This is a genomic window from Amycolatopsis bullii (genome assembly GCF_014654205.1).
Taxonomy (GTDB): Bacteria; Actinomycetota; Actinomycetes; order Mycobacteriales; family Pseudonocardiaceae; genus Amycolatopsis; species Amycolatopsis plumensis.
On sequence record NZ_BNAW01000007.1, the window covers coordinates 115,344 to 229,248 of the forward strand.

A 113,905-nucleotide genomic window follows, 5' to 3' on the forward strand; every position below is an offset into this window, starting at 1 on the left:
CGCTGCCGGAATCCGGCACCCCGGAACCGCCGGGATCCGCCGGAATCGTTTCCCGCCAACGCAATCCTCCCTTGGTAGGTACCGGATCACCGGGCCGGCGCGGAGTATTCCGTGCCACCACGTCGAAACCTCACCGGCTGGAGGAGCACTTCGTGAAAACCATCTCAGGAGTCCTTTGTGGACTCGCTGCGGCCACGCTCGTGGCCGTCGCGGTGCCGGCCCCGGCCACCGCGGCCGCGGCGCGGACCGATCTCGGCATCACCATGCAGGCCCAGCAGAAGAACCAGTGGTGCTGGGACGCCAGCGGCAACACCATCGCCGACTACTGGGGTTACTCCCTCACCCAGACCCGCTTCTGCCAGATCGCGCACAACGAATCCGGCAGCGACTGCGCCAACAACCAGGGCTACCTGTCCGACCAGCAGCGCGTGTTCCGGTACCTCGGTTTCACGAACGTCGGGACGTACAACTCGGGCGGCCAGACGCTTTCCTTCACCGGCGTCAAAACCCAGATCGACGCCGGAAAGCCGGTCGGCACGCGCATCGGCTGGCGCTCCGGCGGCGGCCACATGCACGTGCTCTACGGCTACGACAATTCCGGCGGCGCCACCCGCGTCGAATACGGCGACCCGTGGCCGAGCAACAGCCGCTACAACTCGATGAACTACGACACCTACCGCTCGAACAGCCAGTTCCAGTGGACCCACACGCTGTACGGGATCGAGGGATGAGCATGCTGCGGAAAGGACTGGGCGTGGCCGTGCTGGCCGGCGCCACGATGCTCACCACGAACGGCGCCGCGAGCGCGGCGAGCGGACCCGCGGGCGCCCCCACCCCCGCCGACACCGCCGCCATCGAGCAGGTCACCGGCGGTCCGGCCACCCTCGGCCGCCTGGCGAAGACGAAGTTCCCCGGCAGCCACGCGGCGACAGCGGCCCAGCAGGCGGCCGACCCGCGCACGCAGGTCCCGGTCTACGAGCCGACCGCGGCGTTCGTCGCCGGGAAGTCGGACGTCCCCGCCGTCCTCGCCTACGTCGCGGTCCCGGCGCGGACCGGCGACGGCACCGCCGCGACCGTCTGGGCCGAGCGCCAAGGCCCGGCCTGGGCCGTCGTCAACGTCGCCTCCGGCGACTACGAGCGGCAGTACGCCCAGGCCGCGACCGGCGGCTACCTCCTGCACGAACCGCAGGTCAACGCCTGGTACGCGGTGCACGGCGACACCGTGACCGTCCTGGACGGCTCGGTCACCGGCTTCGCCGCGGGCACGAAGCTGTCCCTGGCGGACTACCGCGCGGCGCTGCACGAGCGGTACGCGGACAAGCTGCCGGGCTCGGCCTACGACCGCGACGGCGCGGGCGGCGGCTACGGCGGCCGGGAACGCGCGGTGCCCGCCGCGGACCCCGGCGACGTCCCGGCGCTGCCGTTCGTGCTCGGCGGTGTCCTCGTGCTGGTGGCCGGCGCGGCCGCGGTGCCGCGGCTGCGGCGGCGTTAGGACGGCGAGGGGCCGCCGGCGGTGCCCGGCGGCCCCTTGGCAGCCGATCATGACCAGGTCACAATGCGCCATGCCCGTTTCGCCCGGTGCGCCGGAAGCGGCGCGCCCGGGGTTGAGCGCGCCGGACCTCGCGCTGGTGGAAGCGCTGCAGCGGGATCCGCGGGCGCCGTGGACGCGCCTCGCCGCCGCCCTCGGCACCGACGCGACGACGGCGGCCCGCCGCTGGGAACGGCTGCAGGCCGCCGGGCTGGCCTGGCTCACCGCCTATTCCACCCCGCCGACGACCACGGTCGGCTACGTCGACCTCGCCTGCCGCCCGGACTCCCTCAGCGCACTGACCCGCGAGCTGTGCGGCTGGCCGCCGGTGTTCAGCGTCGAGCGCACGACCAGCCGGTTCGCCCTGTTCCTCGGCCTCGCAGCCCGTGACCTCGACGCGCTGGACGCGCTGGTCACCGGCCGCATCGGCGCCCTGCCCGGGGTGCGGGAGGTCCGCTTCGCCGTCGCGACCCGGGTCTACCGCGAGGGCAGCGGCTGGCTGTTGGACGCGCTCGCCCCGGAGCAGCGGGCGGTGCTCGACGACACCGCGGTGCAGGCCCGGCTGGTCGTCCCGCAGCAGTGGAACGACCGGGGCCTGCGCGCGCTCGTGGAGTCGCTCGGCGAAGACGGGCGGCGCAGCTACGCGGTGCTGGCCCGCGACTGCGGGATGAGCGAGTCGGCGGTGCGGCGCACGCTCGCCCGGATGCTGCGCAACCACGAACTGGACTTCCGGTGCGACCTCGCGCACGTCCCGGCCGGCTGGCCGGTGATCGCGGGATACCGGCTCGACGTGCGGGCGACGGAACTCGATCGCGTCGGCGCGGCGATCGCGCAGCTGCCGGAGACCCGGCTCTCGGCCGCGGTCGTGGGGGAGGGCAACCTCGTCGTGTCGGCGTGGCTGCGGGAGCCGGCCGACTGCACGGCCTACGAGACGCGGCTGGCGGCGGCCGCACCCGGTGCGCGGGTCCTCGACCGCGCGATCACGCTGCGGATGCCGAAGCGGATGGGCCGGCTGCTCAGCCCGCACGGCCTCGGCGGCACCCACCAGGCGATCATCCCGGCCCGCTGAACTAGGGTCGGCACCACCATGAGCCTGCGCGAAATCCTGCAAAGCCACGTCGACGACGGCACGCTGCCCGGCGCGGTGGCGATCGTGGACACCGGCGGCACGCGGGAGGTCGTGGCCGTCGGCTCGGTCGACGTCGAGGGCAGCCGCCCGATGGCCGAGGACACGCTGTTCCGTTTCGCGTCCATCACCAAACCGATCACCGCCGCCGCGGTCCTGGTGCTGGTGGACGACGGCCGGCTCGCCCTCGACGACCCGATCGGCCGGTGGCTGCCGGAGCTGGCCGAGCCGAAGGTCGTGCGCACGCCGTCGAGCGCGCTCGACGACGTCGTCCCGGCGAAGCGGCCGATCACGGTGTTCGACGTGCTCACCAGCCAGGCCGGCTGGGGCTTCCCGTCGGACTTCACGCTCCCGGCCGCGCAGGCGCTGGCCGGGGTCCAGCGCGACGGCCGGGAAGTGCAGAGCTTCCCCGAACCGGACGTCTGGCTCGCGCGGCTCGCCGAGGTGCCGCTGCTCCACCAGCCGGGCGAATCCTGGTTGTACGACACGTGTTCCACGATCCAGGGCCTGCTCGCCGCCCGCGCGTCCGGACAGTCCTTCCCGGAGTTCCTCGCCGAACGGGTCTTCGCCCCGCTCGGCATGACCGACACGGGCTTCGTGGCCGAGCCCGGCCGGTCCACCGCGTTCTACAAGAAGACCGCCGACGGGCTGGTGCTCGCCGATCCGCCGGACGGCCAGTGGGCCACGATGCCCGCGCTGCCGCTCGGCAACGGCGGTCTCGCCGGGACGGCGGGGGACTGGGCCGCGTTCGGCCGGATGCTGGTGAGCGGGGGTGCCGGGGTGCTCACGCCCGAGGCCGTCCGGCTGATGACCACCGACCACACCACCGCGGCGCACCGCGAGATCGGGGCGCTCTTCCTGGACGGCCAAGGCTGGGGGATGGGCGGCTCGGTGGACATCACCGTCCGCGAGCCGTGGCACGTCCCGGGCCGGTACGGCTGGGTCGGCGGAACGGGCACGACCGCCTACGTCGTGCCCGCCACCGGCACGGTCACCGTCCTGCTCACGCAGGTCGGCGAGGACAGCCCCGTGACGCCCAGCTGGATGCGGGACTTCTGGCGCGCCGCGGCCGCGTAGGGTCGGAAGCGGATCTCGGACGGCGGAAGGACATGCGGGTGGGCGAGGCGAACTGGGCCGGGAACCTGACTTACGGCGCGGATGCGGTGACGACCCCGCGGACGGTCGGTGAAGTGCAGGAGGCCGTCGCGGCCGCGGCGCACGTCAAGGCCCTCGGCAGCCGGCACTGCTTCAACGACATCGCGGACTCCCCGGGCGGGCTTCTGCTGGACCTGCGTGCGCTCGACGCCGGAGTCGAGATCGGCGACGGCACCGTGACGGTCGGCGGATCGGCTCGCTACGGCGATTTCGCGCAGCAGCTGCACGACGCGGGCTTCGCGCTGCCGAACCTCGCCTCGCTGCCGCACATCACGGTGGCGGGCAGCGTCGCGACCGGCACGCACGGCTCCGGGCGGCGGCAGCCGGGGCTCGCCGCGGCCGTCTCCGGCATCGAGCTGGTCACCGCGGACGGTTCGCTGAAGACCTTCACCCGGGCCGACGCCGAGTTCCCCGGCCTGGTCGTCGGGCTCGGCGCGTTCGGCGTCGTCACCCGGCTGACCCTCGACGTGGTCCCGGCGTTCGACGTCCGCCAAGACGTCTTCGACGCCCTGCCGTGGGAAGCCGCCTACGAGCAGTTCGACGAAATCGAAGACGTCGGCTACAGCGTCAGCATGTTCACGAACTGGGTGAACGACGCGATCGACCAGGTGTGGGTCAAGAGCCGCGTCGACGATTTCACCGAGCGCGCCGGGCTGTTCGGCGCGGTTCCCGCGGACGGGCCGCGCCACCCGGCACACGCCGCCGGCGTCCCGGCGGACAACTGCACGCCGCAGCGAGGGGTGCCGGGCCCGTGGCACGCGCGGCTCCCGCACTTCGCCTTGGCGTTCACCCCGAGCGTCGGGGACGAGCTGCAGTCGGAGTACTTCGTGCCCTACGCCGACGCGGTGGCCGCGATCCGGGCGGTCCGCGAGATCGGCGACCTCGTCGCGCCGCTGCTGCTGGTTTCGGAAATCCGCGCGATCGCGGGCGACGACCTCTGGCTCAGCCCGTGCCACGGCGGCGACCGGGTGGCCCTGCACTTCACCTGGCAGCCGCGGCAGCCCGAGGTCGAGGCGGTGCTCCCGGTGCTCGAGGAGCGCCTGGCCCCGTTCGGCGCGCGCCCGCACTGGGGCAAGCTGTTCCACGGCGTCCCGGGCGAGTACCCGCGGCTGGCCGGCTTCCGGGCGCTGGCGGACCGGCTGGACCCGCAGGGCAAGTTCCGCAACCCCTTCCTGAGCCGCACCGTCTTCGGCGCCTGACCACCCGGCGCGGTGAATGACTCATTCCTGGCGTCCGACGCCGGGAATGAGTCATTCATGACCCTTGACGGGCGGGGCCGTCGTGGCGCGGACGATGAGGTGGGTGTCCAGCATCTGTGTCGTGTGCTCGTCGGCCTCGCCGTCGAGCAGGCCCAGCAGGATCGTCACCGCCGCGCGGCCGGCCGCCTCCGTCGGCATCGCGATCGTCGTCAGCGGGGGCGCCGAGATCGCCGCGAAGACCAGGTCGTCGAAGCCCACCAGGCTGATTTCGTCCGGCACCGGCACCCCGCGCGCGTTCAGCCGTGCCAGCGCGCCGAAGGCGACCAGGTCGTTGTAGGCCACGATCGCCGTCACGTCGGCCGCCAGCGCCAGGTCCGCGCCCTGCAGGCCGCCCTCGAACACCGGCGGGAACGGGCCGAACTCGACGACGTCCGTGCCGTGCTTCCGCGCGGTCTCCGCCAGGCCCTGCCGGCGCGCCCGGTTCGCCCACGACGCCCGCGGGCCGCCCAGGTAGGCACACCGGCGGTGGCCCAGCGCGGCCAGGTGCTCGATCGCCTGCCGCATCCCGTCCGCGGCGTCCATCACGATCGACGGGATCCCGGGCACCTCCCGGTTCAGCAGCACCAGGGTCGTCTGGCCGGCGAGCGCGCGCAACTGGTCGTCGGTCATGCTCGGGCTGCACAGCACCACGCCGTCGACCTGCTTGGCCATCCGCCGGACGAGGTTCTGCTCCATCGCCGGGTCCTCGTCGCTGTTGGCGAACAGCACCGCGATGTCGTCCTGGCGCGCACGGGCCTGGACGCCGTTGAGCACGCCGGTGAAGAACGGGTTGCCCAGGTCGGAGACCACGATCCCGATGTGCCCGGTGCGGACCGCGGGCCCCGGCTGCGGCGCGCCGGCCGCGTGGTAGCCCAGCTCGTGCGCCGCGGCCAGCACCCGGGTGCGGGTCTGCTGGCGGACCAGGTCCGGGGACGTGAACGCCCGCGAGACGGTCGAGATCGACACGTTGGCCCGGCGGGCGACGTCGTGAATCGTCACGGTCACGGCTACTCCTCGGCAGGCTCCCCGCAACATCATGGAAACGCCTGAGAGCGTTGTCAACAAATCCTGCAAACCGGTGGTCATGACTTGCAGCCGATGGCGGTCCATTCCAGTAAGCGCTATCTCGAAACACGGAGACCGTTCGGAGCATCGCGCCTTCGACGATTTCGACACCGGTGTCCTGATGATTGACACGTTTGTCGCGCACACCCTACGGTGGCGACCGGAAGTTTCTCCCAACGCCTGACCCATTCGTCAGTTCCGCGCGGGCCGCCACTGGGGGCCCCGCCGATCGGAGATCCATGTCGGGGAGCCGGAGCCGCACCGTGGCGGACCCGCCGAGGCTGGCGGTCGTCGGCACGTCCGGCTACGCGTTCAGCTACCTGCACCGCGCGCGGATCCTGCACGACGAAGGGCTGGTCCGGTTCGCCGGCATGGCCGACATCCGGCCCCCGTCGGCCGCCGCCGGTGCGCTGCTGCCGCCGGGCGGCACCGCGCATTCGAGTGTCGAGGACCTCCTCCGCCGCTGCCGCCCCGACATCACCGTCGTCGCGACACCACCGCACGCGCACGTCCAAACCGGCGCCGCGGTGCTGCGCGCGGGCAGCGACCTGCTGCTCGAGACCCCGCCGGTGCTCGACCTCGACGGCTTCACCACGCTGTCGCGGCTGGCGGCGGAGTCCGGAGCGGCCTGCCAGACCGGGTTCCAGAGCTTCGGCTCCCCGGTGCTGCCCGTCCTGCGGGCGGCGATCGCGGACGGCAAGCTCGGCGAAATCGTCGGCGTCGGCGCGGCCGGGGCGTGGATCCGCACCGATGCCTACTACCGCCGCAACCCGTGGGCCGGCCGCCGCTGGCTCGACGGCGAGGCCGTCGTCGACGGCGCCCTGACCAACCCGTTCTCCCACGCCGTGGCCACCGCGCTGCTGGTCGGCGGGGTCGCCGGGCGCGACCCGGCGGAGATCGCCCTCGAGCTCTACGGCACCCGCGACATCGAGGCCGACGACACCGCGTGTCTGCGGATCCGGTTCGGCGACGGGCCCGAAATCGTCGTCGCCGCCTCGCTGTGCGCCGAACAGGACCACGAGCCCTACGTCGTGGTGCACGGCGAGCGCGGGCGCGCGAAGTTCTGGTACAAGAGCCACCGCCTCGAAATCGACGACGAGCGGTGCCACCTCGGCGAACCGGCCGACCTGCTGCGCAATCTGATCGCCCACCACCTCGATCCGGCCGGGGTGCCGCTGCTCGCGCCGCTGTCCGGGACCCGGGCCTTCGCCTCGGTGGTTGAAGCGGTGCGCGACGCGCCGTCGCCGTCGCGGATCCCGGCGGGCTGGATCCGCACGGTCGGCGAAGGGGCGAGCCGGCACCCGGTCGTGCGGGGGATCGGCGAGGAGGTCGCCGTCGCCGCGGACCGGCTCGCGCTGTTCTCGGAGATCGGCGTCCCGTGGGCGAACGCCGCCCGGCGGCGAACGGGCGGTGCGGCCGCCGAACGCACCGGCTAGCGGCCACCGGTGCTCATCGCGCTGACGGCCCGGCCATCGACCCGGTTCCGGTAAGCGCTTTCTTACGCTGCCCGCGTTCAGCCCGCTGAATGCTGAAAGTGTTGCTGCACAAGGGCTACTGTTCCGAATTGGCCGTTGACACCGGTGTGGCGCACTGCCTACCGTGAGCGCGCTGACAGCGTTTTCAGAAAAGTGCTGACACGCTGAGGACGGAGAGTTCGATGGGGCGGACAACTGAGCGCAGGACCAGAAGGCGGGGTGCCGCCGCGCTGGCCGTGGTGGTCCCGCTGCTGCTGACCGGGGTGGCCGCCTGCGGCTCGGACTCCGGTGGCGGCGGCGACGTGACCATCAATTTCGTGTGGTGGGGCAGCGAAGGGCGGGCGAACCTGACGAAGAAGGCCGTCGAGCTCTTCCAGCAGAAGAACCCGAACATCAAGGTGCAGACGTCGTTCTCGGCGTACGCGGCCTACTGGGAGAAGCTGGCGACGCAGACGGCCGGGGGCAAGCCACCGGACGTGCTCAACGTCGACAGCCGCTACCTGGCCGAGTACGGCGGCCGGAACGTCCTGGCCGACCTGAACTCCGGCGCGGGCAAGGCGATTTCCCTCGCCGACGTCAATCCGGAGCTGGCGGCCACCGGCGTCTACCAGGGCAAGCGGTACGCGGTGCCGTGGGCGCAGAACACGCCGGCGATGATCTACGACCCGGCGGCGTTCACCGCGGCCGGTGCCGACCCGGCCAAGGGGCTGACCTGGGACTCCTACGCCGAGGCGGCGCAGAAGGTGAGCTCGGCGGGCTCGGCGCGCGGGGTGACCGACTTCGGCATCCTCGACACGACCCTGGAGATCTGGCTGCGCCAGCAGGGCAAGCAGTTCTACACCCCCGAGGGCAAGCTCGGCTTCACCGCCGACGACCTGCGCCGCTACTGGCAGCTGGCGAGCAGGTTCCGCGACACGAAGGCCGCCTCGCCCGCCGACGTCACGGCGTCCTACAACACCTCGCCCGAGCAGGCGCCGCTGGGCAAGAAGCTGACCAGCTCGGAGTTCGCCTACGACAACCTGCTGCCGGCGTATGCGAAGGCGAACGGCAAGCCGCTGAACGTGGCGCCCTACCCGAGCGGCGCGAACGGCGACACCGGGCAGTACCGGCGGCCGTCGATGTTCCTCTCCGTGTCCGCGCGCAGCCAGCAGCAGGAGGCGGCGGCGAAGCTCGTGAACTTCCTGATCAACGACCCGGAGGTCGGCAGGATCGTCGGCACCGACCGCGGCCTCGCGCCGAACCTCAAGGTCCGCGCGCAGCTGGCAGCCGACGCGAAGGGCAACGACAAAACCCTCTACGACTACGAAGCCGCGCTCGAACCGAAGCTCGGCGCCGCGCCGCCGGTGCCGCCGAAGGGCGCCGGCGCGATCCAGAAGCTGCTCCAGCGCACGTACGAAGAGGTCGCCTTCGGCCGGATGAGCATCGACGACGCGGTCAACCGGTTCATGACCGAAGCCCAGAAGGGACTGTCGTAGCCGATGACGACCCTGCGCACGCCGGATCCGCCGGTCGCGCCCCCGGCGCCCGCCGCGCGCGGCCGCCGGGGCCGTCCGGCCGGGCGCCGCCGCAAGAGCCAGCCGGAGGCGTTCGCCTTCCTGACGCCGTGGCTGCTCGGCGCGGTGGCGCTGACCGTCGGCCCGATGGTGGTCTCGCTGTACCTGTCGTTCACCGACTACGACATGTTCACGTCGCCGAAGTGGGTCGGGTTCGGCAACTTCACCCACATGTTCACCGGCGACGACCGCTACCTGCAGTCGGTCAAGGTCACGCTGATCTACGTGCTGGTCTCGGTGCCGCTGAAGCTCACGGTGTCCCTGCTGGTGGCCATGCTGCTCAACACCCGCCGCGGGGCGAACGGCTTCTACCGGGCGGCGTTCTACGCGCCTTCGCTGCTCGGCGCGAGCGTCGCGGCGGCGCTCGTGTGGCGGGCGCTGTTCATGGGCGGCGGCCCGGTGAACGAGCTGCTGGCGTTCTTCGGCTGGCACACGCCGAGCTGGGTCGACGATCCGCAGTTCAGCCTCGCCTCGATCGTGCTGCTCGGGGTCTGGCAGTTCGGCGCGCCGATGGTGATCTTCCTGGCCGGGCTCAAGCAGATCCCGGCGGAGCTGCACGAGGCGGCGGCGATCGACGGCGCGGGCGCGTTCCGCCGGTTCCGGCACATCACGCTGCCCATGCTGTCGCCGGTGATCTTCTTCAACCTGGTGATGGAGGCGATCCACGCCTTCCAGGCGTTCACCCCGGCGTTCGTCATCGGCGGCGGCCGTGGCGGCCCGGCCGACGCGGACCTGTTCTACACGCTCTACCTGTTCGAGGTCGGCTTCCAGGACTTCCGGATGGGCTACGCGTCGGCGATGGCCTGGGTGCTGCTGGTGGTCATCGCGATCGTGACGGCCATCGTGTTCCGGACCGCGAAGCTCTGGGTGTTCTACGACGACGTAGAGAGCACAGGGGAGAGGAAATGACGGTGCTGCCGCGGAGCGCCCGCTCGGTGGGCTGGCACGTGCTGTGCCTGGTCATCGTGGCCGTCGTGCTCTACCCGCTGGTGTGGCTGGCGTTCGCGTCGGTCAAGCCGCCGGACGAGATCCTCTCCCGGCTGGCGCTGCTGCCCACCCGGTTCGTCTTCGACGGCTACACGAAGGGCTGGGAAGGAGCGGCGGGCGTCGGGTTCGGCCGCTTCTTCTTGAACTCGTTCCTGGTGGCCGGGCTGTCGGTGGCGGCGAACGTGCTGTCGTGCTCACTGGCCGCGTTCGCGTTCGCCCGGCTGAAGTTCCGGTTCCGCGGCGCGCTGTTCGCCTTCATGATCACGACGCTGATGCTGCCCTACCACGTCACGCTCATCCCGCAGTACGTGATCTTCCAGCAGGCCGGCCTGGTCAACACGTTCGTCCCGCTGATCCTGCCGAAGCTGCTGGCCACCGAGGCGTTCTTCGTGTTCCTGATCGTCCAGTTCATGCGGGGCATCCCGCGCGAGCTCGACGAAGCGGCGATCATCGACGGCTGTTCGGTGTACCGCACCTTCTGGCACGTGGTGCTGCCGCTGTCGAAACCGGCGCTGGTGACGACGTCGATCTTCACGTTCATCTGGACGTGGAACGACTTCTTCACGCAGATGGTGTACCTGAACGACACGGAGAAGTTCACCGTGCCGCTGGGCCTGCGGCTGTTCGTCGACACCAGCAGCGAGTCGAACTTCGGCGCGATGTTCGCGATGTCCGCGCTCGCGCTGGTCCCGATCGTGCTGTTCTTCCTCGCCTTCCAGCGCCTGCTGGTCGAAGGTGTCAGCACCAGCGGCCTGAAGGGGTGACGGCGATGCGAACGCTGAAGCGATCAACAGGGTGGCGCACCGGGCTCGGCGACTTTTCGGACTGCCTGCTGGCGGGGCTGCTGGTCGCGCTCGCTTCGGTCCCGGTGGTGACGGCGGCCCCGGCGCTGGTGGCGGGCTGCCGGGTCCTCGACCGCACCCGGCGGGACGTGGGAAGTCCACTGTGGACGACGTTCTGGGCGGACTTCCGCGCGGCCGCGCGGGGCGGGATGCTCTTCGGGCTGAGCTGCCTGGCGGCGGTCGTGGTGTTCGCGGTGGACCTCGAGGTGGTGGCTTCCATGCCGGGGGCCGGTGTGCTGAAGCCGGTGCTGTGGGTGCTGGCGGCGGCCGGTGCGGTGGTGGCGCTGCGGACGTGCGAGCTGGTGGCCACCGGCGGCCCGGCTCGGCGCTGGGCCGGGCCGCGGGAAACCGCGGCGGTCAGTGGCGCCGCGGGCGGTCCCGCTTGGCGCCGGGCGTTCGTCGCGGCGGCGCGAGAGACCGCCGCCGACCCCAAGAACGCCCTGCTCCTCGCCGCCGCGCTCGGCATCGCGGTCCTGCTCGTCCGGACACTGCCGATCCTGGCGCTCGTGGTGGCCGGGCCACTCGCCCTGGCCGCGGTCGCGACCGGCGGCCGCCGATGACGCCGAACGTCGTCGTCTTCGGCATGGCCGGGTACGCGGGCCAGCACCTGCGCCGCGCCCGTACCCTGCACGACCGCGGCGAACTCGTCCTCGCCGGGGCGTGCGACATCCGCGAGCCCCCGGCGGAGGCCCGCGCGGTGCTGCCCGCAACCGCGGTGATCACCCGGGACGCGGCCGAACTGCTCGCCCGCACCACCCCGGACATCGCGATCGTGGCCACCCCGCCGCACACCCACCTGTCCCTGGCGAAGCTCGCGCTCGCCGCCGGCTGCCACCTGCTCGTCGAGAAACCGCCGGTGCTGGACCTCGCTGCGTTCGGCGAACTCACCGAGCTGGCCCGCGACCGCGCCTGCCAGACCGGCTTCCAGAGCTTCGGCTCCGCGGCCGTCCCGTTGGTGCGAAGAGCCATCGCGAACGGCGAGATCGGCACGGTCACCGGCATCGCCGCCGCCGGGGCGTGGATCCGCCGGGACCGGTACTTCGCGCGCGCCGAGTGGGCGGGTCGCCGACGCGTCGGCGGGCAACCCGTGGTCGACGGGGCACTGACCAACCCCTTCGCCCACGCCGTCGCGACCGCCCTGCTGGTCAACGGCACCGCCGAAGCGCTCCCGGAGCGGACCGCCGTGGAGCTGTACCGGGCCCGCGACATCGAGTCCGACGACACCGCCTGCGCCCGGCTGAGCTTCGCCGGGGCACCCGACGTCGTCGTCGCGGCCACCCTCGACGCCGAGGCCGACCACGACCCGTACGTACTGGTCCACGGCACGGAAGGCCGGATCCGCTGGCACTACAAGACGGACCTGGTCACCGTCGACGGCGCGCAACGCGAGGTCGGGCCGCCGCGCGACCTGCTGGCCAACCTCGTCGCGCACGTCCGCGACGGCGAGCCGCTGCGGGCGCCGCTGGCCGCCACCCGCGCGTTCACCGCCCTGGTGGAGGCGGTCCACGACGCCCCGGAGCCGCTGCCGCTGCCCGCCGAGTGGGTGCGGGCCGTGGACAGCGGGCCCGACCGGCACTTCGTCGTGCCCGGCGTCGACCGGGACGTCGACACCGCGGCCGAGCGGCTCGCGCTCTTCTCCGAACTCGCCCTGCCCTGGACCGGCGCCGCCACGCGCGCCTGAACGAGAGAGGTGATGGCGGTGCGTCGCCACGCGATCGTCGGCCTGGGCTCCCGGGCCCAGCTGTTCGCCAAGGCACTGTCCGCGTCGCCGCGAGCCGAGCTCGCGGCCTTCTGCGACCACAACGAAACCCGCATGCGGGTGCACAACGGCTGGCTCGGCACGGAGATCCCCGGCTACCGGCCGGAGGACTTCGCCGCCATGCTCGCGAAAGAACGCATCGACGTCGTCGTGGTGTGCACCCCGGACCACACGCACGCCGAGTACGTCGTCGCCGCGCTCGAAGCCGGTTGCGACGTCGTCACGGAAAAGCCGATGACGACCGACGTCGAGGGCGCGCGGGCGATCCTCGCGGCCCGGCGGGAGACCGGCCGGTCGGTCCGGGTCGCCTTCAACTACCGGTACAACCCGGTCCACCGCCGAGTACGGGAGCTCCTGGAAGGCGGCGCGATCGGCGCGATCGGCTCGGTCGAGTTCAGCTGGCTGCTCGACACCACCCACGGCGCCGACTACTTCCGCCGCTGGCACCGGGACAAGGCCCACTCCGGCGGACTGCTCGTGCACAAGTCCGGCCACCACTTCGACCTCGTCAACTGGTGGCTCGGCACCGGCCCCGAGACGGTGTTCGCGCTCGGCCGGCTGTTCTTCTACGGCGACCAAGCCGGCCACCGCACGGACGGCGACCGGTTCGCGCTGGACCTCGAAGCCTCACCCAAGCTGCGCGCGCTCTACCACGACGCCGAGCGGGAAGACGGCTACGTCCGCAACCAGGACGTGTTCGCGCCCGGCGTCACCATCGAAGACGACCTGTCGGTGCTCGTGCGCCACCACGGCGGGGCGGTGCTGAACTACCACCTGCACGCGTATTCGCCGCGCGAGGGCTACCGAGTCGCGTTTTCCGGCAACGAAGGACGGCTCGAACTGGACGTCCGGGAGAACGAGTACGCGTCCGGCGCAGAGCCGGTGGCGAAGCGGGCGCGCGCCCGGCTGACCGTGCAACGGCACTGGGAACCGCCGGAAGCCGTCTTCGACGGGCTCCTCGGCGACGGGCACGGCGGCGGCGACGAGCGGATGCTCGCGGAGCTGCTCGGCGACGCCGAACCGGACGCGCTCGGCTGCGCGGCCGACCACGACGCCGGCCTGCAGGCCCTGCTCACCGGGCTGGCCGCGAACCGGTCCCTGGAAACCGGCCGGCCGGTGCCGGTCGCGCAGCTGCTGGAGGAGATCGGGGAACCGGCGTGAGCCGGGCCGCCGTGGGCACGCCGGAGGCGACCGAGGAGGCCGACGGCCGGGTGTGCGTGCGCCTCGGCGACGTCGTGCTGGCCGAGTACGTCGTCGAGCCGCCGACACCGGCCGGGGACTCGCCGAAGCCGTACCTGCACCCGCTGCGCACCACCGCGGGGGAGATCGTGACCGCGGTCCGGCCGCACGACCACACCTGGCACAACGGCCTCCAGTTCACCATGGCCCACCTGTCCGGCGAGAACTTCTGGGGCGGCCGCACCTACGTGCGCGGCCGCGGCTACACCCCGCTCGACAACAACGGCACCGTCGGCCACGTCCGCTGGGAAAGCATCGACGACGCCGGCGGGCAGTGCGCACTGCGGCACGAGCTGGCCTGGCGCACCGCGTCCGGACGGCGCTGGCTCACCGAACACCGCACGCTGCGCTTCGGGGACGTCTCGCTGCGCGGCGGGCACTGGACGCTCACCTGGTCCAGCCGGCTGCGCAACACCAGCGGCCACGAGCTGCGGTGGGGGAGCCCGGTCACCGAAGGGCGGGACACCGCCGGCTACGGCGGGCTGTTCTGGCGCGGGCCGCGCTCGTTCGTCGGCGGCACGGTCCGGACGTCGGACGGGAAGTCCGCGGCCGACGCGATGGGCCACCGGGCGCCGTGGCTGGCCTTCACCGGGCAGCACGACGAGAGCCTGCGGACCTCGACGCTGCTGTTCGCCGACAGCCCGGGCAACGCGGCCCACCCGACGGCCTGGTACGTCCGCGCCGAGCCGTTCCCCGTGGTCAGCTTCGCCGCGACCTACCACTCGCCCTGGCTGCTCGAACCGGGCGAGGAGCTGACCCTGACCCACCACGTCGTCGTCATCGACGGCGCCCCGGACGCGGCCGGGCTCGCGCGGCACGCGGCACGAGTGCTCGACAGGCAGGACACCGACTAGAGGAGCCGACATGCGCTGGAAGGCTTTCGCGGGGTGCTTCGCCCTGCTCGGTTTGACGCTCACGGCAGCACCCGTCCAGGCTCACGGCCGCGACCCCGGCCGGGTCGTCCTCGGCGCCCACGACGGCTGGGCCGCGGCGACCACCGGCACCACCGGCGGCTCGGCCGCCGCTCGCGGAGACATCCGCACGGTGACCAAACGCTCCGAACTCGCGGGCGCGCTGGCCGCGCACCCCGGTGCACCGAAAATCATCTACGTCCGCGGCACCGTCGAAGGCAATGTGGACGCCGCCGACCGGCCCATGAGCTGTGAAAGTTTCGCCGACCCCGCGTACAGCCTCCCGGCGTACCTGGCGGCGTACGACCCGGCGACCTGGGGGAGAGTGCCGCCGTCCGGACCGCTGGAAGAAGCCCGGGAGTGGTCGCAGGCCAACCAGGCGAAGCAGGTCGTCCTCGACGTCGGCCCGAACACGACGATCGTCGGCCTCGGGCGCGACGCCACGCTGCACGGGCTGACCCTGCGCGTCACCGGGGACAACGTGATCCTGCGGAACCTGCACTTCTCCGACGCCCACGACTGCTTCCCGCAGTGGGACCCCCTGGACACCGCCGACGGCAACTGGAACTCCGAGTACGACAACCTCGACCTGGTCGGGGCCACGCACGTCTGGGTGGACCACGACGAGTTCAGCGACGGCGGGAACGACCAGCAGCCCACGTACTACGGCCGCAAGTACGAGGTCCACGACGGGCTGCTCGACATCGTCAACGGCTCGGACCTGGTGACCGTGTCCTACAACCGGCTGCACGACCACGACAAGACCATGCTGATCGGCAACACCGACAAGCCCGCTTACGACGTCGGCAAGCTGCGCGTCACCTTGCACCACAACCTGTTCTCCGAGATCGGGCAGCGCGCGCCGCGGGTGCGGTACGGCCAGGTGCACGTCTACGACAACCTCTACTCGATCGAGGACCCGGCGGCCTACACGTACTCGCTCGGCGTCGGCGTCGAGTCCCGGATCTACGCGGAGAACAACTTCTTCCGCGTTCCGGCCACGCTGCCGCTGGGGCAGCTGGTGCACTACTGGAAGGGGACCGTGCTGCACGCGACCGGGACGCTGGTGGCCCAGGGCGGCCAGTGGCCGCGCGCGGTCGACCTGCTGGCCGAATACAACGCGGCGAACGACCCGGATCTGGGTGCGGACGTCGGCTGGAAGCCCACCCTCGTCGAACGCCTCGACCCCGCGTGGGCGGTTCCGGCGCTGGTGCTCGCCGCGGCCGGGCCCGGTCGCTGAAGCCTTCGACAGTTTCGGCGTTTTCTGAAAACGCACGCCGGCGGCGACCATCCGGGCGACATGCGTGCCGCTGCGGCGAACGACATTGACACGACCTGCCCGCAACCCGAAACTCAGGGTCGAGAAAGCGCTTTCACAACCCGGTCGGACGTTTTCCGTCAGCGCCGATTGAAGCTCGAGACCAGGGAGTGACGAAATGATTCCCCCAGCAATGTCCCGGATCGTCCGGGTGGCGGCGGTGGCCGCGCTCGTGGTTTCGGCGGCGGTCGGCACCGGCGCGACAGCGTCGGCCGCCGCCTGGCCCACTCCGAGCAGCAGCGTGCCGGTGGCCAAGACGATCAAGGTCACCAGCGGCGCCTACGACGGCGGGCTCAAGCGGTTCTACGGCACCGGCGACCTCGGCACCGGCGGCCAGAGCGAGGACCAGGGCCCGATCTTCGAGCTCTCGAACGGCACCACCCTGAAGAACGTCGTCCTGGGCAGCCCCGCCGCCGACGGCGTGCACTGCCTCGGCACCTGCACGCTGCTCAACGTCTGGTGGGAGGACGTCGGCGAGGACGCCGCGACCTTCAAGGGCACCTCCGCCTCCCAGACGATGACCATCGACGGCGGCGGCGCGCGCAAGGCGTCGGACAAGGTGTTCCAGCACAACGGCCCCGGCACCATGTACATCCGCAACTTCCAGGTCAACGACTTCGGCAAGCTGTACCGCTCCTGCGGCAACTGCAAGACGCAGTACAAGCGCAACGTCGTCGTGGACAACGTCACCGCGACCGTGCCCGGCAAGGCACTGGTCGGCATCAACACCAACTACGGCGACACCGCGAAGCTGACGCGGATCACCATCGTCGGCGACTCCAGCCGCAAGATCGAGCCGTGCCAGAAGTACAAGGGCGTGACCAGCGGCGAGCCGACGAAGATCGGCAGCGGCCCGGACTCGACGAACTGCCTCTACACCGCGGCCGACATCACCTACCAGTAACCGACCCGCGCCGGGGGTACCGGCCGCCGTCCGGTGCCCCCGGCGCGTTCCACCGTGGAGGCGTCATGTTCAAGACCCTGATCGTCGCGTCGGTGCTCGCCGGGGCCTCGCTGGCCGCTCCGCCCGCCGGGGCCGCGGCGGCCAACGTCGTCGTGGCCAAGGACGGATCCGGGAACTACACCACCGTGCAGGCCGGGATCAACGCGGTTTCGGCCGGCGGCACGATCTCGGTCAAACCCGGGACCTACCGCGAAGTCGTCTCGGTGCCGTCCGGCAAGACCGGGATCACCCTGCGCGGGACCACCGGGAAGGCCGCCGACGTCGTCATCGACTACGACAACGCCAGCGGGACGAAGAAACCCGACGGCTCGACGTACGGCACGTCCGGCAGCGCGACGGCCACAATCGCCGCGAACGGCTTCACCGCCACCGCGCTGACCTTCCGCAACTCCTTCGACCGGGGCGCCCACCCGGAGATCAAGGACACGCAGGCGGTCGCGGTGAAGACCACCGGCGACAAGATGGTCTTCGACAACGTCACCTTCCTCGGCCACCAGGACACGCTGTACGCCGACACCGCGGCCGTCGGCACGATCGGCCGCCAGTACTACCGCAACTGCTCGATCAGCGGGGACGTCGACTTCATCTTCGGCCGCGCGACCGCGGTGTTCGACCGGGCCACGATCACCGCGCTCGACCGCGGTTCCAGCAGCAACAACGGGTTCCTGACCGCGGCCAGCACCCGCCGGTCGAACCCGTACGGCTTCCTGATCGTCGGCAGCCGCGTGCTCAGCTCGGCCGCGAACGCGAGCTTCTACCTCGGCCGGCCGTGGCACCCGGGCGGGGACGTCGACGCCATCGCCCAGGTCCTGATCCGCGAGACGTCGCTCCCGGCGGCGATCAAGCCGGCGCCGTGGACGGACATGTCCGGGTTCTCGTGGAAGGACGCGCGGTTCTCCGAGTACCGCAACACCGGACCGGGCGCGGGAACCGGAACCGACCGGCCGCAGCTGCCCGCCGCGCAGGCCGGGAACTACACCGCGCAGGAGTACCTCGCGGGCAGTGACGGGTGGAACCCCGTGCACTGACCGTCGCCGGGGTTGGTGTGGGAAACCTCCGTCCGGCCCTTGACGCACCGGCCCGAGACCGCCGACCATGTGCCCGGCAGACGTTGTTAGCGTTAACAACATCCTGGATCAGCGCCGACCCCGAGGACACCCCATGAGCCTGCGCCGCCTCCCGGCCATCGTCGCCGTCGCCGCCGCCCTGCTGAGCGCCCCCGCCGCGCAGGCCGCGACCTACCCCGACCCCGGTTACGTCACCGGGGACATCGAGGCGGTGCACGACCCGGCGATGATCCGCGCGGCGGACGGCAGCTACCTGCTCTACTCGACCGACCAGTACCTGCAGATCCGCCGCTCGACCGACCGGATCCACTTCACGAAGATCGGCTCCGTCTGGTCGAACGGCGCCCCGTGGACCGCGCCCTTCACCGACCCCGCCAAGCCGGAGTACCTGTGGGCGCCGGACATCTCGTTCCACAACGGCAAGTACTACCTGTACTACGCCGCATCGTCGCTGGGCTCCCGCAACTCGGCGATCTTCCTCGCCACCAGCACGACCGGCCTGCCGGGCACCTGGACGAACCAGGGCATCGTCATCCAGACGAGCACGAGCAACGACTACAACGCGATCGACCCCAACCTGTTCGTCGACTCCTCCGGCCGCTGGTGGCTGAGCTTCGGTTCGTGGTGGACCGGGATCAAGATGATCCGGCTCGACCCGGCCACCGGCAAGCGCAGCACGTCCGACACCGCGCTGCGCGGCATCGCCCAGCGCACCGGCAGCACCTCGGCCGAGGAAGCGCCCTTCATCATCCAGCACGGCAGCTACTACTACCTGTTCGTCTCCTGGGATCTGTGCTGCCAGGGCACGAAGAGCACCTACCGCGTGATGGTCGGCCGCTCGACGTCGATCACCGGCCCGTACACCGACCGCAACGGGGTCCGGATGACCGCCGGCGGCGGCACGCAGATCCTGGCGAGCCACGGTGCCGTCCACGGCCCCGGCCACGTGGCCGTCGTCCACGACTCCGACGCGGACGTACTGGTCTACCACTACTACTACTCGGACGCGACGCCGCTCACGGGCAAGCTCGGCATCAACCTCATCGGCTACGACAGCGCCGGCTGGCCGTACGTGTACTGACTTCCGTATAACGACCTATACCTCGCCGATCGGAAAGTGTCGTCCATGCGCCGGTTCCTCTCGTTCCTCCTCGCACTGCTGGTCGCCATCGGGCTTGGTGCGGCACCGGCGTCGGCCGCCCCGGCGGCGAGGCCGAAGCACCAGGTCACGTTCGACAAGTACTCGCTCCTGCTGGACGGCCGGCGGCAGGTCGTCTGGTCCGGCGAATTCCACCCGTTCCGGCTGCCGAGCCCGGACCTGTGGCGGGACGTGCTGCAGAAGATGAAGGCCACCGGCTACACGGCGGTCTCGATCTACTTCGACTGGAACTACCACTCGCCCGCGCCCGGGGTGTACGACTTCACCGGCGTGCGCGACATGGACCGCGTGCTCGACCTCGCGGCCGAAGCCGGGCTGTACGTCATCGCCCGGCCCGGTCCGTACATCAACGCCGAGGTCACCGGCGGCGGCTTCCCGGCCTGGCTGAGCACCCAGGCCGGCCGGGCCCGCAGCGACGCCCCCGACTACCTCGCCGCGTCGGACGAATGGCTCTCGCAGATCGACCGGATCATCGCCCGGCACCAGTACACCGACGGCCGCGGCCCGGTGATCCTCTACCAGATCGAGAACGAGCTGGCCGCCACCGGCACCGCGCAGCGCAACTACATCGCGCACCTCTACGACAAGGTACGGGCCGACGGGATCAGCGTCCCGGTCTTCCACAACGACAAGGGCCGCAACGGCATCTGGGTGCCGCCGGGCTCCGGCGTGCCCGGGACCGTCGAAGGCAAGGTCGACCTGTACGCCTTCGACGGCTACCCCGGCGGCACCTGCCGGACCGACGCGACGCCGGGCACCCCGAACGCCGCCCCGGACTGGGGGACCTACGGGCCGGGCGGCGCCAAGGGCGGCGCGAGCGCGTCGCCGAACACGCCCGGGTTCGTCGCCGAGTTCGGCGGCGGCTGGTTCGACTACTGGGGCAGCAACGGCACCTACCCGTGCACCGCGGTCCGGCAGGGGCCGGGCTACGAGCGCGTCTTCTACGGCACGAACCTGGCGAACGGCCTGACCATCCAGAACTTCTACATGACCTTCGGCGGGACGTCGTGGGGCGGCCTGCCGGCGCCGGTGGTCTACAGCTCCTACGACTACGGCTCGGCGATCGACGAAGGCCGTCAGCTGCGGCCGAAAGCACTGACGATGAAGGAGATCGGGTCCTTCCTGGCCACCGTCCCGGATCTGGCCAAGATGGACCGGGCGGCGCCGGTGACGCCGTCGTCGGCCGCGGTGAAGGTCTACCACAACGTCAACCCGGACACCGGCGTGCACTTCTACCTGCCGGTGCACTCGCCGTCGAACGCGACGACGGACGACTCCTTCACCTTCCCGCTGTCCACACCGGACGGTGACTACACCGTTCCGCTCCGGCTGAACGGGCAGGACGCCAAGTACCTGGTGGCGAACTTCGACGTCGCCGGCCAGCACCTGGTGTACTCGACGTCGGAACTGATGGCCCAGGCCGCGGGCACCGTGCTGCTGCACGGCCGGCCGGGCGAGGACGGCGAGACGGTGCTCAGGTACGCGACGCAGCCGCGCGTGGACGTCCTCGCCGGGAACGTCACGACCACGTGGTCCGGCCACGACCTGCGCCTGAACTACCGCCACGACGGGCTCGCGCGGGTCCGGATCAGCGGCGGCGGCCGCCCGGCCGTGACGCTGCTGCTCGCCGACGACAGCACGGCGGACACGTTCTGGGCGGTGGGCGGCCTGCTCGTGCGCGGGCCGGACCTGGTGCGGACCGCCCAGGCCGGGTTCGTGCTGACCGGCGACACGAAGGCGCCGAGGGACCTCGAGGTGTGGGGTGCCCGCGGCCCGCTGCTGTGGTGGAACGGCGCCCCGGTCCCGGCCCGGGCCACCGCGTCCGGCAGCCTGCTGGCGCTGCGGCCGCTGCCCGGACCCGCCGACCCGCGCCTGCCCGAGCTCACCGGCTGGCGCTCGGCGCCCGGCTCCCCGGAATCGTCGCCGCAGTACGACGATTCGGCGTGGGTGGCCGCGGACCGGACCACGACGAACAGCACCACCCCGCCGCCCGCCGGACAGCCGGTGCTGACCGCGGACGACTACGGCTTCGGCGTCGGCGACGTCTGGTACCGCGGCCGGTTCACCGGGACGCCGGGGGAGCGGGTCAGCCTGCGCTACGGCGGCGGGGGCGCCGGGATGCTGCAGGCGTGGCTGGACGGGCAGTACCTCGGCCAGCACGTGCTCCCCTCCGCGCTGGCGGCCCCGCCGACGACGGGTACGGCGGAGTTCACCGTGCCCGAAGGCCTGCGCGGCGACGGGCCGCACGTGCTGTCGGTGATGGTCCGCAACAACGGCCACAACGAGGACGGCGGCGTCAACGACGCCCACAAGGAAGGCCGGGGGCTCATCTCGGCGTCCCTGACCGGGGTCGCGTGGAAGCTGCAGGGCGGCACGGCGGATCCGGTGCGCGGCCCGCTCAACAACGGCGGTCTCGCGGGCGAACGCGCAGGCCGGCACCTGCCGGGCTTCCCGGACCGCGCCTGGGCACCGGCGGAAGTGCCCGCTCCGACGGCCGACCCGGGGACGACGTGGTACCGCACGACCTTCTCCCTGCGGGTGCCCCGTGACCAGGACACGTCGGTCGGCCTGACGATCGGCGACCCGGCCGAGCCGCGGTCGGGTGGCCGGTACCGGGTGCTGGTGTTCCTCAACGGCTGGAACGTCGGCCAGTACATCGGGGACGTCGGGCCGCAGCACACGTTCGTGCTGCCGAACGGGATCCTCGACCCGCACGGCCGCAACACCCTGGCCCTCGCGGTGACCAGCGACGGCGGCCCGGGCAACGGCCTGGAGAAGGTGGTCTTGTCGGACTTGGGCACGGCGCGCGGCGGGGTGCCGGTCCGGCCGGTGTACTCACCGTCCTGGCGGCCGTGAGCGCGCCCCGGTCGTCCCTGTCCACTGCGGCCGGCCGTTCGCCGGGGACGTGCCGCTTCAGCTCTGTGTCGGCGAGTCCGCCTGAGCGAGGCGCACTCACCGGCCTGCCGGCACGGAAAGGGCCCCGGACCGGTGGACGATGTGGCCCGCCTTGACGACCAGGTCGCGCGGGGGCCGCGTCACCACGGCGTGGGCGGGCGTCTCCGCGTCGAGGACCACGAGGTCCGCGGGCGCGCCCTCGGTGAGCCCGTAACCGGCGAGGCCGAGGGCGCTCGCGCCGCCGTAGGTGACCGCTTCCAGGGCGAGTTCGATGTCCTCGTCGCGGCGGAACGTGCTGCGGTAGGCCAGGTGCATCGCCCGGTCCAGGAGGTCGCCGCTGCCGTACGGGCTCCACAGGTCGCGGATGTCGTCGTGCCCGCACGCCACGTTCACCCCGGCGGCGCGCAGCTTCTTCACCGGCGGGACCGGGAAGTCGAAGACGGCGGCCGTGGTGATCGTGATGCCCGCCTCCGCGAGCCCCGCGGCCAGCCGGTCCTGCGTTGCGGCGTCGGCCTCGCCGAGCGCGTAGGCGTGGCTGACCGTCACCCGCCCGGCGAGGCCGGCGGCCCGGGTCCGCTCGATGATCAACTCCAGCTCGAACACCCCGAGCGAGCCGGGATCGTGCAGGTGCAGGTCGATCCGCACGCCGTGGCGTTCCGCGAGGCCGAAGACGACGTCGAGGTGGCGGACCGGGTCCCGGTCGAGCCCGGCCGGGTCGATGCCGCCCACCGCGTCCAACCCGAGCTTGATCGCCTCTTCGAGCAGCGCGGCCGTGCCCGGGTTGGTGAGGATGCCGCTCTGCGGGAAGGCGACCTGCTCGACGGTGATCCGCCCGGCCAGCCGGGCGGCGGTGTCGCGGACCACCTCCACCCCGGTGAGGCCGGTGCCGGAGTGGACGTCGGTGTGCGTGCGGACGTGCGTGGTGCCGGCGGCGGCCATGGTTTCCAGCAGCGCGCTGACGCGGGCCGGGTCGGGCAGTCCGAGTTCGGCGCGGCGGAGGCGTTCGTCGGCGATCCGGTCGGCGAGCGCGGGCCCGGCCGAGTGCGGCCGCCACGGTCCGCCGTAGAGCGTCTTGTCCAGGTGGCAGTGGGCTTCGACGAGGCCGGGCAGGACGAGCCGGCCGCCGAGTTCGACCACCTCGGCGTCCCCTGGAGCGATGCCGGGACCGACCTCGGCGATGACCCCGCCCGAGACGAGCAGGTCGGCCGGGCCGCCGGTGTTCCAGGGACGGCCGTCGCGCAGCAGAAGTCCGGGCATCGTCGCTCCTCAAGGTCGGTTCCGAGCTTCACACACTTCGGGCGGTTTGGGGTCCGCGGCGATGGGGTAGCAGGTGATCATTCACCGCTGATTTCCGTGGAAGGAGCACCTCGATGAGCGCCCTTGACCTGTCCGCGATGCTGCTGACGGCAACGACCGCGGAAACCGGCCCGGGAACGCTGCGGGTCACGGTCACGGGCGAAATCGACATGGCGACGCGCCCGCGCCTGGACGGGGAACTCGACCGCGCCGTCGCGGCGGCGCCCCGGCGGCTGGTGGTCGACCTGCTGGGCGTGGGGTTCTGCGGCGTCACCGGGGTGGCTTCGCTGGGCCGCCTGCGGTCCCGCTGTGCGGAAGCGGGGATCGACCTGGTGCTGAAGCCCTCCGGCGTGGTGCGGCGCGCGCTGGAGCTCGCCGCGGTCGCTCCGCTGTTCCGGCTGGAAGGGCGGCGGGAGCAGCTCATCGCCCAGTAGCGAACGTCCGGGCTTCGTCGTCGGCCGCGGCCAGTTCGCGGTCCGCGGCCGCCGCATCGCCGGGTCCGCCGCGGCGGAGCAGGGCGTCGGCGTGGCGGCGCCGGGAAAACACCACCGCGGGCCAGTGCGCCAAGGCCAGGTTGTGCCGGACGGCGGCCCGCAGGTGCGACACGGCCCGGTCCGGATCACCGGCGGTCAGGGCCGTCGTCCCCAGCGGGTGGTGGACCGAGCCGAAACACGCGATGCCCAGGCTCGCCATGGCGGGCAGCTGCGCGAACGGTGCCAGCAGCTCGTGGATCCGCGCCGCCGTCGCACCGTCGTCCAGCAGGTAGGCCGTTTCCGCGGCGCCGCACAGCGAAGTCAGCCAGGTGCTCGACCGCGGCAGCGCCCCCAGGTCTTCGCCGCAGAGGCGCGCCAGCGCGCCCGCGGCCGTGCGGCGGTCGCCCGCCGAGGCCGCCGCCACGGCGAGCGCCGCGTAGTACGAATTGTCGATCGGGCTGAGCGTCGGTGAGTGCATCAGCCCGTCCAGCACCGGCACGAGCTCCCCGAGCCGTCGCTGGAACCACCGGATCGCCACCAGCTGCGCGCCGTACCAGCCGAGCGCGTCGAAGTCGCCCGCCGCCCGGCCGACCTCGGCGCAGGCCTGCGCCCCCGCTTCGGCCTCGCGGAAGCGGCCGGCGCGGATGGCCAGCATGACCTTGAGCGCGTCGGCCACGAACCCCGCCGCCAGGTGCTTGCGCTCGGCCAGCAGGTCGTCGAGCTCGCCGAGCCGGCGCTCGGCGTGCGGGTCGCCGGCCAGGAACAGGTCGACGGTGTCCCACAGCACCCCCATCACCAGGTCGGTGCGCCGTCCCGAGCGGCCGCTCACCCCGACCAGCTCGGTCGCGAGGCTGTGCCGCAGCCGCGCGTGGTCCGGGCCGAGCAGGCAGTGGTGGGCCAGGCTCAGCGCCTCGGCGTGCGCGACGGGATCGCCCGCCGCCCGCGTCCGCTCGGCCGCCGCGAGCACCCGGTCGTGCGTGCCCGCCTCGTAGTCCAGCTCCGCGGCGAGCCGGGCCTGCAGCCGGTGGCCCAGCGTCGAGCCGGGGTCGACCTCGTCCAGCGCGTGCCGCAGCCGGGTCAGCAGCGATGCCGCCGCGGCGGCCGTCCGGTGCTCGTGCACCCACACCCCGCCCAGGCCGAGGGCCGCGCGGGCGAGCGAGGTGGCGTCGCCGGCCCGCTCGGCCCGGACGTAGGCGGTTTCGAAGTGTTCCCGGCTGGTCCGCAGGTCGCCGTCCTCGAGCAGCGCGTGCTCGCCCGCGGTGAGGGCGTCGTCGTCGGAGCCGGTCGCCACCGCGGTCGCCCGGGTGGCGAGCAGCGCCGGGTGGTGGGCGAGCACCCGGCGGTGCACCTGCGCCAGCACCGGTGACGGCTCGACGCCGGACGCGGTGATCAGGCCGTGCCGGGCCCGGCGGAACGCTTCCAGCGCGTCGCTCTGCCGCCCGGCCCGGTAGAGCGCCGTCATCAGCTGGGCCCACAGCCGTTCGTGGCCGGGGAACGCGGCGGTCAGCGCCTCCAGCTCGGCGATCAGCCCGGTGTCCTCGCCGGTCGCGAGGTCGGCCTCGATCCGGTCCTGCACGGCGTTGTGCCGCAGCCGGTCGAGCCGCATCCCTTCCGCCGCCAGGGTTTCCACCTCGCCGAATTCCTCGTACGCGGTGTGCCCGCGCCACAAGTCCAGCGCGGCGGCCAGGCGCTTCCGGGCGGCCGCGGGTTGCCCGGCGGCCAGCTCCCGGCGTCCCTCGGCGGTGAGCTGTTCGAACCGCGCGGCGTCGAGGGCCTGCGGCGCGAGGTGCAGCACGTAGCCCGGCGGCCGGGTGAGGATCGCCTCCGAGCCGAGCGTGCCCCGCAGCCGCGAGAGGTACGTCCGCACCGTGCGGTCCGCGTGCGCGGGCGCCTCCTCGCCCCACAGCGCGCGGCCCAGCGCGGCGACGCTGACCACCCGGCCCGCCTCCGCCGCCAGCACCGCCAGCAGGGTCCGCAGGCGCGGGCCCCCGACGTCCCGCGGCTCGCCGTCCAGCCGCACTTCGAACGGTCCCAGCACCCCGAGGTCCACCCCGCCCATGCCCGCCCCTCCGCGACGCGGGTATCCCGCGCGCTCCGCGTACAGGAGCGGGCCGGGCCGCTCCGGATACGTCCGACGCCCGTCTGAATCTCCGTCGACGAGTTGTCGACGGACTGTCGACGGGCGCTGCGAGGCTCGACCGGAGCGGACCGGAGGGGTCCGCGGCCACCGGTTCTTCGGGAGGAAGTCCATGAAACGCATGATTCGCGGTCTGGCACCGGTTTTCGCCCTCGCGGCGACGGGGGCGGCGGTGCTGACGGGCGCGCCGGCGGCGACCGCCGCACCGGCGCACAGCGCGGCGGTCCTCGAGGTGAAAAGTGCGACATGGGGCCAGCTGCACGTCGGCGACTGCGAGCAGGACAACGGCACCATGGTGATCCGGTCGGACGGCACGGGGGATTGGAGCGCGACGACGCTGACGTTCCAGACGCACTCCGGCGACGTCTGGCACTCGAGCTTCGACTTCAAGACCACGGCCGGGACGAAGCTGTTCTCCGCGGGCACGTTCGACAGCCCGCGGATGGACGACGGCAACCCGCCGCCGCGCTACTTCTGGACGAAGCACTTCACCTACGACGCTTCGCTCTTCAGCGCGGTGAACATCTTCAAGACCATCCAGCACTCGAGCTGCTGACACGGCGGTGACGAACCGCCCTGGGTCACGGCGTGCCGGGACCCAGGGCGGCGCCCGCGACCGCCCCGCCGGGGCGGGATTCCTTCAGTTCGACGAACATCGCGTGCGTCGGCGTCGCGCCGACGTTCTCGCCCGCGTGCTCCTGGGCCGCGACCCAGGGCACCGCGCCGGCGGGCAGGTCCACGCCGACCTCGCGTCCGCCGAAGCGGCCGGGATCTCCCGTACCACGGCCTACCGCTACTTCCCGAACCAGCGCGCGCTGCTGCCTGGCGGCCTGTCCGGAGATCTCCGACGACGCGGGCCTGCTGCCGCCGGACGCACCTGCCGACCCGGCCGCCCGCCTCGAGCTGGTGATGGCGGCGTTCATCGGGTTCACCCTGCGCTGACAACCTCAGCTGCGCGCGCAGTCGGCGACCGGCATCGAGGCCCTGGTGTGGCTCACCGACATCGGCGGCCTCGACCGCCCGCAGGCGGCCGAGGTGCTGGCCGGGTCGGCCCGCGCGCTCCTGCGCGGCCCTCGACGCCTAGCTGATCGGCACCGTCGCGGTGCAGGACGCCGCGCCGTTGTCGAACGTCGCCGCCGCGGTGCCCATCCCGGTGACCGGCACGGTCGTGGTGGTCGGCATCGAGAAGCTGGTGTTCCCGGTCGTCGGCAACGACTGCGAGTACACCGTGCGCGTCATCGTTCCGGTGCGGTACGAAATCCGCAATGAGACCTCGCCCGCGACGTCACCGATGTACGGTCCCGACGCGCTGTACCCGCCGAGCAGGCGGAAATCGAAGCCGGCGTTCTCGTACCGGAGGGTGAACGTGCCGCTGAAATCGCCGTCGTGGCAGCTGGCCGTCCGCTGGATGATCGTCGTCGCCTGGGCCGGGGCCACCAGCGCCGTCGTGCCGGCCAGCAGCGCCCCCAGCGCCACCAGCCCGGCCTTCACTGCAGTCTTCATATGCTTCCTCCCAGTCGCATTCACCGTCATCCTGCCGGGTACCGCTTCCGTTCCGCTTCCCCGTCACGCGGTGGTGCGGACCAGGTGGACGGGGCAGGCGGCGTGGTGCAGCAGGGCCTGCCCGGTCGACCCGAGCAGCAGGCCGGGGAACCCGCCGCGGCCGCGGTCGCCGAGGACGACCAGCTGGGCCGAGCCGCTGCGCTCGAGGAGTTCCTTCCGCGGGTGCGCGTGGACGACGACCTGCTCGACCTCGACGTCACCGGTGTCGTGGGCCAGCACCCGCTCGCCGAGCAGCCGGCGGCCGGCCTCGGTGACGCACCGCGGGTCCCGGTGCGGTGGCGGGCTGTCGGCCCACGCGTGCAGCACGACCAGCGGCGCGTGGCGGGCGCGGGCCTCGGTGAGGGCGGTCGCCAGGACGCGGGCGCCGGCTTCGCTGCCGTCGATGCCGGTGACGACCGGCCGCGTGGCCGCGCCGGGTTCGTCCCAGCTGTCGCCGCGCACGACGACGGTGTCGCAGCGCGCGTGCGTGCCGACGGCGGCGGCGACCGACCCGGCCAGCAGGCTGGTGAACCTCCCGTGCCCGGCCGACCCGACGACGAGCAGCGCGGCGGACCGCGAGGCCTCGATCAGGGCCTGGGCGGCGCGGTCGGGATCGAGCCGGGTGGCCGCGTCCGGAACACCCTGCGCGGCGGCGAGCTCCCGCGCGGTCCGGAGCGTGCGCCGGCCCCGGGCCCGCAGGGCGTCGACCATCTCTTCGGGCGGCGGCACGACCCCGCCGGCGAGCAGGGCCGGGACGTCGAGGGCGTGCACGATCTCCAGCGGCGCCTCCCGCAGGCGGGCGGCCCGCGCGGCCCAGCGGACGGCGTCGAGCGACTCGCCCGACCCGTCCACCCCGGCAACGATCGGCAACCCACCGGCGGTCATCCCCAGACTCTAGGCCGGCCCGCCGCCCGCAACCCCATTTCCCACCAACTCGCGTTCCCGAAGGGTCGGCTTGCGTACCTGGAGGGTCGGCTTGCGTATCTGGGGGGTCGACACGGCCGGACCCGGCTCGGTCCGCGAACCGACCGTCTGGGTACGCGGGCCGACTGTGTGGGTGCGCCTTGTCCGGTCGCGGGCCGGACGTGGGTCGGGCAAGATCTGCCGTGGTCGCCCGGGTGCGAAGGAGGCCGATGGTGGTGGTCGTGGCGGCGGCGGTGCTCGGCCTGCTCGTCGGGTCGTTCCTCAACGTCGTGATCCACCGGGTGCCGCGGGGCGAGTCCGTGGTCCGGCCGCCGTCGCGCTGCCCCGGCTGCGGGCAGACCATCAAGGCCCGGCACAACGTCCCCGTCTTCGGCTGGCTCGTCCTGCGCGGCCGGTGCGCGGGCTGCGGCACCGGGATCAGCGTCCGGTACCCGCTGGTCGAACTCGGCACCGCGGTCCTGTTCGCGCTGCTGGCCCTGCGGCTCGACCCGCCGGACCTGCCCGCCTTCCTCTACTTCGGCGCGATCGGCGTCGCACTGGCCCTGATCGACCTCGACTGCCGCCGCCTGCCGAACGCGATCGTGCTGCCGTCGTACCCGGTCCTCGCCGTCCTGCTGACGGCGTCGGCCTGGTGGCGCGACGACTGGTGGTCCCTCGCCCGGGCCGGGATCGGCGGCGCCGCCTTGTTCGCCTTCTACCTCCTCCTCGCGCTGGCGTACCCGGCGGGCATGGGCTTCGGCGACGTCAAGCTCGCCGGCCTCCTCGGCGGGATCCTCGCCTCCCTGTCCTGGCCGGCGCTGCTGATCGGGGCGTTCGGCGGGTTCCTGCTCGGCGCGGTCGCCGGCGTCGTGGTGCTCGCGTCCGGCAAGGGCGGCCGCAAGACCGCCCTGCCGTTCGGGCCGTTCATGATCGCCGCGGCCCTGGTGGCGGTCTTCGCGGCCGGCCCGCTCGGCGACGCCTACCAGCGCCTGACCGGCCTGGCCTGACCGGTCACCGGTTCCCCGACCAGCTCAGCACCGACACCTGACGCGCTCCCGGCACCGGGTTCGCCGGATCACCGTCCACATAGGCCACCCGCGCCCGCGCGACCGGCGTCCCCGAAGGCGCACACGTCCCCGCACCCGGGCACACGTACGCGGACAGGTAGACGCCGAAGACGAACCCGGGGGCGTCGTCGGGCACCTCGATCACCGCCCCGGTGAACGTCACGCTCCCGGTTTCCTTCACCCACAACGACCGCGCGACGACGCCGAAGCGGAAGATCGGCTCGGTCGCGTTGTTCAGCGTGACGTCCAGGACCGCTTTCGGCGCGTACGTCGTCCCCTGCACGTAGAACCGGTTGCCGGAGTTGTTCACCGCCGTGACGAGCGCGCACGCGGCACTGCTGGAGTTCATCAGCTGCGTGCACCCGCTTTCCGCGCGCGTTCGCGCGGGCGGCACGCAGCTTTCCAGCATGGGACTTCCTTTGCGTTGCAGGGCTTTCAGTGGTGTTCCGGGATCAGCAGGCGGCCACCTCCGGAGATCGGGGGCCCCGCCAGGCACCGGCGGTCGCGCGCACGCTCACGTACGTGGTCTTGTTGCTGGACAGGGCGACGGTGGCCGAGGCGGTCGTGGTGGTTCCGGCGCTCGTCACGGGACCGTTCTTCGCGGTCGCGGTGAACAGCTCGAATCCGGGTGGAAGGGGCGCCGGGTAGCTCCAGTGCACCGTGGCCGTCGGGCCGGAACCGCCGTTGTTGCACTTCGCGTCGTCGAGAACCGGCTGGCCGGGCGTCTGCAGTCTGGCCGCCACCGCGTAGCCGGCGCCGGATCCGGGCTTCTGCCAGGCCGCTTCCGCGGCCAGGCCGCTGATCACGGTGGTCCACGCGGCCGCCACCATCGCGGCGGCGAAGACCACCCGGCGCGTGCTCATCCGCTCACCACCGTGACCGTCACCGGGATGGCGAACAGCGCGCCCTGGCAACCGTCGTCGGAGGCCGTGCTCATCGCGACCGCGCCCGTCAGCGTGAGGGTCGTGCTGCCACCCGCGGCCACCGGGGCGTTCGGCGACTGCGCGGTCCAGCTCACGCCGGTCGTCGTGCAGGTGCCCGTCCCGCCGGAGCCGGCCGGCGTCCCGTTCGCCACGATCGTGCTGACCTTGACCGGGTACGGGTTCGGGTTGTTCACCACGATCTTGGCGTCGCCCGCCGGCCCGCCCGGGTAGAGCAGGCCGGTGGTGAAGGCCGAACCGGGTACCGCCGTCGTCGTCGGCGCGGCCGCCATTCCGGCCTTCGCGTTCGCGGCTCCGGAACCGGAGCTCGTCCACGCCGCGACGGCGATCCCGCCGCCCAGCGTCGCGCCGACCACCGTGGTGACCACGAGCACGCGGCGCAAGGTCGGGTTCTTCATGGCTTGACCGCCGTTCCTGTGTACGTCAGGGGAAAGGTGACCGACCGGCACGCATCGGGTGCGCCGGGCAGCATGTGGCTGGTGAGGGCGATGTCGGCGGTGCCGTTGCCGGGGACGGTCACCGGCCGGGGGAGCGCGTCGACCCGGACCGAAGACGCCGGGCAGGTGGGCACCGGGCGGCCACCGCGGTCGACCGGTTTGCCGACCGCGGCCGTCACGGCCTGGACGAGAATGGGGAAGTTTTCGCCGTTGGCCAGCCGGATCCACCGCGTTCCGGTCGCGCCGGGGAACAACGCGGTGGCCCGGCCGGGCACGTCGGCGATGCCGAACTGCTTGATGCCGTTGCCGTTCGCGGTGCTCGCCACCGGCGCGGGGCCGAGCGCGAACCACGTGACCACGACGGCCGCGAGCGTGCCGGCCGGAACCGAGATCCGCCACCTGGACATCGGGGCGCCGTCCGGTGCGGGTCAGGCGTTGGACGCGAGCGTGGCGGTCAGCGGCAGCACGAAGGTCTGGCCCTTGCAGGCGTCGGTGGCGCTGCCGCTCATCGTCGCGTGCAGGGTGTAGGTGCCGCTGCCCTTGGCCGCGATGGTGCCCGGGGTGGTCCCGGGGACCGCGCTGGTGACGGTACCGGCGGCACAGCCGTTGACCGCGTCCGAGGAGCCGGCGCTGATCGCGGTGACGACGACGGGGTAGTCGTTGGGGTTGCTGATGGTGACGGTGAAGTCGGTGCCCCCGCCCGGGTAGAGGGCGCTGCCCGAGCCGGCGGGGGTGATCGCCGAGTTGACCGCCGTGGTCGAGGAGACCGAGCCGGTGCCGGCGCCGGAGCTGGACCAAGCGGCGTAGGCGACCCCGGCGACGACGACCACCCCGGCGGCGCCGAGGACGACCGCGGACCGCTTGCTGAGCTTGCGCATGTGTTTCTCCCTGGGACTGGATCGGGAAGCCGGGGCCGGCCCGGCGTGGTCCGGGCGGACCGTCACGAAGAGTGTGCGAACTCCGGGGCGATCTTCTCCCCGGGCGACCGGCCCGACTGCGAAGGCCGGAGGTCCCTTGCCCCTTCCGCCCGGACCTGTTACGCGCGCGGGATCGAGCCGCGGCGGCGTCGTTTCACCGGGAAGAAGTTCCGGTGCGTGACTGTGACCTGCGGTTTTTCTGACCCGATCGGCCGAATGGCGGAAACCCTCCCGTGATCTTCCGCGGAGGTTGTCGCCGATCTTGAACGCCTCTCGCGAGGGCGGTCCGGCGCCGCTTTCGGATGATGACTGCCGGTAGTATTTGAACGTGTTCAACTCTTGCGGTACCGTGGAAGCGGTGAAGGGGGTGGCCATGAAGATCGTGATTCCGGGCGGCACCGGGCACCTGGGACGGGTGCTCGGCCGGGCGCTGGCCGAGCAGGGGAACGAGGTCGTGGTGCTGACCCGGCGGGAGGCCCGGCCGGAGCCGGGAACGCGCCACGTCCGGTGGGACGGCCGCGGCCCGGGCCCGTGGACGGCGGAGGTCGACGGCAGCGACGTCGTGCTCAACCTGGCCGGCCGGTCGGTGAACTGCCGGTACACCGAGGCGAACCTGCGCGAGATGCTGAACTCCCGCGTCGACTCGGCGAGGGTGGTCGGCGGCGCGATCGCCCGCGCGGCCCGCCCGCCGCGGGTGTGGCTGCAGATGAGCACGGCGACGATCTACGCGCACACGTTCGCCGCGCCGAACGACGAAACCACCGGAGTCATCGGCGGCGACGAGCCGGACGTCCCGGCCTACTGGTCCACCAGCGTCGACATCGCCAAGGCGTGGGAGCGCGAGCAGCGGCTGGCGGCCACCCCGGAGACGCGCAAGGTGGCGCTGCGCACGGCCATGGTGATGAGCCCGGAGCCCGGCGGAGCGCTGGCGATGCTTCTCCGTCTGACCCGCTTGGGCCTGGGCGGCCCGGTGGCGGGCGGCGGCCAGTACATGTCGTGGATCCACGAAGACGACCTGATCGACGCGATCGGCTTCCTGATCGGGCACGAGGAGCTGAGCGGTCCGGTGAACCTGGCGGCCCCGGAGCCGTTGCCGTACCGGGACTTCCTGCGCGCCCTCCGCTCGGCGGCGGGGGTGCCGGTGGGCCTGCCGGCCACGAAGTGGATGGCGGAGCTCGGCGCGTTCGTGTTGCGCAGCGACACGGAGCTGCTGTTGAAGAGCCGCCGGGTGATCCCGGGGAGGTTGCGGGAGGCGGGATTCGAGTTCAGGTACCCGGAATGGCCCGCCGCGGCGGAGGATCTGGTGCGGCGGTCACGGGAGGCGTTGCGGCCGGTCGGCTGAGGATGGAGCAGCGCGTGGGGTTTCGCGACCGGGGCTCGGATGCGCCCGGCCGGGGTCGGCTGAGTCCTGGGCACCGCGAGGATTCCCGGGACCGGCGCCCGGCTGTCGTCAGCCGGGGTCGGTGTTGTCCCGTAGCCGGCGCAGTATCAAAGCCAGATGGAGGCGGAAGCGGCCCGCCGGCGAGTCGACCTCGAAGCCCAGCACCGCCTCCGCCCGCGCCAGCCGGGCCGGCATCGTGCTGTGGTGGCGGTGCAGCGCCGCCGCCGCTTTGCGTGCCGAGCCCGTGGCGCACAACGCGTCCAAGGCCGCCAACGTGTCCGCGCCGTGGGGTTCGGCCGCCAGCCGGTCCAGCGCCCGGACGTCGGCCAGCTCCGCGAGTTCCGCCGGCGTCAGCTTGTCCGCGAGCGCGGCCAGCCCGCCGAGCCGCTCCCACCAGACCACGGGCTCCGCGGCCGAGGTGAACCGCAGGGCCGTCCGGGCCGCGGCCCACGAACGGGCCACCTCGATGGCCGGTCCCTCCGGGCCGATCCCCGCGCGGGCGCCGTCCGGCAGCGACGCCACTTCGCCCGGCAGCAGCACCGCCCGCACCCCGCCCAGCCGCGCCGAACGGCCCGCGAGCGCGTCGACGCCGGTGCCCGCGAGCACGCGCAGCCGGGTCGCGGGGCCGAAGCCGAGCAGGTGCAGGGCCCGCGACCGCTCGACCGTGCCGGTCTCCTCCGACAGCACCAGCTCCACCAGCGCCGGATCCCCGAGCTCGGGCCGCGGCACGCCGGAGTGCTCCAGCAGAATGGCGGCGGCGATGGCGAACCGCTCGAGCAGCATGTCGTCGAGCGGGACGGGCGCGCCCGCCCGGGCGACCCACACGGCCACGCCGCCTTCGAGCGTCCGCATGGCCGCGCCGAGGGGCGCCGCGCCGGTGGTGACGGCGCCGTCCCCCGGCTCAGCGCGCAACGACAGGCCCTGACCGGGAGCGTGCACGCCGACCGGGCAGCCGGCCAGGTCCGCGGTGCTGCGCACGAGGACATCCAGCCCCGCGCGGCCCGCGATCAGGCGGTCGAAGAACCCGATCACCCGCACGGCGTTCTCGGCGTCGGCGTCGAGCCCGGACAGCCGCAGCAGCAGCCCTTTCATCCCGCCACGATAGGCGCGCCGGCGACCGGATGGCGAGCAGCGGGCCCGGCACGCGCGCACCGCCGGGCAAGGCACGCCGGCCGGCGACGATCGGTGTGGGAAGCGGTCCCGGCGAGGCGGCCGGGTGGCCAGCGGTAGCGGGCAAAGCGGCAGGCACCCCCGCAAGCCGGCCGCCCGCGCCCGCCGCCGGATGGCGAGGATTCCGGCGGCAACGCCCGCCGCATGGCGGTGGCCCCGGTCACTTCACGCGTCCGATGATCGGTCCATGACCTACGCGATCGATCCCGAGCTGCTGCCCTGGCTGGACATGCTCCCCGCCGTGACCCTCACCGACCACGAGTCCCTGCTGGCCGCGCGCTCCTCGATGGCGCAGCTCAGCCAGGTCCTGCCCGCGTACGAACCCGCCCATCCCGTCGACGTCCGGAACGTCTCCGTGCCCGGGCCGTCCGATGCCCCGGACGTCCCGGTCCGCGTCTACGCCCCCGCGAACCGGACCGCTGCCGTGCCCGGCCTGCTGTACATCCACGGCGGCGGGTTCGTCATGGGTGACCTCGACACCTTCGACGCGCACGTGCTGCGCCTGGTCGACGAGCTCGGCATCGTGATCGTCTCGGTGGACTACCGGCTCGCCCCCGAACACCCCTTCCCGGCGCCGGTCGAGGACTGCTACGCGGCCCTGACCTGGGCGGCGGCCAAGGCGGACGAGCTGGGCATCGACCCGGCCCGCCTGGGCGTGGCCGGCGAAAGCGCCGGCGGCGGTCTCTCGGCCGCGGTGGCGCTGCTGGCCCGCGACCGCGGCGGCCCGCAGCTGTGCTTCCAGTACCTCGGCATCCCGGAACTCGACGACCGCCTGGACACCCCGTCGATGCGGGCCTACACCGACACGCCGATCTGGAACCGGCCGAACGCGGTGCACAGCTGGACGAGCTACCTCGGCGCGGAACCCGGCGGCGAGGACGTTTCGCCCTACGCCGCCCCGGCACGCGCGACCGACCTGGCCGGGCTGCCGCCCGCGTTCGTGACGACCTGCCAGTTCGATCCCCTGCGCGACGAGGGGATCGCCTACGCGCAGCGGCTCGCGCACGCGGGCGTGCCCGTCGACCTGCGCCTCTACCCGGGCACCTTCCACGGCTCCAGCCTGGTCGAGACGGCGGCGATCTCCCGCCGGATGTTCGCCGACGAGCTCGACGCGCTGCGCCGCGGCCTGGCCTGCTGAGCAGCGGTGGGCGGCCCGGGAAACCGGGCCGCCCACCGTCAGTCCGCGGGACCGACGTCGATCAGCACCTTCCCGGTGATCCCGTCCTCCGACGCCGCATGGGCTTTCGCCGTTTCCGCCAGCGGGAACCGGTGGACCGGCACTCCTCGGTCCTCGCCGAGCCGCAGCGCGCCGTCGGCCATCGCCGCCGTGATGTCCTCGGCGCCGGCGCGGAGCTTGTCCTCGCCCACCGTGTACAGCACCAGGAACTGGTAGCGCGCGTTCAGCCACAGGTTCGTCCCGAAGTCCAGGCTGATCGTCCCGGTGCCCCGGTCGTCGCCGTAGGTCGCGACCGTCCCGCGCGGGCGCAGCACCTCCGTGTGCAGCTTCGCGTTGACCCCCATCGCGACCTCGACCACCAGGTCCACCCCGTCGGGGGCGATCGAGCGGATCCGCGTGCCCAGCGAGGGGTCGGGATAGCGCAGCACGTGCTGGGCGCCGGCGGCCCGGGCCAGCGCCTCCTTCTCCGCGCTGCTGACCGTCGCGATCACCGTCGCGCCGGCCCAGCGGGCGAGCTGGACGGCCGCGTTGCCGACCGCGCCCGCCCCGCCGCTGACGAGCACCGTGCGGCCCGCCAGCGCGCCGGGGGAGAGCCGGGACGGGCCGTCCTCGGCGACCGTGAGCGCGCGGTGCGCGGTCAGCGCCGGGATGCCGAGCCCGGCGCCCTCGTCGAAGCCCGCTCCGTCGGGCAGCCGGACCACCTTCGCGGCCGGCAGCACCGTGTACTCCTGCGCGGTGCCGGACGCGGGGCCATACGCGCCGGCGATGATCAGCCAGACGCGGTCGCCGGGCGCGAAGCCGTCGACGTCCGGGCCGACCGCGTCGACCACGCCCGCGCCGTCCTGGTTGGGGACCGTTTCCGGGATTTCGGCCCCCGGCTCGGCGCGGAGGCCGCTGCGGGCCTTCCAGTCCGTGGGGTTGACCGCGGACACGACGACCCGGACGCGGACCTCGCCCGGTCCCGGGTCCGCGACGGCCCGTTCCGACAGTTCCAGCACCTCGGGTCCGCCGTGGCGGCGGTAGACGACTGCCTTCATGCCGGGTGCAATCCGCGACCCGCCCGGGATATTCCCGCCGATCGCGGAAATGCGCGCCGGGAAATCGTTTTTTCGACGCCGGGAAAGCGGGAAAACGAGATCCCCCGGCCGGGCGATTTTCGGCGCTCGTGTCGGCGAAATCGGCGGCCGTCGCAGAAACTGGGCGCGTGGGAGAGGAAAAGGACAGCCCGGGGGACGAGCGGCCGAAGCGCGACGACGGTGAGCCCACGCCGATCTTCGACGCCGTGTTCGATGCGACGCGCGCGCAGGCGAATACGCCGAACCCGCCGCGGGAGCCGGGCAAAGCCGAACGGTGAAGGACGGCGGCCGCGCCTAGATCGCGCGTTCCCCCTTGCCCAGCACGACGATGCCGCCTTCGCTGACGTGGTAGTGCCCGCGGTCGCGGGCCAGGTCGACACCGATGTGCGCGCCCGCCGGGACCACGACGTTCTTGTCCAGGATCGCCCGCCGCACCACCGCGCCGCGGCCGACGCGAGCGCCGTCGAGCAGGACCGAGCCCTGCACCACCGCGCCCTGCTCGACGATGACGTCGGGGGAGAGCACCGAGTCGACGACCTGCGCGCCGGAGATGATGCAGCCGTTGCTGACGATCGACTGGTTCGCCGAACCGCCCTCGACGAACTTCGCCGCCGCCCGCTGGCCCGGGTGGGCGAGGATCGGCCACCGCCGGTTGTAGAGGTTGAAGATCGGGTGCGTCGAAATGAGGTCGGTGTGCGCCTCGTAGTAGCTGTCGATCGTCCCGACGTCGCGCCAGTAACCGTGGTCGCGTTCGGTTTCGCCGGGCACCACATTCGTGTTGAAGTCGTAGACGGCCGCTTCGCCCGATTTGACCAGCGCCGGGATGATGTCACGGCCCATGTCGTGGTGCGAGGCGGCGTTTTCGGCGTCGGCGTAGAGCGCTTCCAGCATCACCTTCGTGGTGAAGATGTAGTTGCCCATCGACACGTACGCCTCTTCGGGCGAGTCCGGCAGGCCCGGCGGGTCCGCGGGCTTCTCCATGAAGGCGTCGATCATGAGCCCGTCGGTGGTCCGGATGACCCCGAACGAGCTCGCCTCCTTCCGCGGGACCCGGATGCCGGCGACGGTGACGCCCGCGCCGGAGGAGATGTGCGCCTCCAGCATCTGCCGCGGGTCCATCCGGTAGATGTTGTCCGCCCCGAACACCGCGATGTACTCGGGATTTTCGTCGTGGACGAGGTTGAGGCTCTGGTGGATGGCGTCGGCGCTGCCCTGGTACCAGCGCGGGCCGAGCCGCTGCTGCGCGGGCACCGGCGTGACGTACTCGCCGGTCAGCGACGACAGGCGCCACGTCGTCGAGATGTGCCGGTCGAGCGAGTGCGACTTGTACTGGGTCAGCACGCACAGCCGCCGGATGCCGCCGTGCACCAGGTTGGAGAGCACGAAGTCGATCAGCCGGTGCGTGCCGCCGAACGGCACCGCCGGCTTCGCCCGGTCCGCCGTCAGCGGCATCAGGCGCTTGCCCTCCCCGCCCGCGAGCACGATGCCCAGGACATGGCATTCGCTGTTCACAGCGACCTCCCGCACGCCTCGTAGAGGGCGACCGTCCGCTCGGCGATCGCCTTCCAGCCGAACTCGCCGACCGCGCGCTCGCGGCCGGTGGTGCCCATGGCGGCGGCCCTGTCCGGGGAGCCGACCACCTCGTTCAGCGCGGCGGCCAGGCCCGCCTCGAACCCCTGCGGGTCCTGTTCGTCGTAGTGCACCAGCAGGCCGGTCCGGCCGTCGTCGACCACCTCGGGGATGCCGCCGACGTCGCTGGCCACCACCGGCGTGCCGCAGGCCATCGCCTCGAGGTTCACGATGCCCAGCGGCTCGTAGACCGACGGGCAGGCGAACACCGCGGCGTGGGTGAGCAGCTGCACGACCTCGGCGCGCGGCAGCATCTCCGGGATCCAGCGGACGCCGGTGCGGGTCTTCTCCAGCTCGGCGACCAGCCCGCGGAACTCCGCGTCGAGCTCCGGGGTGTCCGCGCCGCCGGCGCACAGCACCAGCTGGACGCCGGGATCCAGCGAAGCGCCGGCCCGCACCAGGTGCGGGACACCTTTCTGCCGGGTGATCCGGCCGACGAACAGCACGTACGGCCGGTCCGGGTCGATGCCGTGCTTCGCCAGCGCGTCGGTGCCCGGGTCGGGGCGGTAGAGCGTGGTGTCGATGCCGTTGTGGATCACGTGCACGCGCTCGGGCGGCACCGCGGGGTAGGCGTCGAGGACGTCCCGGCGCATCCCGCCGCTGACGGCGACGATCGCGTCTGCCGCTTCGTAGGCCTCGCGCTCGATCCACGACGAGACGCGGTAGCCGCCGCCGAGCTGCTCGGCCTTCCACGGCCGCAGCGGCTCCAGCGAGTGCGCGGTGACGACGTGCGGGATGCCGTGGGTCATCTTCGCCAGGTGCCCGGCGAGGTTCGCGTACCAGGTGTGGCTGTGCGCGAGGTCGTGGCCTTCGAGGGCGTTCGCCATGGAGACGGCGATGTCCATGGTCGTGAACGCGGGCTGCCGGTAGCCGTGCGGGTCGGTGTGCCCGGTGGCGTCCGCGCGGTCCGCGCCCCAGCAGTGCACGTCGAGGTCGACCAGCGGTCGCAACTCCCGGGCGAGGAACTCCACATGGACCCCGGCGCCGCCGTAGACCTCCGGCGGGTATTCGCGGGTGAGCAGACCGACCTTCATGATGCGAACCCTAGGGCCTGACCGGCCCGTGGCGCAGTCTGGCGGACAGGGGAATTCCGCGAGTTTTCCGTCACTGCCGCCGGTGATCGCGGTGCTTCCGGAGGACCGCGCCCACCGCCGGGGACCGGACCAGCCGGTGCGTCCGGTCCGCCCGCCGCCCGGCTGATCAGCGGTTTCGCGGTCCGGTCCGCTCCACTGTGGACGCCCCGTGGCCCGGCGCGCGGCCGGGCCACGGGGCGGGGATCAGCGCTGGTACCGCAGCGCCCAGTCCTCCCCGCAGTACCAGCAGGTCCCCACGGAGACGCTGCCCTGGTCCGCGTCGACCGCGCGCCAGCCCGCGATCCGCACGCGGTACGGACCGGCCGGAACCGTCCCGAAGGCCACGTGCCCCTGCGCGTCGGACACGGCGGTCGCGGTGACCGAGCCGTCCACCCGGTCGACCAGCTCGACCGCCGTCCCCGCGATGGCCTCGCCCGCGTCGACGGTGTAGTTGGCGTTGTCGTCGTGGTAGACCACGCCGGCGGTGGTGCCCGGCGGGGCCGCCACGCGGGCGGCGGGGTCGACCGTGGGCCGTCCGTCGAGGGGGCCGGGTTCGGTCCCGAAGTCACAGGAGAGGCGGAATCCCCCGTAGGTCGTGGCGGCGGTGGGGACAGTGCCGGTTTCGGTGAAGGTCCGCGTCTCGCCCGCGGCCAGGTCGAACGCGCCGGGTGCGGTGATGTCGTCCCAGGCCTCCCACCCGAGCAGGTGGTCCGGGGACCCCCCGACGCGGTCGCACCCCGCGGAGATCCCGTGCAGGTCGCCGCCGCTGACGTTGGTCAGGGTCAAGGTGACCTGGACCGTGTCGCCCACCTGGTAGGTGCCGCGGTCGAACGAGCCGGTCGCGTGCAGCTTTTCGGAGAACGGCCGGACCGCGCGCAGTGCCACCGCCGGCCCGGGGTCGCTTCCGTCGACGTCGACGCGCTGCTCGGCCGCGGCGTCGTAGATCCAGCCGTCCGGCAGCTTGGTCGTGGAGATCCCGTAGCGCTGGGCAGGCAGGTCGGTGAAGGAGAACCGGCCGTCGGCGTCGGTGGTCGCCTCGATCTGGTTGCCGGAGCTCGTGCCGTACAAGTAGGCGGTGGCGCCCGGCAGGCCCTCGCCCGGGTCGAAGGTGCCGTTCTCGTTCCGGTCGCCGTAGACGACACCGGAGGCGGCCCCGTGGGTCGTCGTCGGGTCGATCAGCGGGACGACCAGCTCTCCGCCGGGCGTCCAGTCGGCGCGGAACCGCTCGTGCGGCACGCCGTTCCAGGTCCAGACGGCGGCGGTGATCGTGAACGTCCGGGTGGCACCCGCGTCGAGCGTCACGCCGGCCTGCGGGCTGCCGCCGAGGCCCGCCCAGTCCTGGACCGACAGCCAGGAGCCGGAGAGGTGCTCGTCCCACAGCGTGACCTTCGTCAGCGGCTGGTCGGTCGTGTTGGTGAGCGTCAGCGTGATCGGAAAGGGCTTCCCGACCAGCTGCGGTTCGGCGCCGACCGAGGCGGTGATGAGCAGCGACGGCCCGTCGGCGTGGGCGGCCGGTGTGACGAAGGCGCCGGTGGTGAGCACGGCGGTGAGCACGGCGAACAGCCGTCTCACCCCGCGAAGGGGTGTTCTGGACACGGTGTATCCCCCTGGAACGGCCGGGCCGGCGGCTCCCCGCGGCGCCGCCCGGCGATGGCGCAGAAGACTGCGATCACCGTCAAGCTAGCGAACGCGGACGCACCGGACCAGGGCCGACGGGGTGATCGGCGGCCGTACTCGGCGGTTTCGGGTGGCTGTCGTGGAGCGAAAGTCACGACCGCCCGGCCGCGACGGCCGCCTGGGCGGTGTCGGGCCGGGTGTGCAGCGGCAGCAGCCGGTTCAGCCCGAGGATCTGCAGTGGCCGGGCGACCGCGGCCTGGCCGGCCGCGATGGCGTAGGGCACGTTCCGCGCGGCGGCGTCCCGGTAGGCCTCGACCAGCACGCTGAAGACGGTGGAGTCGCAGAAGGTCGTTTCGGTGAGGTCCGCGACGACCCCGCGGGCACCGGCGTGGACGGGTTCGAGCAGCGCCTTCCGCAGGGCACGGGCGCTGCTGAGGTCCAGCTCGCCCGCGCAGCGGACGGTCACCACGCCGTCGTCGGTCGTGACGGTGATGTCGGCGGTGTGGCGGTCGGTCATCGCTTCTCTCCTCCTTGGGGCACCCCGGCCGAAAATACCCACCACGGCGCAAGATCACTCGCCGCAGCGGCGGCCACCGGCGCCAGGCAGCGCTGCACAACCGTTGCGGGAGGGGATCCGCGGCCGGGGCGATCCGGCTCGCGCGGACGGGACCGCCGACGCCGGTCAGCCGTCGCCCCCGCGGCCACGGCCTGCGTGTCTTCGCCGTGGGGCCGCCCGGGCGATCGCTAAACTGCGGCAGTTCGCGGTTGGTGAGGCGAAGGGGCACGGTGGAACCCGACAACGACGCGCCGCCCGGCGCCGGGGCCTGGGCGCCCGGCAAGGTGGCCGAGCTGCTCGGGGTGTCGCCGGTGACGCTGCGCAGCTGGAGCGCGCGGTACGGGATCGGCCCGCCCGCCGGTGCCGGGCGCCACCGCCGCTATTCCGACGCGGACGTCCGCCGCCTGCAGCACATGCAGCGGCTGGTCGCCCGCGGGATGCCGGTGCGGGAAGCGGCGGAGGCGGCGTTCGGCCGCTCGCCGGCTGGGCTCGAGGTACCGGCGTCCCGCCGCGCGCGCGAGCTCACCGAGGCCGCGGACGAGCTCCGGTACGCCTCGGTGGCGGGGCTGCTGGACGAAACGCTGGGCACCCTCGGCCCCGCGGCGGCCTGGACCGAGGTGCTGGCCCCGGTCCTGCGCGGCCTCGGCGACCGCTGGCAGCGCGGTGACGTCTGCTTCGCCTCCGAATGGGCGTTGACGTCGGAGATCTCCCTGGCGTTCGAGCGCTTCAGCCGCCGGTTCCCGGCCGCGGTGCCGGGCCGCCCGGTGCTGCTGGCCTGTTGCCCGGCGGAGCGGCATTCGCTGCCGGTCGAGGCGCTGCGGGCCACCCTGGCCGAGGCGGCGGTCCCGGTGGCGTACCTGGGGCAGCTGGTCCCGGCCGAGACGGTGGCGGACCTGGCGGCCCGGCTGGACCCGGTGCTGGTGGTGCTGTGGTCGACGGCCCCGGCGACCGCCGACGACCTCCTGGCGGCCCGGATCCGCGCGCTGGGGTGCGCGGTGGGCACGGCCGGGCCGGGCTGGGAGCACCTGGGGGATCGCGGCTTCCGGTGGGTGAACGACCTGGCTTCGGCCGTGGAGCTGGCGGTGGAGCACGCGGGCGCCTGAGGGCCGTTCGCTGCTGGCGGGGTGATTCCTGTGGCGGGCTGCGAATTTGCGGCTCCGGTTGTTCCCCAGTCCCGCGCGGCGAGAATCGCGGCAAGTTCGTTGCGATTCTCTTCTGCACCGCTCAGCGGAGCATGCCTCCGACATCGATGTCATTCCTCCGAATTCTTGTCCTCCTTGTCTTCTTGACGGTGTCGGCGGCCGCGGCGGAAGCTTCCTGGCAACGTTGTCAGCCCCTCGGCGCCACACCCCGCCAGGTCCGGCTGCCGCTTTGAAGAACGGAGTCCGCATGGCGGAGAACGAGCGCGTGGAGGCGGCGGCCGTGTCCCGTCGGCACCTCCTGGCCGCCGGGAGCGGCCTGCTGGCCGGGTTCGGCCTCGCGGCCGTCCTGCCCGGCGTCGCGTCGGCTGCCCCGGCCGCGTCCGAGAGCCGCAAGAGCGACCTCGCGCTGTTCCGGCCGGTCCAGGTCTCCTCGACCGCCTACGCCGCCACCCCCGCCGAGTTCGCCGTCGACGGGCTCGCCCAGGTCGGCGTCCGCGGCTCCGGCTGGCGCGCCGCCCAGGGGGACGGCCAGTGGATCGTCGTCGACCTGCAGGCGCCATGCGCCATCGAATCGGTCGTGCTCACCTTCGAGGCCCAGCCCGGCGATCCGGCCTTCGACGCCGGCGCTTCCCGTTCCCGCACCAGCGGCTTCGAGATCCAGTCCAGCTACGCGACGGCGTTCGACCTCGACGTCTCCGGCGACGGCAAGGCGTGGCGGACCGTGCACCACACCGACGCGGGCACCGGCGGTGTCGTGACGATCCCCGTGGCCGTCACCGCGCGCTGGGTCCGCTTCACCGCGAGCCGGCGCTCGACGGCGAACCCCCTGGGCCTCAACGGGTTCCAGGTCTTCGGCACCAGCCGCGAAGCGCGGCCCGCCGTCCGCGGCTGGACGAGCTTCCCGGTGCGCCCGCACGACGACCCGCCGTCGCTCGCCGTGGCGGCCGACGGCACCGTGCCGCTCGAATCCGGCTGGGTGCTCACCATGGACGACTGGGCACCCGCCGGCGACGGCAAGACCCTCTCGGGCGCCACGGTGGACACCCGCGGCTGGCTCCCGGCGACCGTGCCCGGCACCGTGCTGGCCTCGCTCGTCGAGCAGGGGCAGCTGCCCGACCCGGTGGCCGGGATGAACAACCTGCACGTCCCGGAAGCGCTTTCCCGCCACGCCTGGTGGTACCGCCGCCGCTTCGCCCTGCCGCGGGGCCTGGACACCTCCCCGGGGCGGCACGTCTGGCTGGAGTTCGACGGCGTCAACCACGAAGCGCAGATCTGGCTCAACGGCGCCGAAATCGCCACCCAGAGCCACCCGTTCGGCCGCGGCGTCCACGACGTCACCGCCGCGCTGCGCCGCACCGGCGAGCAGGTCCTGGCCGTGAAGATCTCGCCGATGCCGCGGCCCGGCAGCCCCGGCGACAAGGGCGCCGACGGCAGCTCCTGGGTCGACGCGGGCGGCACGATGTTCGACAACTCGCCGACCTACCTCGCCGTCTCCGGCTGGGACTGGATGCCCGCGGTGCGCGACCGCGCGTCCGGCCTCTGGGACCACGTCCGCCTGCGCTCCACCGGCGCGGCCGTGCTCGGCGACGTCCGCGTCGACACGAAGGTGCCCGACGCGCACACCGCCGAGGTGACGCTGACCGTCCCGGTGCGCAACGCGGCCGCGACCGCCCAGCGCGTCAAGGTCACCGCCGCGTTCGGCCCGGTGAACCTGATGGCCACGGTGACGATCCCGGCCGGGCAGGCCACCGACGTCGTGTTCCCGAAGCAGCGGGTCGAGAACGCGAAGCTGTGGTGGCCCAACGGCTACGGCGACCCGTCCCTGTACGACCTGACGCTGACCGCGGCGATCGGCGCCGCCACGAGCGACCGCCGGACGGTCAAGATCGGCCTGCGCGAGATCGGCTACCGGTACGACCAGCCCATCGTCATCTCGGACAGCCGGGCCACCCAGACCGTCGAGCTGGGCCCGCAGAACGCCCGGTTCGTCCGGATGCAGGGCCTCAAGCGCGCGACGAGCTGGGGTTTCTCGCTCTGGACGATGTCCGTGCTGAACGGCTCGGGTCCCGACCTGGCCCAAGGCAAGCCGTCGTCGTCGCAGTCGGTGGCCGACGGGAACCCGCCGGAGCGCGCCTTCGACGGCGACCCGAACACGCGCTGGACGTCGGAGTACAGCGACAATCAGTGGCTGCAGGTCGACCTCGGCGCCGCGACGGCGTTCGACCGCGTGGTGCTGACCTGGGAAACCGCTTACGCGGCGACCTTCAAGATCCAGGTGTCGCAGGATGGTGACACCTGGACCGACGCGGCGTCGGTCGACAACAGCCCCAAGCCGCTGACCTTCCTCGTCAACGGCGTCAAGATATTCGCCCGCGGCGGCAGCTGGGGCTGGGACGAACTGCTGCGCCGGATGCCCGCCGAGCGGGCCGACGCCGTCGTCGCGATGCACCGCGACATGAACTTCACGCTGATCCGCAACTGGGTCGGGTCGTCGTACCGCCAGGAGCTGTTCGACGCCTGCGACAAGTACGGCATCCTGCTGTGGAACGAGTTCTGGGACGGCTGGTCGACCGATCCGGCCAACCACGACATCTTCCTGGCGCAGGCGAAGGACACCGTGCTGCGCTACCGCCACCACGCGTGCGCGGTCGTCTGGTTCGGCTGCAACGAAGGCACCCCGCCGGCGGTGATCGACAACGCGCTGCGCGACCTCGTGCACACCGAAACCGACCTGCTCTACCAGGGCAACTCCGCGGGCGGCGTGATCACCGGCGACGGCCCGTACTACTGGCAGGACCCGAAGCGGTACTTCACCGGCGAGGCGACCGGCGGGAAGGCCGGGTTCTGGAGCGAGATCGGGCTGCCGACGGTGTCGGTCGTGGAAAGCATGCGCAACCTCGTCGGCGCGGGTGATCCGGGCTGGCCGATCGGGGCGCCCTGGTTCCTGCACGACTGGTCCACCAACGGCAACCAGTCGCCGCAGAGCTACCTGGCGGCGATCGACGCGCGGCTGGCGCCGTCGACGAGCCTGGCCGAGTTCTGCCGCAAGGCGCAGTTCGTCAACTACGAGAGCATGCGCGCCATCTTCGAGGCGTGGAACGCGAAGCTGTGGAACGACGCCACCGGCGTGCTGCTGTGGATGTCGCACCCGGCGTGGCACAGCACGGTCTGGCAAACCTACGACTACGACCTCGACGTCAACGGCAGTTACTACGGCGCGCGCAAGGGCTGCGAGGCCACGCACGTCCAGGCCGACCTGACGACGTGGCAGGTACGGGTGGTCAACCACACGCCGGGCGCGCTGACCGGCGTGACCGCCACGGCCCGGCTGTACGGCCTGGACGGGGCGGCGCTCGGCCCCGCGCAGCAGCAGAAGCTCGACGTGGCCCCGGTTTCGGCCGCGGCCGCGTTCGCGGTCCCGTTCCACGGCGGCCTGCCCGACCTGCACCTGCTCCGGCTCACCCTGACCGACGGCCGGGGCACGGTGCTGTCGGAGAACACGTACTGGCGGTACCGGACGGACACGGCGATGCGCGCGCTCAACCAGCTGCCGGGCGCGCGCCTGACGACGTCGCTGAAGTCCGACGGCGACGCCTACACCGCGACGATCCGCAACGACGGGCGCACGGTGGCGGCGATGATCCGGCTGTCGCTGCGGGAGAAGAACGGCACCGACCGCGTGCTGCCGACCCGCTACGGCGACAACTACTTCTGGCTGCTGCCGGGGGAGACCCGCACGGTCCGCGTCGAGCCGCGGCGGCGGGTGCCGAACGCGAAACTGCTGGTCGAGGCGTACAACGTGGCGGCGAAACTGATCTAGCCGCGATTTTGTCGAACCCCGCCGCTAGGCTCGCGGGGCCTGCGAGCGAGGAGTGCCGGTGCGTGGCTGTGGGTCGCGATCCGGAGCGAGTGGAGGGATGCGTGCAGTCCCTCACCGTCCGCCGACGACCAGCCCGGAGCCGGTGGCGCGGCAGGGAGATCCGGAGGCCGGCAAGCTGGCCGTGCCCCTCCGAGGCGCGTCGGCGCGGCCAGGGAGCCCGGCCGCCGGACTGGTGACCGGATCCGCCTCACTCGCCGGACCGCTGAATCTCCTCGCCGCTACCCGGTCGCGCGCCGGCCGCCCAACACCCGCGCCAGGGCCCGCCGAGACCGTGTCAGGTTGGGCGCCGGCCACCGCCTGCCTGTGGAGGGGTTGGCTCAGCGGCGGCGTGTTGGTGCGCCCGAGACCGTGTCCGGTTTGGGCGCCGACCACCCGCCACCCGCGCGATGGCTCGCCCAGCTCCGCCGCGCCGGCACCCGTCCGCAGGCCGAAACCCTCCTCGCCGCCCTCCCGCTCGTCGACCTGCTCGCCCGGCCGGACGGCCTCGCCCGCCTGGAACCTCTGATCCCGCACCTTCCCCTCACCACCCTCCTCGCCCACCTGCGCCGCCTCGACGCGGCCGGGATCGGGTTCGAGACCGCCATGGCCATCGCCGCGCGGATCGCCGATCCCGCCGATGTCCGCGCCTCCGGCGTCGGGCCGCTGCGGTTCGCCGCGGCCTGGCTGGGCGTGGACAGCCGGCGGTGGGAACCCGCCCTCGCCGCCGGGGCCCGGCACAGCCTCGACTTCGTCCCGCGGCTGCCCGGGCGCACCCTCGTCATGATCGAGCCCGGCAGCGACACCCGGATCGTCTTCGGGCTCGCCCTGGCTCAGCGCTGCGAACACGCCGACGTCGTCCACCCCGGCGGCGGGCGGTTCCCGCTCGAACCGGGTGAATCACCACTGCACGCCCTGATCCGCTGGCACTCCACGCAACCCCGCACCCCGGCGCCCACCGGGCACGACCGTGTCGTCGTCCTCACCGAGCAGTACAGCGAGGACGTGCGCACCGAGGCCCCGCTCTACGTCTGGGAAACCCGACGGCACAGCTCGCACGAGCACGAGCCGGAGTTCCCGGCCGGTTCGCGGGGCCTCTTCCTCCGCGGGCTCGGCGACGCCTCGTTCCTGATCATCCCCTGGTGGGAGGAGTTCGTCGCCCGCGACCAACGGACATACTGAATTCGTCCGCCGCGACGAACGACACCGGCGGCGCCGCGCCTAGCCTCAGGAGGTGCTCGTTTCCGTGAACCTGCGCTCGCACACCGGCCTGGGCCGCGTCCTCGACGACCTGGGCGGCACGCTCCTGGACCTGGTGCTCGGCGACGGCGACCGCCCGGGCGGCATCGGCGGCGTCGCCATCCACGATCCGCTCGACGAGCCCGCGCTGCCGCAGAACGCCCTGGTGCTGGGCGTCGGCCTCGCCGAACCGGACGAGGTCGTGCGGCAGCTGCGGACGCTGGCCCGCCACGACGCCGCCGGGCTCGTGGTGCGCGCCCCGGTCACGGTGACCGCGGCGGTCACGGCCGCCGTCGAGGAGACCGGCGTCGCCCTGCTGAGCCTCGCCCGGGGCGCCTCCTGGGCCCAGCTCGCCGCCATGCTGCGGTCGCTGCTGGCCGAGGGTGACGTCGGCGACGCCCAGCCGGAGACCCTGGCCGGGCTGCCGTCGGGTGACCTGTTCGCCGTGGCGAACGCGATCGCCGCGCTGATCGACGCGCCGGTCACCATCGAGGACCGGCGCTCCCGCGTGCTGGCCTTCTCCGGGCGGCAGGACGAAGCCGACCCTTCACGCGTCGAGACCATCCTGGGGCGGCAGGTGCCCGAACGGTTCTCCCGGATGCTGGCCGACCGCGGGGTGTTCCGCGAGCTCTACCGCAGCGACCAGCCGGTCCACGTGGACCTCTCCCCGGACATCCCGGAGGGGATCTCGGTGCCGCGGGTCGCGGTCGCGGTCCGGGCCGGCGACGAGGTGCTCGGCTCGATCTGGGCGGCGGTGCGCGAACCGCTGACCGCCGACCGGACGCAGGCCCTGTGCGACGCGGCCCGCGTGGTGGCGCTGCACCTGCTGCGCGTGCGGGCGGGCGCCGACGTCGAACGGCGGCTGCGCGCGGACCTGCTGAGCACCGCGCTCGAAGGCGGCCCTGCGGCGCGTGAGGCGCTGAGCCGGCTCGGCCTGGCCGACCAGCCGGTCGTCGTGCTGGCCCTCGCGGTGCTCGGCAACGGCACGGCCGACGCGGAGCTCGCCGCCGACCGGCAGCGGCTCAGCGACGGGCTGGCGATGCACCTGAGCGCGGTGCACCCGCGGTGCGCCGCCGCGCTCGTCGGCGACACGGCGTACGGGCTGGTGCCGGTGACGCGCGACTCCGGCGCCGAGCAACGCGCGTTGCGGATCGCCACGGACTTCCTGGACCGGGTCGGCGACCGCGTCCGCGCGGTGGTCGGCATCGGCCCGGTGGCGCGCAGCGCGGCCGAGCTGCCGGAAGCCCGCGGCAGCGCGGACCGGGCGTTGCGGGTGCTCCGGTCGGGCAGCGGCGCCGGCCGCCGGGTCGCGCTGCTGGCGGACGTGCACGTCGAGGCCCTGCTGCTGGAGCTGCAGGACCTGGTCGCGGCCCGCGGCGACCGCCCGACCGGCACGGTCGCCCGCCTCCTCGACTACGACGCGCAGCACCACGCCCACCTGGTCGAGACCCTCCGGGCCTGGCTCGACGCCTTCGGCGACGTCATCGCGGCCTCCGCGGCGGTCCACGTGCACCCGAACACCTTCCGCTACCGCCTGCGCCGCCTCGCCGAGGTCGGCGGCTTCGACATGACGGACCCGGAAGCCCGGTTCGCGGCCATGCTCCAGCTCCGCGTGGTGGCCCCACCCGCCTCCTGACCCGGGCGGAAACGGGCATCACGCGTGTCCGGAAGGGACACACGCGTGATCGGAGGGGACACACGCGTGTCTGGAGGGGCATCAGCGAGATGCCCGCCCGATCACAGGTGATGCCCGCCCAATCACGGGTGATGCCTGCTCGAGCACGCGTGATGCCCCTTTGCGCACAGCGAAAATGCGTTGGCGGACGGGCTGAGCGTCGCTAGCCTTCGGCGGAACCTGTCCACCGCGGCGATCGAAGGGAGCCGGCCGTGCGTTGTCGCGTTGCTGTCGCTCCCCGGTCGCGGTCCGAGGTGATCCTGGTGTCTCCGCGTTCCCGGTGCCTGCCGCGCGGCTCGCACCGGACTCCGTGACGCCCTCCTGAAAAAGCAGTCGCGGGGAATCGCGCCGCCCTGATCACTTCGTCCGCAAAGGACAAGCTCGTGCGCATTCACCTCGTCCGCAACCTCGGCATCCTCGCCCACGTCGACGCGGGCAAGACCACCGTCACCGAACGGATCCTGCACCGCACCGGCGCCACCCACAAGACCGGCGAGGTCCACGACGGCACCACCGTCACCGACTTCGACCCGCAGGAACGCGACCGCGGCATCACCATCTTCGCCGCGGCCGTCAGTTGCACGTGGGCCGGCCACCGGCTCACCCTCATCGACACCCCCGGCCACGTCGACTTCACCGCCGAGGTCGAGCGCTCCCTGCGGGTGCTCGACGGCGCCGTCGCCGTGTTCGACGCCGTGGCCGGGGTCGAGCCGCAGAGCGAAACCGTGTGGCGGCAGGCCGACCGGCACGGCGTGCCGCGGATCGCGTTCGTCAACAAGCTCGACCGCGCGGGCGCCGACCTCGACGCCGCCGTCGCTTCGATCCGGGCGCGGCTGCACCCGGCGCCGCTGGTCGTGCAGCTGCCGATCGGGCGCGAGGACGGCTTCACCGGCGTCATCGACCTGCTGCGCTTGCCGGAGGACGCCTCGGCCGAGGCCCGGCGACGGCGCCGGGTGCTGGAGGAGGCCGTCGCCGAGCTGCACCCGGTGGCCCTCGACGAGTTCTGCGCCACCGGCATCATCACGGCGGAGACCCTCGAAAAGGCGCTGCGGGAGCTGACCCTCAGCGGCGAGGGGCTCGTCGTGCTGTGCGGCGCGGCCTACCGCGACCGCGGGATCGAGCCGCTGCTCGACGCCGTCGTCGCGTACCTGCCCTCGCCCGCCGACGTCCCGCCGGTGCGGCCCGACCGGCCCGCCGACCCGGCGGCGCCGCTGGCCGCGCTGGTGTTCAAGGTCGTCTCGACGGCCACGGGACGGCTGACCTACCTGCGGGTGTACTCGGGAACGCTGCGGAAGGGCGACCACGTGACCGACGCGGGACGCACCGAACGCGTCGCGCGCGTGCTGCGGGTGCAAGCGGCTCGGTACTCCGAAGTGGACAGTGCGGTGGCCGGCGACATCGTCGCGGTGGCCGGGCCGAAGGCGGCGCGCGTCGGCGCCACCCTCTGCGCGCCCGGCGCCCCGGTGGTGCTGGAGCCGCCGGTGACGGCGGACCCGGTGGTCTCGGTGGCGGTCGAGGCCCGGCGCGACGGCGACCGGCTCACCTCGGCGCTGGCCCGGCTGGCCGAGGAGGACCCGTCGCTGGTCGTGCGGGTCGATCCGGAGACCGGGCAGACGGTCCTGTCCGGGCTGGGCGAACTGCACCTGGAGGTGGCGGTGGAGAAGCTGCGGCGGGACCGGGGCCTCGAGGTCGCGGTGGGCCGTCCTTCGGTGGCGTACCGCGAGACGGTGGTCAGCGGGGTGACCGGGCTGGTCTACCGCCACGTCAAGCAGGACGGCGGGGCCGGCCAGTTCGCCCACGTGGTCCTCGACGTCGCCCCCTCGGAGGAGGAGGGCTTCGAGTTCGCCTCGGCCGTCGTCGGCGGCCGGGTGCCGCGGGAGTACGTCCGCGCGGTCGAGGCCGGCTGCCGGGACGCCCTGGAAGAGGGACCGCTGGGCGGGCACCCGGTGACGGGCCTGCGCGTGACGCTGACCGACGGGGCGACGCACCCGAAGGACTCGTCGGACCTGGCGTTCCGCACGGCGGGCCGGCTCGGGCTGCGGGAAGCGCTGCGCGCGTGCGCGGTGCACCTGCTCGAGCCGGTGGCCGAGGTCGTCGTGACGGTTCCGTCCGACGCGGTCGGCGGCGTCCTCGGCGACCTCGCGGCCCGCCGGGGCCGGGTGGCCGGTTCGGCGGTCCGGCAGGGCACGGCGGTGGTGACGGCGACGGTGCCGGTGGCGGAGCTGTTCGGCTACGCGACCCGCTTGCGCAGCCGCACGCAGGGCCGCGGCACGTTCACGGCCCGCCCGGTGGGCTTCGCGCCGGTGCCGTGAGCCAAGGGTGGCGAGCCGGAAATGGTTCCGGCTCGCCACCCGTCCTCAGCCGCGCGGGAGCGACGCCACCCCGGCCAGCAGCCGGTCCACGTCGTCCTCGGTCGTGTACGGGGCGATCCCCGCCCGCACCGCCCCCGCGTCGCCCAGCCCCAGGTGCCGCGAACACTCCAGCGCGTAGAAACTCCCCGCCGGAGCGTTCACCCCGTGCGCCCCCAGGTGCTCGTACACCGCCTGCGACGCCACCCCGTCCACCGAGAACAACACCGTCGGGGTCCGGTGCCGCCCCGGGGCCCCGTACCGCGTGACCTCCGGCAACGCAGCGAGACCACCGTCGAGGCGGGCCAGCAGCGCGGTCTCGTGCGCCTCCAGCTCCGCCATCGACGCCTGCAACCGCGACCGGCGCGATCCCGTTCCCGGCACGAGCCCCGCGAGGAAGTCGATCGCCGCGGTGGTGCCCGCCAGCAGCTCGTACGGCAGCGTGCCCAGCTCGAACCGCTCCGGCACCGTGTTCGTCGAGGGCAGCAGCTTGTCCGGGTGCAGCGTCTCGAGCAACGCCGGCGCCGCCGCGACCACGCCGAGGTGCGGCCCGAGGAACTTGTACGGCGAGCACGCGTAGAAATCCGCTCCGAGCGCCGTGATGTCCACGAAAGCGTGCGGGGTCAGGTGGACGCCGTCGACGTACAGCAGCGCGCCCGCCGCGTGCACCTCGGCCGCGATCGCCGGGATGTCCGGGCGGGTGCCCAGCAGGTTCGACGCCGCCGTCACCGCGACCAGCCGCGTCCGGTCCGACAGCAGCCCGCCGAGCGGCGCGAGTTCCCCGGTGGCCGGGTCGAAATCCGCCCAGCGCACGGTCGCGCCGGCCGCCGCCGCGGCCTGGACCCACGGGCGGATGTTGGCGTCGTGGTCGAGGCGGGTGACCACGACTTCGTCGCCGGGACCCCACTTCTGGGCCAGCGTCCGGGAGAAGTCGTAGGTCAGCTGCGTCATGCTGCGGCCGAAGACCACGCCGGCCGGGTCGGCGGCGAGCAGGTCGGCGACGGCGTGCCGGGCTTCGGCCACGACCGCGCTCGCCCGGCGCTCGGCCGCCGTGACGACGCCGCGGTTGGCGATCGCCGCGCACAGCGTGCCGGCCACCGCGTCCCCGACGACGTCGGGGACCTGCGAGCCGCCCGGTCCGTCGAAGTGGGCCGCGCCGCCGTCGAGGGCGGGGAAGTGCGCACGGATCGTCTGAACGTCGTAGGTCACGCCGCCAGCATGCCGAACGGCGGCCGCCCGTCTCAAGATCCCGGGGTGGTCAGCGGTTGCGCGGGTGCTCCCGTGCCCGGCGTTCGTTGCCGTGCTTGTAGTTGCCGGTCACCCGGGCCATCAGCTGCTGGTCGTCACCCCGCGCCACCGCCGCGAGGAACCGGGCGGCGGCGGCCCCGCGCAGCGTGCCGGCGGGACGGCCGTGGTGGGTGATCGTCACGGTGCCGCGTTCGTCTCGGTAGGCGAAGCCTTCCGGTGTCCCCATGCGCCCAGGGTGGCACGCGCGGCAACCGGTTTTCCCGGGGTCGCTTCGGGGGTTTCCCGGATGGTGCCCGGGCCGGGACCCGACAGAATGCCAGGGGTGACCGGAGGGGGAGCAGGGGTGCGGGCGTGGCTGGGGAACAAGTACGTGCTGCCGGGTGCGCAGCTGCTGGTGCTGGTGGCGGTGCTCGTGTCGTACAACGGCGGCCGGTGGCGCTTCCCGGCCTACCGCGTCGACCTCGACGTCTACCGGCTCGGCTCGACGGCGCTGCTCCACGGCCAGGCGCTGTACGGCACGCTGCCGCTCACCGGTGACGGCCAGTCGCTGCTGTTCACCTACCCGCCGTTCGCGGCGATCGTGCTGGCCCCGCTGGCGCTCCTGCCGTACTGGGCCGCCTGTCTCGGCCTCACCCTGCTGACGCTCGGGGTGCTGGCGGCGGTCCTGGTGACCGTGCTGCGCGCGCTCGGCGCGCGGTGCGACTGGCGGCGGGTCGCGGCGCTGCTGCTGGCCGCCGAGGTGCTGGAGCCGGTGCTGCGCACGCTGTACGCCGGGCAGCTCGACCTGCTGCTGCTGGCGCTGGTCGTGCTGGACGTCCTGGGGGACCACCCCCGCCTGCCGCGCGGCCTGCTGATCGGGCTCGCCGCGGCGGTGAAGCTGACCCCGGCGGTGTTCCTGCTGTACTTCCTGCTCCGCCGCGACACCCGGGCCGCGGTGACCGCCGGGGTGACCTTCCTGGCCGCGACGGCGCTGGGCTTCCTGCTCGCCGGCGCCGACTCGGTGCGGTACTGGACGGGCGCGCTGTGGGACACCGGCCGCGTCGGCGAGCCGACCTACGCCGGCGACCAGTCGCTGCTCGGGCTGCTGGCCAGGGCGGGGGTGCCGGCGGAGGCGCGGACGGCGTGGTGGCTGCCGCTGGTGGCGGTCGTCCTCGCGCTGACGGTGTGGGGCATGCGGCGTGCGCTGGCCGCGGGGGAGCGGACCGTCGCACTCGGCCTCAACGCGCTCGGCGGGCTCTGGTCTCGCCGATCTCCTGGACCCACCACTGGGTCTGGGCCGTGGTCGTCCTGCTCGGCTGGGCGGAGCTGGCCCGCCGCACGCGGCGGCGCGGCTTCGCCGTGCCGGCCGGGACGGGTGCGGTGCTCTTCGTCGCCGGGCCGCAGTGGTGGTGGCCGCGGGGCGGGGAGGCGGAACGGCACTGGAACTTCGGCCAGCAGCTTTCCGGCAACGGCTATGTCCTTTTCGGACTCGCGGTGCTGCTCACGGCGGTGCTGGTGCGGTTCCCGCCGCGGGACGAGCCACTCAGCGACGTCGTGCCGGCCCGCGCCGGAGCCAGCCCCCTCCCAGGATGAGCATCGCCGTGCCGAGCGCCAGGTCGAGGCAGACGCCGGCGGTGTTCCACGGGAGCGTGTCGGTGATCGCCGACGGCAGCGGGAGCAGTCCGGCGAAGCCGGCCACGACGTAGCAGGCACCGGCGACGACCAGGAACCGCGCGGCCCAGCGCGAGGAGCGCGTGCAGAACACCGCGGCGGCGCCGGTCAGCAGGTGCACCAGCGTCCACACCCCGGAGACGGCGAGCACGCCGAAGAGCACGCGCGGACCGCCCCCGTCCGCGACCCCGGCCATCAGCTCCAGCGCGGCGAGGACGAGGAAGAGCAGGCCGATCAGCATGCCCATGCCCTGCACGGGGGCGGGACCCCGCCGGGGTGCCCGGGTCTCGGGTTCGGTGGCCGTCATGCCTTCGGGGTTCCCCGCGCGAACCCTTTTAATGCACCGCATCAGGGGTATCCGGGCACGATTCGGACGACGAGGAGCGAAAATGACCGAGTACCGCCACAGCGCGACCGCCGACATCCCCGCGGACGAGCTGTTCGCGTTCCTGAGCCACCCGGAGAACCTGCCCCGGTACTTCCCGCAGATGAAGGTCGCCGAGCCGCAGGGCGGGGACAGCGTCCACGTCGAGGCCGAGGTGCACGGCCACCGCGTCGCGAGCGAGGCGTGGCTGCACACCGACCCGGGCACCCGGTCGCTGAAGTGGGGTGCCGAAGGCCCCGACGACTACCACGGCGAACTGCGCATCCGCGAAGACGGCCCGGCGACCTCGGAAATCACCGTGACGCTGCACAGCGTCCGCGAAGCCGACGGGGACGAGGTCCAGCAGGGCCTCGAGCGCACGGTCGCCGCGATGACGCACGCGGCGTCCGCCGACGCCGACGTCGAGGCCGCCGAAGGCCAGGGCGGCTGGACCTCCTACGACGACAAGAGGGACTCGTCGAGCTGAGGCGGGAACGGCCCGTAGGCGTTGCCGCGGGCGCCGCGGATGCGCACCGCGGGCACGGCGAACAGGTACTTGAGCAGCTTCGGCGGCGCGGTGCCCCGGCCGCGGGCCCGGGCGGCGGCCGCCCGCCGTTCCACCCGCACCTGGTCGGCCTGGACCCGCTCGATCGCGCGGATCCGGTCGGCCTGGACGCCCGCGAGGTCGGCCGGGGTGACGCCGCCGCGGCGGAAGGCCGGGACCAGCCGGTTCGCCGCGGCGACGGCGTCCTGGATCGCCATCAGGATGCCGTTGCCGCCGACCGGGGAGATGACGTGGGCGGCGTCGCCGAGCAGCAGCAGGCCCGGGCGGTGCCAGCGGTCGACGCGCGAGATGTCGACCGACAGCAGCGTCGTCTGCGAGAAGTCCGTGAGCAGGTGGGCCCGGTCGGCCAGCCACGGCACGCGCTCGCGCACGAACGCCCGGATCGGCTCGACCCCGCGTTCGCGCAACGCCGGGTACGAGCCCTTCTCGACGCTGTAACCGACCTGCCAGTCGCGGACGCCGCCGAGGACGCCGATGTAGGCGTCGCGCCCGAAGTAGAGGTCGAGGTCCGCGTCCGGCGGGTCGCCGGGGGAGCGGGGCAGCCGGAACCAGAGCAGGTCGGTGGTGGCGCCCAGTGGCCGGGCTTCGAGCCCGGCCAGGCGCCGCACGGTGGAGAAGCGTCCGTCGGCGCCGACGACGACGGACGCGGTGAGCTCACCGCCGCGGTGACGGACGCCGGCCACCACGCCGTCGTCCTCGAGCAGCCAGGTGACCTTGGCGTTGGTCCGCAGCGTGAACGACGGGAGCTCGCTCGCGCGTTCGGCGAGGAAGTCGAGGAACCGCACCTGCGGCATCAGGGCGATGTACCCGAACGGGGTGCGGAGGCGGTCGTAGTCGGCGGCGCGGTAGACGCCGTCCGGGGTGTGGAAGCGGAACGAGCGCGCCTTGAAGTGGTCGAGGGCCAGCAGGTCTTCGGCCAGGCCGAGGCGGTCGAGCAGCTCGAGGGTGTACGGGTGCAGCGAATCGCCGCGGAAGTCGCGGTCGAAGTCCGACCGCGCTTCCAGCACGGTGACCTCGATCCCGGCGCGGGCGAGCAGGTAGCCGAGCAGCAGCCCGCCGGGACCGCCGCCCGCGATCGCGACGCTCACGAGCCCGCGGCCGACAGGCGGAACACCGCCATGCCGGGCAGGTGCTCGAGGATCTGCGCCGGGGTCGCGTCCTGGGGGACCGGGAACGCCCGGATCGCCCACGGCACCGACATCGCGGCGAGGTACGCGGCGACCACCGCGGCCGCCTCCTCGCCGACGGCGGGGTCCGCCCGGCGCTCCTCGCGGTGGCCGCCGGACAGCAGCGCGCACTCCGGTGTGGCCAGGAGGTTCTCCACCCAGTCGCGGTCCCGGACCGGCGAGACGAGGTACTGGCCGCCGTCGTGCGCCACCACGGCCAGGGGTACGCGCCGCGGCTCGCCGGAGCGGCGGCCCCGCGTCTCGACGACACGCAGGGCGTACCCGCCGTCCGGTGGGGTTTCGGCGGGCGCGTCGATCAGCTTCGCGGTCATTTCGGCGTTCATCGCTCGGACGTCCACGAGGTCCACCGTAGCAAAACTAGTTAGATTGTCTAGCTACCTTAAAATGACCCGGTGGAAGACAGTCCCGTCGCCCTGCGGGTGAACCTGGCCCTGCGTGAGCTGCTCGCGCTCGCCCACGACGTCCAGGTCGCCCTGGCCCGGCGGCTCGGCCTCGGCGCGACCGACGTGCAGGCCCTGCAGCACCTGGCGGCCGGCACGCCGATGGGCACCGTGGACCTCGCCCACGCGCTCAAGATCCGGTCCGCGTCGGCGACGGTGCTGGTCGACCGCCTGGAGGCGGCCGGGCACGTCCGCCGCGACCCGCACCCGCGCGACGGACGGCGGGTCACCCTCGTCGTCAGCGAACCGGCGCGGGCCGAGGTCCGGGCCGCGCTGGCCCCGCTCGTCGACGCCATCACCCGGCTGACGGACGGGTTGCCGCCGGAGCAGGCGGAGGTGGTGGCGAGGTTCCTCGGCGACACCACCGAGATCTTCCGTGGTTACGCTGCGGAGCCGCCGGAAGCGGGTTAGCGTTCGGCGCATGCGAGACGAGCCCGCGCTGTGGCTGTTCGCCGACCAGCTCGGGCCGCACTTCCACGGCACACCCCCGGCCACCGGAACCGGGACGTGCTCCTGATCCGGTCGGCCGCCGCGTTCGCCGCGAAACCGTTCCACCGGCAGAAGCTGCACCTGATCCAGGCCGCGCTGTACCGGCTCGCCGCCGACCTCGGCGACCGCGTCACCCTGATCCACGCGCCCGACTACCGCACCGGGCTGCGCCGCTTCGGGCGGCCGGTGGTGGTGCACGAGCCGACGTCGCACGCGGCCGATGCCTTCGTCCGCCGGCTGCGCGACGAAGGTACCGTCACCGAAATCCTGCCCACGCCCGGTTTCGTGCTGTCCAAAGAGGACTTCGCCGCGTGGGCGGCGGGGCGCACCCGGTTCGTCATGGAGGACTTCTACCGCGACCAGCGCCGGAAGTTCGGCGTCCTGCTCGAAGCCGACGGCGAGCCCGCAGGCGGGCGGTGGAACTACGACCACGACAACCGGCGGCCGCCGCCGAAGGTCACCCGGCTCGACGTGCCGGCGCCCTGGCACCCGCGGGAGAACGAGATCGACGAGCGGGTCCGCGCCGAACTCGACGTAGCCGAACGCGCCGGGAGGATCCACCCGGTCGGCGTGGACGGGCCGCGGCAGTTCGCCGTCGGGCACGACGAAGCGAACCGGGCGCTGCGCCGGTTCCTCGACCACTGGCTGCCCGCTTTCGGCCCGCACCAGGACGCGATGCTGACCCACGACTGGGCGATGGCGCACGCGCTGCTTTCGGTTCCGCTGAACCTCGGGCTGCTCGACCCGCGCGAGGTCGTGCGGCGGGCCGAGCGGCGGTACCGGGTCGGCGAGGCACTCCTGAGCAGCGTCGAAGGGTTCGTCCGGCAGGTGCTGGGCTGGCGGGAATGGGTCTGGCACCTGTACTGGCACCAAGGGCCGGACTACCTGCGCCGCAACGCCCTGCACGCCCACCGCGAACTGCCCCGGTGGTGGCGGACGCTGGACGCCGACGCGGTGGAGGCGGCGTGCCTGCGCACCGCGCTGGCCGGGGTGCGCGACCGCGGCTACGCCCACCACGTCGAACGCCTGATGGTGCTCGGCAACCACGGGCTGCAGCGCGGGTACGACCCGGCCGAGTTGACCCGCTGGTTCGCCACCGCCTTCGTCGACGGCTTCCCCTGGGTGATGCCGGCGAACGTGGTCGGCATGAGCCAGTACGCCGACGGCGGGCTCGTCGCGACCAAGCCGTACGCGGCCGGCGGCGCGTACATCAACCGGATGAGCGACCACTGCGGCGGCTGCGTCTACGACCCGAAGAAACGGACGGGGCCGGACGCGTGCCCGTTCACCGCGGGGTACTGGGCGTTCCTGGACCGCAACGCCGGGCGGCTGCGGGGGAACCACCGGATGCGCCGGCCGTTGAGCGGCCTCGAGAGGCTCGCGGATCGCACCGAGGTCGTCGCCCGCGAAGCCGAGCGCGAGCACTTCTGATCGCATAACGGCCTATACGGCCACGGCCGAACGAAGCCAATGTCGCCAGGGTGAACAAGCCAACGGCAACGGCCGCGGCGACCTGGACGCTCGCGGTGCAGGCCGCCCGGGCCGCCGCGAGGAGCTCGGCCGCCTGCGCCAGCCCGTGCGCCGCCGCCTCCGCCTGGGCCGGACCGGCCAGCGCCAGCCGGTGCACCGGGTCCGGCACGCCAGGCGGCACCACCAGGTGCGCGGCGTAGACGGCCGCGGCCAGCGAGCCGAACGCCGTCGTGCCCAGGCCGGCGCCCAGCTCGTACCCGGTCTTCTCGACCGCGGCCGCCCCGCCCGCCCGGTCGGCGGGGGCGGCCGAGAGGAGCGTGTCCGTGCTCGACGTCAGCGCCAGAGCCATCCCCAGGCCCGAGCCGACGAGCGCGCCGCCCAGCCACCACGGCGACGTCAGCCCGCCCGCCGCCGGGATGGCGAGGGACGCCGCCGCCAAGGCGAACCCCGCCGTGCGGACGCGGGTGTTGCCGAACCGGTCCAGCAGCCGCGGGGCCACCACGCTGCCCACCGCGGACGCGCCGAGCACGAGCAGCAGCCGTTCCGCCGCGGCCACCGGGGAGAGGCCGACCACGACCTGCAGGTACTGGGCGAGCAGCAGGCCGAGCCCGACCAGGGTGCTCATCACCAGCAGCACGCCGGCGGCCGCGCCCGGCACGCCCGGCCGGCTGAACAGCGTCAGATCCAGCAGAGGAGCTTCGGCTCGCCGCTGGCGCCGGACGAACAGTCCGAGGAGGACGCACCCGGCCGCCCCCGCCGCGAAGCCGCCCCCCGACGGCCCGACGGCGAAGGCGAGGCCGAGCACGCCACCGGCCGCGAGCACCGCGCTGGGCGCGTCCCACGGCTCGCGGCCCCGTGGGCTGCGCGGCAGCCACCGCAGCGCCGCCACGACCGCGGCCAGGATCACCGGCGGGTTGACCAGGAACGTGGCCCGCCAGCCCCACCCCTGGACGAGCAGGCCGCCGAGGACCGGCCCGAACACCGACCCGGTGCCGGCGATGCCGCTGCACACCGCGATCGCCGTGCGCCGCCGCCGCCGGTCCGGGAACAGTTCCCGCAGCAGCGCCATCGTCACCGGCATGATCAGCGCGCCGCCGACGCCGAGGGCCGCGCGGGCGGCGAGCAGGGCCGGGACGCCGGGGGCGAGCGCGCAGGCGAGCGAGGCCACCCCGAACACCGCGTAGCCGGTGACGAGCACGCGCCGCCGTCCGAAGCGGTCGCCGAGCGTGCCGGCCGGCAGGAGCAGCGGCGCCGCGGTGAGCGGGTAGATCGCCACGATCCAGACCTGCGCGGCGGCGCCGGGCCGCAGCTGCCGGACGAGATCGGGCAGCGCGACGTGCAGCACGGTGGCGTCGACCGCGACCAGGAAGAGCCCGGCGCCGAGCACGGCCAGCAGCGGCCCGGTCCGCGTCACGGCCACAGCCGGTCCGCCAGGTGCCGGGCGACGACGTCGACGTGCGGCGGGTCGACGACCGACAGGTGGTGGGCGGGGACCGGGACGATCTCCAGCCGCGGGCACAGCTGCGCCCACCCGGCCGCGAGGTCGGTGCGGGAGTACCGCGGTTCCATGGCGAGCCCGGCGGCGTAGGGCTCGGTCGCCCGGTACAGCACCACGCGGCCGTCGTAGGGGCGCGGTGTCCCGCGTTCCGCGGCCAGGGTGTCCAAAAAGGACTGGCGCTGGTGGCGGAGGACGCCGGGGCTCAGCAGCCCGGCTTCGGCAACCCGCCGCATGGTGAGTTCGATCTGCTGTTCTTCGGGCAGGGGCGCGAGTTCGTCGTGACCGAGCCGGACGGTCCGGCCGTAGGTGCCTTCGACGTAGCCGGTGAAGCGGAGGAACCGCCGGGCCGACGACGCGCGCGGGTCGAGGTCCGGTTCGGGCAGCGGCAGCATGGTGTCGATGAGCGCGACGAGCTCGACCGGCTCGCCTTCGTCCGCGAGCCGGGTGGCGAGGCCGTAGGCGAGGGCGCCGCCGAACGACCAGCCGGCGAGGCGGTAGGGGCCGTGGGGCACGCGGGCGCGGACGAGGGGCAGGAGCCGTTCGACGCGTTCTTCGATGCCGGCCCCGGGCACCCGTTCGAAGCCGACGCAGGGCACGCCGGCCGGGAGCCGGTCGAGCAGCGGGCGGTAGACGGTGCAGGTGCTGCCACCGGGGTGGAACAGCAGGAGGGGAGCGGTGCCGGCGTCGCCGGGTTTGAGCAGGTGCACGGGCCCGCGTTCTTCGCGCGTGTCGAGCAGCGCACGGGCCACGTCGGCGACGGCGGCGAGGGAGTCGTGCCGGAGCAGGTCCGCCGGGTCGACGGGGGTGTCGAGTTCGGCGGCGAGGCCGTCGGCGAGGAGCCTGGCCAGGCGGTCCGGATCGGCGGTGCCGGTGAGCCGCACGTGCGGGCCGGCGGCATCGGTGCCGGTGTGCTGCCGCCAGAGCCGCAGGACGAGCCGATCGGCGGCGTCCCAGGCCCGGCCGCGGGCGGGCGGTTCGTCGCCCCGGGGAGCGAGATCCCGGTTGAGGTCGGCAAGGGTGGCCCCGCGCAGCACGGCGGCGGGATCGGGCTCGGCGCCGAGTTCCCGGCGGACGGCTTCGCGGATCCGGTTCGCCATGAGGGAGTCGAGCCCGAGTTCGACGAGGGGGACGTCGGGGTCCAGGCGATCGGGGGAGAGCCCCATGATCGCGGCGACGATGCCGGTGAGCCGCTCGGCCGGGGACGGTGTCGCGGTGTCGCTCGGTGCTGTCGCCGAAGCGGCGACTTGGGTGGATTGGCTTGGTGTTGCCGCGGCGGCGGTGCCGCCCGGTGTTGCCGCCTGGGCGGCGGTTGGTGCCGCCGGGGGTGCGGTGGTGAGGTGGGTGGCCCGGGTTGGCGTGGCTGCCGGGTCGGCGGTGCGTCCTTGCGTCGGGCTGCCGCTCGGGCCCGTCTCCGTGTACCAGTGCCGCTCGTGGCGCCACGGCATCGGCGGCACGTCCGTGAGGCGGGCGCCGTCGTCCGGGTGCGTCAGCGTGATGCGGGTGCCCGCGCAGTACAGCGCCGCCGCGGCGGCGGCGAAGGCGCGGACCTCGTCCTGGCCGCGGCGCAGGGTGCCGGTCACCACCGCGTCCGCGATCCCCGCCGCCTCCAGCGTCCGGGTCAGCGAGCCCCGCAGGATCGGGTGCGGGGCGATCTCGACGAACACGCGGTGGCCGTCCGCGGCCGCCGCCATGACGGCCTGCCGGAACCGGACCGGGCGGCGCAGGTGCGCGGCCCAGTAGCCCGCGTCGAAGTCCGGAAGCTCGCGCGGGTCGGTCAGCACGGTGTCGTACCAGGGCACCAGCGGCCGCCGTCCGCCCAGCTCGGCCAGGGCGTCACGCAGGGGACCGAGGACGGGTTCGACCCCCGCGGAATGCCCGGCGACGCCGACCGGCAGCCGTCGCGCGCTCCGCCCGGCGGCTTCGAGCTCGGCCACGAGCCGGTCGAGCACGAGCGCGTCGCCGGCGACGGTCAGCTGCCCCGGCGCCGAGTCCACGGCCAGCTCGACACCGGGGTGCGCGTCGAGCTCGCCGGGCGTCAGTTCCACCGCGGCCATCGCGCCGCCCGGCTCGACCGTGCCCAGCAGCCGGGCGCGGGTGGCGACCAGGTGGACGGCCTCGTCGGCGGTCAGCACCCCGCCCACGACGGCGGCCGCCGCGGACCCGAGCGAGTGCCCGAGGACGGCGGCGGGCCGGACCCCGAGCGCCTCCCACCGCGCGGCCAGCGCGACCTGCGTGCCGAAGATCGCCAGCTGCGTTTCCGCCAGCGACCGGGGGGCGGCGCCGGTGAGCAGCGACCGCAGCGACCGGCCGCCGTGCTCGGTGAAGGGATCGCCGAGCTTGTCGACCTGGGCGGCGAAAGCGGGTTCGGCGGCCAGCAGGTGACGGCCCATTCCGGCCCATTGCGACCCGTGCCCGGAGAAGACGAAGACGGGCCCATCCCCACCGACGGCGACACCGGCGAAGGCCCCGGCCGGCAAGGGATCGGCCCCCTCGCCGACGGCCCGCAACAGCCCGGCGAGCTCCCGATGATCCGCGGCGACGACGGCAGCTCGGTACCGCCCGGAGTCGTCCCGGCGGAAGAGGGTGTGGACGACATCGGCGAGCGTGCTGCGACGCCCGGCGGGCGAGTCCAGCCAAGTGGCGAGCTGCGCGGCCCGCTCGGTGAGCCGGTCGCGGGTCCGGGCGGAAAGCACCCCGATCCGGACCCCGTCGCGGGGCGACGCCGCAACCCGCCGCTCGCCGGCCGGGGGTGTCGCCTCCTCCAGCACCACGTGCGCGTTCGTCCCGCCGAACCCGAACGCCGACACCCCCGCCGTCGCGCGGCCGGTGTGGCGGGGCCACCGGGTCGGCTCCGTCACCACCTTCAAGCCCAGCGCCTCGAACGCGATGTGCGGGTTCGGCTCCGCGAAGTGCAGCTGCGGCGGCAGCACACCGTGCTTCAGCGCCAGCACCACCTTGATCAGCCCGGCGATCCCGGCCGCCGCCTCCGCGTGGGCGATGTTCGTCTTCACCGAGCCGATCAGCAGCGGCGCCCCGGCCGCGCGGCCCGCTCCCAGCACCGCGCCCAGCGCACGCGCCTCGATCGGGTCGCCGAGCAGCGTTCCCGTCCCGTGGGCCTCCACGTAATCCACAGTGGATGGACGCACGCTTCGGTACGCCTCCCGCAGCATGTCCTGCTGCGCCACCGGGTTCGGCGCCGCCAAGCCGTGCGACCGGCCGTCGGAGTTGACCGCCGAAGCGCGGATCACCGCCAGGACGCGGTCGCCGTCGTATTCGGCGTCCGCCAGGCGCTTGAGCACCACGACGCCGCAGCCCTCCGCACGCGCGATGCCGTCCGCGGCCGCCGAGAACGTCTTGCACCGGCCGTCGCCCGCGAGCAGGCCCGCCGCCGCGAACGCCGCCGTCGGGCCCGGCAGCAGCATCAGGTTGACCCCGGCCGCCAGCGCCAGGTCCGCGTCGCCGTCGCGCAGCGCGCGCACCGCGTGGTGCACCGCGACCAGCGAAGACGAGCACGCCGTGTCCACCGCCATGCTCGGCCCGCGCAGGTCGTAGACGTACGACAGCCGGTTGGCGGCGATGCTGCCCGCCGCGCCCGTGGCCGTCCACAGGTCCGGCGCGCCGCCGGTCATCGTGAGGTGGCCGTAGTCGTGGGTCGCGATCCCGGTGAACACGCCGGTCCGGCTGCCGCGCAGGGACGACGGCGCGATGCCGGCGTCCTCCAGCGCCGCCCACGTCACCTCCAGGAGCATCCGCTGCTGCGGGTCCATCGTCGCCGCTTCGCGGGGCGTGATGCCGAAGTGCTCGGCGTCGAACCCGGCGACGTCGTCGAGGAACCCGCCGAGCACCGGGGCGGCCTCGGCGCTCCAGCGGCCCGGCGGCGCGGTCCGGACGGCGTCCCGCCCTTCGCACAGCAGGTCCCAGAACTCGCCGGGCCCGTCCGCGCCGGGGAACCGGCAGCCCAGGCCCACGACGGCGACCGGGTCGGTCCCGCGGCGGTCCGTGCTCCGCGGGACGTCCGGCTCGGCGGACCCGGTGAGACTGCGGACGAGGTGGTCGATGGTCGGGCTTTCCCACAGGAGCGTGGCCGGCAGCCGCCGGCCGAGGCGTTCCTCGAGGTCGGCGGCGATGCCGACGGCCTGGCGGGAGGACAGGCCGTAGTCGCCGAGCGGGCGGTCGGGCTCCGCCGTGACGCCGGTGTGCTCGGCGACGGTGTCCAGGAGCCAGCGGCGCAGGGTCTCGTTCATCGCGCCAGTGCCTTTCCGTAGTCGCCGGCGAGGTAGCGGTCACGGCAGGCGCCGCGCGCGATCTTGCCGCTGGACGTGCGCGGGACCCGCCCGGCCGGCACGAGCAGCACGTCCCGCAGCGCGAGCCCGTGCGCGTCGGAGACCAGCCGCCGGACCGCGGCGGTGAGCGCGCGCTCGGCGGGTTCGGCCAGGTCCGCGTGCGCACGGTGTTCGGCGACCACGACGACGGCTTCCGTGTCGCCGCCCGCGACGGCGAAGGCCGCGACGCTCCCGGGGCGGATCCCGGGGTCGGCGGACGCGGCGGTCGCTTCGACGTCCTGCGGGTAGTGGTTGCGCCCGTCGACGATGATCAGGTCCTTGATCCGGCCCGCGATGTACAGCTCGCCGTCGTGGCGGACGCCGAGGTCGCCGGTCCGCAGCCACGGCCCCTCGGGCAGGCCGCCGGCCAGCCGCGCGCCGAACGTTTCCGTGCTGTCCAGGGGTTTCTGCCAGTACCCGTCGCCGACGTTGGGCCCGTGCACCCAGATTTCGCCGACCGACCCGTCGGGCAGCACGGCCGCTGTGTCCGGGTCGACGAGGGCGACGAGCTGCCCGGCCGGGGTGCCGCACGCGACGAGCCGGACGCCGTCCCCGGCCGGGCGTGCCGTGCCGGTCGCTAGGGCGTCGCGGTCGAACGTGGTGACGCGCGGGGCCGCGGCCGGGCCGGTGGTGACGAACACGGTCGCCTCGGCCAGGCCGTAGGCCGGCCGGGTCATCTCCGGCCGGTAGCCGGCGCCGGCGAAGGCGGTGTGGAACCGGTCGAGGACGTCCGGGTTGATCGGCTCGGCGCCGTTGACGATCGCGGCGACGCGGCCGAGCCGCAGCCGTGCCCGGTCGGCCTCGCGGATCCGGCTCGCGCAGTAGTGGAAGGCGAAGTTCGGGGCGGCGCTCCAGCTGCCCGCGTGGTCGCCGAGCAGTTCCAGCCAGCGCACCGGCCGTTCGATGAACGCCAGGGGGTCCATCAGCACCGAGCGCAGGCCCAGCGCCAGCGGCGTGAGCAGGCCGAGGACGAGCCCCATGTCGTGGAACAGCGGCAGCCACGAAACCGTGGTGGCCGCGGCCGGGTCGAGGCCGAGTCCGCGCACGGCCTGGGTGACGTTGGCGAGCACGTTCGCGTGGGTCAGCACCACACCGGCCGGGCTGCGGGTCGAACCGGAGGTGTACTGCAGGTAGGCGACGTCGCCGGGCGCCGGGGTGGGCGCCGGCCACGACGGCACCGGTTCCGGGCGGTCGACCGCGACGACGGCGACGTCCCGGCCGAGGAACTCCTCGACGCCCGGCCGGGCGGCCGCGGTGGTGACGACGGCCGTCGGTGCGCAGTCGGCGAGGACCGCGGCGAGCCGGCCCGCGTGCCCGGGCAGGCCGGGGTCGAACAGCGGCACCGCGATCGCGCCCGCGGTGATCGCGGCCAGGAACCCGACGACGTAGTCCGGGCTCTGCGGGCAGAGCACGGCGACGCGGTCGCCCGGCGACACCGGCAGCGCACCCGCGGCGGCGTCGACGCGGTCGGCCAGCTGCCGCCAGGTGAGGCTGCGGCGCCGCCCGGCGGGGTCGGTGGCGAAGTCGGCGAAGGTCAGGGCGGGGGCGTCGGGGGTGGTCGCCGCCCAGTGGCGCAGGCACGCGGTCAGGGTGTCGCCGCCCACCGCCGGGAAGGTCTCCTGGGACATGGGGTTCTCCTTGCTAGCGGCCCAGCCGTGGGGCGGCGTGCTGCCACGCGGCGACGGCCAGGGTGTCGAGGTCGAGGTCGGTCGCTCCGGCGTCGCGGAGCAGGACCAGCGCGCCGTCGGCGGCGATGGCGACGGTGCGCAGGCGCAGGCCGGGTTCCGGCTGGCCCGGCAGGGTGAGGACTTGCTGGTAGGACAGGGTTTGCGCGCCGGGAACGGCCGGCCCGGTGCCGACGGTCGTGGTCGATTCCGTGGGCAGGTCCTGGTCGTCGACGGTGACGCGCGCGCAGCGGCGTGCCTGCGCGGCCCAGGCGGTGAGGTCGGGCGGGTGCGGGGTGCGCGCGACGAGTTCGGACAGCTGCCCGCCGGGTACCGCCGTCTGGAAGCCCTGGCCGCTGACGCCGCCCGGGCTCAGCAGCCGGCCGTGGACGACGTCGGTGCAGCCCCCGTCGTCCCGTCGATCCGAAGTGGACAGCGCGGTGGCGACGTCGAAGACGTCGCGCGCCGCGGGCGGTCCGGGGATCGTCTCGGCAGGCAGCAGCGCGGCCGGGGGCACCGCCGGTGGCGGGGGAGCGGGGACCGCCGTGGCGGGTTTTGCCGGGGAAATGGTGACCACGGCGGCCGCGGCGATCAGGAGCGCGGCCGGGGGGAAACGAATTCGGGCAGCCATGAATAGCCCTTCCGGGAGCATTCTGGAGGGAGGTGCGGCCCCTGCGCTGGAACCCTTCGCCGGGGCACGTCGAGCGACGGCGGATCCGGCGGCACGGCGAAGGCTACGCCCGGAAATCGGTTGCCGGAAGCACCTCAAGACGGCGTAAACATCGTCGGGCACAGCGGGTGAGCTGCCGAATTGCAGGTTACTGGCGAGTTCGGCAGGCGGTTGTGGCACGGCCGTCCGAGTTTCGTCACGCTGCGCGAGCGCCGCCTCACCCTTGCGGGGGAGTTTGTTTTCCTGCCATTCACATTGTCCGCTCACATCGTGGACAGGACAATTGCGCTACCGAGGGCGTTTCCATTAGCTTGACCGCACCTTCGACGACCGGGAAAGGAAACGCATGCGCCTTTTTGTGAGGTGGTTCACGGCCCTGGCGGCCGCGGGGTGCGTGCTGCCCGGCACCCCCGCCGCGGCCGCCGTCACGGACGCCCGGGCCGACGACGGCTCGCACGTCGTGGCTCAGACCACTGTGGACGGTGATCCGCGCGTGCTGGACCTGACCGTGCGCTCGGTCGGTGTCGGGGGGTACGCGATGGTCCGGCTGATCCTGCCGGAGCACTGGGCGGACCGGCGCTGGCCGGCGATCTACCTGCTCGCCGGCGAGACCCGGCTGCAGGACTACCGCGGCTGGAGCGCGAACACCGACGTCCGGCGGCTCGTCGACGACGCCGGTGTCCTGGTCGTCATGCCCGGGTCAGGATCCGCGGGGTTCTTCAGTGACTGGTGGAACTACGGCAAGGACATCGCGCTCAACCAATGGGAGACGTTCACCGCAGTCGAACTGCCGCAGCTGATCGACCGCGGCTACCGCGGAGACGGCCGCCGCGCGGCCGCCGGCCTGTCCCTCGGCGGGTACGGCGCGATCGAGCTCGCCGCGAGACGGCCGGGAGTGTTCCGCTACGCGGCCTCCTTCAGCGGCAACCTGAACCCGGCCGGCCCCACCGGCGAGCTGCTGACGAGCGCGATCATCGCGTCGGCCCGCCTCGACCCCGAAGCGCTGTGGGGCGACCGGCGGCGGGAGGCCGCGCGCTGGGAAGCGCACGATCCGCTGGTGAACGCCGACCGCCTGCGCGGCACCGAGCTGTACCTTTCGGCGGGCAACGGGCTGCCGGGCCCGCTCGATGCGAAGCTGCCGATCGACGTGCTGCCCGGCGCGATGCTCCTGGAATTCCTCTGCGGCGCCCAGACGACGGCGATGGCCGGCCGGCTGCGCGCCCTCGGCGTCCCGGCGACGGTGGATCTGTACGGGCCGGGCACGCACCAGTGGGCGTACTGGCAGGAGCAGCTGCACAAGACGTGGTCCAGGATGCTGCAGGTGCTGGCGTCGTGACACCGTCCTATGTGGTCACGGGCGCGGCGGGCGGCATCGGCCGCGCGTGCGTGGCGGAGCTGGTCCGGCGCGGCGCGCACGTGTGGGCGAGCGTGCGGACCGACCACGACGAAGCGGAACTCTCCCGTGCGTACGGCGAAGCCGTCACGGTGCTGCGCATGGACCTGCGCGACGCGGAGTCGATCGCCCGGTGCGGCGAGCGCGTCGCGGCGGCGGGACCGGTGCGGGGCCTGGTGAACAACGCCGGCCTCGCGCGGCCGGGGCCGTTGGAGCACGTGCCGCTGGAGGCGTTCCGGGAGCAGCTGGAGGTGAATGTGACGGGCCAGCTGGCGGTGACGCGCGCGATGCTGCCCGCCCTGCGGCGCGCGGAGGCGGCACGGGTGGTGACGATCGGCTCGATCGGCGGCCGGATCGCGGGGCCGATGGTCGGGCCGTACCACACGTCGAAGTTCGCGCTGGTCGGGTTGACCGACAGCCTGCGCGCGGAGCTGGCCCCGGAGGGCATCCGGGTGGTGCTGGTCGAGCCGGGAGCGGTGGCGACGCCGATCTGGCCCCGGGCCCGCGCGGCGGCCGAGCAGGTCCGGGCGGGCCTGTCGCCGGCGGCACTGGAGAGGTACGGAGACCAACTGGCGGCGGCCGAGCGCAGCGCGGCCCGGTCGGCGCGAACGGGCGTGCCCCCGAGGCGCGCGGCGGAGACGGTGGTCCGGGCCCTGACGAGCCGCCGCCCGGCACCGCGCTACCTGGTGGGCGCGGACGCACGGTTCGCGGCGGTGCTGGCGAGCCTGCCGTTCCGCTTGAGGTACCACCTGACGGCGGCGAAGCGGTGAGCCGCCTGGTGGTGATCGTCGCGCCCGGTTCGCGCGGTGATGTCCAGCCCTGCGTGGCCCTCGGCCGGGGTCTGGCCGCCGCCGGGGATCGGGTTCGCGTGCTGGCCGCTCCCGGGTTCCGGAGCCTCGTCGAATCGCACGGGCTCGGCTTCGCGCCCCTCTCCGCCGACCCCGCCACGATCCTCGGCTCCGCTGCCGGGCAGGCCTGGACCGCCGGGCCCCGCCGGCGGTTCCTGTCCGGGCTGCGGGCAGTCCTGCGGCCCGTGCTCGACCGGCTGCTCGCCGATGTCCACGCCGGTGCCGCCGGAGCCGAGTTCGTGCTCGCCCCCTCGCTCGGCTTCCTCGGCGCGCACCTGGGCGCCCACCTCGGCGTGCCCCATGCCGAACTGCACTACCAGCCCAGCGTCCCCACCCGAGCCTTCGCCCACCCGCTCCTGCCCGGCGCCGCCCGCCTCGGCCCGTGGGGACGGCACCTCAGCTTCACCGCCGTCGACACCCTCGCCTGGCAGGTTCTGCGCCCCGAGATCGACCGCTGGCGCGCCGAAACGCTCGGCCTCCCCAAAGCCGGGCCACGCGGGCCGCAACGACGGTCGCCCGTGCTGTGCGGGTTCTCCGACGCCGTCGTCCCACGGCCGCCGGACTGGCCCGCCCGCGTGCACGTCACCGGCTACTGGTTCCTCGACACCGCGAACCCGCGCCCGGACTCCCGGCTGCGCGACTTCCTCGCCGCGGGGCCGCCGCCGGTGTACGTCGGCTTCGGCAGCATGCAACCGGACAACGCCGAGCGGACGTTCGACGTCGTCCGGAAAGCGTTGCGCCGGACCGGGCTGCGCGGTGTCCTCGGTGCCGGGGTCGACGACGATGACCTGCTGGTCGCCGGGGACGTCCCGCACGAGTGGCTCTTCCCGCGCACCGCCGCCGTCGTCCACCACGGCGGGGCCGGGACCACCGCCGCCGGGCTGCGGGCCGGGGTGCCCACGCTGGTCTGCCCGGTCTTCTCCGACCAGCCGTACTGGGGCGACCGGGTGGCGCGGCTCAGCGCCGGCCCGGAACCACTGCCGCTCGCGCACCTCGACGTCGACGTGCTGACCGCGCGGCTGCGGGAGCTCACGGAAAACCCGCTGTTCCGGCGCGGCGCGCAGTACGTCGGTGCGCGCCTGCGAGCCGAGGACGGCGTCGCGCACGCGTGTTCGGTGCTCGGATAGTCAGGCGAAGAGCGCCAGCGCGAGGCCGCCGCCGACGATGAGCACGCAGGCCGCGATCGTCGTGCGGCGGTAGTGCAGGATCAGGGCCGCGAACTCGCGCAGCAGCGCGCTCGGCAGGAAGTACCGGGCCGTCGGCGAGCCCGTGGCCTGGAACGGCAGGCCGAGCCGGCGGCACTCCACCGCCGTGCGGAACACGTGGTAGTTGCTGGTCACCGCCACCACGCGACGTGCGCCCTCGGGCAGCAGCGCGGCCGAAAACCGGAGGTTCTCCTCGGTCGTGCGGGCCCGGTCCTCACGGCGGATCCGGTCGTCCGGCACGCCGCGGTCCCGCAGGTAGGCGTGCATCGCCTCGGCTTCGGTGACCGTCTCGCCCGGTCCGCGCCCGCCGGAGACGACCAGCAGCGGCGGCGTCGGTTCCCGGGCTTGGAGCCGCAGCGCGCGTTCGAGGCGCCCGGCGAGCAGCGGCGGCACGCGCTCGCCGTCCAGGCCGCAGCCGAGCACGATGATCGCGTCGAACCCGCTGCGGCGCCCGATCCGGCTGTACACCACGGAGTACACCAGCAGCGACAGGAACAGGAACCCGAAGTAGCCGGCCAGCAGGACCGCGATGGCGACGAGCGCCGAACCCCACCGGCCGAGCGGCGCGAAGGCCAGTGCCTCCAGCGCGAGCAGCCCGGCGCCGAGGCCCAGTGACAACAGGTTCCCGGCGCTGCGCCCTTCCCACCGCCACATCCGCACGCCGTTGGCGATGAGCGCGGTGGGCAGCACGAGTGCGACGAGCACCGCCACGACACCGAGCAACCCGGCCAGCACCGGCGTCAGCCACTCCAGGTGCAGCGCCGCGCGCAGCAGCCACAACGCGGTGAGCAGCAGCGCCAAGCCGAGCCAGACGGCGTTGCCCAGCCGCCGCGGTTCGCGCGCCAGCCGGGCGGCGAACACGACGAGGGCCACCCCGGCGGCGACCGGCAGCACCGCACCGGCGACGTTCACCCCGGCCTCCTCCCCATGCGGGCTCCAACCTAGCCGGAGGCCCCTCGGAAGGGTGATCTGGCATGGTGGACGGCGTGACCGATCGTCGACCGGCGTTCGTGCTGCACGAGCACTTCCGCCCGCGGCACCACTTCGACCTGCGGCTGGAGGAGGACGGCGTGCTGCGGTCGTGGGCGGTGCCCCGCGGTCTCCCGCCGGACCCGGCAGGCGACCGGCTGGCGGTCGCCGTGCCCGACCACGCCCTCGACCACCTGGCCTACGAGGACGAGACGAAGAAGATCGCCGACACCGGCTGGTGGGAGGAGCACGACCGCACGGCCAAGCGCATCCTGTTCACCCTGCACGGCCGGTCGGGCGCGGTCCGGTACGCGCTGATCCGCACGGCGCGTGACTGGCTTCTGCACCGCACCCGCGACCAGCCCGGCCCGGTTCGCTGACCGGAACCAGCGTGATCAGAGCCGGGACTCGCGTGATCAGACCCGTAACTGGCGTGATCGGGGCCGGAACCGGACCCCGGTCGGCATCGCCCGGTGGGCCCAGTACCCCAGAACTCCCAGCAGCACGATCTCCAGGACCATCATCAGCCGCTCCACCAGGCCCGTCGCCACCGTCGGCAGGTGGCCGCCGAAGATGACGTTCACCGCGAACGGGACGATGAACGGCAGGTAGAACGGGATCGCCGCCAGCGCCAGCCGCCGCGACCACGTCGCGCACCGCCGCCAGCGCGGGTCGTCGCGGTGGCGGCGGCCCAGCGCCCAGCCGACCACCGGCAGGCTCAGGCACGTCACCGCCGAGGCGTAGAGGTGGATCTTGCCCGTCGCGGTGATCGCGCCGCCCTGCGGGTCCTTCGCGAACACCGCGACCGCCAGCAGGCTCACGCACCACAGCGCTTTCGCCGCCACCAGCGCCGGGTTGGCCAGCAGGCCACGACGGTGGAGCGCGACCAGCAGCAGCGCCGAGCCGGTGCTCGTGAGCAGGAGCGCGCCGTCCCACAGCCAGCGGCCGCGGCTCAGCGCGTAGTCGCTGAGCATCGTGGTGACCGGGTCGAGGGGGGCGAGCCGGCGGTCGACGTGCAGCACGGCGAGCAGGACGACGGCGCCGAGAAACGCGGTGAGCGCCCCGGGGACGAGCAGGCGGGCGCGCAGGCGGGGACGGACGGGTGCGGGACACAGCATGTAGGGAGACACTCCGGGGCGGTTCGGCTGGTTCAGGCGCAGCCGCGCACGCTACCCGTGACCTTTCCGTGACCATGGCCGACGCGCCCGCGCTGTGACACAGGACACCGTCAGTGGTCGCCGTCCTGGGGGATTTCGGCCGAATCGGTGAGCCGCAGCTTGCGCCGGGCGCGCTGGTAGAACGTCGTCATCCCGAGCCGGACCACCCGCGCCGCGCTGGGCCGGCCGCGCAGGTCGAGCCGTTCGCCGGGGGAGACGTACCCCTCGACCTGGCCGTCGACCTCCACGGCGAGCCGTCCGCTGGTGGGCAGCAGCTCCAGGGTGACCTCGTCGTGCACCGAGAGCACCACGCCCCGGCTGTACGCCGAATGCGGTGCCGCCGGCGTCACCAGCAGCGCTTCCACCGACGGGCTCGTGATCGGGCCGCCCGCCGAGAAGCTGTACGCCGTCGAGCCGGTGGGCGTCGCCACGACCACCGCGTCGGCCGAGTAGCTCACGAACGGCTGACCGCCGACGCGGACCGCGACCACCGCGCTGCCGTCGCCGGGCACCCGCACCACCGCGATGTCGTTGAACGCCGTGATCCGGCGCCCCTGCAGCACCGCGTCCACGGCCAGCCGCGGCTCGACCGTGAACTGGTGGCCGTCGATGGCCGAGAGCGCCCCGGGCAGGTCCGGCACGTCGACCTCGGCCAGGAAGCCGAGCTTGCCGAGGTTCACCCCGAGCACCGGCGCGCGCTGCCCGTCGGCCAGCCGCATGGCCCGCAGCATCGTGCCGTCGCCGCCCAGGCTGACCAGCAGGTCGGCCCGCCGCCCGAGCTCTTCGGCCGACACGCCCTTCGCCGCGCAGTTCAGCCGGGCGATCTCGTCTTCGATGCCGAGGATTTCGATCTTCCGGTTGCCCGCCCAGCCGAGCACGGCTTCGACGGCGGCCGCGGAGTCGCGGCGAGGGTGCAGCACGAGTCCCGCGGAGTGCATGTCAGCGGCCCCGGACCGGCGTTGAGAGCGTCATGCGCTCAGTTTGCCCCCTCCGGCGGCCGGTCGCCGCGAGAAGCGCAGCGCGCCGTCGTCGATCCGGCCGTGCCGCAGCTTGACCACGTCGTGCGCGTAGCTCATGCCCAGCTGCCACGGCGCCCGCGAACCCGCTTTCGGGAACTCGTCGATCGACCGCAGGACGTACCCGGCGTCGAAGTCCAGCAGCGGCCGCTCGGTGACCGCCGGGTCGTCGTTGACCGGCACGCACTGGTCGTAGCCGTGCCGGTCGAGGTGGCGCAGCAGCCGGACGACGTACTCGCCGACCAGGTCGGCCTTGAGCGTCCAGGACGCGTTCGTGTAGCCGATCGTGAAGGCGAAGTTCGGCACGCCGCTGAGCATCATGCCCTTGTAGGCCATGGTTTCCGGCAGCTTCACCGGGGCGCCGTCGACCGCCAGCTCGATGCCGCCGAAGGCGAGCAGCCGCAGGCCGGTGGCGGTGACGACGACGTCCGCCTCGAGCTCGTCGCCCGATTCGAGGCGGATGCCGGTTTTCGTGAAGGACGCGATCCGGTCGGTGACGATCGAGGCGTCACCGCGCTTGATCGACCGGAACAGGTCGCCGTCCGGGACCAGGCACAGCCGCTGGTCCCAGGGCTGGTACCGCGGTTTGAAGTGGGTGTCGACGGCGAAGCCGGGTGGCAGCTGCTTCACCGTGGCCTTGCGGATGAGCGCCTTCACCACACCCGGGCGGCGCCGGCTGAGCTGGTAGATCAGCGTGCTCACCGCGACGTTCTTCCAGCGCGCGATCGGGTAGGCCAGCCGCGGGCCGAGGAGCCTGCGCAGCCGGTTGGCCAGCGCGTCCTCCGACGGCAGGGACAGGATGTAGGTGGGGGAGCGCTGCAGCATCGTCACGTGCGCGGCGCGGTCGGTCATCGCCGGGACGAGGGTCACCGCGGTGGCGCCGCTGCCGATGACGACGACCTTCTTGCCGGTGTAGTCGAGGTCTTCGGGCCAGTGCTGCGGGTGGACGACCGTGCCGCCGAAGTTCTCGAGCCCGGGGAACTCCGGCGTGTGCCCGGCCGCGTAGTCGTAGTAGCCGCTGCACAGGTAGAGGAACTTCGCGGTGAACTCGGCGGATCGGCCGTCGTGCTCGGCCTCGACCGTCCACAGTGCGTCCTCGGTGGACCACGCGGCCCGGATCACCTTGTGCCCGAAGCGGATGTGGCGGTCGATGCCCGCGTCGGCCGCGGTGTCGCGGACGTACTTCAGGATCGACGGGCCGTCGGCGATGGCCTTCGCGTCGGTCCACGGCCGGAACCGGTAGCCGAGGGTCTGCATGTCCGAGTCGGACCGGACTCCGGGGTAGCGGAACAGGTCCCAGGTGCCGCCGATCGCGTCGCGGGCTTCGAGGATCGCGTAGGTCTTGCGCGGGAACGCCGTGCGCAGGTGGTGGGCGGCGCCGACGCCGGACAGCCCGGCGCCGACGATCAGCACGTCGAGGTGTTCGGTCACGTCAAACCGCCTTCGTCCGCCGGGCGCGCCGCAGCACGCGGGTCAGCACGGCGTTGTAGTGGGTGGGGGTGATCCGGGCGAGCGCGTCGAACAGGTGGGCATCCGGGCCGACCAGGATGCGAGCTTTCCCGCGCTCGACACCGGCGTGGATGATCTCCGCCGCCTTGTCCGGCGAAGTCATCGTCATCGCCTCGAACTGCGCGGCCATCTGTTCGTGGCTGCGGCCCCGGCCCTCGGGGTCACGGCGCACCCGGGCGTTGCGCGCGATGTTCGTCGTGATGCCGCCCGGGTGCACGGTGATCGCGCGGATGCCGGTGCCGCGCAGTTCCTGCCGCAGCGACTCGGTGAAGCCGCGGACGGCGAACTTCGCCGCGCAATACGCGCTCTGGTACGGCACCCCGAGCAGGCCGTAGACGCTGGAGGTGTTCACGATCGCGCCTTCGCCCTGCTCGACGAGGATCGGCAGGAACGCCCGCGTCCCGTGCACCACGCCGTGGAAGTTGATGTCGTGCAGCCAGTCGTCGTCCTCGGGCACCGCGTCGAGCACGGACGAGGTCACCGCGACACCGGCGTTGTTGAACACCGCGGCCAGCGGCGCCGGGAGCCACTCGCGGACCTCGGCGGCGAACCGCAGCTGGTCTTCGGCGTCGCGGACGTCGAGGACGCGCGTCAGCACCTTGCCGGGCAGCGCGGCCGCGGTGGCCTTCAGGCCGTCTTCGTCGACGTCGGCGAGCGCGACCGGCGAGCCGAGCCGGGACAGCCGGGTGGCCAGCGCTCGGCCGATGCCCGACGCCGCGCCGGTGATCACGACCGGGCGGCCGGTCAAGCCGTGCCGGTCACGGGGTCGTGACATCGCTGCTCCTCGCGTGCTGGTCGATCAGGTCGAGGATCGTCGGCCAGGCGTCTTTCGGCAGGTCGTGGCCCATGCCGCGGACGGTCTCCAGCCGGGCGCCCCGGATGGCGCGCGCGGTGGCCGCGCCGCCGGTGGGATGCACCATCCGGTCGCGGTCGCCGTGGATGACCAGCGTCGGTGCGGTGATCTTCCGCAGCAGCGGCGTCCGGTTGCCCGACTTCATGATCGCGGCGAGCTGGCGGCCCACCCCGCCGGACGTCGGGTCGCGGTCCCAGCCCGTTCCGGCCAGCTCGCGCACGAACTCCTCGTCGAACGGGAAGCCGTGCGAGCCGATGTGGCGGAACATCCGGACGGCGCTTTCGACCGCCTCTTCGCGGGACTTCGGCGGCTTCGCGCCCATCATCCGCAACGTCGAGAGCGCGGGGCGGCCGAGCAGGCGCGAACCGGTCGTCGACATGATCGACGTCAGGGTGCGGATCCGGTCCGGGTACAGCGCGGCGGTGGTCTGGGAGATCATGCCGCCCATGGAGACCCCGGCGATGTGGGCGGTCTCGAGGTCGAGCGCGTCGAACAGGCCGATGGTGTCGGCGGCCATGTCCGTCAGGTCGTACTGCTGCGCGGGGAACCGTCCGGCCAGCATGCCGAGCAGGCTCGGCGGCCGGAACCGCGGGTGCGTCGAGCGCCCGGCGTCGCGGTTGTCGAACCGGATCACCTCGTACCCGCGCCCGGCGAGTTCCGCGCAGAAGGCGTCCGGCCAGCTGTGCAGCTGCTGGCCCAGCCCGGCGACGAGGAGCAGCGGCTCGGCGCCGCTGTCCCCGATCCGTTCGTAGGCCAGGGAAATGCCCCGGCCGGTGTCGGCGATCTCTTCGGTCACGAGTTCCCTCCGGTGGTGCGGCGGCGCACGACCGCGCGGCCGCCCTTGGCGGGGGCGTAGGCCACGCCCCGCGAGTGCCAGCGTTCGCCGGGCGCTTCGGTCGGTACCAGCGTGAAGTCCCGCAGCAGGGTCCGCAGCACGACGGTCATCTCCATGGTCGCGAACGCGGCGCCGAGGCACCGGCGGGTGCCGCCGCCGAAGGGGATCCACTGGTAGAGGTCCGGGCGCGCGCCGGCGAAGCGGTGCGGGTCGAACGTGGCCGCGTCCGGGAAGACGGCGTCGTCGTCGTGGATCAAGGCGATGCTGACGAGGACCGCGTAGCCCTTCGGCAGCGTCCACCGGCCCAACTGGAAGCCGTCCTGCTTGACCTGCCGGGCGGTGAGGTCGATGACCGGGCGGCTGCGCTGGACCTCGAGGATGGTGGCGTCGAGCAGCTTGGTGTCGTCCGTCTCGGTGAGTTCCGCCAGCAGCGCGGGGTGACGCCGGAGGCGTTCCACGGCCCAGGCCAGCGTGGTCGCGGTCGTTTCGTGGCCCGCGGTGAGCAGGGTGAGGAGCTGATCGGAGATCTCTTCGCGGCTCAGTCCCGACCCGTCGTCGTAGCGGGTCTGCAGCATCATGGACAGGACGTCGTCTTTGCTTTCGGCACGGGCCTTGGCGATGAGGCGGTCGACGATGGCGTCGTACTCGCGGCGCATCCGTTCGAAGCGGCGCCACGGGTTGAAGCGGCCCTTCTTGGAGATGGGCAGCACGGCCAGCCGCGAGCCGAGGGTGACGAACGGCGGGAGCAACTCGCGCAGCTCGGCGAACTCGGCCCCTTCGGCGCCGAAGACGGCCCGCAGGATGGCGTTGAGGGTGATCCGCATCATCGACGGCAGCGTGGCGAAGGCGGTGTTCTCGGGCCAGGTCGCGAGTTCGCGGACGGTTTCTTCTTCGACGATCTGCTCGTACGCGGCGAGGCGGCGGCCGTGGAAGGGCGGGACGAGGAGCTTGCGCTGCCGTTTGTGCTCGTCGCCGGACAACGCGAACATCGACCGCGGCCCGAGCACGCGCCCGAGGTTGACCTCGAGGTTGTCGACGAGCTCCGGCCCGGAGGTGAACAGCTGCTTGATCTCGGCGGGGCTGCTGATCACCACGGCGTTGCCGAAGATCGGCACGTTGACGGTGAAGGCATCCCCGTAGCGGTCCTTGAGCCGCCGCAGGCCGCGCAGCGGCTGAGTCAGCGCATAGGCGCCCTGGACGGCGCGGGGCGCGGTCGGCCCCGGCGGCAGCGTCGCGGGGCGTGTCATGGTCGTCATCGACCCTCCCGGGAGGTGGTACGCGAGCGTACCGTCGGTACGGTACGCCGGTGTACCATCCCGTTTCAAGAGGGGAGGTATACCTTGACTTCCGTGGACGTCGACACCCGCCGGCACCGGCAGCGCCTCCTGGACGGGCTGGCCGAGTCGATCACCTCCGGCGGTTTCCGCGACACGACGGTGGCCGACATCGTCCGCCGCGCCCGCACGTCCCGCCGGACGTTCTACGAACACTTCTCCAGCCGCGAAGAGTGCCTCATCGCGCTGCTGGCCGACGCGAACCGGTCGATGATCCGGCAGATCTCCGAGGCGGTCGACCCCCGGGCGCCGTGGGCGGTCCAGGTGCGCCAGGCGATCGAGGCGTGGATCGCCTGCGCGGAATCCGAGCCGGCGATCACGTTGAGCTGGATCAGGGACGTCCCCGCGCTGGGCGCCTCGGCGCGTGACCTGCAGCGCGACGCGATGGAGGGGTTCATCGCGATGACGCAGCGGTTGACGGACACCCCGGAAATGCGCGCGGCGGGGATCAGCCCGCCGTCCCGCCAGCTGTCGATCATGCTGCTGGGCGGACTGCGGGAACTGATCGCGACGACCGTGGAGGACGGCGGCCGGGCCGGCGACGTCACGGAGGTCGCGGTACGGGCGTCGATCGCCCTGCTCGGCCCGGCCTGACTTCCGGTCAGAACGCCGGCTTCAGCACCTCCCGGCACCACGTCCGGAAGCTCGTCGGCGCGATCGCCGCCTTCGCCCAGTCCGCGTCGTAGATACCCTCGTCCTGCGCCGCGAACATCTCGACCGCGTCCGCGACCACCCGTTCGCTCGCCCCCTGGGCCCGTCGCATCGCGGCGAAGTCGGCCAAGGCGATGCGCTGGTAGCGGATCGGCCGGCCGAGTTCCTCGCTCAGCACCCCGGCCATGCCGTCCGGGGTGAGCCGGTCGGGGCCGAACAGCGGGACGTCCTCCTGGCCGGTCCACGAGAGGTCCGTCAGCAGGCCCGCGGCGGTGGCGGCGATGTCGCGGGTGGCGATCGTGGCCAGCGGCCGGTCGCCGGCGCAGGTCAGGAAGAACGTGCCCCGCTCGCGCATCGAGGCGAGCTGCCCGAGCAGGTTCTCCAGGTAGAACGGCGGGGACACCGCGCGGTAGGCGGCGCCCGACTCCTCCAGCTCGGCGTCCATGGCGAAGGCCGCGGAGAGCACGCCCGCCGGCTTGGCCCAGCCGTGTCCCGCGCTGCTCACGCCGACGACGTGGCCCACGTCGTGGCGGCGGACAGCGGCACGGCCGGCGCGGGCGAAGCCGAGGTAGTGCTCGTGTGCGCTCGCCGCGGCGGGGTTGGGCGGGACCAGCCAGAACACCGCGTCGGCGCCGGGAAGCGCCGCGTCGAGCACGGCCGGGTCGTCGTGGGCTCCCTCGACCACCTCGACCTGCGTGCGGACGTCGGCTTCGAGGCGGGTGGCGTCCCGGACGACGACCTTGACCTCGCTTCCCGCGGCGAGCAGGTGCCGGACGAGACGGTGGCCGACCTGCCCGGTCGGGGTGGTCACGACGATCATGGGAGCTCCTGAACATGAAGGTGAATTCCGCTTCCGAATATAACCCGGTGCGGCGCGCCGTCAAGTACGCTGGGCCCACCATGACCGCTTCCCGACGTGTGCTGCGCGCCGACGCCCGGCGCAACCGCGACGCCATCCTCGACGCCGCCGGCGACCTGTTCGCCCGGCGGGGCGACGCCGTCCAGATGGAGGAGATCGCCGACCGCGCGGGGCTGGGCGTCGGCACCCTGTACCGGCACTTCGCCGACAAGCAGGCCTTGCGCGCGGCGATCATCGGCCGCCGGTTCGAGGAGATGACCGTCCTGGCCCAGGCCGCCGAGGAGGCCGGGGACCCGTGGGCGGCGTTCGAGGCGCTGCTTTACGGCTATCTGGAAGCAGCGGAGCCCGACGCGGCGTTCCGGTTCGCGCTCCTCGGGCCGGAAGAACCGAGCTGGGGTGACATCGAAGACCAGAAAGCCGCGTTCTCGGCCATCGTCGAGCGCATCGTGCGCCGGGCGGTCGACGCCGGCCGGCTGCGAGCCGACTTCCGGCCCGGGGACTTCGTCCTCATCACCCGCGCGGCGATGGCTAACATGACGAGCGCCGGCCAGTGGCGACGGCAGATCGAACTCCAGTTCGAGGGCATCCGGGCCTGAAAACGCGCGAGGGCGCGGCACCGGCGTGCCGCGCCCTCGTCCCGCTCCCGCGGGCTAGGCGTCCAGGTCCTGGGCGATCAGTTCGGCCAGTGCGTCGACCGACGCCTGTGCGTGGTCGCCCTCGGCGGTCAGTTCGACCTCGTCCCCGTGGGCCGCGCCCAGGGTCATCAAGCCGAGGACGCTGGCCGCGTCGACCGGGTCGCCCGCGACGCTTCCGGTGATCTTCGCGATACGAACCTTCGCGGGCTGGTCGGCCGCGGTGCGGGCGACCAGGCCCGCGGGCCGGGCGTGGAGCCCGACGCTGCTGGCGACGAGCGTGCGGCGTTGGTACACAGTGGACTCCTTCACGCGTTCACAGGCTGACCGGAGACGACGGCCGAGCGTTCGGCCGCCCGGAAGCGCGCCTGCTTGAGCGCGATCACCGACCCGGCGGCGACCAGCGTCCCGGCGATCAGCGCGACCAGGAACAACAGCGGGTTGCCGATCAGCGGGACGACGAAGATCCCGCCGTGCGGGGCGCGCAGCGTCGCGCCGAACGCCATCGACAGCGATCCGGTGACGGCCGAGCCGAGCATGATCGACGGGATCACGCGGAACGGGTCCGCCGCCGCGAACGGGATCGCGCCCTCGGTGATGAACGACGCCCCGAGCAGCCAGGCCGCCCGGCCGTTCTCGCGCTCGGCCTCGGTGAACAGCTTCTTGCGGACCGTGGACGCCAGCGCGAGCGCCAGCGGCGGCACCATGCCCGCGGCCATCACCGCGGCCATGATCTGCAGCGACGCCGTCGCGCCGGTGGTCAGGCCGCCGACCGCGAAGGCGTACGCCGCCTTGTTGACCGGGCCGCCCATGTCGAACGCCATCATCAGGCCGAGCAGGGCGCCCAGCAGCAGGGCGCTGACGCCGCTGAGGCTGTTGAGCCAGCTGGTGAGCCCGGTCGTGGCGGCCGCGATCGGCTTGCCGACCACCACGTACATCAGCACACCGACCACAATGGACCCGAGCAGCGGGTAGACCACCACCGGCATGATCCCGCGCATCGCCTTCGGCACCTGGATCTTCTTCAGCGCCAGGACGACGCCACCGGCCAGCAGACCGGCGACCAGGCCGCCGAGGAAGCCGGCACTCACGGTGACGGCGATCGCGCCACCCACGAAACCGGGCGCGATGGCCGGGCGGTCGGCCATCGCGAAGGCGATGAACCCGGCCAGCACCGGCACCAGGAAGTCGAACGCCGCACTGCCGATCTGGAACATCAGCGCGGCCCAGCCGGCCACCGAACCGGCGTCGAAGTGCTCGGTGACCTTCGGCGCGTCGACGATCTGGTAGCCGCCCAGCGCGAAACTCAACGCGATGAGCAACCCGCCCGCGGCGACGAACGGGATGAGGTAGCTGACGCCGGTCATCAGCCACTGGCGGATCTTGGTGCCGGTCTTGTCGTTCGCGCCGACCTTCGAGGTGAGCTCCGGGGTGGCGGGCGCGGCGGCGACGGGCTCGCGGGCCGCGGCCTTGGCGCGTTCGAACAGCCCGGCGGCGTCGTTGATCGCGGCCTTGACCGGCGCCTCGACGATCGGCTTCCCGGCGAAGCGGTCCCGGCCCTGCACGGCGAGGTCCGCGGCGAAGATGACGGCGTCCGCGCTCGCGATGTCCTCGGCGGACAGCGGCTCGGAGCCCGCGGAACCCTGCGTCTCGACGACGATCTCGTCGCCGTTGGCCTTGGCGGTCTGCTCCAGCGACTCGGCCGCCATGTAGGTGTGGGCGATGCCGGTGGGGCAGGCGGTGATGGCGACGAACTTCATGATCAGGCCACCTCCTGGCGGATGTATGCGGCGAGGGCGGCGGGGTCGGCGGCGTCCAGCAGGTTCTGCTTGAACTCCGCCCGGACCAGCCGCCGGGCGAGGGCGGCCAGGACCTTGAGGTGGTCGCTGCCGCCGCCTTCCGGTGCGGCGATGAGGAAGATCAGCTTCGCCGGGCCGTCCGGTGCGCCGAAGTCGATGCCCGATTCGCTGCGGCCGAACGCCAGCGTCGGCGCGGTGACCGCGGCCGAGCGGCAGTGCGGGATGCCGATGCCGCCTTCGAGCCCGGTGGCCATCTGCTCCTCGCGGGCGGCGACGTCCTTCAGAAACAGGTCGAGGTCGGTCACCCGCCCGGCCTCGACGAGCCGCTGCGCGAGGCCGCGCACGGCGGCCTGCTTGTCGCTCGCGTCGAGGCCGAGGTCGACCAGGTCGGCGGTGATCAGGTCTGGGGTGGTCATGCGGCGGCTCCGCTGAGGGTGAAGGTGGGGTCGGCGTCGAGCACGCGCACCTGGTCGGGGTGCACGTCCTGCGGGGTGGGCATGCGGCTGCCCTCCTGCGTGACCGCGGCGGTGCCGTAGGCGACCGCGGTCCGCAGGGCTTGGGGGCCGGTTCCGCCCGCGTGGAGGAACCCGGCGAGTGCGGCGTCTCCGGCGCCGACGGTGCTGCGCACGGCCACGAGCGGGCCGAGCGCGTGGTGCGTTTCGGTTTCCTCGACGAGCACCGCGCCGCGCGCCCCGAGGCTGACCAGCACGCGGCCGACGCCGCCGGAGATCAGGTCCCGGCAGAACGCGACGACGTCGCCGAGCCGGGGCAGCGGGCGCCCGGCGAGCTCGATGAGCTCGTCGAGGTTCGGTTTGAGCAGGTCCGGGCCGCCCGCGCAGGCGGCGGCCAGCGGCGCGCCGGAGGAGTCCACGGCGACCTTCGCCCCGGCTTCGCGGGCGAGCTTCGTCAGCCGCGCGTAGAAGTCGCCGGGCACGCCGGCCGGGAGACTTCCGCAGCACACCAGCCATTCGCCGCGCGCGGCCAGTTCGACGGCGCGGCGTTCGAGGGTGGCGAGTTCGGCGGGGGAGATCTCCGGGCCCGGCTCGTTGATCTTCGTGGTGGTGCCGTCGGCTTCGACGAGCGTGATGTTGCTGCGGGTCGACCCGGCGATCGGCACCGCGACGACCGGAACGCCTTCGGGCGCGAGCAGGTCGGCCAGCCGCTCGCCGACCGGGCCGCCGGCGGGCAGCAGCGCGACGGTCGGGGTCCCGGCGGCGGCCAGCGCGCGGGCGACGTTCACGCCCTTGCCGCCGGGATCGAGCCGGACCGCTTCGGCGCGGTTCACCTCGCCGCGGCGCAGCTCGGGCAGCCGCGCGGTCCGGTCGAGGCTCGGGTTGGGGGTCACGGTGACGATCACGCCAGCACCACCTCCGGGCCCGCCTCTTCGAGTTCGGCCACGACGCCCGCGTCGATGCCGCTGTCGGTGACCAGCACGTCGATCTCGGCCAGCTGCGCGAAGCGGCTGAGCTGGTCGGTGCCGTACTTGCTGTGGTCGGCCAGCAGCACCCGCTTGCGGGCCGCGGCGACGACGGCGGCCTTCACGGCGGACTCCGCCATGTCCGGTGTCGTGCAGCCGTGCTCGGCCGAAAAGCCGTTGGCGCCGAGGAAAGCGACGTCGACGAGCAGGCCTTCGAGCGCGCGCAGCGTCCAGGCCTCGACCGCGGCGAGCGTCGTCCCCCGGACCCGGCCGCCCAGGATGTGCAGCGTGATGCCCGGGCGGGTGGCGAGGATGGAGGCGACCGGGATCGAGTTGGTGATCACCGTGAGTTCGCGGTCGGCCGGCAGCATCGTCGCGAGCCTGCTGGTCGTGGTGCCCGCGTCGAGCAGGATCGAGCCGCGGTCGGGCACCAGGTCCAGTGCGGCCCGGGCGATCGCGTCCTTTTCCGCGGCGTTGGTCTGGTCCCGCTGCGCGACCTCGGGTTCGAAGTCGAGCCGTTCGACGGCGACCGCGCCGCCGTAGACGCGGCGGACCACGCCCTGGCGTTCGAGGACGCCGAGGTCGCGGCGGATGGTCTCGGGGGCGACACCGAGTTCGGCGGCGACGTCACCGACGTCGACGCGGCCGTCGCGTCGTGCGCGTTGCGCCAGGAGCTGGTGCCGTTCGGCGGCGTACATGCCCGTTCCTCTCCGATTTTTGCCCGTTGCCGTTTGATTGTGCCCGTTGTTACCGTACTGTCAATCCCCAGTTACGAGATCCCTTGCTCCAGGAGGTCCTTCCATGCAACTGTCCGGAGTCGGTGTCAGTCCTGGCCGGGTCGACGGTCCCCGCGTCCTCGTGGCCGCTGACCTGCCGGAACCCGCTTCTTCGCCCGCTCCTGCGAATCTCGAAGCCGAAGCGGGCAAGATCGGGCAGGCGACGGCTTCGGTGGCGGCAGTGCTGTCCGATCGTGCCCGTTCCGTGTCCGGAGATGCCCGGTCGGTGCTGGAGACGACGGCCGCGATGGCGGCCGATCCGGCGTTGGCGGCGTCCGCGGAGAAGCTCGTCCTCGAGCGCTCGCTCCCGGCACCGCGAGCGGTGTGGGAGGCGGCTGGGGAGTTCATGGCGGCGCTGCGGGCCGCCGGCGGCTACATGGCCGAACGCGCGCGGGACGTCGCGGACGTCCGCGACCGGATCGTCGCCGCGTTGCTGGGGGTGGCCCCGCCCGGCGTGCCGGAACTGACCTCGCCGAGCGTGCTGGTGGCGCGGGACCTCGCCCCGGCCGACACCGCCGGTCTCGACCCGAACCTGGTCCTGGCGCTGGTGACGGCCGAAGGCGGCCCGACGAGCCACACCGCGATCCTGGCGCGGGCGCTGGGAATCCCGGCGGTGGTGGCGTGCGCCGGAGTCCTCGAGCTGGACAGTCCGGGGCTCGCGGTCGACGGTTCGGCGGGCACGGTGCTCCCCTCGGACGGCACCGTCCGGGCGTCGGCCCGGACCGCCCGGCCGAAGTGGGACGGCGTCGGCCGCCTCGCCGACGGCCACCGCGTCAAGCTGCTGGCCAACTTGGGATCGGCGGCGGACGCCACTGCCGCCGCCGCGGCCGGTGCCGAAGGAGTCGGACTGTTCCGCACCGAATTCTGTTACCTCACGGCCGCTTCCGAGCCGACGGAGGCCGAGCAGCGGGCGGCTTATGCGGCAGTTCTCGCGCCGTTCGCGGGAAAGCCGGTCGTGGTGCGCACGCTGGACGCAGGTTCCGACAAGCCCTTGGAGTTCCTGCCGATGGGCGAGGAACCCAATCCGGCACTGGGTGTCCGGGGGCTGCGGGTGGCGTTCGACCGCCCGGAGCTGCTGGACCGCCAGCTCGCGGCGATCGCGGCCGCGGGCGCGGACACGGGGGTCGAGCTGTCGGTGATGGCCCCGATGGTGGCCACGGCGGCGGAAGCCGAGTGGTTCGCGTCGCGAGCCCGCGCGGCGGGCATCGCCCGGGTGGGCGTGATGATCGAGGTTCCCGCGGCGGCGTTGTGCGCTGACGCGATTCTCGCCGTCGTCGATTTCGTTTCGCTGGGAACGAACGACTTGACGCAGTACGTCTTCGCGGCGGACCGCCAGCTGGGCGCGGTGGCGGCGTTGAACGCCCCGGACCAGCCGGCGTTGCTGCGGCTGGTGGGGATGGTCGCGGAAGCCGGTGCGGCGGCGGGAAAGCCGGTGGGCGTGTGCGGCGAAGCGGCGGCGGATCCCGCCCTGGCGCCCGTGCTGGTGGGCTTGGGCGTGACGTCGTTGTCGATGAACGCGGTGGCGCTGGCGGGCGTGGGATCGGCGTTGCGTGAGGTGGACCTGGCGACGTGCCGCGCCGGGGCACGGCCGGATCGTCCATTGCCAGTTCGGGTGGCCGAGCGTTCCGCGGGGTGACGAAGAACGCCGCGGAACCTTCTCCTGGCGCGCTGACCCGGTCTAGGATGATCGTTGCCTGGTGGGGAGCGGCGAAGGAGCGAAGGCACGCGTGTACGGGTACGACGTGTTCATCAGCTATCAACGCGCCAACCGGGGCATTTCGGCGTGGGTCGAAATATTTTCTGTCGTGGCTGGCCGAAGTGCTGGACAGCAACTTCTACCGTGACGTCCGGAGTTTCTTCGACGACCAGGTCCACACCGGCGCGAGCTGGCGGGAGGTGCGCACCGCGTTGAGCTGCTGACGGACCTGCGGGCAGCCGTCGAAGCGGGCGACAAGGTCCGCGCGAGAGAACTGGCGGCGGACCTGGCGGTGGTGGCCAAGCCCCACTCCCCGGGCGGCGTCGTCGAAGTCCCGGTAGCCGCGGACACCCGCCGGTCGATCGATCTGCTCATGCGCACCCTCGCCCGGACCACGACGAAGCCGGACCACCGGAAGGATCTCGGATGACCGACCGCTTGGGACACAGACTGACCGCGGCGATGTTCACGCTGATGGTGCTGGGCCGCGAGGTGTCCAACCAGGAGCTGGCGGAGGTGACCGGCTTCACGCTCACGGGCACCGAACGCACGGGGCTGAACAAGCTCGGCTACGTGGACAGCGACCGCAGCGGGCCGCGGCGGAGCTACGTCCACGTGCTGAGCGACAGTGGCTGGGCCTGGTGCGAGAACGAGCTCGCGGCGGGCGGTCCGCCGCCGCAACGCGGTCAGAGCCCGCTGGCGACGGCGCTGTACGTGATCCTTGGCGGGCTGGGGGAGTACCTGCAGCGCGAGAACAAGCGGCTCTACCAGATCTTTGGTCCGGCGCCCGGGTCGAACGGAAAACCGCCCGCCGATCTGGAGGACCGCGTCCGGGCCGCCTACCGTGAGCTCGTGAAGGAGCCACGCGGCTGGGTCGGGCTGGTCGACCTGCGGCCGAAACTCGGCGCGCCAGCCGCTGAAGTCGATGCCGTGCTGAAGGAACTGAGCCGCGCCGGGAAGGTCCACCTGGTCCCGGAGGACAACCGCAAGGCCTTGACCGCGGCCGATCAAGAGGCGGCGATCCGCATCGGCGGCGAGGACAACCACTTCGTCTCCTTCGAGACCTGATGATGGACGAGCTCAAAGCGCTCGCGACGCTGAGCTTCGACTGGGCGGACACCCGCGACCACGTCTGGCGAGACTCGCCGTACCACATGGACGGTCTGCACACCGAGTCGCTCGCCGCCCTCGACACCGGCATCCACGACGCCTTGGGGCCGGCGACGCGACGGGCCCAGCCCCATCGGGCTCGTCATATGCGGTCAGAAAGGGTCGGCAAAACCCATCTGCTCGGGCTCGTCCGGCGTCGGGTCCACCGCGCCCGCGGGGACTTCTTCCTCGACGACGTCACCGCGGCCGAGGCGTTCTGGGAGAACACGGCCGAGGCGCTGCGCCGCGACCGCAGTCCGGTCGCGGACATCTCGCGGCTCGAACGCGCACAGTTCTACGTGGAAGGGTATGGCCTTTCGGGTTCCGTCAGGTGGCGACGCCGCTGCGCTTGTCCCCCCACCCGGCCGGCCCGCTGCGGCTGAAAGAGGTGATCGTGCGGGCGAAACAAGACTGAGGGCTGTCGATCCGGGAGGGTTCGTTCGACGCGTCGGTGAAGCGAAACCGACCGGAGGAGTTCCCGATGATCCGCCTTTACATGACGATGTCCCTCGACGATTTCGTGACCGGGCCGGACGACCGCCCCGGCCAGGAGCTGGGCCGCAGTGGTGGCCGGCTGTTCAACTGGCTGGACGACCGGTACGGGGACGGCGCCAGCGCGCAGATCTACCGTGAAGCGCTGGCGACGGGCGCGATCATCTCGCGCTGCCGCACCTTCGAGCTGGCCGGCCGGTGGGGCCGCGACCACCACGACGGCGTGCCGATCCACGAGTTCACCCACCACGTCGACCCCGCCGACGTCCCGCCCGGCAGCGTGCGGTTCTTCACCGACCTCACCTCGGCGGCGGAAGAAGCACGTGCGTCCGCGGGCGATCGCGCGGTCATGGTGCACGGCGCCGGTGCCGCGCAGGTGTTGCAGGCCGCGGATCAGCCGGACGAGCTGGAACTGCACGTCGTCCCGGTGCTCCTCGGAGAAGGACGGCGGCTGTTCGACGGCACGAAGGCGGAACTCGAACTCGTCAGGCGCCTCGAAGACCGCGACGTGCTGCACCTGCGCTACCGGGCGCGGTAAGGTGCCCGGCCCCGCGTCCGCGACCGGGCACCCGGGGAATCAGCCCGCTTCGGGGAAGTGGATGTCGGTGACGTGGACGTCGACGACCTCGACGCCGAGACCCAGGTACTGCTCGACGGCGTCGATCACCGCGACGCGGATCTGCTCGCCCAGCGCCTTCACGGCGTGCCCGAACTCGACCACGACGGGGATGGTGACCCAGGCGACCTCGTCGGCGAGTTCGACCGTGATGCCGTCGCCGGCGACGCTGTGCACGCCCTCGGTCTGCGCGGCGATCCGCGTGACGATCTTGCCGACCACGCCGTCGGCCACGGTGGTGCTGCCGCGGCTGCCCGGGGCGGGGCGGGTCGCGGGCGCGTCGGCTTCGGGCTCGGTCACCGCGATCGGGGCGGCCGGCTCCGCAACGGGCTCCGCCTCGACAGCTTCGGCAACCGGCTCGGCCTCCACGGTTTCGGCCGCCGGGGCGGTTTCGGCGATCGGCTCTTCGTCCGCCGCTTCGGTGTCCACAGCTTCCGCTACCGGCTCGTCGTCCGCCGCTTCGGCAGCGTCCTCGGTCTCGTCCGTGTCGTCCTCTTCGGCGTCCTCGGCGACCGCCTCCTCGTCGGTCCCGGTGACGTCCGCGCCGGCTTCCGCCGTGTCTTCGGTGGATTCTCCGGTGGTTTCCGTGGCGGTGTCCGCCTCGGGTGCGGAATCGGTCTCCTCGACCACGGCCGCCGCCTCGGTCGCGGGTTCGGGCTCGACGCTGCCGTAGGAGTACCCGCCCGAGCCGGCGGTTTCGTTCTGGGGGCGGCCGAAGATGCTGTTGATGACGTCGGACATGGTTTCCCTTTCCGGGAGCGACGACTACCTGTGGGGACAGCAGACGGCGACATGGTAGGGGAGCGCCCGTGACGTGCGTCACGGACCCCCCCACCTTCGAGACTCGCTTGTGTCCCAACAGATATCCGGCTGATCACCGTCCGTCAGGCCGCGTTCGGCGGTCGGTGATCAAGCGGGGGAATCACGTCCTTGAATTGCCTTCTTTTTGCCCAGTGGACATTTCTAGTCGTTCCGGAAAAGGCCGGCCGGAACGCTCGAGCCCAGTGCCTGGTAACCCGCCGGGTTGAGGTGCAGGTGGTCGCCGACGTCGTACGCGGGCAGCAGCTGGGACGGCTTCGCGGGGTCGCGGGTCACCTTGTCGAAGTCCAGCAGTGCGTCGAAGTGGCCCGGCTGGCGGATCCACGCGTTGACCCGCTGGCGGGCCTCCTCGCGCGCCGGGTCGTCGTAGCCGGTGTTGCCGCCGAACGGCGTGATCGTCGCGCCGTACACGCGGATGTCCTGGGCGTGCGCACGGACGATGATCTGGTCGTACGCGTCGATCAGCTGCGTCGCCACCTCGTCCGCGGCCGCCGGGGTGGCCGTGCCGATGTCGTTGACGCCCTCGAACACGATCGCCCACGAAACCCCGCTCGTGGACAGCAGATCGCGGTCCAGGCGGGCCAGCACGTTGGGGCCGAGGCCGTCCTGCAGGACGCGGTTGCCGCCGGCCGCCTGGTTGACCACGGACACGCCGTGCAGGCGTGCGGCCAGCACGTTCGGCCAGCGGTTGTTGCCGTTGGTCGTCGAGCCGCGGCCGTCGGAGATGGAGTCGCCGATCACCGCCACCGCGGACGCCGGGGACAGCACCTCGATGCCGCTGAGGAAGTACCAGTGGTCGACCGGGGTCGCGCCCGGCAGCTCGAGATCGGAGACGTGGTTGCCGGAGAGCAGGTACGACGTCGTGCGGGAGCCGGGGTGCGAGGTGATCGACGTCGAAGCCTGCCCGTGCGCCAGGTACGCCGTCACGGCGATGTTCTCCAGCGACCGCACCGGGAAGGGCAGCGGGTCGGACACGACCTGGGCACCCTGCGGGACCGTCGTGGACGGCTTGCCGTGGAAGGTCACCGGAAGGACGCTGCCCGGAACCACGGAGGAGACGCCGGCCGCCCCGGACACCGGGCGCGCGACCGACACCGCGGTCAGCGGCAGCGGTGCCCCGCCGAAGGCGTTGGAGAACCGCAACCGGATCCGCGGGCCGCCGACCGTCACCTGCGCCGTCTCGCGCAGCGACGCGTTGTCGAGCACCCGGTCGGTGCCGGTGAACGGGGCCGGGGGCAGGTTGCCCGGCTCGGTCAACTGGGGCATCGACGTCCACGTCGCCACCCAGTGCGAAGGCGCGGGCCGGGCGGACGCGCCCACGAACAGCACGGTCAGCACGGCCAGGAAGGAGATCACCAGAGGACGTTTCACAACGAGAACTCCGGGGTCAGGACCCGGTCGGCGCCGACGACGCGGCGTGGCCCGGTCAGCGTGCAGTGCAGGGTCGCGAAGATCTGTTCACTCGAGGTGCCGACCCGCAGCTCGACGTCACCGGGGTCGACCTGGCGCTGCCACGCCCGTCCGGTGTAGGACGTCAGGTCGGCGTGCAGGGCGATCTCCAGGACGCAGGTCTGCCCCGGCGGCAGCGAAACCCGGCGGGCGGCGATGAGCTGACGCTCCGGCCGCGCCACTTCGGCCACCGGGTCGTGCAGGTAGACCTGCACGACTTCGGACGTCTCGCGCCCGTGGTCGTTGCGCAGCGTGACTCGCACCCGGCAGACGCCGTCGGTCGGCCACAGCGAGCCCGTGGCGCTGACGTCCAGCCAGGTCGCCGGCGCGTAGGACAGCCCGTGCCCGAACGGGAACAGCGGTGAGGGATCCACTGTGGACACCTCGCTGCGCCGGCCGAGCGGCGCGGCGAGGTAGGTCGACGGCTGGCTCGCCCCGGCCGCCGGGAAGCTCACCGGCAGCCGGCCGGCCGGGTTGATCCGGCCACTGAGGACGTCAGCCAGCGCGCCCGCGCCTTCTTCGCCGGGGTAGAAGCCGCAGACGACCGCGGCCAGCCGCGGCAGCTGCCGGGACAGCTCGTACGGCCGCCCGGAGAGCAGGACCACCACCACCGGCTTGCCGGTGTCGAGCAGGGCGTCGAGCAACTCCTCCTGACGGCCCGGCAGCCGCAGGTCGGCCGCGTCGCAGCCTTCGCCGGACGTCCCGCCGCCGAACAGCCCGGCCCGGTCGCCCAGCACGGCCACGCACACCGACGCGTCCGCGCAGGCCGCCACCGCTTCGGCGATCCCTTCGTCGTCCCCGCCGGTGACCGGGCAGCCCAGTGCGTAGGTCACGTCGTAGGCCGAGCCCAGCGCCTCGAGCACGGTCGGCACCGAGACGCCGAACGGGACGTCGGGGTGGTGCACGCCGACGTGCAGCGGGAAGGAGTAGCAGCCGAGCATCGCGCCGGGCGTGTCCGCCCGCGGCCCCACCACCGCGACCCGGCTCCCGGGGGAGAGCGGAAGCGTGCCGTCGTTGTGCAGCAGCACGATCGAGCGCTCGGCCACCTCACGCGCCAGCGCTCGCGACTCGGCGTCGTCGAGGTCGATCTCCTCGGGGACCTCGGGCGCCCAATCGGCGTCGAGCAGCCCCAGTTCACACTTCTGACGCAGCACCCGTTCGAGGGCGCGGTCGACGGCGGCGACATCGACCGCGCCCCCTTCCACCGCGGCGAGCAGCGGCTCGCCGTAGCAGTCCATGGTCGGCAGCTCGACGTCGATGCCCGCGGTGAGCGCCTGCCGGGCGGCGTCGGCGCGGTCGGCGGCGACACCGTGCAGGCGGTGCAGGAACGCCACCGAGAAGTAGTCGGCGACCACCGTGCCGTCGAACCCGTAGGTGTCCCGCAGCAGGTCGGTCAGCAGGCTCGGGTCGGCGGCGGACGGAAGACCGTCGGTGTCGGTGTAGGCGTTCATCACCGACCGGGCGCCCGCGCGCAGCGCCAGCTCGAACGGGGGCAGCAGGACGTCGGCGATCTCCCGCGGGCCGGCCGAAACCGGTGCGAGGTTGCGCCCGGCGCGCGAGGCGGAGTACCCGACGAAGTGCTTCAGCGTGGCGACGATGCCGGAGGATTCGAGCCCGGCGACGTACGCGCTGCCGATCGTGCCGACCAGGTAGGGGTCCTCGCCGATGGTCTCCTCGACCCGGCCCCAGCGCAGGTCGCGGGCCACGTCGAGGACCGGGGCGAGCCCTTGGTGCACGCCCAGTTCGCGCATGGTCCGCCCGATCTTCGCCCCCATCCGGCGCACCAGGTCCGGGTCGAAGGTCGCGCCCCACGACAGCGGCGCCGGGTAGATCGTCGCCTGCCACGCGGCCAGCCCGGTCAGGCATTCTTCGTGCACCACCGCGGGAATCCCGAACCGGCCACTGGCGACGATCTGCCGCTGGGTGCGCGCGAGGCTGTGCGCGCCGATCACCGGGTCGACCGGCCGGGTGCCGAAGGCGCGGGTCAGCTGCCCGATGCCGTGGCGGACCAGGTCGTCGAAGTCCACCGCCGCGTCGACGAACTCGTGCTGGTGCGGCGCCATCTCGCCGCCGGAGTCGATGCCGACCCAGACCCCGTAGAGCTGGGCGAGCTTCTCGCGCAGGGTCATCCGGGCCATCAGGGCCCGGACGCGTTCGCCCGGGTCGGCCGCGGGGTCGCGCCACGGCTCTCCGGCCGTGGTGGGCTGCGTGGTCAAGGCTGGTCCGCCCTTCGTCTGGGGAGGAGTGGGGAAGGGGAAACGGTTCAGGGGAGTGCGCGGGTGGAGTGCCGCACCACCAGGCCGGTGTCGAGCGTGACGTGGGTCCGCTCGACCTCGTCGCCGTTGATCAGCGCGATGAGCATGCGGATGGCGCGGTGGCCCATCTCGCGGATCGGCTGGTCCACAGTGGTCAGCGGCGGGCTGCAGAGCGCCGACTCGGGCACGTTGTCGAAGCCCACCACGGAAAGGTCGTCGGGCACGGCCAGCCCGAGCTCGCGGGCCGCGTCCACGGTCGCGATGGCCGAGATGTCGTTCGCGGCGAACACCGCCGTCGGCCGGTCCGGCCCGGTCAGCAGGGCGTGCGCCGAGGCCGCGGAGACCTCCGGGTCGTAGGCGCCGATCCGGATCAGGTCTTCGTCCGGGGTGATGCCCGCGGCCGTCAACGCCCGCAGGTACCCCGTTTTCCGCAGTTCGGCCGACTGCAGGTCCGGCCGGCCGGCGAGGAAGGCGATCCGCCGGTGCCCCAGGTCGAGGAGGTGCTCGGTGGCCAGCTGGGCCCCGCGCAGGTTGTCGGAGTCGATGGTCGGCAGGTGCGACGGCCCGGTGTGCGGGTCGACGGCGACGACCGGCGTGCCCGGGACGACATCCAGCGAAACGGTGGGGGTGACCAGCACGGCGCCGTCGACCAGGGTGCCGCTCAGCCGGGACAGATAACGCTTCTCCCAGCCCAGCGGATCCCCGGTGCGCCCGCCCGCGGAGTAGACGACGAGCTCGAAACCGCTGCCGCGGATGGCGTCCGCCGCGCCCTTGAGCAGCTCCGTCGAGAACGGCTCCAGGTCGGCGACCAGGATGCCGATGACGTTCGTCCGGTGGTTTCTCAGGCTCTGCGCCACCAGGCTCGCTTCGTACCCGAGCTCTTCGATCACGGCGCGGACTCGCGCGAGCGTCGCGGCGGAGACGCCGTAGCGCTCGTTGATCACCTTCGAAACCGTGGCCACCGAGACGCCGGCCCGAGCGGCGACGTCACGGATGGTCACCCTGGAACTGGGCTGCATCGGCTCAGACTAACCATAGAAAACGTTATCGACAACGATTGACACGGCATTTGTCCCGGGAGCAGACTCTTCGCCAACCCGGGCGCGGAAGCCGCCCCGTCCAACTCGGCCGAAGCTGTCAGGAGTGGACCCACGATGTTTGTGAAACGCCGGATCGCCGTTCTCGCCGCCCTGGCGGCCATCGCCCCGTTCGCGCTCTCCGCGTGCAGCGGGGGGAACGAAACCCCCGCTCAGCCGAGCGGCCCGGTCACGTTGACCTGGTGGCACAACGGCACCACCGATCCGATCAAGTCGGTCTGGGCACAGGTCGTCGCCGACTACCAGAAGGCGCACCCCGAAGTCACGATCAAGGCCCAGCCGCTGCAGAACGAGGACTTCAACACGAAGGTGCCGCTCGCCCTGCAGTCCCCCGAGCCGCCGGACATCTACCAGTCCTGGGGCGCGGGCGACCTGGCCGGGCAGATCACCTCGGGCAAGGTCGCCGACATCACCGGCGACACCAAGTCGTGGATCGAGCAGGCCACCGGCAAGTTCGGCGAGAAGTGGCAGGTCGACGGCAAGCAGTACGGCGTGCCGTTCACGCAGCACTTCGTCGGCTTCTGGTACCGCAAGGACCTGTTCGAGCAGGCGGGAATCACCACCCCGCCCAAGACCATGGACGAGCTGAACGCCGCCGTCACGGCGCTGAAGGCCAAGAACATCGCGCCGATCTCGGTCGGCGGGAAGGACCGCTGGCCGGATGCCTTCTACTTCAACTACTTCGCCATCCGCGAATGCTCGACCGCGGTGCTCCAGCAGTCGGTGAAGGCGGTCAAGCTCGAGGACCCGTGCTGGACGAAGGCCGGGCAGGACCTCAAGAACTTCCTGGCCACCGAACCGTTCCAGACCGGGTTCGCCGGCACGCCCGCCCAGCAAGGCGCGGGCAGCTCCGCCGGCCTCGTCGCCAACGGCAAGGCCGCGATGGAACTGCAGGGCGACTGGGAGCCCGGCACGATGTCGTCGCTGACCGAGGACAAGGACCTGGACTCGAAGATCGGCTGGTTCCCGTTCCCGACCGTGGCCGGCGGGCAGGGCGACCCGGCGGCCGCGCTCGGCGGCGGTGATGGTTTCGCCTGCACCACCCGCGCGTCGAAGGCCTGCACGGCTTTCCTGCAGTACCTGGTCAGCGAGCCGGTGCAGACCGAGCTCGCCGCGAAGGGGACCGGCCTGCCCGTGAACGCCGCGGCCGCGAAGTCGCTGAAGACCGACGTGCTCCGACAGGTCAACGACTACGGCACGAAGGCGCCGTACGTGCAGATGTACTTCGACCGGGCCTTCCCGACGGCGGTCGGCGCCGCGCTGAACGACGCGGTGGCCAACATGTTCGCCGGCCAGGGCACCCCCGAAGGCATCGTGACCGCCGTCAACCAGGCCGCGGCGGGCAACAAGTGACCACGGCGACGACTCCGGCGCGGGCGGCGGCGCGGCCGCCCGCGCCGGCGGTCCGCGCCCGGGCGAAACGCTCCGGCCTCGGCAAACGCCTGGAGCTGGCGGTGCTGCTCGGGCCGGCCCTGCTGGTGTTCGCCGGGTTCGTCCTGGTTCCGATCGGCATCGCCGCCTTCTACAGCCTGTTCAAGTGGAACGGCTTCGGCGCGCTCGACGACTTCGTGGGCTTCGACAACTACGCCGACGCGTTCAACGGCACGGTGTTCCAGGGCGCCATCGTGCACAACCTGATCATCGCCGGGCTGTCGATCGTGGTGCAGCTGCCGCTGTCGATCGGGCTGGCGATGCTGCTCAACCGGAAGCTGCGGGGCCGCGCCGTGCTGCGCGCCCTGGTGTTCGCCCCCTACGTGCTGTCCGAGGCGATCACCGCGGTCATCTGGTCGCTCATGCTGCAGCCGAACAGCTTCGCCGACCAGGTGCTCAAGAGCGCCGGGCTCGGCGGGCTGATCCACAACTGGCTGGCCGACCCGGGCATCGTGCTCTACACGCTGTTCGCGGTGATCACCTGGAAGTACATCGGCTTCGGCATCATCCTGCTGCTCGCCGGCCTGCAGGGCGTGCCGGCCGAACTGCGCGAGGCCGCGGCGCTCGACGGCGCGTCGGCGTGGCAGACCACCCGGCACGTCGTGCTGCCGCTGCTGGGTCCGACCATCCGGATCTGGATCTTCCTCTCGGTGATCGGCTCGCTGCAGCTGTTCGACGTCGTCTGGATCATGACCACCGGCGGCCCGGCGAACGCCTCGACGACGATGGCGACCTACCTGATCGACCACGGCTTCAAACGCTACGAGTTCGGGTTCGGTTCGGCGGTGGCGGTGATCCTCTTCGTCATCTGCTTCCTGTTCGCCCTGCTGTACCAGCGGTTCGCGCTCCGTCGGGACACCCAGGGCGCCCTGACCAGAATGGTGGGCTGATGCGGTCCGGCAAGTTCGGCCTGTCGATGGGCTACCTCGCGGCGATCGTCATCGTCGGCGTGACAGTCGTGCCGTTGCTGTTCGTCGTGCTCGGCGGGTTCCGCACCAACGCCCAGATCAACACCGACCCGGCCGGGCTGCCCGGCCCGTGGGTGACCGACAACTACGCCTCGGTCCTGGGTTCGAGCGCGTTCTGGACGTTCCTGGGCAACAGCGCGCTGATCGCCGTGATCGCGACCGCGCTCGCCGTCGCGCTCGGGTCGATGGCCGGGTACGCCCTCTCGCGGTACCAGTTCAAGGGCCGGGAGGCGTTGTACACGCTGTTCACCATCGGTCTGCTGTTCCCGCTGACGGTGGCGACGCTGCCGCTGTACCTGTGGCTGCGTCAGCTGGGCATGCTGGAGAGCTTCTGGGGCGTCGCGATCCCCGAGGCGGCGTTCTCCCTGCCGGTGACGATCGTGATCCTGCGGCCGTTCATGCACGCCATCCCGGGCGAGATCGAGGACGCCGCCGTGCTCGACGGCGCCACCAGGCTCGGGTTCTTCTGGCGGATCCTGCTGCCGCTGTCGACGCCCGCGCTGACCACGGTCGCCGTGCTGGCCTTCGTCACCAGCTGGAACGCCTACCTGCTGCCGCTGCTGGTGTTCAACGACTCCGGGCACTTCACGCTCCCGCTCGGCGTCGCGATGTTCCAGTCCCAGTTCTCCCAGGACACCGCCAGGGTGCTCGCGTTCACCGCCCTGTCGGCGATCCCGGCGCTCGCGTTCTTCGTGCTCGCCGAACGGCGCATCGTCGGCGGGCTGACCGGATCCGTGAAGGGCTGACTCAGGAGGTCTGCCGTGCCGTCCGAGGTACACCGTCGTGCCTTCCTGCACCTGGTCGCGCTGGCCGGGGCCGGGTCCGTGGCCCTGCCGGGCCTGGCCGAAGCCGGAACCGGATTCCCGTTGGTGTCGCGGGGGAAGGCCGCGACGATCGTGGTCGGCTCGGGCGACCTGCCCGGGGTGCGGCGGGTCGTCGGGGACCTCGCTGCCGACGTCGAACGCGTCACCGGCGTGCGGCCCGCGGTGTCGTTCGACGTCGTGCCCGCGCACGGCCCGGTCGTCGTGGTCGGCACCCTGGGCCACAGCCCGCTGGTCGACGACCTGGTCGCCGCCGGGAAGCTCGACGTCACCGGCATCGCCGGGAAGTGGGAGACGTCGCTGAGCCAGGTCGTCGACGGACGGCTCGTTCTCACCGGCAGTGACCAGCGCGGGGTGATCTACGGCGTCTACGAGGTCTCCCGGCGCATCGGCGTCTCGCCCTGGTACTGGTGGGCGGACGTGCCGCCGCGGCGGCAGGCGGAGCTGCACCTGCCGGGGGAGCGGTTCAGCCTCGGCACCCCGCACGTGAAGTACCGCGGCTTCTTCATCAACGACGAGAACCCGGCGCTCGGCACCTGGGCCCCGGCCTACTTCGGGCCGGGCCAGGCACCCGGTTTCCCGAACGGCTTCAACCACCTGTTCTTCGCCAAGGTCTTCGAGACCATGCTCCGGCTGCGGGCCAACTACCTCTGGCCGGCGGTGTGGGGTCGCGCGTTCGCCGAGGACGATCCGCTCAACCACGCCACGGCCAAGGAGTACGGCATCGTGATGGGCACCTCGCACGAGGCGCCGATGATGCGCGGCATCGAGGAGTGGAACCGGCACGCGGTGCCCGCCGTCCGCGACGCGGCCGGGACCATCACGACCCCGGGGCACGATCCGTACGGCGGCACGGGGGAGTGGAGCTTCCGCCGCAACGGCGAAGCGATCAAGGCCTACTGGACCGACGGGATCCGCCGGATGGTCCGCGAGGACTTCGAAGGCGTCGTCACGCTCGGCATGCGCGGCAACGGCGACGTCGGTCTCCCCGACGGCGACGGCATCGAGCTGATGCGGGAGATCATCGCCGCCGAGCGCGAGATCCTCGCCCGGGAGACCGGCCGCGACCTCACCACGGTGCCGCAGGTCTGGACCCTCTACAAAGAAGTCCAGCGGTACTGGGCCAAGGGCCTGCGGCCGCCGGACGACGTCATCGTCGTGTTCACCGACGACAACTGGGGCAACATCCGCAAGATGCCCGACCTGTCCCTGCCGCCGCACCCCGGCGGGTACGGGCTCTACTACCACTTCGACTACGTCGGCGGCGGCCGCAACTACAAGTGGGTCGACACCGCGCTGCTCGCGAACACGTGGGAGCAGCTGCACCAGGCGTACGCCTTCGGCAACGACCGGCTGTGGGTCGCCAACGTCGGGGACATGAAGGGCAACGAACTGCCGCTGCAGTTCTTCCTCGACTACGCCTGGGACCCCGCCTCGCTGCCGGCCGAGCGACTGTCCACCTGGGAGCGTCAGTTCGCTTCGGAGAACTTCGGCGCGGCCCTGGCGGCGGACATCGCCGGAGTGCTGCACGACTACGGGCGGCTGCAGTCCCGCCGCAAGCCGGAGCTGCTCAACCGGCGGATCACGGTGGACGCGGCCGGCACGATCACCTACGACGACCAGATGACGCCGTTCAGCCTGGTCAACTACCGCGAGCTGGACCGCGTCACCGACGAGTGGCACGACCTCGCGGCGCGGGTGGCGAAGATCGGCGCGCGGCTGCCCCAGGCGTTCCAAGACGCCTTCTACGAGCTGGTCCAGTACGCGGCCCAGGCGACGGCGAACCTGTACGCGCTGCGGCGGGCCGAGTTCACCAACCTGCTGTACGCCGCCCAGGGCCGGGCGTCGGCGAACGCGCTGGCCGCCGTGACCGAGGCCCGGTTCGCCGACGACCTGGCGCTGGCGGAGAAGTACAACACCGGCATCGCGGGCGGCAAGTGGAAGGGTTTCCAGACCCAGCCGCACATCGACTACGGCGACGTCGCCCGCTACGGCCCGAACGCGCCGTGGCAGCAGCCGGAGAAGGACAACGTCGCCCTGCCGGACGTGATCTTCCCGGCGGTCCGGCGGGTGGACGTGCCGGCCGCGGCCGCGCTGGGGATCGCGGTCGACGGCTCGCCGGACGCGTGGCCCGGCGCCGCGGGACGGCCGGCGTTGCCGGAGTTCAGTCCCTACCAGAGCGCGCCACCGCAGTACGTCGACGTCTTCAACCGCGGCCGGACCCCGTTCCGCTGCACCGTTTCGCCCGGTGCGCCGTGGGTGCTGGTCGAGCCGCGCGGCGGCCGGGTCACCGAGGAGCTGCGGATGACCGTCCGGATCGACTGGCGCCGGGCCCCGAAGGGCACCACGACGGTGCCGATCACGGTGTCGGGCGCGGGGAGCTCGGTCGTGGTGGACGCCGTCGTGCGCAATCCGGCCTCGCCGGTCCGCGGGTTCGTCGAAGCCGGTGGGTACGTGTCGATGGAGGCCGACCACTGCAGCGCGAACGTCGGCGCCGGCGAGGTGGCGTGGCGGCGCATCCCGGACATCGGACGGACCGGGGCGGGGATGACCCCGTTCCCGGTGACGGCGGCGAGCCGTGCACCGGGAACGGGGCCGCGCCTGGAGTACCGGACGACGCTGTTCACGACCGGGCCGGTGACGGTGTGGGCGTACCTGTCCCCGCGCAGCAACGTGCTCGCGGGCGACGGGCTGAGGTACGCGATCGCGTTCGACGACGCGGAACCGCAGGTCGTGAACATCACGAAGGCGACGGGGGCGGACGACACGTCCATGAACCGCCAGTGGGAACGGACCACTTCGGACAACGTGAACCTGACGGCGACCCAGCACGTGATCGGGGCGGCGGGACCGCACGTGCTCAAGTTCTGGATGGTCGACCCGGCGGTGATCGTGCAGAAGCTGGTGATCGACACGGGTGGGCTGCGGCCGAGCTACCTGGGGCCGCCGGAAAGCATGCGGTGGCCGTGGTGAGCGGGCTCGCGCGGGGCGCCGGAGGGCGCGAAGCGAGCGAGCTTGCGGTGGCCGTGCTGAGCGAGTTCGCCCGGGGCGTCGGAGCGAGCGGGGCGAAAGGACCCGGCCCGGCTTCGCACCGGCCGGAAGGGCTGCCGAGCACCCGGCCGCCGGGGGCGCCCCCCGTTTTCCACTCTACCGGTGGGCACCGACAGTTCCGGCGCCCGGATCGTGCTGAACGACAGCCGGCGCCGCGCCCGCCGGCCGTGGATCAGCCTCGATCCCTACCTCGCTCCGCCGGTCAGCACTCGGTAACCGCGGTGCGCCGGGGCCGCCGTGCTGTGGCGGACCACCAAGCTGGTCGCCAGTTCGAGGCGGTGGCTCTCCGGGTCCACGCCGCGGGCCAGCGAAATCGCCAGCCGGGCGCCGGCCGCCGCCATCTCCTGCAGGGGCTGGCGGACCGTGGTCAGCTCCGGGGTGAGCCAGCGGGCGATCGGCAGGTCGTCGAAGCCCACCACCGAAAGGTCGTCCGGGATGCGCAGCCCCGCGTCACGCGCCGCCTCGTACACGCCGAGTGCCTGCAGGTCGCTGCCGGCGAAGACCGCCGTCGGCCGGTCCGGGAGGGTGAGCAGTGACGCCAGCTCCCGGTAACCGGCGCGGACGTGGAAGTCGCCGCGGCGCACCAGCGCCGGGTCGAACGCCAGGCCGGCCGTCTCCAGTGCCGTGCGGTACCCGTCGATCCGGGCCCGGCTGCACAGGACCCCTTCCGGACCGCCGATCATCGCGATCCGGCGGTGGCCCAGGTCGATCAGGTGCCGGGTGGCCGTCAGCCCGCCCTGCCAGTTCGTGGCCCCGATCGAGGGCGTCTCCGGCCCCGGCGCGCCGGCCGGGTCGACCACGACCAGCGGGATGTCCCGGGCCCGCAGCTTCGCCAGCTGCCCGCCGGTGAAGTCCGAGCACACCGAGACGATGCCGACCGGCCGCCGGGCGAGGACGCTCTCCAGCCAGCTCTGCCCGGGCGTGTGCCGGCCCGACGAATCGGCCAGCACCACCGCCATTCCGTTTTCACGGGCAACGCACTCGACCCCGCGGATGATTTCAAGAGCCCACGTGCTTTCGAGTTCGTGGAACATCAGTTCCAGCAGCCGGGAACGGCGGGAACGTTCGTCGGCCCGCCGCCGGTACCCGTATTTCCCGATGACGGCTTCGACGCGGGCGCGGGTGCTTTCGGCGACGTCGGGACGGCCGTTCAGCACTTTCGAAACTGTCGGGACGGAGACACCGGTCTCGGCGGCGATCCGGGCGATGGTCACCCGGGACTCGGTCGGCTCGAGCTCGTCAGACTTCGTTGTCATGACGGAGATTCTAGGTCATCGAAACCTGATTTGAAACGGTTGGAAAGTTTCGGAACACTATTGTCTCACGGAGGGTGAAGATGTCGGGAAGAATTCCTAAGAAACGCGTCCTCGCGACGGTCGCGGCCGTCATGGGTATTGCCGCGTGGCAGGCGCCTGCCGCGTCGGCGTCGGTGCCGCTGCAATACACCACGAACCGTTACGTCGGCAGTGCGGTGGCCGCGGCGTACCTGGCTTCGGAAACCGATTACCGGGCGGTGCTCACGCGCGAATTCGACAACGTGACGCCGGAGAACGAGATGAAGTGGGGCACGATCGAAGCCGTGCGGGGCCAGTACGACTGGTCCGGCGCGGACGCGATCGTCCGGTACGCGCAGACGCACCACAAGACCGTCCGCGGGCACACGCTGGTCTGGCACTCCCAGCTCCCGGACTGGGTCGGCGCGCTGCCCGCCGACGAGCTCCGCCGGGTCCTGCGCGACCACGTCACCACGGAAGTCAAGCGGTACAAGGGGAAGATCCGCGCCTGGGACGTCGTCAACGAGATCTTCAACGAAGACGGCACCTGGCGCGACACCGTCTTCCACCAGAAGCTCGGCGAGGGCTTCGTCGCCGACGTCTTCCGCTGGGCGCACGCGGCCGACCCGCACGCCAAGCTGTACATCAACGACTACAACATCGAAGGGATCAACCCGAAGAGCGACGCGGTGTACAACCTGGTGAAGACGCTGCGGCGGCAGGGCGTGCCGATCAGCGGCGTCGGCATCCAGGGGCACCTGTCCATCCAGTACGGCTTCCCCGGCCAGTACCGCGAGAACCTGGCCCGGTTCGCCAAGATCGGCGTGGAGACCGCGGTCACCGAGGCCGACGTCCGGATCCCGACCCCGCCCGACGCGGCCAAGCTCGCCACCCAGGCGAGCTACTTCGGTCAGCTGTGGGACGGCTGCCACGCCGTCCGCAAGTGCGTCGAGTTCACGACGTGGGGCTTCACGGACCGGCACTCGTGGGTCCCGGACGTCTTCCCCGGTGAAGGCGCGGCCTGCCTGTTCGACGAGAACCTGCGCCCGAAGCCGGCGTACTTCGCCCTCAACCCCTGACCGGACCGGGGCGCAGCCCGCGCTCGGTGAGCGCGGCGAGGATGCGGGGGACCGCATCGAGGGTGGCCGGGCGGCCTTCGTGCATCAGCACGACGCCGCCCGGCTGCGCTTGCCCGGCCGCGGCGACGATCTCGTCCGCGGAGCACCCCGCCCAGTCGCGGGTGTCGACCGTCCACAGCACCTCGGTCAGTCCTTGTGCCGCAACGGTTTCCGCGACGGCGGGGCCGGTGTCGCCGTAGGGTGGCCGGAACAGGACCGGGCGGGTGCCGGTGAGCTCGGCGAGGAGGTCCTGCGTGCGCCGGACCTCCTCGTCGCGCGCCGGACGATCGAGCGTGGTCAGCCGCGGGTGGGTCCAGGTGTGGTTGCCGATCTCGTGCCCGGCCGCGGCGATCGCCCGCACCAGCGCCGGATGCGCCTCGGCGTGCTCGCCCCACAGGAAGAACGTCGCCCGCGTGCCGCCGAGGGCGGCCAGCAGCGCCGGGGTCGTCTCCGGGTACGGGCCGTCGTCGAAGGTCAGGGCGACGGTGTCCATCAGCGGGCCAGCGCGGCCAGCCGCTTCGCCGTCGGCCAGCGGACGTTCCACGCCCAGCCCAGCTTCTCGAACACCCAGATCACCCGGGCGGAGACGTCGAGCTGGCCGCGCAGCACGCCGTGGCGCGCCGACGTCGGGTCCGCGTGGTGGGTGTTGTGCCAGGACTCGCCCATCGACAGGATGGCCAGCGGCCAGAAGTTCGCCGAGCGGTCGCGGCTGGCGAAGGGGCGTTCGCCGATCATGTGGCAGATCGAGTTGACCGACCACGTCACGTGGTGCTGGAAGGAGACGCGCGCCAGGCCCGCCCACAGGAACGCGGTCAGCGCGCCCCACCACGACAGCGTGATCAGGCCGCCGAGCAGCGGCGGGAGCAGCAGGCTCACCACCACCCACAGCGGGAAGAGCCGGTCGACGACGCGCAGGTCGCGGTCGGCGGCCAGGTCCGGGGCGAACCGGTCGACGTTGGTCTTGTCGCGGCCGAAGAGCCAGCCCATGTGCGCGTGCCAGAACCCGCGGGCGAGCGCCACCGGCGAGGTCCCGAACAGCCACGGCGAGTGCGGGTCGCCCTCGCGGTCGGAGAAGGCGTGGTGCCGGCGGTGGTCGGCGACCCAGACGAGCACCGGGCCCTGCGCGGCGAGCCCGCCGGCGATGGCCAGCGCGATCCGCAGCGCCCGCTTCGCGCGGAAGGAGCCGTGGGTGAAGTAGCGGTGGTAGCCGACGGTGATGCCGAGTGTCGACACCACGAAGAACGCGCCGGCGATCGTGAGGTCGAGCCAGCTGACGCCCCAGCCCCAGAACACCGGGACGGCGACGGCCAGCGCCACGAACGGGACCAGCAGGAACGTGCGGATGGTGATGAGCTCGGGGATCGTCTGCTTGCCGGAGAGCACGGGTTTCGGAACCGGCCGGGCAGCCTTCACGGAGGCGGTCATGCACTACTCGATTCGAGGTCTACGCCGCGCGGGGGGCGCGGGAGGCCGGGGGCGGGAACACCCGGCGGTCAGCGGTCTGGCGGGTGGCCGGGCGGGTCGCCGCTCCTGCCGGCGATCGGCCTCAAGGCCACGGTGCGAGAGTGAGGCCGGCCGGACGCCGGCATACGGGGGTGCTCTCGTACCTCACCCACGTTACCGGACTGTTGTGAATCCGCAGTGTGGCAGCCGACGAGAAAGGCCCCCGCCCCTGGTCGGGGCGAGGGCCTCAGGCTGCCTCGTGGCTCAGATGACGCTGACGCGCTGGGCCTGCGGGCCCTTCTGGCCCTGGCCGATTTCGAACTCCACGCGCTGACCCTCGTCGAGCGACTTGAAGCCGCTGCCCTGGATCTCGGAGTAGTGGACGAACACGTCCGGACCCCCGCCGTCCTGCGCGATGAAGCCGAAGCCCTTTTCGCCGTTGAACCACTTGACACTGCCCTGAGCCATACCCATACCTACTCTTTGTTGTGAGCCTGGATGTCCCATTCGGACACCCGGTCTCCCCACCATCCTCGCATCACCCGCGCCGCGTGGCCACCCCCGGTGGTCAAACTCCCCAATCGGGGCGCAGCGGCATGCCCATCCCGCCCTCGCTGTCGGTCCGCACGCCGAGGATGTGGTGCAGTTCGATCTCGCGGCGTTCGAAGGCCAGCCGGCAGGCCGCGAGGTAGAGCGCCCACACCCGGCTGCGCCCGGCACCGGCCTCGGCGACGGCTTCGTCCCAGTGCTCGTCGAGGTTGGCGCACCAGCCGGCCAGCGTCTTCGCGTAGTGCTCCCGGAAGTTCTCCGAGTGGCGCACCTCCAGTCCGGCGTCGTGCATGGCCGTCATGAGCTCGCCCGGTGCCTCCAGCTCGCCGTCCGGGAAGACGTAGCGGTCGATGAACCCGCGCGAGCGGTGCGCGACGCTCGTGTCCGGGTTGGTGATGCAGTGGTTGAGCAGCCGTCCGTGCGCCTTGAGCTTGCCGGCCAGGAAGCGGAAGTAGCCGGGGACGTTGCGGGCGCCGATGTGCTCGGTCAGGCCGATCGACGAGATCGCGTCGAACCCGGTCTCGGTGACGTCTCGGTAGTCCTGGTGCCGGATCTCGGCGCGGTCGGCGAGGCCGAGCGCGACGATGTTCTTCTGCGCCCACTGGGCTTGTTCACGCGAAAGGGTGACGCCGATGGCCTCGACGCCGTAGTGCCGGACGGCGTGCGCGACCATCCCGCCCCAGCCGCAGCCGACGTCGAGCAGCCGCATGCCCGGCTTGAGGCCGAGCTTCCGGCAGACCAGGTCGAACTTGTGCGCCTGGGCCTCCTCCAGCGTGGCGCCCTCGTGCGGGAACACCGCGCACGTGTAGGCCATCGACGGGCCGAGGACCAGCTCGTAGAACCGGTTGGACACGTCGTAGTGGCTCGAAATGGCTTCGCTGTCCCGCGCCTTCGAGTGCCGCAGCGCGGTCATCCCGCGCCGGAACCGGCTCGGGTGCTCCTCGGCCGGCGGCTTCACCAGCCGCAGGTGCCGCGGGCCGAGCCTGCGCAGCAGCCACAGCCGGTCGGCCGGGGTGAGCTGGTCGACCTGCGTGGCCAGCGCGCGCAACGCCGTGTAGAGGTCTCCCTGCACCTCGAGCGCGCCGGCGACGTACGCGCGGGCGAGGCCGAGGTCGCCGGGGGAGGACATCAGGTAGTCCAGCGCCAGCGGCGAGCGCACCTCGATGGCCACCGGCGCGTCGGCCGGGCCGCTGCGGCTGCCGTCGTAGGCGGTGATCGACACCTCGGCGCGGGGGCCGAGCAGCCGTTCGAAGACGGCGCCGACGGTGATGCTTTCCTGGGTCACGTTCGTTCCTTTCACCGGCGGCGGACGCATTTTTCGTAGAGGCCGAGCAGCCGCTCGCGCGGGTCGTAGGTGCGCTTGAGCTCCCGGTAGGCGTCACCGTTGTAGAGCCGCCAGAACTCGTCCTCGGTGTAGAAGCTGTCCGAGTAGAGCGACTTGTGCCCGCCGAGGCGGTTGACCTCGGCTTCGATCATCCGGTTGTGCACGCCGTCGCGCTCGCCCGGGTCCAGCGGCACGGCCGACCAGAACCCGAAGTTGACGTAGAGCTCCTCGGGGTCCAGTTCGTACAGCGGCCAGCGGACGCCGCCGGGCCGCTGGCGCAGCGGGCAGATCCAGACCGGGCTGATCGGGATCTCCCGTTCGAAGAACTCGAGGAACTCCGCGGCCCGGTCCAGCGGGACCTCGATGTCCTGCACGATCGTCTCCTCCGGCGGGAGGCGCCGGAGCTTCAGCAGCCGCTCGGCGATGCGGAACCGCCGGTCGAGCGCGACGGCCTTCCAGTACACCGAGGACCGCAGGAACCGGCGGCCGAGCAGCAGCCGGGGCAGCCGGTGCTGGACGCCGAACGCGCGCGAGCACCAGAACCAGTCGGTGTCCCAGCGCCAGAGGTAGTCCCGGGTGGTGAGGTGGTCGGTCTCGCGCCGCTGGATGGAGCGGTAGTAGATGTCCAGCCAGGTGTAGTCGCTGGTGGCGGGCGCGGTGTCGCGGAACGTCCCGAGCGTCAGGTACAGCTCGTCCGGGCCGAAGACCGTGCCGTCGACGAAGTCGTGCTCTCCGCTGTCACAGGCCTCGCGCAGGGCGCCGAAGTAGGTGTCCCGGTCGCGGAAGCGGACGTGCCGGAGCTCGACGAACGGTTTGACCGGTTCCAGCAGGATCTTCAGCCGCAGCGCGTAGCCGAGGGTGCCGTAGGAGTTCGGGAAACCGTGGAACAGGTCGCGGTGCTCGTTGTCCGGCGTGGCCAGCACGATCCGGCCGTCCCCGGTGAGGATCTCGAGCTCCAGTACCGACTCGTGCGGCATGCCGTTGCGGAAGGACGAGGACTCGATGCCGAGGCCGGTCACCGCGCCGCCGAGCGTGATGGTCTTCAGCTGGGGCACGACCAGCGGCATCAGCCCGTGCGGCAGGGTGGCGTCGACGAGCTGTTCGTAGGTGACCATCCCTTCGACGTCGGCGGTGCGGGTATCGGGGTCGACGTGCAGCACGTGGGTGAAGCCGGAGACGTCCAGCCCGGGGTGCTTCGCGGCGGCCCGGGAGCGGAACAGGTTGGAGGTCCGCTTCGCGAGCCGGACGGTCGCTTCGCCGTCGATCGCGGTGAGCTGCTGTCTCAGTGCGTCGACACGGGCTTCGTGCTCGGGGAACGCCGGGGCGGCCGGCGCCCCGGCCTGATCGATGGTCACGAAGTCGATCCTGCCTCACGCGGACGGCGGACGCACTGCGCCGCCAGGGCACGGTTTTCCCGCCCGTCCCGAGTGGTGGGAACGGCTCAGGCGACGGCACGGAGCGGAGTCTGCCCGTCGAGGAGCGATTCCGCGTCGGCGAGGAAGGCGTCGATCTGCCGCAGCCGATCGGCGGTGCGCCGCTCGATCGCGGCCAGCCGGTCGGCACGCTGCCGGGCGTCGTCGACGATCCGGTAGGCCCGCGCGCGGGCGTCGGCGGTGCGCCGGTCCGCGGCCTCTTCCGCGTCCCGGATGATCGCGGCGGCCCGCTCCCGGGCCGTCTCGACGATTCCGCCGGCTTCCGCGTGCGCCAGTTCGAGCAGGTGGCGGACGCGGTCCCCGACGGCGGCCGGGTCGGCGGGCGTGCGGCACAGCCGGTCGGTGCGGGCGCTCAGCTCGGCGTGGTCGGCACGGGCCCGTTCGAGCTGCCGCGCGAGGTGTTCGGCCTCGGCGACGGCCGCGTCGCGATCGGTGGTGAGCAGGCGGATTTCGGCGAGGAGCTCATCGATCCGCTCGTCGACCTGCTCGCGGTCGTAGCCGCGGAACGTCAGCGCGAAGCTCTCGGGCAGGGGCAGTGGCGCCGTCATCGGGCGACGGCGGGCCGGCGCAGCAGCGCGGCGAGCGCGGTGGCGTCGCCCGCGCTCCGGAGCTTGACCGGGTCGGGTCGTCCCACGGTGTGGTCGTCTTCGTGCAGGGCGGTGACGAACCGCGCGACCCGGCGCGGCGACGGCGCGACGGTGGGGCCGCCGAGGTAGCGCAGGACGATCAGGTCCTCACCGGAGTGCGTCTCGATCGCCGCCGCCCAGCCGCGTTCCTCGTCCCACAGCAGGGCCACGTCCCGGTCGGGGTAGTGCGGCAGCCGGGTGTCGAGGGCGACGTAGGCCGAAACCGGGCCGTCGTGGTCGAGGGTGCACGACTCGAGGCCGATCCCGAGCTCGGCGGTGACGTCGCGGAGGTAGTCGAGCAGCGCGGGGACGGCGGGGTGCTGGTAACCGGTCGGGAGTTCGATCGATGCGGTCACGGGGGTGTGTCGCCTTTCTCTCTCTGCGGATACCTCGGTTCTAACATGTCGTCGTTTCGATGACAAGTGAGATGTCGCCGGATAGACGACATCACTGTCCGGTTCGCCGGGATTGAACAGCGTGTAACCGGGGTACCCGATCGGGGGACCGCGGAGGATCCCGCGGCCGGACGGGGAAAGCGAGGCGGCGTTGAGCATTCTGATCGACTTCGGGCGCGACACGGAGTTCTCGTTCGAGCGGCGGCTGCGCGGCTACGTGGGGGCGGTGGCCAGGGCCGTGGGGGTGGGGCTCGAGTCCTGCACGCTCGACGCGGGCACGCCCGCGGCGGCCTACATCGCCCTCGACTGGCGCCTGTCCCGTTTTCCCGGCCACGACCTGGCCCTGGTCTGGGACGAAGTCCACGGCTGGGCGGCGGCGATCGAAGGCGCCACCGGCGCGACGGTCCTGACCTACCTGGGCGGGGAAGCCTGCCCGGAGCCCCGCGCGGTGGTCCGGTTCCTGGCGGCCGTCCGGGCGGACGACCCGGACGCGGGCACCCCGGAGCCCCCGGTGCTGCGCGAAGCGGGCGACCACGAGCGGCTGCTGGCGATGGTCCCGGAGGCGAGGCCCGCCGGGCGCGGCTGATGGCAGACTGGGGGCATGGGGGAGCTGACGGCGGACGCCGTGGTCGACCGGATGGTGCCGCAGGCCCCGCGCGTGTCCCCGGACGGCCGGTGGGTGGTCTACGCGAGTTCGCCGGTGGGCCGGGCGGGGGAGTATCCGGAGAGCGGGCTGTGGATCGCGCCCGCGGACGGCCGTGAGCCGCCCCGGCAGCTCGCCGCCGCGGCGGCGGACGATCGGGAGCCGAGGTGGTCGGCCGATGCGGCGTGGGTGTACTTCCTGTCCGACCGGGCCGAGCGCGGGACGCCGCAGCTGCATCGGGTCCGCCGCGAGGGCGGCGAGCCGGAGCAGCTGACGGACTGGCGCCCTGGCATCCACGAGTACCTCCTGCTGCCGGACAGTGAAGCGGTAGTGCTCGTTGCGCCGGAGGAGAACGCGGCGCCCGCCGACCCGCGGGTAAGGGTGGTCCGGGCGGCCGCCGACGCGGGTGCGGCGCACCCCGAGCCGGTTCCGACGGGGGCCGGCCACCCTGCCTTCTCTCCCTGGGACTCCGTCGCCCCGGCCCATCGGCTCTGGCGCCTCGACCTGCGAACCCACGCTGTCGGTCCGCTCGGCGACTTCGGCCGGCGGCACGTCGTCGAAGCCGCCGCGCGGCCGGATGGCCGCGGTCTCGCCGTCCTCACCTGGTCCGTCGCCGACCGCGAGCCCGGGCGCTTCGACCCCGGGCTGCACCTCGTCGACCCCGCCACCGGTGCCCGGCAGGACCTCGGCGTCCCGGCGCACGAGCCCGAACAGCTCACCTGGTGGCGCGACGAAGCCGGCTGGCACCTGGCCTACCGCGGCGTCACCCCGCCCGGCCTGATCGGCGGCAACGCGATCTTCGAGGCCCGCGGCCACCGGAACCTCACCGGCGGGATGAGCGTCTGCCCGATCGAACCGGCCGAGTCCGGCGACGGCTCGTTGCTGGCCTTGTTCGCCGAAGGTCTCGACACGACGATCCGGCGCTTCGACCCCGCCACCGGCGCCTTCACCGAGCTCGCGCGTGCGACCGGAAGCCTGCTCGGCCTGAGCGGGGGCGGCGGCCGGATCGCCGTCGTCGCGAGCACCGCCACCGAGCCGGACGCCGTCCACTGCGGACCACCCGGCGGCCCGCTCACCCGGCTCGGCGCGCCGCAGCTGCGCGGGATCCCCTGGGGCGTCCAGGAACGGCTGTCCTACCCAGCCGAAGACGGCCTGGACCTCGACGGGCTCCTGATCCTCCCGCCCGGCCGGACCCGCGCCGACGGGCCGTTCCCGCTCGTCACCCTGGTCCACGGTGGCCCGTACGACCGCTGGGAAGACCGGTTCCAGCTCGGCTGGTTCCGCTGCGGCCAATGGCTGGCCGCGGCCGGGCTGGCGGTCTTCCTGCCGAACATGCGCGGCGGCCTGGGCCACGGCCACGCCTTCGCGGCGAGTGTCGCGGGTGACGTCGGGGGCGCGGAGTTCACGGACCTGCTCACCGGAATTGACCTCCTCGTCGAAGCCGGCGTCGCCGACGGAGAACGGCTCGGCATCGGCGGCGGCAGCCACGGCGGGTTCGTGGCCGCCTGGGCCGTCACGCAGACGGATCGCTTCAAGGCGGCTCTCGTCAACGCGGGCGTCATCGACTGGCCGCTGCTCGCGGCGACCGGTGAGCACGGCCGTTACGACCGCGCCCTCGGCGGCCGGGAAAACAGCCCGATCACGTACGCGGACCGCATCGCGACCCCCGTCCTGATCCTGCACGGCGAAGACGACACGAACGTCCCGCTCTCCCAGGCCGAACTCCTGCACACCGCCCTCGGTGACCGGCCGCACGAGTTCGTCGTCTACCCGCGGGAGGGCCACTCGCTCCGGGAACGCGCGCACCAGATCGACTTCCTGCACCGGACGCGAGACTGGTTCGCGCAGCTGCTCGCTTAGCCGAACCGTTCGCCGAGCCGGATGTCGCCGGCTACCCGGTCGCCATGCACGCGCTGATCGGCCTGAGCCGCTCGATCGCCCGCGCCTCGGGCCGCGCGGGTGTGGGCGTACGCCCTCTGCCCCGGGGCGGGTGTGCACGCCGGATGGCGCAGTTCGCCGCGATCGTGCGGTTCCCCGGGGCCGGGGAGTCGTCGGACACCACCGGCGCGGAGTGTGAAGGCCGGGCCGATCGGGCACTCCGCCGGCATGACGAGGACCCGGGTGTACCGCGACGGCGTGCTGCAGAAGGAAGACTTTCCGATCGACGACGTGTCGGACTTCCTGGCCGAACCGGACACGACCGTCTGGGTCGACCTCTGCGCGCCGACCGAAGCGGACCTGGCCCAGCTCGCCGGCGAACTCGGCCTGCACCGCCTCGCGGTCGAGGACGCGGTCGCCGAACACCAGCGGCCCAAGCTCGACCGCTACGACGGCCACGCGTTCCTCGCGGCCTACGCGGTGCAGTTCGACGCCGCCACCGGCCGCGTCACCACCGCCGAGCTCGGCGCCTTCGTCACGCCTCGGGCGCTGGTGACCGTGCGCAAGGACGACGGCTTCGCCATCGAGCCGGTCGTGCGCCGCTGGGACCAGGCGTCGGAGCTGGCGAAGTCCGGCGTGCCGTTCCTGCTGCACGGCCTGCTCGACCACGTCGTCGACGGGCAGTACGAGGCGGTGCAGGCGCTCGACGACGAAGTCGAAGCCCTGGAGGACCTGGTCTTCGCCGACCGGCCGGACTCCTCGGAACTGCAGCGCCGCTCGTTCCGGCTGCGCAAGAGCCTCACCGCGCTGCGCCGCGTCGTGCTGCCCATGCGCGAGGTGATCAGCTCCCTGATGCGCCCGGACCTGCAGCTGGCCGACGAGCTGACCCGCCCGTACTTCGAGGACGTCCACGACCACGCCCGCCAGGCCGCCGAGCAGACCGAGGCCTTGCGCGAGCTGATCGCGACCGTCCGGGAGACCCAGCTGAACCTGCAGGGCAACCGGCTCAACCTGATCATGAAGAAGGTCACCGGCTGGGCCGCGGTGATCGCGGTGCCGACCGCGGTGACCGGGTTCTACGGCCAGAACGTGCCGTACCCGGGCAACGGAACACCGGCCGGGTTCTGGACGTCGACGGCCGTGGTGCTGGTGCTGTCGCTCGGGCTGTACGGGATCTTCAAGAAGAAGGACTGGCTCTGACCCGAGATCCACAGTGGAGTGTCCACACCGGACGCTGATTCCGGGCGCGCCGGAACCCGGCGGCGGCGTTGGCGCGCACGACACCGGACCCCGGGACGGCGTTCAGCCGAACGGGGCAATGCGGCCGGATGGCCTGCGGGAGAAGGAAAGGCTTTCGAGCACCGCCTGGGAGCGCACGTGGACACCGGCGCGGCTGGTTGCTCAACCGTTGCCGCTCAGCATAGTGCAGCTGCACTATGCTGAGCCATCCGGTGTGCACGCAGCGGGACAACCGAAGAAACGGGTGGCGGATGAGCGGGGCAATGGTCGAAGGGACGCGCCCGGGTGCCAAAGTCGCAGCCGCAGGCGTGGGCGAGGCGGGGGAGCAGGAGCTGCGTCGGCTGCTGGCCGGCCTGACCGCGGTCCGCGACGGCGACTTCGGCATCCGGCTGCCGGGCGGGGCCGACGGCCTGCTCGGCGAGATCGCCACGGTCTTCAACGGCATGGCCGACCAGCTCTCGCTGTTCACCTCCGAGGTCACCCGCGTCGCGCGCGAGGTCGGCAGCGAGGGGCAGCTGGGCGGGCAGGCCAAGGTGCCCGGCGTGTCCGGCACGTGGAAGGACCTCACCGACTCGGTGAACGCCATGGCCGGCAACCTGACCACCCAGGTGCGTGACATCGCCCAGGTGGCGACCGCGGTGGCGAAGGGCGACCTGTCGCAGAAGATCGACGTCGACGCCCGCGGCGAGATCCTCGAGCTGAAGGACACCGTCAACACGATGGTGGACCAGCTGTCGTCCTTCGCGGACGAGGTCACCCGGGTCGCGCGCGAGGTCGGCAGCGAAGGCCGCCTCGGCGGCCAGGCCCAGGTGCCCGGCGTCGGCGGGGTGTGGCGCGACCTCACCGATTCGGTGAACTTCATGGCCGGCAACCTGACCGACCAGGTCCGCAACATCGCCCAGGTGACGACGGCGGTGGCGAAGGGCGACCTGTCGCAGAAGATCACCGTCGACGCCCGCGGCGAGATCCTCGAGCTCAAGAACACGATCAACACGATGGTCGACCAGCTGTCGTCGTTCGCGGACGAGGTCACGCGCGTCGCGCGAGAAGTCGGCACCGAAGGCAGATTGGGCGGCCAGGCCGACGTCAAGGGCGTCTCCGGCACCTGGCGCGACCTCACCGACTCGGTGAACTTCATGGCGGGCAACCTGACCGACCAGGTCCGCAACATCGCCCAGGTCGCCACTGCGGTCGCCAAGGGCGACCTCTCGCAGAAGATCAACGTCACCGCCCGCGGCGAGGTCCTGGAGCTCAAGGACACGCTGAACACGATGGTGGATCAGCTGTCCGCGTTCGCGGACGAGGTCACCCGGGTGGCGCGTGAGGTGGGCACCGAGGGCCGGCTGGGCGGCCAGGCGGACGTCAAGGGCGTCTCGGGCACCTGGA

General features: G+C 72.9%; 103 protein-coding genes and 2 pseudogenes (1 of these 105 running past the window's edge). 54 read left to right on the top strand and 51 right to left on the bottom strand.

All coding sequences use genetic code 11. From position 1 onward, the window contains the following. The first annotated feature begins 152 nt into the window (after nt 1-152). Genes IE317_RS11985 through IE317_RS12005 form a run of 5 tightly spaced genes read left to right on the top strand, consistent with a single transcriptional unit; the run spans nt 153 to nt 5,008 of the window. Complete coding sequence (locus tag IE317_RS11985; protein ID WP_191309346.1) at nt 153-731, top strand: papain-like cysteine protease family protein; 579 nt, start codon at nt 153-155, stop codon at nt 729-731. Further along, nucleotides 728-1,492 carry a hypothetical protein gene (locus IE317_RS11990; RefSeq protein ID WP_191309348.1) on the top strand — a complete coding sequence of 255 codons (765 nt, stop codon included), beginning with the start codon at nt 728-730 and terminating at the stop codon, nt 1,490-1,492. The genes IE317_RS11985 and IE317_RS11990 overlap by 4 nt, the downstream gene beginning before the upstream one ends. A gap of 49 nt (nt 1,493-1,541) precedes the next feature. Further along, nucleotides 1,542-2,597, top strand: a complete 1,056-nt coding sequence (locus IE317_RS11995) for an Lrp/AsnC family transcriptional regulator (protein ID WP_229902653.1) — start codon at nt 1,542-1,544, stop codon at nt 2,595-2,597. Between the two features lie 18 nt (nt 2,598-2,615). After that, on the top strand, nt 2,616-3,731 hold the full coding sequence (locus IE317_RS12000) for a serine hydrolase domain-containing protein (protein ID WP_191309350.1): 1,116 nt from the start codon (nt 2,616-2,618) through the stop codon (nt 3,729-3,731). A gap of 32 nt (nt 3,732-3,763) precedes the next feature. Next, complete coding sequence (locus tag IE317_RS12005; RefSeq protein WP_191309352.1) at nt 3,764-5,008, top strand: FAD-binding protein; 1,245 nt, start codon at nt 3,764-3,766, stop codon at nt 5,006-5,008. A 51-nt stretch (nt 5,009-5,059) separates the two neighbouring features. Here IE317_RS12005 and IE317_RS12010 read toward each other — a convergent pair whose 3' ends face one another. Then, nucleotides 5,060-6,052: a LacI family DNA-binding transcriptional regulator gene (locus tag IE317_RS12010; protein WP_191309354.1), complete on the bottom strand. Its 993-nt coding sequence runs from the start codon at nt 6,050-6,052 to the stop codon at nt 5,060-5,062. 299 nt (nt 6,053-6,351) lie between these two features. On the opposite strand from IE317_RS12010, the gene IE317_RS12015 reads away from it, so the two are divergent. From IE317_RS12015 to IE317_RS12075, 13 genes are all read left to right on the top strand, one after another. After that, entirely contained in the window at nt 6,352-7,548 is a 1,197-nt protein-coding gene (locus tag IE317_RS12015; protein WP_191309356.1) for a Gfo/Idh/MocA family protein, read from the top strand. A 221-nt stretch (nt 7,549-7,769) separates the two neighbouring features. Then, the gene (locus IE317_RS12020) at nt 7,770-9,062 is read left to right on the top strand and encodes an ABC transporter substrate-binding protein (RefSeq protein WP_229902654.1); all 1,293 of its coding nucleotides are present in this window, start codon (nt 7,770-7,772) and stop codon (nt 9,060-9,062) included. A 3-nt stretch (nt 9,063-9,065) separates the two neighbouring features. After that, entirely contained in the window at nt 9,066-10,049 is a 984-nt protein-coding gene (locus IE317_RS12025; protein ID WP_191309358.1) for a carbohydrate ABC transporter permease, read from the top strand. Next, complete coding sequence (locus IE317_RS12030; protein ID WP_191309360.1) at nt 10,046-10,891, top strand: carbohydrate ABC transporter permease; 846 nt, start codon at nt 10,046-10,048, stop codon at nt 10,889-10,891. The genes IE317_RS12025 and IE317_RS12030 overlap by 4 nt, the downstream gene beginning before the upstream one ends. Nucleotides 10,892-10,896: 5 nt before the next feature. Next, entirely contained in the window at nt 10,897-11,529 is a 633-nt protein-coding gene (locus IE317_RS45100; RefSeq protein WP_191309362.1) for a DUF624 domain-containing protein, read from the top strand. Next, on the top strand, nt 11,526-12,650 hold the full coding sequence (locus IE317_RS12040) for a Gfo/Idh/MocA family protein (RefSeq protein ID WP_191309364.1): 1,125 nt from the start codon (nt 11,526-11,528) through the stop codon (nt 12,648-12,650). Before IE317_RS45100 ends, IE317_RS12040 begins: the two co-directional genes overlap by 4 nt. 12 nt (nt 12,651-12,662) lie before the next feature. Further along, on the top strand, nt 12,663-13,889 hold the full coding sequence (locus IE317_RS12045; protein WP_191309366.1) for a Gfo/Idh/MocA family protein: 1,227 nt from the start codon (nt 12,663-12,665) through the stop codon (nt 13,887-13,889). Further along, on the top strand, nt 13,886-14,821 hold the full coding sequence (locus tag IE317_RS12050) for a PmoA family protein (RefSeq protein WP_191309368.1): 936 nt from the start codon (nt 13,886-13,888) through the stop codon (nt 14,819-14,821). The genes IE317_RS12045 and IE317_RS12050 overlap by 4 nt, the downstream gene beginning before the upstream one ends. Nucleotides 14,822-14,831: 10 nt before the next feature. Beyond that, the gene (locus IE317_RS12055) at nt 14,832-16,118 is read left to right on the top strand and encodes a pectate lyase family protein (protein ID WP_191309370.1); all 1,287 of its coding nucleotides are present in this window, start codon (nt 14,832-14,834) and stop codon (nt 16,116-16,118) included. A 211-nt stretch (nt 16,119-16,329) separates the two neighbouring features. Continuing rightward, complete coding sequence (locus IE317_RS12060) at nt 16,330-17,100, top strand: pectate lyase (RefSeq protein WP_191309580.1); 771 nt, start codon at nt 16,330-16,332, stop codon at nt 17,098-17,100. 65 nt (nt 17,101-17,165) lie between these two features. Continuing rightward, on the top strand, nt 17,166-18,188 hold the full coding sequence (locus tag IE317_RS12065) for a pectinesterase family protein (protein ID WP_191309372.1): 1,023 nt from the start codon (nt 17,166-17,168) through the stop codon (nt 18,186-18,188). A 133-nt stretch (nt 18,189-18,321) separates the two neighbouring features. After that, nucleotides 18,322-19,308: an arabinan endo-1,5-alpha-L-arabinosidase gene (locus tag IE317_RS12070; protein ID WP_191309374.1), complete on the top strand. Its 987-nt coding sequence runs from the start codon at nt 18,322-18,324 to the stop codon at nt 19,306-19,308. Nucleotides 19,309-19,353: 45 nt separating this feature from the next. Further along, nucleotides 19,354-22,242: a beta-galactosidase gene (locus IE317_RS12075; RefSeq protein ID WP_191309376.1), complete on the top strand. Its 2,889-nt coding sequence runs from the start codon at nt 19,354-19,356 to the stop codon at nt 22,240-22,242. Nucleotides 22,243-22,338: 96 nt separating this feature from the next. Here IE317_RS12075 and IE317_RS12080 read toward each other — a convergent pair whose 3' ends face one another. Continuing rightward, nucleotides 22,339-23,538 (bottom strand): amidohydrolase family protein, encoded by a 1,200-nt coding sequence (locus tag IE317_RS12080; protein ID WP_191309378.1) that lies wholly within the window; start codon nt 23,536-23,538, stop codon nt 22,339-22,341. A gap of 113 nt (nt 23,539-23,651) precedes the next feature. Here IE317_RS12080 and IE317_RS12085 point away from each other — a divergent pair, with 113 nt between their 5' ends. After that, nucleotides 23,652-24,011, top strand: a complete 360-nt coding sequence (locus IE317_RS12085; protein WP_191309380.1) for an STAS domain-containing protein — start codon at nt 23,652-23,654, stop codon at nt 24,009-24,011. Here IE317_RS12085 and IE317_RS12090 read toward each other — a convergent pair. After that, entirely contained in the window at nt 23,998-26,109 is a 2,112-nt protein-coding gene (locus tag IE317_RS12090; RefSeq protein WP_191309382.1) for an AfsR/SARP family transcriptional regulator, read from the bottom strand. The two genes, IE317_RS12085 and IE317_RS12090, sit on opposite strands and share 14 nt — an antisense overlap. A 190-nt stretch (nt 26,110-26,299) precedes the next feature. On the opposite strand from IE317_RS12090, the gene IE317_RS12095 reads away from it, so the two are divergent. Beyond that, complete coding sequence (locus IE317_RS12095; protein ID WP_191309384.1) at nt 26,300-26,743, top strand: DUF6294 family protein; 444 nt, start codon at nt 26,300-26,302, stop codon at nt 26,741-26,743. Nucleotides 26,744-26,768: 25 nt separating this feature from the next. Here the strand turns inward: IE317_RS12095 and IE317_RS44505 are convergent, their stop codons facing one another. The 3 genes from IE317_RS44505 to IE317_RS12110 form a co-directional block, all read right to left on the bottom strand. After that, nucleotides 26,769-27,110 carry a hypothetical protein gene (locus tag IE317_RS44505; protein WP_229902656.1) on the bottom strand — a complete coding sequence of 114 codons (342 nt, stop codon included), beginning with the start codon at nt 27,108-27,110 and terminating at the stop codon, nt 26,769-26,771. 157 nt (nt 27,111-27,267) lie between these two features. Further along, a complete protein-coding gene (locus tag IE317_RS12105; RefSeq protein ID WP_191309386.1) occupies nt 27,268-27,690 on the bottom strand; it encodes a hypothetical protein in 423 nt (140 codons plus the stop codon). A 63-nt stretch (nt 27,691-27,753) separates the two neighbouring features. Then, the gene (locus tag IE317_RS12110; protein ID WP_191309388.1) at nt 27,754-28,614 is read right to left on the bottom strand and encodes a universal stress protein; all 861 of its coding nucleotides are present in this window, start codon (nt 28,612-28,614) and stop codon (nt 27,754-27,756) included. A 248-nt stretch (nt 28,615-28,862) separates the two neighbouring features. On the opposite strand from IE317_RS12110, the gene IE317_RS12115 reads away from it, so the two are divergent. Beyond that, the gene (locus tag IE317_RS12115; protein ID WP_191309390.1) at nt 28,863-29,639 is read left to right on the top strand and encodes a prepilin peptidase; all 777 of its coding nucleotides are present in this window, start codon (nt 28,863-28,865) and stop codon (nt 29,637-29,639) included. 4 nt (nt 29,640-29,643) lie between these two features. Here the strand turns inward: IE317_RS12115 and IE317_RS12120 are convergent, their stop codons facing one another. Genes IE317_RS12120 through IE317_RS12140 form a run of 5 tightly spaced genes read right to left on the bottom strand, consistent with a single transcriptional unit; the run spans nt 29,644 to nt 31,955 of the window. After that, on the bottom strand, nt 29,644-30,108 hold the full coding sequence (locus IE317_RS12120) for a hypothetical protein (RefSeq protein WP_229902657.1): 465 nt from the start codon (nt 30,106-30,108) through the stop codon (nt 29,644-29,646). Nucleotides 30,109-30,151: 43 nt separating this feature from the next. Next, the gene (locus tag IE317_RS12125) at nt 30,152-30,562 is read right to left on the bottom strand and encodes a hypothetical protein (RefSeq protein WP_191309393.1); all 411 of its coding nucleotides are present in this window, start codon (nt 30,560-30,562) and stop codon (nt 30,152-30,154) included. Continuing rightward, on the bottom strand, nt 30,559-31,038 hold the full coding sequence (locus IE317_RS12130) for a hypothetical protein (RefSeq protein WP_191309395.1): 480 nt from the start codon (nt 31,036-31,038) through the stop codon (nt 30,559-30,561). Before IE317_RS12130 ends, IE317_RS12125 begins: the two co-directional genes overlap by 4 nt. Beyond that, nucleotides 31,035-31,484 (bottom strand): hypothetical protein, encoded by a 450-nt coding sequence (locus IE317_RS12135; RefSeq protein ID WP_191309397.1) that lies wholly within the window; start codon nt 31,482-31,484, stop codon nt 31,035-31,037. Before IE317_RS12135 ends, IE317_RS12130 begins: the two co-directional genes overlap by 4 nt. A 21-nt stretch (nt 31,485-31,505) precedes the next feature. Further along, nucleotides 31,506-31,955, bottom strand: coding sequence for a hypothetical protein (locus IE317_RS12140; RefSeq protein ID WP_191309399.1), 450 nt, complete (start codon nt 31,953-31,955; stop codon nt 31,506-31,508). A 412-nt stretch (nt 31,956-32,367) separates the two neighbouring features. On the opposite strand from IE317_RS12140, the gene IE317_RS12145 reads away from it, so the two are divergent. Then, nucleotides 32,368-33,336: a TIGR01777 family oxidoreductase gene (locus tag IE317_RS12145; protein WP_191309401.1), complete on the top strand. Its 969-nt coding sequence runs from the start codon at nt 32,368-32,370 to the stop codon at nt 33,334-33,336. A 108-nt stretch (nt 33,337-33,444) separates the two neighbouring features. Here IE317_RS12145 and IE317_RS12150 read toward each other — a convergent pair whose 3' ends face one another. After that, complete coding sequence (locus IE317_RS12150) at nt 33,445-34,467, bottom strand: helix-turn-helix domain-containing protein (RefSeq protein WP_191309403.1); 1,023 nt, start codon at nt 34,465-34,467, stop codon at nt 33,445-33,447. Between the two features lie 265 nt (nt 34,468-34,732). Between IE317_RS12150 and IE317_RS12155 the strand changes: the two genes are divergently transcribed. Beyond that, a complete protein-coding gene (locus tag IE317_RS12155) occupies nt 34,733-35,683 on the top strand; it encodes an alpha/beta hydrolase (protein ID WP_191309405.1) in 951 nt (316 codons plus the stop codon). Nucleotides 35,684-35,721: 38 nt separating this feature from the next. Here IE317_RS12155 and IE317_RS12160 read toward each other — a convergent pair whose 3' ends face one another. Then, the gene (locus IE317_RS12160) at nt 35,722-36,759 is read right to left on the bottom strand and encodes an NADPH:quinone reductase (RefSeq protein WP_191309407.1); all 1,038 of its coding nucleotides are present in this window, start codon (nt 36,757-36,759) and stop codon (nt 35,722-35,724) included. A 167-nt stretch (nt 36,760-36,926) separates the two neighbouring features. On the opposite strand from IE317_RS12160, the gene IE317_RS12165 reads away from it, so the two are divergent. Beyond that, complete coding sequence (locus tag IE317_RS12165; RefSeq protein ID WP_191309409.1) at nt 36,927-37,076, top strand: hypothetical protein; 150 nt, start codon at nt 36,927-36,929, stop codon at nt 37,074-37,076. 16 nt (nt 37,077-37,092) lie between these two features. Here the strand turns inward: IE317_RS12165 and glgC are convergent, their stop codons facing one another. From glgC to IE317_RS12185, 4 genes are all read right to left on the bottom strand, one after another. Continuing rightward, on the bottom strand, nt 37,093-38,310 hold the full coding sequence (glgC, locus tag IE317_RS12170; protein ID WP_191309411.1) for a glucose-1-phosphate adenylyltransferase: 1,218 nt from the start codon (nt 38,308-38,310) through the stop codon (nt 37,093-37,095). Beyond that, a complete protein-coding gene (gene glgA / locus IE317_RS12175; protein WP_191309413.1) occupies nt 38,307-39,461 on the bottom strand; it encodes a glycogen synthase in 1,155 nt (384 codons plus the stop codon). The genes glgC and glgA overlap by 4 nt, the downstream gene beginning before the upstream one ends. A gap of 243 nt (nt 39,462-39,704) precedes the next feature. Beyond that, on the bottom strand, nt 39,705-41,096 hold the full coding sequence (locus IE317_RS12180) for an SdrD B-like domain-containing protein (protein ID WP_229902658.1): 1,392 nt from the start codon (nt 41,094-41,096) through the stop codon (nt 39,705-39,707). Nucleotides 41,097-41,268: 172 nt separating this feature from the next. Further along, on the bottom strand, nt 41,269-41,634 hold the full coding sequence (locus tag IE317_RS12185) for an STAS domain-containing protein (protein ID WP_191309415.1): 366 nt from the start codon (nt 41,632-41,634) through the stop codon (nt 41,269-41,271). 269 nt (nt 41,635-41,903) lie between these two features. On the opposite strand from IE317_RS12185, the gene IE317_RS12190 reads away from it, so the two are divergent. The 5 genes from IE317_RS12190 to fusA all read left to right on the top strand — a co-directional run bounded on the left by IE317_RS12190 (nt 41,904) and on the right by fusA (nt 51,897). Next, nucleotides 41,904-42,776, top strand: coding sequence for a MerR family transcriptional regulator (locus IE317_RS12190; protein ID WP_191309417.1), 873 nt, complete (start codon nt 41,904-41,906; stop codon nt 42,774-42,776). 286 nt (nt 42,777-43,062) lie between these two features. Further along, nucleotides 43,063-46,635, top strand: a complete 3,573-nt coding sequence (locus tag IE317_RS12195; protein WP_191309419.1) for a discoidin domain-containing protein — start codon at nt 43,063-43,065, stop codon at nt 46,633-46,635. A gap of 408 nt (nt 46,636-47,043) precedes the next feature. Beyond that, a complete protein-coding gene (locus tag IE317_RS12200) occupies nt 47,044-47,853 on the top strand; it encodes a hypothetical protein (RefSeq protein ID WP_229902659.1) in 810 nt (269 codons plus the stop codon). Between the two features lie 52 nt (nt 47,854-47,905). Then, entirely contained in the window at nt 47,906-49,546 is a 1,641-nt protein-coding gene (locus IE317_RS12205; protein WP_229902660.1) for a PucR family transcriptional regulator, read from the top strand. Nucleotides 49,547-49,968: 422 nt separating this feature from the next. Continuing rightward, nucleotides 49,969-51,897 (top strand): elongation factor G, encoded by a 1,929-nt coding sequence (fusA, locus tag IE317_RS12210; protein ID WP_191309421.1) that lies wholly within the window; start codon nt 49,969-49,971, stop codon nt 51,895-51,897. A gap of 45 nt (nt 51,898-51,942) precedes the next feature. Here the strand turns inward: fusA and IE317_RS12215 are convergent, their stop codons facing one another. Beyond that, nucleotides 51,943-53,142: a cysteine desulfurase-like protein gene (locus IE317_RS12215; protein WP_191309423.1), complete on the bottom strand. Its 1,200-nt coding sequence runs from the start codon at nt 53,140-53,142 to the stop codon at nt 51,943-51,945. A 49-nt stretch (nt 53,143-53,191) separates the two neighbouring features. Next, a complete protein-coding gene (locus IE317_RS12220) occupies nt 53,192-53,407 on the bottom strand; it encodes a hypothetical protein (RefSeq protein ID WP_191309425.1) in 216 nt (71 codons plus the stop codon). An 87-nt stretch (nt 53,408-53,494) separates the two neighbouring features. Here IE317_RS12220 and IE317_RS12225 point away from each other — a divergent pair. Next, nucleotides 53,495-54,355, top strand: a pseudogene (locus IE317_RS12225) (glycosyltransferase 87 family protein); the annotation flags it as partial. 104 nt (nt 54,356-54,459) lie between these two features. Continuing rightward, a complete protein-coding gene (locus IE317_RS44510) occupies nt 54,460-54,753 on the top strand; it encodes a hypothetical protein (RefSeq protein WP_229902661.1) in 294 nt (97 codons plus the stop codon). On the opposite strand, the gene IE317_RS12230 is transcribed toward IE317_RS44510, so the two are convergent. Further along, nucleotides 54,704-55,138 carry a DUF4383 domain-containing protein gene (locus tag IE317_RS12230; protein WP_229902662.1) on the bottom strand — a complete coding sequence of 145 codons (435 nt, stop codon included), beginning with the start codon at nt 55,136-55,138 and terminating at the stop codon, nt 54,704-54,706. The genes IE317_RS44510 and IE317_RS12230 overlap by 50 nt on opposite strands. A gap of 82 nt (nt 55,139-55,220) precedes the next feature. Here IE317_RS12230 and IE317_RS12235 point away from each other — a divergent pair, with 82 nt between their 5' ends. Further along, a complete protein-coding gene (locus tag IE317_RS12235) occupies nt 55,221-55,682 on the top strand; it encodes an SRPBCC family protein (protein WP_191309427.1) in 462 nt (153 codons plus the stop codon). On the opposite strand, the gene IE317_RS12240 is transcribed toward IE317_RS12235, so the two are convergent. Further along, a complete protein-coding gene (locus IE317_RS12240) occupies nt 55,652-56,848 on the bottom strand; it encodes an FAD-dependent oxidoreductase (protein ID WP_191309429.1) in 1,197 nt (398 codons plus the stop codon). The two genes, IE317_RS12235 and IE317_RS12240, sit on opposite strands and share 31 nt — an antisense overlap. Beyond that, nucleotides 56,845-57,285, bottom strand: a complete 441-nt coding sequence (locus tag IE317_RS12245; RefSeq protein ID WP_229902663.1) for a nitroreductase family deazaflavin-dependent oxidoreductase — start codon at nt 57,283-57,285, stop codon at nt 56,845-56,847. Before IE317_RS12245 ends, IE317_RS12240 begins: the two co-directional genes overlap by 4 nt. Nucleotides 57,286-57,339: 54 nt before the next feature. Here IE317_RS12245 and IE317_RS12250 point away from each other — a divergent pair, with 54 nt between their 5' ends. Then, on the top strand, nt 57,340-57,798 hold the full coding sequence (locus IE317_RS12250) for a MarR family winged helix-turn-helix transcriptional regulator (RefSeq protein WP_191309431.1): 459 nt from the start codon (nt 57,340-57,342) through the stop codon (nt 57,796-57,798). Nucleotides 57,799-57,894: 96 nt separating this feature from the next. Then, a pseudogene (locus tag IE317_RS45105) lies at nt 57,895-58,347 on the top strand (cryptochrome/photolyase family protein); the annotation flags it as partial. An 814-nt stretch (nt 58,348-59,161) separates the two neighbouring features. Here IE317_RS45105 and IE317_RS12260 read toward each other — a convergent pair. Genes IE317_RS12260 through IE317_RS12275 form a run of 4 tightly spaced genes read right to left on the bottom strand, consistent with a single transcriptional unit; the run spans nt 59,162 to nt 67,461 of the window. Beyond that, nucleotides 59,162-60,766, bottom strand: coding sequence for an MFS transporter (locus tag IE317_RS12260; protein WP_268246869.1), 1,605 nt, complete (start codon nt 60,764-60,766; stop codon nt 59,162-59,164). After that, the gene (locus tag IE317_RS12265) at nt 60,757-65,088 is read right to left on the bottom strand and encodes a type I polyketide synthase (protein ID WP_191309433.1); all 4,332 of its coding nucleotides are present in this window, start codon (nt 65,086-65,088) and stop codon (nt 60,757-60,759) included. Before IE317_RS12265 ends, IE317_RS12260 begins: the two co-directional genes overlap by 10 nt. Beyond that, nucleotides 65,085-66,794: a fatty acyl-AMP ligase gene (locus IE317_RS12270; protein ID WP_191309435.1), complete on the bottom strand. Its 1,710-nt coding sequence runs from the start codon at nt 66,792-66,794 to the stop codon at nt 65,085-65,087. Before IE317_RS12270 ends, IE317_RS12265 begins: the two co-directional genes overlap by 4 nt. A 13-nt stretch (nt 66,795-66,807) precedes the next feature. Beyond that, the gene (locus IE317_RS12275; RefSeq protein ID WP_191309437.1) at nt 66,808-67,461 is read right to left on the bottom strand and encodes a hypothetical protein; all 654 of its coding nucleotides are present in this window, start codon (nt 67,459-67,461) and stop codon (nt 66,808-66,810) included. Nucleotides 67,462-67,846: 385 nt separating this feature from the next. On the opposite strand from IE317_RS12275, the gene IE317_RS12280 reads away from it, so the two are divergent. Genes IE317_RS12280 through IE317_RS12290 form a run of 3 tightly spaced genes read left to right on the top strand, consistent with a single transcriptional unit; the run spans nt 67,847 to nt 70,868 of the window. Beyond that, nucleotides 67,847-68,836, top strand: a complete 990-nt coding sequence (locus IE317_RS12280; protein WP_373309027.1) for an alpha/beta hydrolase — start codon at nt 67,847-67,849, stop codon at nt 68,834-68,836. After that, nucleotides 68,833-69,663, top strand: a complete 831-nt coding sequence (locus IE317_RS12285; RefSeq protein ID WP_191309439.1) for an SDR family NAD(P)-dependent oxidoreductase — start codon at nt 68,833-68,835, stop codon at nt 69,661-69,663. The genes IE317_RS12280 and IE317_RS12285 overlap by 4 nt, the downstream gene beginning before the upstream one ends. Then, on the top strand, nt 69,660-70,868 hold the full coding sequence (locus tag IE317_RS12290) for a glycosyltransferase (RefSeq protein WP_191309441.1): 1,209 nt from the start codon (nt 69,660-69,662) through the stop codon (nt 70,866-70,868). The genes IE317_RS12285 and IE317_RS12290 overlap by 4 nt, the downstream gene beginning before the upstream one ends. Here the strand turns inward: IE317_RS12290 and IE317_RS12295 are convergent, their stop codons facing one another. After that, nucleotides 70,869-71,858, bottom strand: a complete 990-nt coding sequence (locus tag IE317_RS12295; RefSeq protein ID WP_191309442.1) for a YdcF family protein — start codon at nt 71,856-71,858, stop codon at nt 70,869-70,871. A gap of 74 nt (nt 71,859-71,932) precedes the next feature. Here IE317_RS12295 and IE317_RS12300 point away from each other — a divergent pair, with 74 nt between their 5' ends. Beyond that, entirely contained in the window at nt 71,933-72,295 is a 363-nt protein-coding gene (locus tag IE317_RS12300) for a DNA polymerase ligase N-terminal domain-containing protein (protein WP_229902665.1), read from the top strand. Nucleotides 72,296-72,331: 36 nt separating this feature from the next. Here IE317_RS12300 and IE317_RS12305 read toward each other — a convergent pair whose 3' ends face one another. From IE317_RS12305 to IE317_RS12330, 6 genes are all read right to left on the bottom strand, one after another. Next, a complete protein-coding gene (locus IE317_RS12305) occupies nt 72,332-73,033 on the bottom strand; it encodes a DUF998 domain-containing protein (protein WP_191309446.1) in 702 nt (233 codons plus the stop codon). Nucleotides 73,034-73,143: 110 nt separating this feature from the next. Next, the gene (locus IE317_RS12310) at nt 73,144-74,010 is read right to left on the bottom strand and encodes an NAD(+)/NADH kinase (protein WP_191309448.1); all 867 of its coding nucleotides are present in this window, start codon (nt 74,008-74,010) and stop codon (nt 73,144-73,146) included. Nucleotides 74,011-74,040: 30 nt separating this feature from the next. Beyond that, nucleotides 74,041-75,519: a flavin-containing monooxygenase gene (locus tag IE317_RS12315; protein WP_191309450.1), complete on the bottom strand. Its 1,479-nt coding sequence runs from the start codon at nt 75,517-75,519 to the stop codon at nt 74,041-74,043. Between the two features lies 1 nt (nt 75,520). Continuing rightward, nucleotides 75,521-76,372 carry an SDR family NAD(P)-dependent oxidoreductase gene (locus IE317_RS12320; protein WP_191309452.1) on the bottom strand — a complete coding sequence of 284 codons (852 nt, stop codon included), beginning with the start codon at nt 76,370-76,372 and terminating at the stop codon, nt 75,521-75,523. After that, nucleotides 76,356-77,246 (bottom strand): alpha/beta fold hydrolase, encoded by an 891-nt coding sequence (locus tag IE317_RS12325; protein ID WP_191309454.1) that lies wholly within the window; start codon nt 77,244-77,246, stop codon nt 76,356-76,358. Before IE317_RS12325 ends, IE317_RS12320 begins: the two co-directional genes overlap by 17 nt. Further along, nucleotides 77,243-78,541 (bottom strand): cytochrome P450, encoded by a 1,299-nt coding sequence (locus IE317_RS12330; protein WP_191309457.1) that lies wholly within the window; start codon nt 78,539-78,541, stop codon nt 77,243-77,245. The genes IE317_RS12325 and IE317_RS12330 overlap by 4 nt, the downstream gene beginning before the upstream one ends. Before the next feature lie 84 nt (nt 78,542-78,625). Here IE317_RS12330 and IE317_RS12335 point away from each other — a divergent pair, with 84 nt between their 5' ends. Then, a complete protein-coding gene (locus tag IE317_RS12335; protein ID WP_191309459.1) occupies nt 78,626-79,213 on the top strand; it encodes a TetR/AcrR family transcriptional regulator in 588 nt (195 codons plus the stop codon). A gap of 7 nt (nt 79,214-79,220) precedes the next feature. Here IE317_RS12335 and IE317_RS12340 read toward each other — a convergent pair whose 3' ends face one another. Beyond that, nucleotides 79,221-80,090 (bottom strand): NAD(P)H-binding protein, encoded by an 870-nt coding sequence (locus IE317_RS12340; protein WP_191309461.1) that lies wholly within the window; start codon nt 80,088-80,090, stop codon nt 79,221-79,223. An 80-nt stretch (nt 80,091-80,170) separates the two neighbouring features. On the opposite strand from IE317_RS12340, the gene IE317_RS12345 reads away from it, so the two are divergent. Continuing rightward, entirely contained in the window at nt 80,171-80,725 is a 555-nt protein-coding gene (locus IE317_RS12345) for a TetR/AcrR family transcriptional regulator (protein WP_191309463.1), read from the top strand. A gap of 54 nt (nt 80,726-80,779) precedes the next feature. Here IE317_RS12345 and IE317_RS12350 read toward each other — a convergent pair whose 3' ends face one another. Genes IE317_RS12350 through IE317_RS12370 form a run of 5 tightly spaced genes read right to left on the bottom strand, consistent with a single transcriptional unit; the run spans nt 80,780 to nt 84,675 of the window. Beyond that, nucleotides 80,780-81,058 carry an HPr family phosphocarrier protein gene (locus IE317_RS12350; protein WP_191309466.1) on the bottom strand — a complete coding sequence of 93 codons (279 nt, stop codon included), beginning with the start codon at nt 81,056-81,058 and terminating at the stop codon, nt 80,780-80,782. Nucleotides 81,059-81,069: 11 nt separating this feature from the next. Continuing rightward, nucleotides 81,070-82,521, bottom strand: coding sequence for a PTS fructose transporter subunit IIC (locus IE317_RS12355; protein ID WP_191309468.1), 1,452 nt, complete (start codon nt 82,519-82,521; stop codon nt 81,070-81,072). A gap of 2 nt (nt 82,522-82,523) precedes the next feature. Next, on the bottom strand, nt 82,524-82,976 hold the full coding sequence (locus tag IE317_RS12360; RefSeq protein WP_191309469.1) for a PTS sugar transporter subunit IIA: 453 nt from the start codon (nt 82,974-82,976) through the stop codon (nt 82,524-82,526). Beyond that, nucleotides 82,973-83,917 (bottom strand): 1-phosphofructokinase, encoded by a 945-nt coding sequence (gene pfkB / locus IE317_RS12365; protein WP_191309471.1) that lies wholly within the window; start codon nt 83,915-83,917, stop codon nt 82,973-82,975. The genes IE317_RS12360 and pfkB overlap by 4 nt, the downstream gene beginning before the upstream one ends. Continuing rightward, nucleotides 83,914-84,675, bottom strand: a complete 762-nt coding sequence (locus tag IE317_RS12370) for a DeoR/GlpR family DNA-binding transcription regulator (protein ID WP_191309473.1) — start codon at nt 84,673-84,675, stop codon at nt 83,914-83,916. The genes pfkB and IE317_RS12370 overlap by 4 nt, the downstream gene beginning before the upstream one ends. Before the next feature lie 103 nt (nt 84,676-84,778). On the opposite strand from IE317_RS12370, the gene IE317_RS12375 reads away from it, so the two are divergent. The 5 genes from IE317_RS12375 to IE317_RS12395 all read left to right on the top strand — a co-directional run bounded on the left by IE317_RS12375 (nt 84,779) and on the right by IE317_RS12395 (nt 88,628). Continuing rightward, the gene (locus IE317_RS12375; protein WP_191309475.1) at nt 84,779-86,389 is read left to right on the top strand and encodes a phosphoenolpyruvate--protein phosphotransferase; all 1,611 of its coding nucleotides are present in this window, start codon (nt 84,779-84,781) and stop codon (nt 86,387-86,389) included. Nucleotides 86,390-86,741: 352 nt separating this feature from the next. Continuing rightward, entirely contained in the window at nt 86,742-86,879 is a 138-nt protein-coding gene (locus IE317_RS12380; protein WP_191309476.1) for a hypothetical protein, read from the top strand. After that, entirely contained in the window at nt 86,876-87,517 is a 642-nt protein-coding gene (locus tag IE317_RS12385; protein WP_191309478.1) for a hypothetical protein, read from the top strand. The genes IE317_RS12380 and IE317_RS12385 overlap by 4 nt, the downstream gene beginning before the upstream one ends. A gap of 2 nt (nt 87,518-87,519) precedes the next feature. Continuing rightward, complete coding sequence (locus IE317_RS12390) at nt 87,520-87,981, top strand: hypothetical protein (RefSeq protein WP_229902666.1); 462 nt, start codon at nt 87,520-87,522, stop codon at nt 87,979-87,981. Between the two features lie 98 nt (nt 87,982-88,079). Next, nucleotides 88,080-88,628, top strand: a complete 549-nt coding sequence (locus tag IE317_RS12395) for a dihydrofolate reductase family protein (RefSeq protein ID WP_191309479.1) — start codon at nt 88,080-88,082, stop codon at nt 88,626-88,628. Nucleotides 88,629-88,667: 39 nt separating this feature from the next. On the opposite strand, the gene IE317_RS12400 is transcribed toward IE317_RS12395, so the two are convergent. The 4 genes from IE317_RS12400 to IE317_RS12415 form a co-directional block, all read right to left on the bottom strand. Further along, nucleotides 88,668-89,447 carry an Asp23/Gls24 family envelope stress response protein gene (locus tag IE317_RS12400; protein WP_191309481.1) on the bottom strand — a complete coding sequence of 260 codons (780 nt, stop codon included), beginning with the start codon at nt 89,445-89,447 and terminating at the stop codon, nt 88,668-88,670. A 222-nt stretch (nt 89,448-89,669) separates the two neighbouring features. Further along, on the bottom strand, nt 89,670-90,881 hold the full coding sequence (locus tag IE317_RS12405; protein WP_191309483.1) for an SGNH/GDSL hydrolase family protein: 1,212 nt from the start codon (nt 90,879-90,881) through the stop codon (nt 89,670-89,672). An 11-nt stretch (nt 90,882-90,892) separates the two neighbouring features. Continuing rightward, nucleotides 90,893-93,190: a beta-xylosidase/alpha-l-arabinosidase gene (locus IE317_RS12410; RefSeq protein ID WP_191309484.1), complete on the bottom strand. Its 2,298-nt coding sequence runs from the start codon at nt 93,188-93,190 to the stop codon at nt 90,893-90,895. Between the two features lie 47 nt (nt 93,191-93,237). Continuing rightward, the gene (locus IE317_RS12415) at nt 93,238-94,248 is read right to left on the bottom strand and encodes a LacI family DNA-binding transcriptional regulator (protein ID WP_229902667.1); all 1,011 of its coding nucleotides are present in this window, start codon (nt 94,246-94,248) and stop codon (nt 93,238-93,240) included. 135 nt (nt 94,249-94,383) lie between these two features. On the opposite strand from IE317_RS12415, the gene IE317_RS12420 reads away from it, so the two are divergent. From IE317_RS12420 to IE317_RS12435, 4 genes are read left to right on the top strand one after another with little or no spacing between them, the layout of a single operon-like run. Continuing rightward, entirely contained in the window at nt 94,384-95,679 is a 1,296-nt protein-coding gene (locus IE317_RS12420; RefSeq protein ID WP_191309486.1) for an extracellular solute-binding protein, read from the top strand. Next, nucleotides 95,676-96,647, top strand: coding sequence for a carbohydrate ABC transporter permease (locus IE317_RS12425; RefSeq protein ID WP_191309488.1), 972 nt, complete (start codon nt 95,676-95,678; stop codon nt 96,645-96,647). The genes IE317_RS12420 and IE317_RS12425 overlap by 4 nt, the downstream gene beginning before the upstream one ends. Further along, nucleotides 96,647-97,471, top strand: a complete 825-nt coding sequence (locus tag IE317_RS12430) for a carbohydrate ABC transporter permease (RefSeq protein WP_191309490.1) — start codon at nt 96,647-96,649, stop codon at nt 97,469-97,471. Before IE317_RS12425 ends, IE317_RS12430 begins: the two co-directional genes overlap by 1 nt. Before the next feature lie 15 nt (nt 97,472-97,486). Then, nucleotides 97,487-100,519 (top strand): glycosyl hydrolase 115 family protein, encoded by a 3,033-nt coding sequence (locus IE317_RS12435; RefSeq protein ID WP_191309492.1) that lies wholly within the window; start codon nt 97,487-97,489, stop codon nt 100,517-100,519. Nucleotides 100,520-100,782: 263 nt separating this feature from the next. Here IE317_RS12435 and IE317_RS12440 read toward each other — a convergent pair whose 3' ends face one another. Then, the gene (locus IE317_RS12440; RefSeq protein WP_191309495.1) at nt 100,783-101,853 is read right to left on the bottom strand and encodes a LacI family DNA-binding transcriptional regulator; all 1,071 of its coding nucleotides are present in this window, start codon (nt 101,851-101,853) and stop codon (nt 100,783-100,785) included. Between the two features lie 80 nt (nt 101,854-101,933). On the opposite strand from IE317_RS12440, the gene IE317_RS12445 reads away from it, so the two are divergent. After that, on the top strand, nt 101,934-102,950 hold the full coding sequence (locus tag IE317_RS12445; RefSeq protein WP_229902668.1) for an endo-1,4-beta-xylanase: 1,017 nt from the start codon (nt 101,934-101,936) through the stop codon (nt 102,948-102,950). On the opposite strand, the gene IE317_RS12450 is transcribed toward IE317_RS12445, so the two are convergent. The 7 genes from IE317_RS12450 to IE317_RS12480 form a co-directional block, all read right to left on the bottom strand. Continuing rightward, the gene (locus IE317_RS12450) at nt 102,940-103,482 is read right to left on the bottom strand and encodes a polysaccharide deacetylase family protein (RefSeq protein ID WP_191309497.1); all 543 of its coding nucleotides are present in this window, start codon (nt 103,480-103,482) and stop codon (nt 102,940-102,942) included. The genes IE317_RS12445 and IE317_RS12450 overlap by 11 nt on opposite strands. Then, on the bottom strand, nt 103,482-104,414 hold the full coding sequence (locus IE317_RS12455) for an acyl-CoA desaturase (RefSeq protein ID WP_191309499.1): 933 nt from the start codon (nt 104,412-104,414) through the stop codon (nt 103,482-103,484). The genes IE317_RS12450 and IE317_RS12455 overlap by 1 nt, the downstream gene beginning before the upstream one ends. A gap of 282 nt (nt 104,415-104,696) precedes the next feature. After that, the gene (locus IE317_RS12460; protein ID WP_004558414.1) at nt 104,697-104,900 is read right to left on the bottom strand and encodes a cold-shock protein; all 204 of its coding nucleotides are present in this window, start codon (nt 104,898-104,900) and stop codon (nt 104,697-104,699) included. Nucleotides 104,901-105,000: 100 nt separating this feature from the next. After that, nucleotides 105,001-106,296, bottom strand: a complete 1,296-nt coding sequence (locus IE317_RS12465) for a class I SAM-dependent methyltransferase (protein ID WP_191309501.1) — start codon at nt 106,294-106,296, stop codon at nt 105,001-105,003. After that, entirely contained in the window at nt 106,278-107,660 is a 1,383-nt protein-coding gene (locus tag IE317_RS12470; RefSeq protein WP_191309503.1) for an FAD-binding oxidoreductase, read from the bottom strand. Before IE317_RS12470 ends, IE317_RS12465 begins: the two co-directional genes overlap by 19 nt. A gap of 86 nt (nt 107,661-107,746) precedes the next feature. Continuing rightward, the gene (locus IE317_RS12475; protein ID WP_191309505.1) at nt 107,747-108,286 is read right to left on the bottom strand and encodes a hypothetical protein; all 540 of its coding nucleotides are present in this window, start codon (nt 108,284-108,286) and stop codon (nt 107,747-107,749) included. Then, nucleotides 108,283-108,720, bottom strand: coding sequence for a DUF6292 family protein (locus IE317_RS12480; protein ID WP_191309507.1), 438 nt, complete (start codon nt 108,718-108,720; stop codon nt 108,283-108,285). Before IE317_RS12480 ends, IE317_RS12475 begins: the two co-directional genes overlap by 4 nt. A gap of 190 nt (nt 108,721-108,910) precedes the next feature. On the opposite strand from IE317_RS12480, the gene IE317_RS12485 reads away from it, so the two are divergent. The 4 genes from IE317_RS12485 to IE317_RS12500 form a co-directional block, all read left to right on the top strand. Beyond that, complete coding sequence (locus tag IE317_RS12485) at nt 108,911-109,345, top strand: DUF6292 family protein (protein ID WP_191309509.1); 435 nt, start codon at nt 108,911-108,913, stop codon at nt 109,343-109,345. A gap of 15 nt (nt 109,346-109,360) precedes the next feature. After that, nucleotides 109,361-111,262, top strand: coding sequence for a S9 family peptidase (locus tag IE317_RS12490; RefSeq protein WP_191309511.1), 1,902 nt, complete (start codon nt 109,361-109,363; stop codon nt 111,260-111,262). A 246-nt stretch (nt 111,263-111,508) separates the two neighbouring features. Beyond that, nucleotides 111,509-112,480 carry a magnesium transporter CorA family protein gene (locus IE317_RS12495; RefSeq protein ID WP_229902670.1) on the top strand — a complete coding sequence of 324 codons (972 nt, stop codon included), beginning with the start codon at nt 111,509-111,511 and terminating at the stop codon, nt 112,478-112,480. 302 nt (nt 112,481-112,782) lie between these two features. After that, nucleotides 112,783-113,905: the 5' end (the start) of a HAMP domain-containing protein gene (locus IE317_RS12500; RefSeq protein ID WP_191309599.1), read on the top strand. Its footprint extends 3,428 nt past the window's final position; only the first 1,123 of its 4,551 coding nucleotides appear in the window; its start codon is at nt 112,783-112,785; the stop codon falls past the right edge of the window.

Coding starts and splice junctions, on each gene's coding strand:
- IE317_RS11990 (WP_191309348.1), top strand. CDS start 728: ATGAGCATGCTGCGGAAAGGACTGGGCGTGGCCGTGCTGGCCGGCGCC.
- IE317_RS11995 (WP_229902653.1), top strand. CDS start 1,542: ATGACCAGGTCACAATGCGCCATGCCCGTTTCGCCCGGTGCGCCGGAA.
- IE317_RS12000 (WP_191309350.1), top strand. CDS start 2,616: ATGAGCCTGCGCGAAATCCTGCAAAGCCACGTCGACGACGGCACGCTG.
- IE317_RS12005 (WP_191309352.1), top strand. CDS start 3,764: ATGCGGGTGGGCGAGGCGAACTGGGCCGGGAACCTGACTTACGGCGCG.
- IE317_RS12015 (WP_191309356.1), top strand. CDS start 6,352: ATGTCGGGGAGCCGGAGCCGCACCGTGGCGGACCCGCCGAGGCTGGCG.
- IE317_RS12020 (WP_229902654.1), top strand. CDS start 7,770: ATGGGGCGGACAACTGAGCGCAGGACCAGAAGGCGGGGTGCCGCCGCG.
- IE317_RS12025 (WP_191309358.1), top strand. CDS start 9,066: ATGACGACCCTGCGCACGCCGGATCCGCCGGTCGCGCCCCCGGCGCCC.
- IE317_RS12030 (WP_191309360.1), top strand. CDS start 10,046: ATGACGGTGCTGCCGCGGAGCGCCCGCTCGGTGGGCTGGCACGTGCTG.
- IE317_RS45100 (WP_191309362.1), top strand. CDS start 10,897: ATGCGAACGCTGAAGCGATCAACAGGGTGGCGCACCGGGCTCGGCGAC.
- IE317_RS12040 (WP_191309364.1), top strand. CDS start 11,526: ATGACGCCGAACGTCGTCGTCTTCGGCATGGCCGGGTACGCGGGCCAG.
- IE317_RS12045 (WP_191309366.1), top strand. CDS start 12,663: ATGGCGGTGCGTCGCCACGCGATCGTCGGCCTGGGCTCCCGGGCCCAG.
- IE317_RS12055 (WP_191309370.1), top strand. CDS start 14,832: ATGCGCTGGAAGGCTTTCGCGGGGTGCTTCGCCCTGCTCGGTTTGACG.
- IE317_RS12060 (WP_191309580.1), top strand. CDS start 16,330: ATGTCCCGGATCGTCCGGGTGGCGGCGGTGGCCGCGCTCGTGGTTTCG.
- IE317_RS12065 (WP_191309372.1), top strand. CDS start 17,166: ATGTTCAAGACCCTGATCGTCGCGTCGGTGCTCGCCGGGGCCTCGCTG.
- IE317_RS12070 (WP_191309374.1), top strand. CDS start 18,322: ATGAGCCTGCGCCGCCTCCCGGCCATCGTCGCCGTCGCCGCCGCCCTG.
- IE317_RS12075 (WP_191309376.1), top strand. CDS start 19,354: ATGCGCCGGTTCCTCTCGTTCCTCCTCGCACTGCTGGTCGCCATCGGG.
- IE317_RS12080 (WP_191309378.1), bottom strand. CDS start 23,538: ATGCCCGGACTTCTGCTGCGCGACGGCCGTCCCTGGAACACCGGCGGC.
- IE317_RS12085 (WP_191309380.1), top strand. CDS start 23,652: ATGAGCGCCCTTGACCTGTCCGCGATGCTGCTGACGGCAACGACCGCG.
- IE317_RS12090 (WP_191309382.1), bottom strand. CDS start 26,109: ATGGGCGGGGTGGACCTCGGGGTGCTGGGACCGTTCGAAGTGCGGCTG.
- IE317_RS12095 (WP_191309384.1), top strand. CDS start 26,300: ATGAAACGCATGATTCGCGGTCTGGCACCGGTTTTCGCCCTCGCGGCG.
- IE317_RS44505 (WP_229902656.1), bottom strand. CDS start 27,110: ATGAACGCCGCCATCACCAGCTCGAGGCGGGCGGCCGGGTCGGCAGGT.
- IE317_RS12105 (WP_191309386.1), bottom strand. CDS start 27,690: ATGAAGACTGCAGTGAAGGCCGGGCTGGTGGCGCTGGGGGCGCTGCTG.
- IE317_RS12110 (WP_191309388.1), bottom strand. CDS start 28,614: ATGACCGCCGGTGGGTTGCCGATCGTTGCCGGGGTGGACGGGTCGGGC.
- IE317_RS12115 (WP_191309390.1), top strand. CDS start 28,863: ATGGTGGTGGTCGTGGCGGCGGCGGTGCTCGGCCTGCTCGTCGGGTCG.
- IE317_RS12120 (WP_229902657.1), bottom strand. CDS start 30,108: ATGCTGGAAAGCTGCGTGCCGCCCGCGCGAACGCGCGCGGAAAGCGGG.
- IE317_RS12125 (WP_191309393.1), bottom strand. CDS start 30,562: ATGAGCACGCGCCGGGTGGTCTTCGCCGCCGCGATGGTGGCGGCCGCG.
- IE317_RS12130 (WP_191309395.1), bottom strand. CDS start 31,038: ATGAAGAACCCGACCTTGCGCCGCGTGCTCGTGGTCACCACGGTGGTC.
- IE317_RS12135 (WP_191309397.1), bottom strand. CDS start 31,484: ATGTCCAGGTGGCGGATCTCGGTTCCGGCCGGCACGCTCGCGGCCGTC.
- IE317_RS12140 (WP_191309399.1), bottom strand. CDS start 31,955: ATGCGCAAGCTCAGCAAGCGGTCCGCGGTCGTCCTCGGCGCCGCCGGG.
- IE317_RS12145 (WP_191309401.1), top strand. CDS start 32,368: ATGAAGATCGTGATTCCGGGCGGCACCGGGCACCTGGGACGGGTGCTC.
- IE317_RS12150 (WP_191309403.1), bottom strand. CDS start 34,467: ATGAAAGGGCTGCTGCTGCGGCTGTCCGGGCTCGACGCCGACGCCGAG.
- IE317_RS12155 (WP_191309405.1), top strand. CDS start 34,733: ATGACCTACGCGATCGATCCCGAGCTGCTGCCCTGGCTGGACATGCTC.
- IE317_RS12160 (WP_191309407.1), bottom strand. CDS start 36,759: ATGAAGGCAGTCGTCTACCGCCGCCACGGCGGACCCGAGGTGCTGGAA.
- glgA (WP_191309413.1), bottom strand. CDS start 39,461: ATGAAGGTCGGTCTGCTCACCCGCGAATACCCGCCGGAGGTCTACGGC.
- IE317_RS12185 (WP_191309415.1), bottom strand. CDS start 41,634: ATGACCGACCGCCACACCGCCGACATCACCGTCACGACCGACGACGGC.
- IE317_RS12195 (WP_191309419.1), top strand. CDS start 43,063: ATGGCGGAGAACGAGCGCGTGGAGGCGGCGGCCGTGTCCCGTCGGCAC.
- IE317_RS12220 (WP_191309425.1), bottom strand. CDS start 53,407: ATGGGGACACCGGAAGGCTTCGCCTACCGAGACGAACGCGGCACCGTG.
- IE317_RS12230 (WP_229902662.1), bottom strand. CDS start 55,138: ATGACGGCCACCGAACCCGAGACCCGGGCACCCCGGCGGGGTCCCGCC.
- IE317_RS12235 (WP_191309427.1), top strand. CDS start 55,221: ATGACCGAGTACCGCCACAGCGCGACCGCCGACATCCCCGCGGACGAG.
- IE317_RS12265 (WP_191309433.1), bottom strand. CDS start 65,088: ATGAACGAGACCCTGCGCCGCTGGCTCCTGGACACCGTCGCCGAGCAC.
- IE317_RS12270 (WP_191309435.1), bottom strand. CDS start 66,794: ATGTCCCAGGAGACCTTCCCGGCGGTGGGCGGCGACACCCTGACCGCG.
- IE317_RS12275 (WP_191309437.1), bottom strand. CDS start 67,461: ATGGCTGCCCGAATTCGTTTCCCCCCGGCCGCGCTCCTGATCGCCGCG.
- IE317_RS12280 (WP_373309027.1), top strand. CDS start 67,847: ATGCGCCTTTTTGTGAGGTGGTTCACGGCCCTGGCGGCCGCGGGGTGC.
- IE317_RS12305 (WP_191309446.1), bottom strand. CDS start 73,033: ATGCTGTGTCCCGCACCCGTCCGTCCCCGCCTGCGCGCCCGCCTGCTC.
- IE317_RS12310 (WP_191309448.1), bottom strand. CDS start 74,010: ATGCACTCCGCGGGACTCGTGCTGCACCCTCGCCGCGACTCCGCGGCC.
- IE317_RS12320 (WP_191309452.1), bottom strand. CDS start 76,372: ATGTCACGACCCCGTGACCGGCACGGCTTGACCGGCCGCCCGGTCGTG.
- IE317_RS12330 (WP_191309457.1), bottom strand. CDS start 78,541: ATGACGACCATGACACGCCCCGCGACGCTGCCGCCGGGGCCGACCGCG.
- IE317_RS12340 (WP_191309461.1), bottom strand. CDS start 80,090: ATGATCGTCGTGACCACCCCGACCGGGCAGGTCGGCCACCGTCTCGTC.
- IE317_RS12345 (WP_191309463.1), top strand. CDS start 80,171: ATGACCGCTTCCCGACGTGTGCTGCGCGCCGACGCCCGGCGCAACCGC.
- IE317_RS12355 (WP_191309468.1), bottom strand. CDS start 82,521: ATGAAGTTCGTCGCCATCACCGCCTGCCCCACCGGCATCGCCCACACC.
- IE317_RS12360 (WP_191309469.1), bottom strand. CDS start 82,976: ATGACCACCCCAGACCTGATCACCGCCGACCTGGTCGACCTCGGCCTC.
- IE317_RS12370 (WP_191309473.1), bottom strand. CDS start 84,675: ATGTACGCCGCCGAACGGCACCAGCTCCTGGCGCAACGCGCACGACGC.
- IE317_RS12375 (WP_191309475.1), top strand. CDS start 84,779: ATGCAACTGTCCGGAGTCGGTGTCAGTCCTGGCCGGGTCGACGGTCCC.
- IE317_RS12385 (WP_191309478.1), top strand. CDS start 86,876: ATGACCGACCGCTTGGGACACAGACTGACCGCGGCGATGTTCACGCTG.
- IE317_RS12390 (WP_229902666.1), top strand. CDS start 87,520: ATGGACGAGCTCAAAGCGCTCGCGACGCTGAGCTTCGACTGGGCGGAC.
- IE317_RS12395 (WP_191309479.1), top strand. CDS start 88,080: ATGATCCGCCTTTACATGACGATGTCCCTCGACGATTTCGTGACCGGG.
- IE317_RS12400 (WP_191309481.1), bottom strand. CDS start 89,447: ATGTCCGACGTCATCAACAGCATCTTCGGCCGCCCCCAGAACGAAACC.
- IE317_RS12415 (WP_229902667.1), bottom strand. CDS start 94,248: ATGCAGCCCAGTTCCAGGGTGACCATCCGTGACGTCGCCGCTCGGGCC.
- IE317_RS12420 (WP_191309486.1), top strand. CDS start 94,384: ATGTTTGTGAAACGCCGGATCGCCGTTCTCGCCGCCCTGGCGGCCATC.
- IE317_RS12430 (WP_191309490.1), top strand. CDS start 96,647: ATGCGGTCCGGCAAGTTCGGCCTGTCGATGGGCTACCTCGCGGCGATC.
- IE317_RS12440 (WP_191309495.1), bottom strand. CDS start 101,853: ATGACAACGAAGTCTGACGAGCTCGAGCCGACCGAGTCCCGGGTGACC.
- IE317_RS12445 (WP_229902668.1), top strand. CDS start 101,934: ATGTCGGGAAGAATTCCTAAGAAACGCGTCCTCGCGACGGTCGCGGCC.
- IE317_RS12450 (WP_191309497.1), bottom strand. CDS start 103,482: ATGGACACCGTCGCCCTGACCTTCGACGACGGCCCGTACCCGGAGACG.
- IE317_RS12455 (WP_191309499.1), bottom strand. CDS start 104,414: ATGACCGCCTCCGTGAAGGCTGCCCGGCCGGTTCCGAAACCCGTGCTC.
- IE317_RS12460 (WP_004558414.1), bottom strand. CDS start 104,900: ATGGCTCAGGGCAGTGTCAAGTGGTTCAACGGCGAAAAGGGCTTCGGC.
- IE317_RS12465 (WP_191309501.1), bottom strand. CDS start 106,296: ATGCGTCCGCCGCCGGTGAAAGGAACGAACGTGACCCAGGAAAGCATC.
- IE317_RS12475 (WP_191309505.1), bottom strand. CDS start 108,286: ATGACGGCGCCACTGCCCCTGCCCGAGAGCTTCGCGCTGACGTTCCGC.
- IE317_RS12490 (WP_191309511.1), top strand. CDS start 109,361: ATGGGGGAGCTGACGGCGGACGCCGTGGTCGACCGGATGGTGCCGCAG.
- IE317_RS12495 (WP_229902670.1), top strand. CDS start 111,509: ATGACGAGGACCCGGGTGTACCGCGACGGCGTGCTGCAGAAGGAAGAC.